Source organism: Pseudoalteromonas pernae, assembly GCF_039831865.1.
Lineage (GTDB): Bacteria > Pseudomonadota > Gammaproteobacteria > Enterobacterales > Alteromonadaceae > Pseudoalteromonas > Pseudoalteromonas pernae.
The window spans coordinates 60,172-175,514 of sequence record NZ_JBDODM010000005.1; the positions used below are offsets into that span (position 1 = coordinate 60,172).

Consider the following 115,343-nt stretch of genomic DNA (forward strand, 5'->3'; position numbering starts at 1 on the left):
ATTGCCTCTCAAGCGATCAGTATATGCATCAAATAAAAAGGCGACCTTAGGTCGCCTTTTTACTTATTCACTCTCACTGTACATTTACGCTAGTTTTCGTACCCGAGGTTTGGCCCCAGCCAGCGCTCTGCTTCTTCTATAGTCATGCCTTGACGCTGAGCATAATCTTCTACCTGATCGCGCTGAATACCCGCCACAGCGAAGTACTTTGAATCTGGGTGAGAGAAATACCATCCTGATACCGCAGCACCCGGCCACATTGCATATGAACTCGTCAACTTCATACCGATGCGGTTCTCAACATCCAATAGCTGCCAGATTTTACGCTTTTCAGTGTGTTCAGGACATGCAGGATAACCCGGAGCAGGTCTTATCCCTTGGTAGTTTTCACGAATAAGCTCGTCGTTGCTCAAGTTTTCATTTGCCGCGAAACCCCAGTGCACTTTACGCACTTGCTCGTGAAGATACTCGGCAAATGCTTCAGCTAGCCTATCCGCCACAGCCTTAACCATGATTTTATTATAATCATCACCTTGCGCATCAAACGCATCCGCTAAGGTGTCTTCTTCTAAGCCACCGGTTACCGCAAATGCACCGAAGTAATCAGGTGTACCTTTAGGTGCGATGTAGTCGGCTAAACAGTAATTTGCAAAGCCCTTTTTCTCAGTTTGCTGGCGCAACTGTGACGAGCGCACCAACACCTCAGTGCGGCTTTCATCTGTGTAGATTTCGATATCATCGCCAACGCGGTTTGCTGGGAATAAACCAATCACCCCTTTAGGTTGTAAACTGCCTGACTGCTCAAGCTCATCCAACATAGCATTAGCATCAGCAAACAAAGACTGCGCTTGCTCACCAACAATCTCATCATTCAAAATGCGAGGGTATTTACCCGCCAACGACCAGGTCATGAAAAACGGTGTCCAGTCGATGTAGCTGCGCAGTGTACTAAGCGGTACATCATGGAACTCTTGCACACCCAAAGTAACGGGCTTAGGTGGCACATAATTTTGCCAGTCTAGCTTGGCGTGATTGGCACGCGCTTGCTGCAAGCCAATCGGCTTTGAACGCGGTTTTTTACGGGCCTGCTGCTCGCGCACTTTCACATATTCACTGGTGGTTTTAGCAAGGAAATCGGCTTTTGCGGTTTTACTCAGCAAGCTCGAAGCCACGCCCACCGCACGACTGGCATTGTTCACATAGACCACGCCATGATCATACTGCGGTTCAATTTTTACTGCTGTGTGCGCTTTAGAGGTAGTCGCACCACCAATCAACAATGGGATCGTGAAATCACGACGTTTCATCTCTTTGGCAACATGCACCATTTCATCTAATGATGGCGTGATAAGCCCAGACAAACCTATGATATCCGCCTTTTCATCGATTGCGGTTTGCAGAATTTTCTCTGCCGGCACCATTACACCAAGGTCAATCACTTCGTAGTTATTACACTGCAGTACGACACCAACAATGTTTTTACCTATGTCGTGCACATCCCCTTTTACGGTGGCCATGATGATTTTACCGTTGGTTTCTCCTGCTTGTTTTTCCGCTTCAATGTAGGGGTCAAGATAAGCAACCGCACGCTTCATAACGCGTGCAGATTTCACCACCTGCGGCAAGAACATCTTACCTGCACCAAATAAATCACCCACCACATTCATGCCATCCATCAAAGGACCTTCAATCACCTCAATGGGTTTAGCAAACTGTTGGCGACACTGCTCTGTATCTTCTTCGATAAAGTCAGTAACTCCCTTAACCAGCGCATGTTCCAAGCGTTTCTCAACAGGCCACGAGCGCCACTCTAAGTCTTCAACTTTCTCTGCTTGTGCCATGCCCGAATATTTAGGCGCCAATTCTACTAATCGCTCACCGGCGCCTGGGTCTTTGTTGAGGATCACATCTTCAACGGCATCACGCAGCTCAGTTGGAATATCATCATAAACAGCCAGTTGCCCTGCATTTACGATACCCATGTCCATCCCTGCCTGGATGGCATGATATAAAAACACTGAATGAATCGCTTCACGCACGGGGTTATTGCCACGAAACGAGAAAGATACATTCGAGACACCGCCTGAGACCTTACAGTGGGGTAAGTTTTCCTTGATTCGACGTGTGCCCTCAATAAATTCAACTGCGTAGTTATCGTGCTCTTCAATACCCGTGGCTACGGCGAAAATATTGGGATCAAAAATGATATCTTCCGGTGGGAATCCCAGCTCATCGACCAAAATCCGATACGAGCGCTCACAAATGGCGAACTTACGGTCTGCGGTTTCCGCTTGTCCAGTTTCATCAAATGCCATGACCACGACCGCAGCACCAAAACGCTTTAAGATTTTAGCTTGCTTGCGAAACGGCTCTTCCCCTTCTTTAAGGGAAATAGAATTCACAATGGCCTTGCCTTGAATACACTTTAAGCCTGCTTCAATAACTTCCCATTTAGAAGAGTCGACCATGATAGGCACACGGGAAATATCTGGCTCAGAGGCAATAAGGTTTAAGAACTTCACCATGGCTGCTTTAGAGTCCAACATGGCTTCATCCATGTTGATATCAATCACTTGGGCGCCACTTTCTACCTGCTCACGGGCAACATCTAGCGCTGTTTCATAGTCTTCGTCCATGATCAGACGTTTAAATCGTGCCGAGCCGGTGACATTAGTGCGCTCACCAACATTGGTGAAAATTGCTGTGTTAGTCATCAATATTGCCTCTTAATTCAAGTTACAGGCTTCAAGGCCACTAAGACGCATACGTACTGGCAATTGGGGCAACTGACGCGGAGCCACATTTTTTAACCCATCAGCAAATGCCTTGATATGCTCAGGCGTGGTGCCACAACAACCACCAACGATATTGATAAAGCCCTCTTTACCCCAATCGATAATCTCTTGTGCCATTTCTTCGGCTTCCAAATCGTATTCACCGAACTCGTTCGGCAGGCCCGCATTAGGATGCACCGAGGTAAATGTTTCACATACACCCGAGAGCTCTTCCACATACTGGCGTAAAAGGTCAGGACCAAGGGCACAGTTCAAGCCGATTGAAAGCGGCTTAATATGACGAATTGAATTATAAAAAGCTTCGGTGGTTTGCCCTGATAGGGTGCGCCCAGAGGCATCAGTGATAGTGCCCGAGATCATTACAGGCAAGCTTGTGCCAGCTTGCTCAAACGCTTCTTCTACCGCGAAAGACGCTGCCTTGGCATTCAAGGTGTCGAAAATAGTTTCAATTAAAATGATGTCCGCACCGCCTTCCATCAAGGCAAGCGTCGATTCCACATAGGCCTCAACTAATTGGTCAAAGGTAATGTTGCGATAGCCGGGGTCGTTCACATCCGGTGAAATGGAGCAGGTTTTCGACGTTGGCCCAAGCACCCCTGCTACGTAGCGTGGTTTGCTCGGGTCTTTAGCGGTGAATTCGTCCGCCACCTTGCGCGCTAAACGCGCCGACTCCAGATTGATTTCACGACTAAGACTCGCCATATCGTAATCTTCCATCGAAATGGTGGTCGAGTTAAAGGTGTTAGTCTCAATGATATCGGCACCCGCTTCAAGGTACTCACGGTGAATTTGCGCGATAACCTCAGGTTGCGTCAGACTTAATAAGTCATTGTTGCCTTTGACTAATACATGCCAATCAGCGAAGCGCGCACCACGGTAATCATTCTCTTCAAATTTGTGCTTTTGGATCATAGTGCCCATGGCGCCATCCAAAATTAAAATGCGCTGTTTGAGTGCCGCACTGAGTGCTTGATGTTTATTCGGCATAGTTGTTAGTCCTTACATCTTGGCTAACCAAGTTAATATCATAGGGAGTGGTCTGGTAAACATAGTAGTTAAGCCAGTTGGAGAATAACAAAAAGGCATGACTCTGCCACGTTTTAGATGGCTTGAAATCAGGATTATCCTCTGGGAAATAATTCTTTGGTTTAGGAGCGTTCGGGCCTTTTTGCACATCACGCTGATACTCTTTTAACAAAGAATCAGCATCATATTCAGGGTGGCCAGTAATATAAACTTGCGAACCGCTTTGGTTCTTCAGTAAGTAGGCACCTACTTCGTCAGAGCCTGCTAAGGTGATGAGTTCGCTGTGCTCAGCCACACGCGATAACTCTATGTGTCCATAGCGCGAGTGCGGCACCAAAAAGCGATCATCAAAACCACGTGTTAACGCTGCATGGTCAAAATAACACTGATGTTCAAAGACGCCACAGAGCTTATCTGCTCGCAATTCGCGTTTTAAACCATAATGATGGAACAACCCGGCATGCGCCGCCCAACAACTAAAAAGTGTTGACGTAGCATGGTGCTCTGCCCAATCAAAAAACTCTTTTAGCTCCTGCCAATAGCCTACGTCGTCATATTCTAAATGAGCCAGTGGTGCGCCGGTGATGATAAGCGCATCATAGTTGGTGTCTTTGACATCAGAAAAATAACGATAGAACATATCCAAATGCTGCTCTGAATTTTCACTCGAACGATGAGTATCAAGACGCAGTAAATCGACGTTGACCTGCAATGGCGTGTTCGCCAATAAGCGAATAAATTGCACTTCCGTTTCTACCTTATTCGGCATCAGGTTCAATATACCCAAACGCATCGGGCGTATTTCTTGGGTACTGGCGCGACTTTTAGGAATAACAAACACATTCTCTTGGCGTAAATGCGAGATCGCCGGTAACTCATCTTGAACCGTAATAGGCATAGTAGGCTCCATTTAAAGCTAGAACAGCTATTATGACTAGACTGATGGAAATTTCAACCTCTAGATGTTTAGACGTCCATTTAAAAATTTACAGCAGCTATCTCCCTTGTCATAATGCCGCGCGCAGATAATGAGGTGTTGAGGTGATGTGTGGGATTAGGTGAATTAGCAGCCATAAGCGCGGCAGTGGTTTGGGCATTTTCAACTCTGCTCTACAAAACATTCAGCCATCACTTGTCACCCATGCAGCTCAATGTAAGTAAAGGCTTACTTGCAACTTCTATGATGGTTCTGGTGATTGTACTCACCGGCGATTTCAATATTCCCCAACACACTCATGCATGGTTATGGCTCATTGCCAGCGGTGTTATCGGCATAGCCATCGGCGACAGCGCTTATTTCGGCGCATTGCGCAATATTGGCCCTGCACGAACCTTGGTGATTGAATCGCTCGCCCCTGCCCTCGCTGGAATTCTCAATATTATTTTATTGGGGCACTTTTTATCTTTGCTTGCTTGGCTGGGAATAATCGTCACCAGTGTAGGTGTCGTCATCGCCATCTCACCCCAACAAAACTTACAACCTGTTGATAAACGCCATTATTTCATAGGCGTATCGCTGGCGCTGCTGGCTGCACTGTGCCAAGCCACCGGCATGGTGATGTCTAAAGGGGCAATGAATACTGAATCTATGAGTAGCCTATGGGCTGCACTTATTCGATTGGTATCGGGCACGCTCAGTGTCGCCTTGGTGGTGGCTATTATTAAGTACAGTGATTTATATCAGGCAGTACGTCTTAAAGGCATTGAGAATAAACATTGGCTACTTGTAGCCGTTTTCTTTGGCACCTTTATTGGCCTATGGCTACAACTCGCGTCGGTAAAATACACCGACCCCGCCATCGCTCAAACCATCTTTGCAACAGCGCCGCTCATCGTCATGACCATAGGCTTTGTAAAGCGCGAGCCTGTCAGTACAAAAATGATATTCGGTGGCTTACTAGCATTAGTTGGCGTGGGTATTTTACTGGCAAATTAAGGACGTAAAAACACGCCCTTTCGTTGACGCTTTTACCCCTGAGACTCTACAATAACGGCTGTTAAATTATAGTCACACTACAAAGGCTTCTTTCATGGTTTTACCTGATAAGTTTATTTTCTCGATGAGTCGAGTGTCTAAAGTTGTGCCACCTAAGCGCACTATCTTAAAAGACATCTCATTACACTTCTTCCCTGGCGCTAAGATTGGTGTACTAGGTCTAAATGGTGCGGGTAAATCAACCCTTTTACGCATCATGGCAGGCGTTGATAAAGATTTTGAGGGTGAAGCGCATCCTCAGCCGGGCGTTAAAATCGGCTACCTTCCTCAGGAACCTGTGCTTGATGAAAACAAGACTGTCCGTGAAGTGGTTGAAGAAGCAGTAAGCGAAGTGACCAACGCACTGAGCCGTCTTGATGAAGTATACGCTGAATATGCAATGGAAGACGCTGACTTCGATGCACTTGCTAAAGAGCAAGGTGAACTTGAAGCTATTATCCAAGCGCACGATGGCCACAACCTAAACAATGCCCTAGAGCGTGCTGCCGATGCACTTCGTCTTCCGCCTTGGGATGCAAAGATTGAACACCTTTCAGGTGGTGAGCGTCGTCGTGTTGCTATTTGCCGTCTGTTGCTAGAAAAACCAGACATGCTGATTCTCGACGAACCGACCAACCACTTGGACGCTGAATCTGTAGCTTGGCTTGAGCGCTTCCTACACGACTACGAAGGTACTGTGGTTGCAGTAACCCACGACCGTTATTTCCTTGATAACGTTGCTGGTTGGATCCTTGAGCTTGACCGTGGTGAAGGTATTCCATGGGAAGGCAATTACTCATCTTGGCTTGAGCAAAAAGATGCGCGTCTTCAACAAGAACAAAAAGCTGAAAAAGCGCGTCAGAAGTCGATTGCACAGGAACTTGAGTGGGTACGTTCAAACCCGAAAGGCCGTCAGGCTAAATCGAAAGCACGTATGGCGCAATTTGCTGAACTACAGCAAAGCGATTACCAAAAGCGTAACGAAACCAATGAACTATTTATTCCACCGGGTCCACGCCTAGGTGACCAAGTTATCGACGTTAAAGGCCTTACAAAGAGCTTTGGCGATCGTATGCTTATCGACAACTTAGATTTCAGCGTTCCTAAAGGTGCCATCGTAGGTATCATCGGTGCCAACGGTGCGGGTAAATCCACACTGTTTAAAATGCTCAGCGGTGAAGAGCAGCCAGATGGCGGTGAAATCACTATTGGTGAAACGGTTGAGTTAGCAACGGTTGACCAGTTCCGTGGTCACATGGACGAAAGCAAAACGGTATTTGAAGAAATCGCTGATGGCCAAGACGTGCTTAAAGTAGGTAACTTCGAATTCCCAAGCCGCGCTTATGTGGGTCGTTTTAACTTCAAAGGTAATGACCAACAAAAGTTTGTTAAAGACCTATCAGGTGGTGAGCGTAACCGTTTGCACCTAGCTAAACTGCTTAAAGCTGGCGGTAACGTATTGCTACTGGATGAGCCGACCAACGACCTAGACGTAGAAACACTGCGTGCACTTGAGAACGCTATCTTAGAGTTCCCAGGCTGTGTGATGGTTATTTCGCACGACCGTTGGTTCCTTGACCGTATTGCAACGCACATTCTTGATTATCGCGACGAAGGTCAAATCAACTTCTTCGACGGTAACTACACCGAGTACGAAGGCTGGTTGAAGAAAACGCTTGGTGCGGATGCTGCACAACCAAAACGTATTAAGTATAAAAAGATTGGCTAATTAGCCCGGTCTAGAAAATGCCTCACTAAAGTGGGGCATTTTTTTTGCCAAGTTGACGAAAAATAGGAAAAAATTCGTGCCCACAACTACACTATTAGAGTAAATGGTTGGTATGGAAAGAAAATGGAAAATCGTCGTCACTTTACTCGTATCATTTTTCAGCGCCCCGCGCTGGTGATGTTTAATGCTGATCATTATGGATGCCACTTACTCGACCTTTCTTTAAATGGCGCCTTAGTCAGCCTCCCTCTTGGCTTAAATCCAGCAGTGGGTCAATACGTAGAGCTTATTTTCAACCTCGCAGGCAGTGACATCGACATCAAGATGAAAGCGGAAGTCGCACACGTAGACAAGGAGAGTATTGGCCTACATTGCACTGAACTCGATTTAGATAGTGCCACTCACTTAAAACGCCTTATTGAACTAAATGTTGGGGATGATAAGCTATTGCACCGAGAGCTAGCACAACTGGCCTCTTTGGAATAACAACAACTCGACTCAGTGAGAGCAAATAAACATGTTCATGGAATCTATCCAAGGGTTCGTGCCCTTTATTTCTTATTTTGGCCTAGGTTATGTATTAGTTTTGGCCTTTCTATTCTTATATACACTAGTTACACCGCATTGCGAGTGGACACTAATGAAAGAAAACAATGCGGCCGCCGCAACAGCGTTCAGTGGCGCCTTTATTGGTTTCACCTTGCCTGTAGCCAGTGCTGCAATTAACTCCGTATCACTTATCGATTTTGCCATTTGGGGTGTTATCGCCGGTGTGATGCAACTGGTAACCTTCTTCCTTGTGCGCTTATACATGCCTAAGTTGTCAGAAAAAATCGCAAATGGCCACATGAGTGCTGGTGCTTTCCTTGGTGTAGCATCACTTGCGACTGGGATTTTAAACGCTGCTTGTATCACCTACTAAGGAGCGCTGCGCATGAAAAGAACGAGTAAACTCAAGCTCACACTCATGTTGGGAGCGACGGCGGGCTTAGCGGGTTGTGGCGATCCTGAAGAATCGGCACTGCTATTTGAAAATGTTGACGATTGCACAAGCTTCGGTGTTGAGAACGAAGTGTGCCAAGCACAATATCAAGAGGCGCTAGCCAACCACGCTATTGAAGCGCCCAAGTACGCAAACGAAAACCTCTGCGAAACAGACTTCGGTTTTGAGCGTTGCGAGCAAGAAGGGAGTATTTGGCGCCCTATAATGGCAGGCTTCATGATTGCAGCCGTAGCCGAGGCCGTGGATGAAGGTCTTGACCTAATGAAAAAGAAAAAGCGTAAGAAATACGCTTATTTCGGTGGCAATTACTACTCAGGTTCTAAACCTTTGTACCGTTCCCGCGATGACTTTTTCAGCTTCCGTAATGCCAATAACGACTACATCGGTGCGTACAACAACCGCGGTACCACCATGGTGAAGAAATCGAAAATTCGCTACGCAAGCAAGCCAACAACGGTAACGAGTACGCGCGGTGGATTTGGTCGCCGTGCTGCCTCTCGCAGTAGTTTTGGTGGCTAAATGTTTCGCCAACCTATCACTGAGCGGCCAGATTTGGTCGCTCAAGCCGATTATTTCGGCTTCGAGTTTTGCCGTATCGATGGCGAAAAATATTGGGACGAGAGCGCCTACTACCAGTTTACCCTCGCACAAATAGAAAACGATTTAGAAGACCCTACCAACGAGCTAGAGCAAATGTGTTTGGAGCTCGTGAGCAAAGTCGTCAATGACGAATACTGGTTAAAGAAGTTCGCTATTCCACAAGGTTACTGGGACTTCATTGCCAACAGCTGGCGCAATAAGGAGCCAAGCCTCTATGGGCGCATGGACTTTAGCTACAACGGCCAAGGCCCAGCAAAACTCCTTGAGTACAATGCCGATACACCCACGTCTATTTATGAGGCGGGCTTTTTTCAATGGCTATGGCTAGAGCAACAAGTCGACCGAGGCAAGTTACCCCGCCAAAGTGACCAATTCAACAGTATTCAAGAAGCCCTGATTGGCCGCTTCAATTACTTTAGTAGTCACAGCGCCCTACACTTCGCTCACAGCAGAGATTCTATTGAGGATAAAGGCACAGTGGCTTACCTTCAAGATTGTGCCTACCAAGCTGGCATGCCAACAGTAAGAATGGCCATCGAAGACATAGGTATCGATAGCAAAGGGCAACTGACCGATTTGGAAGAACAACCCATTACTCAACTATTTAAACTCTACCCATGGGAAGAGCTTTTTTTAGATGATTTTGGGCCGCAACTGCTGACCACGGATACCTTGTTTGTCGAACCTCCTTGGAAGTCGGTATTATCCAATAAGGCTATCTTGCCACTGTTGTGGCAGATGTTTCCAAATCACCCTAACCTACTACCTGCCTACTTTGCCGGTGACGAGGGGGAAGGTCTAGAGCAAGGCTATGTAAGCAAGCCGCTGTTTAGTCGTGAAGGAGAAAATATAACTTGGGTGCACCCTAGCAAAGGGCGCGTCCACGAAAGTGGTAGTTACGGTGATGAAGGCTTCATCACCCAAGCACTTGCGCCGTTACCTGTGTTTGCGGGAAACCACACACTGATAGGATCGTGGGTTGTGGGCCATAAGAGCTGTGGATTAACCATTCGTGAAGACAACGGCCCAATCACAAAAGATACATCTCGATTCGTGCCGCATATTATTCTTGGCTAAATAACGACACAAAAAAACCGCTTAATTAAGCGGTTTTTATTCAATCATAGAATTTGGTTCTCTTTCCATGCTTGCTCTTTGGCCATACGCTTTTTGCGTTTATCACATGGGTCGTCACAGTCACACGCTTTATCAATACCGACTGATCCTAAGCCGCCGCAGCTGCTGGCCATTGATTTACGCTGAACAATCACACCCACGGCCATCGCAGCAATGATGATTAAAAGCAGACCAAAAGTAAGAAGAAATAGCTGCATTGTCGTGCCCCTTAAAAATGACAATCTTCGGCTGAGTTAGCCACGGGCGCTATTATACGCCCGCTTGCATCTGACTACAAATATGGCGCAAACGCAGGACTTGAATAGGTTTTTAAGCCATCTGCGGTTTTACTGATTAAATACACGGGAAGATTATTGGCCTCAGCATAGGCTTTTGCTCGCTCTGTGCCCATCACTGTTAGCGCAGTCGCAAGACCATCTGCGGTCATTGCACTTGGGTGCAGCACAGTCACTGAAACAAGATCATGTTTGATCGGCATTCCGGTTTGTGGGTCGATTAAGTGGGTATATACCTCACCGTCCATTTCATAAAAGATACGGTAATCGCCTGATGTTGCTATTCCCATTGAACCCAACTCCAAAGTACGGTGAATGCGTCGCTCGCCCTTTGGTGCGTCCGGTTGCTCAATGGCAATAACCCATGCCTTATCATTGGGCTTGTGACCAGCGATACGCATTTCACCGCCGATCTCCACCATGTAATCGGTAATTCCTTTTTGCTCAAGCAGCTCTGCAACTTTATCGATTCCAAAACCTTTTGCCGTGGCGGAAAAGCTTAGTTCAAGCCCGGCAACAGACTTAGATAAGCCCTGTTCATTGAGTGTTAGCTTATCAACTCCAATATTGGCAATCATGCTATCTAACGCTTCTTGTGATGGGCGCTGAGTAGGCTTTTTGTCAGGACCAAATCCCCACAAATCAATTAACGGGCCCATGGTGACATCCAGTGTTTTGGTTGCAAAACCAAGACGAATAGATTCAGCAACGACAACACGAAAATCATCACTAATTGCCAACACTTCATCCGCACCTAAGCGGTTAAACTGATTAATTTCAGAATTGGGGATGTAGGTAGACATAGACTGATTGACATCTTTAAGCGCGGCTTCTATGTCACTATGCAAAGTATTGTTCTTAAGCTTTTGCTCTGGGGCGTACAACTTAATGTTGTAGGTCGTGCCCATGGTTTTGCCTTGCAGTAACAACTCTTGTTGCTGAGGCTGAGATGGTGCGTTGTCACACCCTGTCAGTGCCATCAAACATATGACTAGAATAAAACTCAGAAATGCGTTGCCAGAGCGAAAGTGCATCATAGTGATAACCGTCCAATCAATTCCACTGCCTTTGAGTAAGCAGCTGGTTTAAATATAAAAAAAGGCCCTCAGAATGCTCTGAAGGCCCTTAATGTTAACACATTAACGATAAGGTATCGCTAAATTAGCCGCCGAAGTCATCCAGTAGGATGTTCTCGTCTTCAACACCTAAATCTTTAAGCATGTTGATAACGGCCGCGTTCATCATTGGTGGTCCACACATGTAGAACTCACAATCTTCAGGCGCGTCGTGGTCCTTCAGATAGTTGTCGTACAATACGTTGTGGATGAAGCCAGTGTAACCTTCCCAGTTGTCCTCAGGTTGAGGGTCTGAAAGCGCTACATGCCACACAAAGTTATCGTTCTCAGATGCTAGACCGTCGAAATCTTCTACATAGAACATTTCGCGCTTAGAACGAGCACCATACCAGAAGCTCATCTTACGCTTAGAGTTAAGACGCTTAAGCTGGTCGAAAATGTGTGAACGCATCGGTGCCATACCTGCACCACCACCTACAAATACCATCTCTGCATCTGTGTCTTTCGCGAAGAATTCACCGAATGGACCAGAAATAGTAACCTTGTCACCTTCTTTTAGTGACCAGATGTACGATGACATCTTACCGCAAGGTAGGCTTAGGTTGTTTGGTGGCGGAGTCGCAATACGTACGTTAAGCATGATGATGCCGAACTCTTCTGGGTAGTTAGCCATTGAGTACGCACGGATTGTTTCTTCGTCAACTTTTGACTCTAGGTTAAAGAAGCCAAAACGATCCCAGTCTGCACGATATTCTTCAGGAATATCGAAGTCAGCGTATTTAACATGGTGAGCAGGCGCTTCGATCTGAATGTAACCACCTGCGCGGAAAGGTACAACCTCACCTTCAGGGATAGCTAGTTTCAGTTCTTTAATGAAGGTTGCTTTGTTATCGTTAGAAATAACAGTACATTCCCACTTCTTGATACCGAAGATTGACTCTTCTAGTTCAATTTCCATGTCGCCTTTAACAGCAACCTGACACGCTAGACGACAGCCTTCACGTGCTTCACCTTTTGAGATGTGATCAAGTTCTGTTGGTAGAATGTCACCACCACCAGATTTAACATCTACGCGACACTGGCCACAAGAACCACCGCCACCACAAGCAGAAGATACGAAAATACCCGCTTCCGCTAATGCACCAAGTAGTTTGCTACCTGGTGAAGTTGTAATTGCCTTTTCAGGATCGCCATTGATCCCGATGGTTACGTCACCTGTTGGTACTAGCTTAGATTTAGCTGCAATGATAACTAAAACTAACAGCACAACGATAGCGACGAATACACCTACGCCTAAATATACCTCAAGCATGATCTCTCCTCGCTACCTTATAGTGAAATACCAGAGAATGACATGAAGCCAAGACCCATTAGACCAACAGTGATAAAGGTAATACCTAGACCACGTAGACCATCTGGAACGTCTGAATACTTCATCTTCTCACGGATACCAGCAAGCAATGTGATTGCTAGTGCCCAACCTACACCTGAACCTAGACCGAAAACTACAGACTCACCGAAGTTGTAGTTACGCTCTACCATGAACGATACCGCACCGAAAATCGCACAGTTAACCGTAATCAATGGTAGGAAGATACCCAGCGCGTTGTATAGCGGTGGGAAAAACTTATCTAGTGCCATCTCTAGAATCTGTACTAGAGCCGCAATAACGCCGATAAACGTTAGGAAGCGTAGGAAGCTAAGGTCAGCTTCAGGGAAACCTAACCACTCAAGTGAGCCTGGAGCTAGTACTGCGTGATAAACCACTTGGTTTACCGGTACCGCAATACCTAGTACGAAGATAACTGCTACACCTAGGCCGATTGAGGTTTTAACTTTCTTAGATACAGCCAAGAAAGTACACATACCCAAGAAGAAGGCAAGTGCAAGGTTTTCAATGAAAACCGCTTTAACAAATAAGTTAAGATACTGTTCCACAACTCGCCCCTTATTTCGCTTCTACTTGGTCTTTCTTGTAAGTACGAAGTACCCAAATGAATAGACCGATGATGAAGAATGCACTTGGTGGAAGGATCAATAGACCCATAGGCTGGTACCAGCCACCGTTTTGCACCAGTGGAATGATTTCCACGTCGAATAGTGAACCTTTACCGAATAGCTCACGAATGAAACCAACAGTCAATAGCACTACTGAGTAGCCTAGACCATTACCAATACCGTCAAGGAATGACATCATTGGTGGTGACTTCATTGCGTATGCTTCAGCACGACCCATTACGATACAGTTGGTAATGATTAGACCAACGAATACAGATAGCTCTTTTGCCGTTGCATAAGAGAATGCCTGTAGAACTTGGTCAACCACGATTACCAATGAAGCGATAATTGTCATCTGTACGATGATACGAACGCTTGATGGGATCTGGTTACGGATCATAGAGATGAACAAGCTTGAGAACGCTGTTACTAGAGTCAATGCGATTGACATGATCAATGCATTTTTCAAGCTTGATGTAACCGCCAGCGCAGAACAAATACCTAGTACTTGCAGGGCGATTGGGTTATTCGCGAAGACTGGTCCAAATAGAACCGACTTCATTTCTTTAGTATCAGCCATTATTTCAACGCTCCTTCACGTACTTTCGCTAGGAAAGGACCAAAGCCGTGATCACCTGTCCAGTAGTCAACCGTGTTATCAACACCGTTAGACGTCAGTGTTGCACCAGATAAACCATCTACTTCGTGGTTTGTATCTGCGCCACTCTTAACTAGGTCAACAGGAAGTTCTTTACCTTGCCACTGAGCCGTCCAAGTTGGGTTTTGGATTTCACCACCAAGACCTGGCGTTTCATTGTGCTTGTAGAAGATAAGGTTCTTAACCGTTTCACCGTCGTTTTCTAGTGCTAGGAAACCGTACATAACACCCCAAAGGCCGTAACCTTGGATAGGTAGGATGATTGATTTCACAGAACCGTCTTCAGCGCGGCTGATGTATACCGGCGCTTCAGTTGTACGACGTTGGATACCCGCTTTATCTTGGTCTTTAGTTAGTTTGATACTCATAGCAGCATCGAACTTACTTTTCTCAAAATCATACGCTTTGATCCAATCTACACGTGCTTGCTCTGAATCGAACTGCACTTGCTGACCGTCTTCAACGTTTACAACGATTGTTTCGATATTCTCGTCAAACGTTGTTTGTACGTTTGTCACACCTTCGAAGCCAGCAGCGGCTAGGATATTGCTTTGAATATCTTTAAGCTTATTTTCTTGCTGTAGTGGACGTAATTGTACTGACGCAAACGATACGATAATCGCACACACCAAACACAATGCTACAACTACACCAAGTGTTTTGCCGATTGATTCGTTTTTACTAGCCACGTGCCAATCTCCTCTTGATGTTTGACTGCGCTACGAAATGGTCGAATAGCGGAGCAAATAAGTTAGCAAATAGGATTGCTAGCATCATGCCTTCTGGGTACGCAGGGTTCACTACGCGGATCATTACCACCATGAAACCAATTAACGCACCGTACGCCCATTTACCTTTATCAGTGAATGACGCTGAAACTGGGTCGGTTGCCATAAAGAACATACCGAATGCGAAGCCACCAAGTACTAGGTGCCAGTGCCAAGGCATGTTGAAAGCAGGGTTAGTTTCAGAACCGATGAAGTTAAGTAGCATTGCAGTTACCACCATACCTAGGAATGTACCTAGCACGATGCGCCACGAAGCAATACGAACATAAATTAGGAATAAACCACCAATAGCAATAGCTAGTGTCGACGTCTCACCTACTGAACCTTGAATGAAGCCGTAGAATGCATTGAACCAAAGATCCATGTTAGCGAAATCTAGTGCACCAGTAGCCGCTTGGCCTAGGTATGTTGCACCAGAGAAACCGTCAACCGCTGTCCATACTGTGTCACCTGAGATCTGCGCAGGGTATGCGAAGAATAGGAAAGCACGGCCAGCTAGCGCTGGGTTTAAGAAGTTACGGCCTGTACCACCAAATACTTCTTTCGCAATTACAACACCAAAGGTAATACCTAGTGCTACTTGCCAAAGAGGAATAGTGGCTGGCAGGATTAGTGCGAATAGTACAGATGTTACGAAGAAACCTTCGTTTACTTCGTGCTTACGCACTGATGCAAATAGCACTTCCCAAAAACCACCCACAGCAAACGTTACTGCGTAGATTGGTAGGAAGAAACATGCACCGTAGAACATCTTCGCACCCCAACCTGAGTCAGCGGTTAGTTCACCACCGAATAGTTGGAATAGACCTACTTGCCAAGAGTCAGCCAAAGCAAAACCGTTCGCGATCGCGTCAGCTGCTTGGTGACCAATGTTAAACATGCCAAAGAACATGGCAGGGAACGTTGCCATCCACACTAAAATCATAATACGTTTTAGGTCGATGTTATCGCGAACGTGAGTACCGCCTTTGTTTACGTAACCTGGTGTGTAGAAAATAGTCGCTGCTGCTTCATACAGTGCATACCATTTCTCATGTTTACCGCCAGGTTCAAAATGCGGTTCGATATCTTCTAAAAATTTCTTCAAGCCCATTTTAGCCTTCCTTCTCGATAGTTGTCAGGCAGTCACGAAGGATTGAACCATATTCGTATTTACCCGGACAAACGAAGGTACACAACGCTAAATCTTCTTCATCTAGCTCCAATGCGCCAAGCGTAATTGCGCTGTCTAAATCACGTGCAATTAGGTCACGTAGTAGTAGCGTAGGCAGAATATCTAGCGGCATTACACGCTCATAGTTACCAATTGGTACCATAGCGCGCTTAGAACCACCTGTAGAGGTAGTCATGCTAAATAGGCGACTTGGTGCTAAATGGCCTAGGAAGGTACGAGTTACTGAGAACTTGTCGCTACCTGGGGCAATCCAACCAAATAGTTCTTTTTCACGGCCTTCAAGCAGTACCGACACTTGCGTGTGGTAACGACCAAGGAAAGCGTGAGGACCTGTTGCATTGGTACCACTTAGTACTGAACCTGAAATAATACGATTGTCACCGTCTTCAAGTTCACCAGCAACTAAATCGTCCAGAGCTGCACCCATTTGCGTCTTGATTAGACGTGGGTTTTTAACGCGTGGACCGGCTAAAGAAATCACACGATCAGTATAGATTTCGCCGTTAAGGAATAGTTGACCGTAAGCAATCACATCTTGGTAACCTAGGTGCCAAACCTGCTTAGCAGCAGACACTGGATCTAAGTGATGAATGTGAGTACCAACTAGACCAGCTGGGTGCTTACCACCAAACTCATGTACTTCAACAGAAGCCACTGATGAGCTAGGTACTTGCGCGCCCGCTTTTTTACACACGTACACTTTACCTTCAGTTAGGCGTGAAACCACAGCCAAACCCGCTTCGAAAGCGTCAGCATTTTCGGCGATCACTACAGCAGGATCAGCTGCTAGAGGATTCGTGTCCATTGCAGTTACGAATACAGAGCTAGGCTGAGCATCGATTGCAGGAACTTTGCTGAAAGGACGAGTACGAAGTGCAGTCCACTGACCTGACTTAACAAGTTGGTCGATCACTGTTTGGCGATCGAGACTTGCCAGTTGGCCTTGGTCGAACTTTGCAAACGTTTCTTGCTCAGTGCCATTAACTTCAATGACAACTGATTGCAGTACACGTTTTGCACCACGATTGATTTCTTTAACTACCCCGGCGGCCGGTGCAGTGTAGATAACGCCAGGATTCTTTTTATCTTCAAAAAGAACTTGGCCTTTTTTGACTTGGTCATCCACACGAACTCGCATGGTTGGACGCATGCCGATGTATTCTTCACCTAGCACAGCTACTCGTTTGACAGGTTGACCGTCATGAATAACTTGCTGAGGTGCGCCCTCTATCGGTAGATCCAGACCTTTTTTTATGTTGATCATACGCACTTGCATTACATTAAAGGAAAGAAACTTAAAATCTTACCGACCACGCTGCTTAGCATCTGCCGACTCGGCGACCAACCGCACTAATTATGGCGTAAAGCAAATTGTTTGGAAGAATACCACCCAACAATGAGCAAATAACAACCAACCTAATTAATACAAACGGTTTAAAAGAGCACCTATTTCGGATAGTGAACCAAGCAACGCAGCGAACTTGTCACATATCTGCCGAATTTTAACATCAATCACGGTGACTATGCGAGTTAAAAAGTAAAAATTATCCAGTGATTAATGGCCATCTTGAATGAATAAACTTCAATATAGACCAAAGTCTTAATTTCGCGTCATTAGATCACTTTGACTTCTCGATAGCCCAGCAACAAAAAAGCCAGTCATAGGACTGGCTCTCAAATTCGACCGTGTAAATTACACTAGGTTGTTGATTTGCACGTCAGGATTTACATCCGCTTCGTAATCAACACCATCTAAATCAAAACCGAACAGGTGTAGGAACTCTTTGTGGTAACCTACATAGTCAGTTAACTCATCAATGGTATCAGTATCAACGCTGTCCCAAATCGCCTGTACGCGTTGTTGCACGTCGTCTTCAAGCTCTTTGTAGTTTTGGAACAGGTGACCACCGTCGTCAAAACGAGGCGTTTCACCGTACAGGTTTTCTTTGAACAAAGCGGTGATCTGCTCAATCGTACCTTCATAGGTACCATCTGCTTTCATTACTTTGAACAATGCAGAAATGTACAATGGCATGATTGGAATTGCTGAACTTGCTTGCGTTACTACCGCGTTCAAAGAGCTCACATAAGCTTCACCAGATAATGCTGCCGTAGACGCTTTAATTTCTTGCGCTGCGCGGTCTAAATCTTCTTTCGCTTTACCGATAGTCGCATGACCGTAGATAGGCCATGTCAGCTCTTTACCGATATAGGTGTAAGCCGTTGTTTTGAAGTTGTCAGCCAATACGCCAGCTTCGTTCAGCGCATCAATCCACAGTTGCCAATCTTCACCACCCATTACTTTTACGGTGTTGGCGATTTCTTCTTCACTCGCCGCTTCAACACTGACTTCATCAATGATGCGCTTAGACGTGTTGAGGTTTTTAGTCGTTACGCTGTTACCAATTGGTTTAAGGGTTGACGAGTAAGTTTCACCTGTTTTTGGATCAGTACGACGAGGAGACGCCAATGAGTAAATGATTAGGTCAACTTGGCCTAATTCATTTTTAATCATATCGATAGTTTGCGCTTTTATTTCATCAGAGAACGCATCACCATTGATGTTCTTCGCCCAAATACCCGCTTCGTCAGCAGCTTGCTGAAATGCAGCGGTATTGTACCAGCCCGCAGATGCAGTTTTCTTTTCAGAACCAGGCTTTTCGAAAAACACACCCAGTGTTTTTGCGCCATGACCGAAAGCAGACACGATACGTGATGCTAAGCCGTAGCCCGTTGAAGAGCCTATGACCAAAACATTCTTTGGACCTTGACCCAAATCGCCTTGGCTTTTTACATATTCTATTTGTTGTTGTACGTGTGCTGCACAGCCCGCAGGGTGTGCGTTAGTGCAGATAAATCCACGGATTTTAGGCTTAATAACCATGATAAAATTCCATTCGTTACCGAAAAATTAGCGCTAGTGTAGCGATTATTTATCCCCACACAGGTCTGATGACTCAGGCGCCGTGTTTTATTTTTCTACTTGTCAAATTTTGAACCGCCCAAACAACTTGGCGATTGCGGTGCGTGTCCCTGCTTATCGGCAAACTCGCTCGGCGTGTATGCGTGAATAGCAAGGGCATGAATGTGATCTCTTAACTCGTCTGCCAAAATGGCATTAATAGTGCGATGACGCTGTAATAAACGTTGGCCATCAAATTGTTCACTCACCACAACGACTTTGAAGTGGGAGTCTTGACCGCGCGCGTGCATGTGGCTTTCATTTTCAACGCGCAAATGCTTGCAGGCTATACCCGCTGCGAGCTTTTCTTCAATCTGGGTTTGCATTGACATAATTATCTATCGTGCCTTGCCATGAGATGGTCGCTACTATAACAAAGTCGATTGAATGTGGCGAAACGTTAAATTAATGCGCCCTTGGGAAACTCTGCGTTGCTTTGGCAAAGAATGTTCATACAGTTTTTGGCTTTGCCCTTTCATCACCAGTAAGCTGCCTGAGGCTAAGGCCAAGTCAGTGACCACTCCTGAACCTTTCTCTTTGAGTTTAAATTTACGCAGTGCCCCTAGTGACACCGAAGCAATGGTTGGCTGTTCACCTAGTTCGGCCTCATCATCAGCATGCCACCCCATACAATCTAAACCATGACGATAATAATTGATAAGCACGGCGTTAAATTCTGTGCCTAGTGACTGGCATAATCGATTGCGCATATCGTCGATGGGCTTGAGCCAAGGCTCCGGTGTAAAAACTTGCCCCGAATAGGTGTACGCGGTGTCAGCGTCTCCCATATACACCTGTAGTCTTGGGATACTATGCCACTTACCGAATACTTTAATTGTCGGTTGTTGCCAAGCAAGAGTATCGCGCAAGTAACAGTAAAGTCGCTGCGCTTTGACAGCGCTGAGCGCGTCTGCTTGGTAGCTAAACATGTCATCACCAAGATGGCTTGGTAATTCTGTGCCGTTAACGTTGGTGGTGTGTGGGCCCATCGTGATAAACTAACGCTATTGTCAGTTAAACATTAGTACTCATGATAACATCTGCTCAACTTGGCGGTAAAACCTATACCCTGCACCGTTTTCCTCTTCAGCAAAAAACTCGCAGCCTACAGGCATGGGATTCATCAGACGAGTATCTAGTTGAGTACGTCAATGAACATTACCCTGATGCTCGTCGAGTGCTAATTCTAAACGATGATTTCGGCGCGCTTGCGTGCGCATTCAATGAGTTAACGTGCGATTCAGTTACTGACTCGTATATTGCAGTTCAGGCATGGCAGCATAATTTGGCTGAGAATGACTTGAATCAAGCGCACTTAAATCCGTTATCGAGTCTGCAAAATTGGGCGAGTGATTATGACTTAGTGATAGGTAAAGTGCCGAAAAACATTGGCTATTTACAGCATCAATTGGCACTGATATCGCAAACTCAAGCCGCTGGTACACCGTTTGTGTTGGCTGGAAAAACTAAAGCAATCCATACCTCAACCATTAATTTGGTCGAGCGTTATATCGGCCCAGCGACAACAACTCTGGCGCAGAAAAAGTCCCGAATTATTACCGCCAACGTAAAAAACAAACCGCAACAAAGCCCTTTCCCGAGAAGATGGCAGCTAGAGGGCAGCGACTTTACTATGGTAAATCATGCCAATGTATTTTCACGGGATTCGCTTGATATTGGCGCGCGTTTTTTCAGTAACTATTTACCCGCATCTAAAAAAGCGGGACACATTATCGACTTGGGTTGTGGCAACGGTGTCATTGGTCTACAAGTGTTGGCAAAATGCCCCAAAGCTCAGGTAACCTTTGTCGATGAGTCTGCTATGGCGGTAGCTTCTGCACAGCAAAGCGTGGAAGAAAACATGGCTGATGCATTAGCAAGATGCCAATTTAAACACAATGATTGTCTGACAGATTTTGCCCCAAACAGCGCAGATCTCATCTTGTGCAATCCGCCATTTCATCAACAAAATGCGGTGACAGATCATATTGCTTGGCAGATGTTTAATGACGCAAAACGCGTTTTACGTTCCGGTGGAGAACTGCGTATTGTTGGCAACCGTCACCTTGATTATCATGAAAAATTGAAGCGTTTGTTTGGTAGCTGTAAGCTACTAGGTTCAAACAAGAAGTTTGTCGTTTTAAGCGCCCAAAAACAATAGGATTATTTAGTTTATGCGTTTGTTTTTATTGAGTTTACTCGCCGTGACCACGTTAGTAACAGGATGTACTAATCGCTCATCTCAAGCTATCCTTGACCCACAATATCAAAGTGGGCAGTTCACGCAATATAATCAAGCAGTTACTTTACAGATAGTCGACCAGCGCGCCAAATCAGCAACGATTTCTATTGCCCATGGCGAAAATCGTTTCTTGATGCCAACCAGCAACCTCGATGACAAAATTTACAATATCTTTGAGCAAGCACTTAACGCCAATGGCGCTCAAGTAAATGCAATGGCCACCTCGCATATTCAAGTGTCAATTCACAGTCTTAATGCCTCAGTGATGCAAAACACCGTGGACCATGTCAGTGAAGCGCAAATAGCGCTGCAAGTGTTTGTTGACCGCAATGGTAGTCAATTCAATAAAATGTATAATGGCCAGAGTCAGTTCCGCGCACCATTTGGTTATGATCAAGCCAAAGTGGAAGCGCAACTTAATAAACTTATTGAGCAACTGGTCGCTCGTATCATGAACGACCCTGAGCTTAACAACTACATGAAACAGGGAGCATCATGACTTCTCGGCTAACGACGCTACTTCTTAGTGTATTTATTTTCCTTGCCCCCCTTGCCTTCAGTGCAGCAGTGCCAGGCGAGTTCGTGCAAAAAAACAATCTTTTCCCGCGTGTTGAGTTTGCAACAAGTATGGGCAAAATTGTCGTCGAACTTGACCGCTCGCGAGCGCCCATGACGGTGAACAACTTCCTAACATACGTAAAAGATGGCAGCTATAAAGGCTCGGTGTTTCATCGCGTTGAGCGCGACGAAGAAAATGACCGTGACTTTGTAATTCAAGGTGGTGGTTACGACAAAGATTATGACGGCCTTTATGAAAATGACCCTATTTTCAATGAAAGTGGCAGCGGTTTAAGAAATGATATGTATACCATTGCCATGGCCTATCAGGACAGAAAACCACACTCTGCGACGCGCCAGTTCTTTTTCAACATGGACAACAATGACCACCTCAACCCGGGTAGTGACTGGGGGTTCGCGGTGTTCGGTTCTGTTGTTGAAGGGTTTGAGACACTCGATAAAATCATGCAAGTAGAAACCGATTTCCAAGAAAAAATTGGTTACTCCTATGTACCTAAGCAAGCTGTCATCATTTTTGATATAAAGGTACTCGACGAAACGCCTTTATAACGAATTCAGGGGCGCTTACAGTGCCCCTTTTTGATCACAACAATAAGAAGATTCATGACCAACTCTCACACTTCTATCGCTGAATATTTCCAGCACTTTCGCGACCGTCGTCTCGTCACTGTGTTTATTTTTGGTATCAGCAGCGGCTTTCCTTGGGTGCTAATTGGCTCAGTGATGAGCGCATGGCTAAAAGATGAGGGCCTCAGTCGTTCAATGATTGGTCTGTTTGGTATGGTCTTCGGTGCTTACTCAATCAACTTTTTGTGGTCTCCCCTCGTTGACCGAGTACGCATACCATTTCTCACCGATTGGTTAGGGCAACGCAAAAGTTGGATATTCTGTTGTTTATGCGTGGTGTTTGTCGCCACATTAAGCATGGCGTTTGTGCAAATTAACGAACAGAATCTCGCAGTTGTGGCCATATTGGCACTGATTATTGCCATTGCATCTGCCACACAAGACATTGCCATTGATGCCTACCGTATTGATATTCTAGATGAAAATGAAACGCAGAAGATAAGTGCTGCTGCAGCGATGGCAACCAGTGGATGGTGGACTGGCTACGCGCTACTTGGGGCGCTGCCTTTCTACGCTGCCGATATCCCAGGGATTGCTTGGCCTGATGTGTATCTGTTTTTAGCTGTCATAGTTGCGCTGCTTATTGGCTATGTATTTTTTGCTCCGGAACCCGTTTCAAACCGTGAACATATTCACGCGCAACTTGAACAGCAGTACCAAGCGCGGCTGCGCAATAATGCTTGCGCACTGCCCTCTTTTATTAACCGCATTCTTGCTTGGCTAGGTGTCACCGTTATTGAACCACTGCGCAGCTTCTTTGCCCGAAACGGGGTGAAAACAGCACTGGCACTATTAGCCTTCATATTTTTATTCAAAATCGGCGAAGCGTTTTTAGCCCGCATGTCTATCGTATTTTATAAAGAAGTCGGATTTAGTAACTCCGACATCGCTACCTTCTCCAAGCTGGGCACTGCTGTGCTGACCATTATTTTTGCGTTTCTCGGCAGCCTATTTAACAGTCGCTTCGGTATTGTTAAAGGTCTATTTATAAGCGGTGTAGCAATGGCAGCCTCGAACCTTATGTTCTCTTGGATTGCTGTAGCGGGCCCTAAACTTTCCTTGTATGCAATGGCAATTATCTTAGATGGCTTTACACAAGCTTGGTCTTTGGTGGCTATGGTTGCCTTCATTTCCATGTTGTGTGACCGCGCGTTCAGTGCCACGCATTACGCATTACTTGCGTCGCTCGGAAATCTCGGGCGCACCTTGCTCTCTGGTTACAGCGGTGTAATTGTGGATGACTGGTTGCACGGGGATTGGTCGATGTTTTTCATCTTGACAGCAGTCATGGTGATCCCATCGTTAGTATTTCTGTTTGTAATTCGTAAGCGATTGTATGAGCTAGAAGAGCAATTCCACAAAGGAAATCAGGCTGGATAAAAGCCAAAGAGCCCTCCCTGGGCTCTTGGGTGAGCGCACTTTACTTAAGTAAAGCTAGACCTTCATATGGATCTACTTCAAGCGCTTCACAATAACGGATAAACTCGATCACGTCTAAGCGGCGTTCTTGATTCTCAATTTTGCCGATGAACGAGTGAGGCGTACCAAGTACTTGTGCCAAACTACGCATTGTGTGACCTTTTTCGTGGCGTTTATCTTTAAGCCACTTCGTCAGTCTTCCGTTTTCCTCGGAAGAAACAGTTTTACCCATCATAATTACATCTCCTACTAGATGAATTTGTTTTACGTTTTCTGATTCGAACATGATTGAATGAGGTTTTGCCCGTCTCATTCTGCTTGGTATTAAAGCACATGTCCCATTTTAGGTATAGCTTATGTACAAAAGTTTACCTAATTTCGGCGCGAAAAAGTTTACTACTAATTTCGTAAGTAAGAATCGCGACCACATCCAATCGATACTAAATAATTTTTTATACAAAATCGACTATTTATTTTTTCTTTAGGGGCGGCTACTTATAAGCTAAGATGAAAAGAAATCACGGCTAATAGGGGAAATAATGTTTCGCTTGCTGTTTTTACTACCTGTCGTTTTATGTCTGGGTTGGTGGTGGTTCCTGAAAACCAATGATATCCCGTTAAAGCAAGGTCGTAAGGGGTTTATTTATATACTCATTTTCTCAGTGTTTGTGCTCGGTTTCTTTACTCTGATGATTTACGTGACAAACAGTAAATTGTAAAAATCAGACACAAAAAATGCCGCGAGATGCGGCATTTTAGTATTAATTTAGTCGTCTCTATACGCTGAAACTAGCGCCACAACCACATGTCGTAGTCGCATTTGGGTTATTCACAAAAAAGCGCGAGCCTTCCAAACCCTCAGTGTAGTCAACCTCACCGTCAACCAAGTACTGTAAGCTCATAGGGTCAACCACCAAAGTTACGCCATTTTTAACGATTTGCATATCGCCCGCATTGGCTTCTTCGGCAAAGGTGAATCCGTATTGGAAACCAGAACATCCGCCACCGGTGACGTAAACACGCAGCATTAATGAAGGATTTTCTTCCTCTTCAATTAATTGCTTAACTCGCGCTGCCGCTGCATCACTGAATTTAATTGGGAATTGCTCTGACATACTCATTCTCTCACTACCTACTGTGGCGCAAATTATCTAATACCCGACTAAGTTAATCAAGTATTGACTGCATTTGTGTTACTCCTATTACCTATCAACAACCGAGTAATAACCCTGTGCGCAGGAAAAGCGTAGGATAGTGAATCCAAACACCTTGACGGAAAAAGAAGCGAAAAGCCATCAAGTCCCTAAACTCTGATGCTAAACAAGGATTTATAAGGTAAGCTTTGGTAGAATTGCGAAAAATAATAATCCAGTCTTTTTATAAGGGAAACCTGTATGCAATTAGGGGCGCTAAGACGACGCCTAGCTCAACCAAAGACTTCCGTACAGCTATGCCTCTTGGGGATCGCTGCGGGACTAATTGCCGCTGGCTTGATTATTCTCTTTCGTCTTACGATTATCTTGACGCAAAACCTGTTTTTAGAAGATTTTGACGACTTCACGACTCTCTCAGAACTACAGCGTTTCCTTCTGCCCGTGGGTGCCGCAGGTGTTATAGCCTTTTTCGCTTATCTGACTGGGTTTAAGCATTACCGTCTAGGGATACCTTTTGTTATCCACCGAATGAAAATTCACTACGGGCAAATGCCGTTTTACAACACAGTTAACCAGTTTGTTGGCGGTGCTATCGCGCTGATCAGTGGTTTTTCCGTTGGCCGTGAAGGCCCTTCTGTGCACATGGGCGCTACCGGCGCTAGTATTCTCGCTAATCAATTGCACTTGCCCTATAACGCCATGCGTACATTAAGTGGCTGCGGTGTTGCGGCAGGTATTGCAGCGTCATTTAACACCCCACTCGCTGCGGTGATTTTTGTCATGGAAGTAGTGATCAGGGAGTACAAGGTGCACATCTTCGTACCCATCATGCTCGCCGCGGTCACAGGCGCCTTGGCTACACAATTTGTATTTGGCGCTGATTCGGAGCTCGCTCTCATCAGTGTCACACCATTGAGCTTTTGGCATTATCCCTATTTGGTGATTTGTGGCATGACCTTAGGTGCCATTGCCTACGCGTTTAACAAAAATCTGATGCTGATTATTCGCACCTTTAAACCACTTTCAATGCTACCCCGACTGTTGATTGCGGGTTTGATTGCCGGTGGCATAGGCTACCTTGTGCCCCAAGCGATGGGTTCGGGTATGAGTGCAATCACTATTGCCATGCATTCTCCTGACAACGTGCAACTGCTGCTCACTATCCTCATTGCAAAATTATTGGCGACGCTTTTCGCAATTGGTTTGGGGATCCCAGGTGGGATCATTGGCCCGGTCATTGGTTTGGGTGTAGTAATGGGCACCTTGATGTCATTTTTTGCTCATCTTGTTGCGCCGGGTACTGATGTAGCCGGCACTTATGGGGTACTGGGCATGGCGGGTTTGCTTGCAGCAACACTTCATGCTCCGTTAGCTGCGCTGACTGCAGTCATGGAGCTAACATCTAGCCCACAAATTATCGTCCCAGCTATGCTCGTCATCGTAACCGCTTATGTGACCGCCTTGCAGGTCTTTGGCAATCGCTCCATCTTCTTACAACAATTGGATTTTCAAAACCTGACCTATCAGGTATCGCCAGCCAAAGAGGCCTTGCAGAAAGTAGGGATCATGGCGGAAATGAATGAAAACTTTAAGTTGCTCTACTCCGACGACAAGGATCTCATCAAAGAGTCTTTGGATAACCTTGATGGGCAAACCCCATTGATTGTATATGATGAAGAAAACGGCTACCGTCTTGCCGAATATGATTTAACCTTAATGTCGCACGAGAACATAGAAATTCGTTATGTAGAGCTTGATGGCGTGAGCTCACAGTCGACACTGTCTCATGCGTTCGACATTCTCAAAGATAAACGCAGTGGCGCGGTGTATGTGTACGACATGCATGATCCCAAAGAAATTGTTGGTATCCTGCGTTGGGACCAAATCCATCACATCCTAACGATTCGTAACGCGCTACTCTAAATATAAGAAGGAAGTCGCATGACCTTAGTGCTAGTTTATAAAGCCCTACATATGTTTTTTATGGTCGCGTGGTTCGCGGGTATTTTCTATTTGCCACGCCTATTCGTTTATCACGCCCTTAACGAAGAGAAATCATGTAGCGCCATGTTAAAGGTGATGGAACGTCGCTTATTACTGTTCGTTACGCCCTTTGCAGTACTCACTGCCGTATTCGGCGCTCTCACCATTGTTGAATATGGCCGAGAATGGTTCCGCGCGAGTATGTGGCTGCACTACAAATTAGTGTTAGTCATTATTCTGTACATTTATCACGGATACTGCTTCAAATTGCTAGCCGATTTCAAACATGACCGCAACACCCGCTCAGACCGTTTTTATCGTATTTTTAACGAATTTCCAGTACTCATTCTTTTAGCGATAATCTTTTTAGCAGTATTGAAACCAGCGCTGTAAAAAATGTGCAAAAATCTGCTATAGTGCGCTCCCAAACGCAGTGACGTTTTTTACCTCAAGCCTGTCACTTTGCTTTATGCATAGCGCGGGCTAAGGTGAGTATTCGATTATTTACTTCAACGTTTGGGACGACCTCAATGCTACGCTTTCAAGGTGAACACATTCTCTCTGTAAATCAGCTCAATAGAGACAGTATCGAGCATATTTTTGCAGTGGCAAAACGGATGGAACCTTATGCCAAAAAACAAAAACGCACGAAAGTGCTCGAAGGTGCAATTCTTGCGAACCTGTTTTTTGAACCCAGTACACGTACTCGGGTCAGCTTTGGTACTGCTTTTAACCTGCTAGGTGGCCTTGTTCGCGAAACAACCGGCATGCAAAGCTCAGCGCTTGCTAAAGGCGAATCACTTTACGATACAGCCCGAGTTATATCAGCATACTCAGATGCCGTAGCCATGCGTCACCCTGATGCAGGCTCAGTGGCTGAGTTCGCCACTGGCTGTAGCGTTCCTGTTCTAAATGGCGGTGATGGCCCGAATGAGCACCCAACTCAAGCCTTATTAGACTTGTTGACGATTGACCGTGAACTAGGGCGTTTCAATCAAGGCATCGACGGCATGCACATCGCGCTGGTAGGCGATTTAAAATATGGCCGCACAGTGCACTCACTGTCTAAGCTTCTTTGCCATTACAAAGATGTTCGCTTCACTATGGTTGCACCTGACGGCCTACAAATGCCGCAATACATTCTTGATAGCGTCAGTAACGCGGGTCACAAAATTGAATTAGTAAACAAAATGGAAGGCAACCTCGCTGCGGATATCGTGTACCAAACACGTATTCAAGAAGAGCGCTTCCCAAGCCAAGAAGAAGCTAACAAATATCGCGGTGGCTTCCGTATCAGCCAAGCGATTTACAACGCCCACTGCAAACCTAGCTCAGTATTGATGCACCCATTGCCACGCGACAGTCGCAGTGATGCTAACGAGCTAGATAACGATTTAAACAGCAATGACAATTTAGCTATCTTCCGCCAAGTACAAAACGGCGTGTTAATCCGTATGGCCCTGTTTGCATTGACACTTGGTGTTGAAAACCAAGTAGAAAATTATGAAACAACCGTGCCATGGTTCAGCCGTAAACGTGAAGATTAATTTGCCAACCCAAGTAGGAAGCAATATGAGCAAAAGCCAAGATTTATTTAACCGTGCCCAAGCCTCAATCCCAGGTGGCGTAAACTCTCCAGTTCGAGCCTTCAACGGCGTCGGCGGTACGCCATTGTTTATCACGCACGCTGAAGGTGCACACACTTTTGATGCTGATGGCAATAAATACATCGACTACGTGGGTTCTTGGGGTCCGATGATCCTAGGTCACAACCACCCAGAAATTAAACAAGCTGTACATGAAGCAGTAGAGCGTGGTTTGAGCTACGGTGCCCCCACTGAAGCTGAAATCGAGATGGCTGAGAAAGTGAAGGAGCTGGTTCCTTCAATTGATTCTGTACGCATGGTGAACTCAGGTACCGAAGCAACCATGAGTGCCATTCGTTTAGCACGCGGTTACACAGGTCGCGATAAAATCCTGAAATTCGAAGGTTGTTACCACGGCCATGCTGATTCTTTGCTTGTAAAAGCAGGTTCTGGTGCGCTTACACTGGGTGTTCCAAACTCTCCTGGGATCCCAGAGGATTTTGCTAAGCATACGCTGACTGTGTCATTCAACAACTTGGATGAAGTAAAAGCAGTCTTTGAAAAATACCCAGAAGACATCGCTTGTATCATCATTGAGCCTGTCGCCGGTAACATGAACTGCATCCCACCAGTTGAAGGCTTCTTAGAAGGCCTGCGCGAGATTTGTGATCAGTACAAGAGCGTGTTGATCTTCGACGAAGTAATGACCGGTTTCCGTGTTGCATTAGGCGGAGCGCAAGCTTACTACAACATCAAGCCTGACTTAACCTGCCTAGGTAAAGTGATCGGTGGTGGTATGCCAGTGGGCGCATTCGGTGGTAAGAAAGAGATCATGGATTTCGTAGCTCCTGTAGGTCCTGTTTACCAAGCGGGCACACTTTCGGGTAACCCAATCGCGATGGCTGCAGGTCTAAAAGCACTAGAGCTATTGTGCCAACCAGGTCTACACGAACTGCTAGAAGCCAAGAGTAAAGCGATTTGTGAAGGCTTCCAAGCTGCTGCTGACAAAGCAGGTATCCCTTTGACAACCAACTATGCTGGCGGTATGTATGGTTTCTTCTTTACTGATGCCGACAAAGTCACCAGTTACCAACAAGCCACTCAGTGTGACTTAGAACGCTTTAAGCGTTTCTTCCACCTGATGCTTGAAGAAGGTGTATACCTTGCGCCATCAGCGTTTGAAGCGGGCTTTGTGTGTGCAGCACACGATGATGAAGCTATCGCTCAAACCATTGCTGCCGCAGAGCGTGCTTTCGCAAAACTATAAGTAAACTTTGCAGCAATAAAAAAACCGCCTTCTGGCGGTTTTTTTATGTTTTGTGGACGCAGACTTTAGCGCACACAGCGAGGACGAGGGTCAAACTCGCTAGCGCGAATAGGCAATTGAATTACTTTGCCACACCCAGGTGGTGCTTGCAGGCCAGTTTGCTCATTGATGAATGCCCAGCGAATTCCCTCTGGACGCTCATCTGCCAACGATTGTGGATTAAGTTGACGCAGATAGCGAATATACAGCTCTAACGCCCCAACAGCCCCTGTGAGCCCCGTACTTTGGTTATCATCACGGCCAACCCAAGCAATGGTCACGGTATTTTGATCAAAACCGCCATACCAACTGTCACGTAGGTTATTACTTGTACCTGTTTTACCCGCCAATTGAATCGTTGGGAAATGTTTGTTCAAGCGTTTACCCGTGCCATCTTTAGTCACGCGCTTCATACCGTACTTAGTCATGTACGTCGCATCTTGAGGAAAACGCTGCTGCCACTGCGGCTTGTGCTGATACAAAAGCTTGCCACTATTGTCTGTCAGTGCGGAGATACTGGTTAGGCGAGTGTAAGCACCGTCGTTTGCCAGCGTGGTATAAACTTGTGCAACTTCGTAACTCGATAGCTCCAGCGCGCCAAGCAAAAGCGAGGGATATTGATTAATATGACTTTCTACCCCAAGACCTTCAAGCGTATTTGCAACCTTGTCGACACCGATATCTAAACCAACATTAACCGCAGGAATATTGATACTGTTACTGTAGGCTTGGTAGAGCGGTAAATCTCCACGGAACACATGGTCAAAGTTGTCAGGGCGCCATACATTACCTTGCTCATCTTTGACTTCTAAAGGCTCATCCTTTAATACCGTACCTAGGTGGTATTGTTTTAACTGCAAAGCACTGAGGTATACCGCCGGCTTAACTAATGAACCGATGTTACGTTTGGTATCCAGCACGCGGTTGAAGCCCGAATAACGCATATCACGGCCTGCGACCAGTGCCGATACACCACCAACTTGACGATTAACCGACACCATCGCCGCTTCTAACTGCTCAGTATTAGGACGTCGCTCTAAATACGGCAACGACTGAGAAATCGACTCCTCCATCGCCTCTTGCTTTTGTAAATCGAGATAAGTGAAAACACGTACCCCAGCGTCAAGAGTTTCTTTGTCAGTAAGTAATTCTTTAAGTTGGCGGTTCACTAACTCTAAATACCCAGGGTAAGTCTTATCGATATCACGTCGCATGGGCGCAATATCAAGAGGACGTTTCAGTGCAACCCGGTACTCAGGTGTGGTAATTAAGCCATCTTCAACCATTAAACGCAGTACTAAATCTCGGCGCTCTTGCGCGCGTTCTTCATAACGGCGTGGATTGTAATAAGATGGTCCTTTCACCAAGGCAATCAACATCGCGATTTGGTCAAACTCCAACTCATCGATTGGCTTAGAGAAGTAAAACTCTGCCGCAAGGCCCATACCATGCACACCTTTGGTGTATGATTGACCAAGATAAACCTCGTTGAGATACGCCTCTAAAATGGCATCTTTGGAATAACGATAATCCAAAATCAACGCAATTAACGCTTCGTTGATTTTACGCGTTAATGAGCGCTCACGTGTAAGATAGAAGTTCTTTGCTAACTGCTGGGTTAACGTACTGCCGCCTTGTACTGTGCGACCTGCACGGATGTTAGCGTAAAGTGCACGCATAATAGACCACACAGATACACCGTGGTGGTCATAGAAGTTTCTATCTTCAACCACCAGCAAAGTTTCTTTTAGAATGCTTGGGAATTTGTCCAGCGGCACAAATTCGCGGTCTTGCGTTTCATCGTTACCAATGCGCGCAATTTGCACCGGTTCTAGGCGAGCACTGTCTAGACGCTGACCAATGTTGTTTTTGACCGTAGCAAGCTTGTTGCCGTTAAAGCGCAACTCAATGATGTGGGCATTTTCTTGACCATCAGCAAATTCGAATGCACGGCGGTAGATACGTAACCGAGTGGCGCTTTGCTCATACTGTCCGGTGTGGGTCAGCTTTGTCACTTGGGTGTAGTTGAGTCGTTTTAGTTCCCACTCCACTTCATCCATCGATAAGTACTGGCCAGGGTAGAAAGTTAAAGCACGCGCATAGACCTGCGCTGGCAGCTGCCACTTATTGCCCTCAAATTGCCGTGTCACTTTGGCATCGAGATAAATCATGTAAAGCGCAACACTGATAACACTTACCAAGGACACTTTCCAAAAGATCGAAAAGGCTTTAGCGGCAAATCGCTTCATGAATGATGGAGTTGATGAAGTAGACTTCTTGCTACTCTTTCGTTTTTTAACTGGTGTTTTTTTTGACGCCATAAGGTTGCTGATGCGTGGCTAAATTGAAAATTTTTGGAAGCTTAGCATACTCATGAGCAAAATTAATTGCCCACGAGTACACCAAGACAGGGTGCACGCTAATGTTAAGCGGCGTTAGCTTAACTGATACTGACTCTTTAGCGAGTTGATACCCACAATGCGTGAATAACGGCAGGGATCCACAGCAAGAAACACAAAATGATGTTAATCACTAAATCTTTACCTGCGCCTGCTTTTAAAAACACAGCAACTGGCGGTAAAAAAATAGAAAGGATAATTAGTAGTAGTTTATTCATAGCACGAACCTATTAGAGGGACTGTAAGGTTTGATTATAGTCATAAAAAACGGCGAGTTAAAAGCTCGCCGTTAATTAATTTGAATAAATTATTTGGATTTTAGCTTGAGCGCACTGATACAAACTCAGGGTAAGCGTCGATACCACAATCGTGCTGGTCCATACCCGTAAGCTCTTCTTCTTCACCCACACGGATACCCATGGTTTTCTTCAGAATAGCCCATACGATGAATGAAGTTACAAACACGAAGCCATAGATGCACACTAAACCGATTAGCTGCGTCAAGTAGTTAGCATCACCGTTTGATAGCGGCACAAGCATTAAGCCAATCGCACCACACACACCGTGTACAGAGATAGCACCTACAGGGTCATCAATACGTGCTTTATCAAGCGCTACGATACTGAACACAACAGCGATACCACCGATTGCACCTAGGCCTACAGCCAGAAGCGGTGAAGGTGAAGCAGGCTCTGCAGTGATAACAACTAGGCCAGCCAGAGCACCATTTAGCACCATAGTAAGGTCTGCTTTACCCCAGTAAGTTTTGCACACAAGCAGTGAAGAAATTGCGCCCGCTGCCGCTGCTGCATTGGTGTTAAGCATGATTTGACCAACAGCAGTAGCGTTCTCAGCATCGCTGATTAACAACTGCGAACCGCCATTAAAGCCGAACCAACCCATCCACAAAATAAACGTACCTAATGTAGCCAATGGTAAGTTTGAACCAGGAATTGGGTAAATTTCACCGTTTTTGCCGTACTTACCGCGACGAGCTCCCAGTAATAATACGCCTGCTAAAGCCGCAGCTGCACCAGCACCGTGCACGATACCCGAACCAGCGAAGTCAACAAAACCCATTTCTGATAGGAAACCGCCACCCCACGTCCAGTAACCTTCGATTGGGTAAATTAGGCCTGTCATCACTACACAGAACACTAAGAAGGCCCATAATTTCATGCGCTCAGCAACCGCGCCTGAAACGATAGACATTGCCGTGGCAACGAATACTACTTGGAAGAAAAAGTCAGATTGCAAAGCGTGATCCGCATCACTCGCTTGCGTGCCAATTAGGGCACCAAAGCTTGGCACAAAGCCCCCTTCAGCGTTGTCTACATACATGATGTTGTAGCCAATGAATAAGTACATGGTACAAGCAATCGCATACAGCGCGACGTTTTTGGTAAGGATCTCTGTGGTGTTTTTAGAGCGCACCAGACCTGCTTCGAGCATGGCAAAACCGGCTGCCATCCACATAACTAACACGCCTGAAATTAGAAAGTAGAACGTGTTCAATGAAAATTGTAATTCAACTACTGTGTTTTCCATGATGGCACCCCTTAAATAGCTTCTTCATCGAGCTCACCCGTTCGGATGCGCACGATTTGATCGAGATCGTAAACAAAGATTTTGCCGTCACCGATCTTTCCGGTTGAGGCAATGCGGGTGATAAGTTCAACCACGCGATCCACGTTCTCGCTTAGGGTTGCAATTTCTAGTTTGATTTTAGGAATGAAATCAACTTGATACTCGGCGCCACGATAGAGTTCGGTGTGTCCACGCTGACGACCAAAGCCTTTTACGTCAACAACTGTCATCCCCTCTATTCCCAGCTCCGCAAGAGCTTCACGCACTTCATCAAGCTTAAATGGCTTAATGATGGCACTGATCATTTTCATATGGCCCCCTTCAGGCAACACTGATTATTATTGTCGAAAGGGTAAATCCAACCTTTGTGCCACAATTATTTTTTCTTAATTAACATGAAGTTAACTTATTTGGAGCATAAAAAACGCACCATTATGGTGCGTAGTTTTGTCGTTTTTTCCAAATGTGTGCAAAAACTAAACGTTTTCGATTGGCTCAACGAGTAACTGTTTCTTACCGCTGGCTTTGGCTTTGTAAAGTGCTTGGTCAGCGCTGTGTAGGCAGGTGTCTAAGTTGCGGTGACCCAACTTTGCTAGACCGATACTCACAGACATGTCGTATGGCTCTCCAGCCACTACTATTGGGTGTGCCATTAGGTGCTCATTAAAGCTAACCAAGTTTCCTTTAAAGCGCTCGAACTCCTCGCCATCACATTGGGATAGCACGGCAAATTCTTCACCACCAAAGCGTGCAACAATGCGCCCTTCAAGATGCTGATTTAAACGGCTCGCCAACTGCTGAAGAGCAGAGTCTCCAGCTTGATGGCCGTATTTGTCGTTAATTTGCTTAAAGTTATCAGCGTCAATCAGCGCTACTGTCACGTCCCCTTCCCCTTTGGAAAAGAGTTTCAAACCGTGTTCTTGAAGGTAGCGACGATTAAACAAGCCTGTAAGGTGATCCCGCTCTGCGGTGGCACGAATTTGACTGATAAGATGCAATTGCTCCACGGTTTGTAACACGCGGCAGTGGAACTCTTCGTTCGCAAAAGGCTTAGTTAAGAAGTCATTGGCGCCATACTTAATGAACTTAGCCGATAAGCCATTCCTACCTGCACCAGAAATACCGACAATGGCTAAGTCATCTCGGCCACGATAATTACGAATTGCGCGCACCAGTTCAAAGCCATCCATAACGGGCATAGCATAATCGCAAAGCAACAGCTTGATAGACGCATCGTCTCGCAGTAATTTTAGCGCTTGCTCTCCATCCGGCGCTTCGACCACTTCGTATAATTGGCGCTCAAGCATTTGTCTGAGGATCTGGCGGCTTAACCTTGAATCATCAGCCACTAAAACACGTAGGCCTTTGTTTCGTAGAAGCTGCGTCAATAAACGTACGGCATATAAATAAGAGTCGCGATTGTCTTTAATGACATAATCAACCACGCCCAATTCAAGCATTTGCTGACGCTGAGACTCATCAAGACTGGAAGTAAGCACAACGGTCGCAATATCTTGGTCGACAGTTAACCTAACTGCATCCCCTGTATCACAATCCGGTAGTGTCATATCGACAAGTGCAAGGTCGTAATGGTGTTGCTGAATTAAGTCTTGAGCCTGTTGATAATCCCAAGCAAAGTCAACGTGATCAATGAACTCTGTAGCGAATTTTTGACTCAGTAAATGGCGAAGCACCTGCTGCACGACTTTACTGTCTTCAATGATCAAAACGCGGGCCATGATATAAACTCCAACATGGTATTTTTTTATTAGTATTTGCTTTCGGGCCAAATTTAAACACATTTTAGGCACAATAGACACTTTGACTTTAAAGTAAGTGCTCGCTAGGCTGCCAAAGTTGAATTTTTGGGAGTAAGAAATGGCAAAAATAATGATTTCTGGCGCAACGGGCCTTCTCGGACGCGCATTACTAAAAGAATTGAGTAAAGAACACGACACAGTTGGCCTGGGCTTTTCGCGCGCCCAGCCACCTATATTAAAAGTCGACTTATTTGATAGAGAAGCACTGCAGCAAGTTTTCTCTGAACACACGCCTGAATTCTTTATCCACAGCGCTGCCGAGCGCAACCCAGATAAATTCGACAATGACCCAGAAAGTAGCATCAAGCTCAACTGCGCTGTTACAGAGCAAATTGCACGGTGTTGTGAGCAATTTGGTTGCAAACTGATTTTTATCAGCACCGATTACGTGTTCGATGGTCGCAACCCACCCTATGCTGAAGATGCAGCAACGAGCCCACTCAATTTGTACGGCGAATCTAAAGCTCGTAGTGAAGCTATGTTACTCAAAGATTACCCGAGTGCGGCCATTGCCCGTATCCCCGTGTTATATGGAGAAGTCAATGCACTCAAGGAATCAGCTGTGACGATTATCGCTGAGCAACTAATCAAAGGAGTACGTGCCTTCGATCACGACTCCTTGCGCTTCCCAACCAATACCGCTGATATCGCCCGTGTTTTGCGCCAAGCTATTGAAGTTATTGGGAAAGAGCTAAATGGGGTGTATCACATCAGTGCTCAAGAGATGATGACCAAACTAGAGATGGCAAAAACAATGGCCCCTGCACTTAATATTGATAGTGCAACCTTGGTCGCAGCAGAAATCGACGAAAATGCCGCGCCACGACCTAAAGACTGCGCGTTAAAAGACACCCGTTTGTGCGCCAAGGGTATTGAAATAGACTCTAGATTCTCCGATGCCATCAACACAGTATTGGCACCCCATTTATCGCATTAACTTGTAGTTTGGCTACCAAGCTTTTTTAATAACTAAACTAAGCCCTTCGATAACAATAAAAGGTAACTCAATGTTAGCAACCCATCTAAAAGCTGTTGCGTTGTCGCTTGCAGTCGTTATTGCGCCTTCAGCTCTTGCCGAGACGGATCAATTCGACGCATCACAGCATAGCCGTCAAATTGAAATTGACAGTTCAGTCACCACAGAGCACAAAGCGCGCATTAATGGCGAGCGCATCTCCTACACCGCTGAGACAGGCACTCAGCCGGTGTGGAATGATACCGGTGATGCTGTTGCGACACTGCATTACACCTATTACAAACGCAGCGGCGTGGATGACGATACGAAACGCCCACTACTTATTTCATTTAACGGTGGTCCTGGTTCGGCATCGGTGTGGATGCACCTTGCCTACACGGGCCCTAAAGTACTAAAAATTGATGACGAAGGTTATCCCGTACAGCCATATGGGGTAAAAGAAAATCCATACTCAGTATTGGATGTCGCGGATATCGTTTATGTTAATCCTGTCAACACGGGCTACTCGCGTGTACTACCAGGTAAAGATGGCAAAATGCCAAGCCGCGACCAACAAAAAGACATGTTCTTCGGCGTCAACGCGGACATCAAATACCTTGCAGAGTGGCTAAACACATTTGTAAACCGCCACAATCGCTGGCGCTCACCTAAATTCCTTATTGGTGAAAGCTATGGAACAACTCGTGTATCGGGTCTAGCGCTGGAGCTTCAAAACAGCCAATGGATGTACCTAAACGGTGTGGTATTAGTATCACCGACCGAAATTGGTATCAAACGTGAGGGCCCGGTAGAGGCGGCAAACCGCTTACCTTACTTTGCAGCTACCGCGTGGTATCACAAAGCCCTAGACAGCGAACTACAAGCACTGGATTTAGACGAACTATTACCCAAAGTTGAAGATTTCACTGTCAATGAGTTGATCCCCGCTATCGCAAAAGGCGGCTTTATTAGTGCTGATGAGAAACGTCGCATCGTCACGCAAATGGCGCGCTATGCTGGCGTATCGCAAACCTTCGTCGAAGGGAATAATCTAGACATCCCTAATGCGTCGTTCTGGAAAGAGCTACTTCGCGAGCGCGGGCAAACGGTAGGCCGTTTAGACTCTCGCTACTTGGGTATTGATAAGCGCAATGAAGGCGATCGCCCTGACTATTGGGCTGAGCTTACATCTTGGCTGCACTCGTTCACACCAGCTATCAATTACTATCTGCGTGAAGAGCTACAGTATAAAACAGATGTAAAATACAACATGTTCGGCTCAGTGCACCCGTGGGATAGAAGCAACAACAACACTGGTGAAAACCTGCGTTTAGCGATGGCACAAAACCCATACCTAAACGTACTCATTCAATCAGGTTACTTCGATGGTGCGACCAACTACTTTGATGCTAAATACACCATGTGGCAGTTGGACCCAAGCGGCAAAATGAAAGATCGCTTGAGCTTCAAAGGTTATCGCAGTGGCCATATGATGTACTTGCGCCGTGCGGATTTAGAAAGCTCGAATAACGACTTGCGTGACTTCATCATCAACGCTCTTCCTGAAGAAGGCAAAGCAGCTAAGTACTAAGCTGGCAATTTGCGTAAAACACCACAGCCAATGCTGTGGTGTTTTTGTTTATAAAGGCTGATAAGAGCTTTTTTTCTTTTTAAACAAAAGGATTTATACTCACTGTTAGATGTAAATAAGCCAATTTTTTGAGCTTTTAGTGACCACAACGGGGCCCTTATGAGTGAGCAGTATAAGCTGGTGTTTGCCCACCTTGATGAAGATAAAACCCAAGATCAGGCAACCTTAGCGCTACAACAAAAATTAAAACTGAACGATAAACAGACTCAGGCCTTTTTTGATGGTCAGCCTATTTTCCCTGCCAGCGACCAAAACAAGGCGCTCAAACAAGCCAAGGTATTGGCAACGTTGGGTATTCGCAGCCGCCTGAAGCGCGTAACCACAGGCGCAGCTGCAACAGCTGAGCACAGTAGTAAACGTGACGAGCAGATCCTTGCTGCGCTGGATTACGTTACCAGCAGTCTTATTCGCATTGAAGAGCGCTTAGACGATATGGACCATCGCTTTAGCGAGCGCTTACATCGCGATGAAGATACAGGTGTGATTGACGACCTAGGCTTGGATCTAAGTTTGGGAGAAGACCTCGATATCGACCCTATCTCTAAACCAAAACGCTGGCCAATTGTCCTACTCGGGGTGTTGATTGTCTTATTGCTCACCATCTTGGGGCTTCATTACCTGTACCCTGATATTATCGAGCTTTAATTTCAGCCAAAACCCGCACAGTGACATAAATTGCTCACTCAAGTTATCAGATTTTATGTGAATCGGTGTTATGCAGCTTAACGAACAACGTGTTGACATTCGCAAGAGAATGCGAAATTTACGAAAAAATCTTTCCAAAGAAGTGCAAGAACAGGCCGCCAAGTCGCTATATATTAATATTTCTCAAGTGGCAAACATCACTAAAAACACCCGGATAGGGGGGTATTTAAGTAACGATGGAGAACCAGACTTAAGCCTCGTATTTAAAGAGATGTGGAGCAAAAAAGCCAAGCCACACCTCCCCATTATTCACCCTTTCACAAGGACTCATTTGCTCTTCCAAGAGTATGAGAAAAACTCACCCATGAAGGCGAATCGCTATGGTATCTTTGAGCCCGAGTTGAATTGCAGTCATATTTGCCCCGTAGCTGAGTTGGATTTTATCCTCACACCGCTGGTGGCATTTGATAGCCAAGGGAACCGATTAGGCATGGGTGGCGGTTATTACGATCGCACACTTGCACAGATACCCGACAACGCGGTGAAAAAGCCAGTGTTAATTGGCATCGCACACCAGTGTCAGGAGGTAGATGCACTCCCCATTGCCAGTTGGGATGTGCCATTAGATTACATTGTCACCCCCGAGAGAATTTATTGCCCCGACAGGTAGTGGTACAATGATTTCCTAACCCCAAGCTATCAACTCATTTACGAGCGCAACATGACTCAAGACGAAATGAAAAAAGCGGCCGCATGGGCTGCACTGGAATACGTAAAGAAAGACACCATTGTTGGTGTAGGTACCGGTTCAACGGTTAATCACTTTATTGATGCTCTTGCCACAGTAAAGGACGATATTCGCGGTGCGGTATCTAGCTCGCAAGCATCCACTGAGCGCTTAAAAGCGCTAGGTATTGAAGTATTCGAACTCAATGACGTGGACGCACTGGATATTTATGTTGATGGCGCCGATGAAATCAACGCTAACAACGAAATGATCAAAGGCGGCGGCGCGGCACTCACACGTGAGAAGATTGTTGCAGCAGTTGCTAAGCAGTTTATCTGCATCGTGGATAACACCAAACTGGTTGATACCATGGGTGAGTTTCCACTGCCAGTTGAGGTAATTCCGATGGCGCGCAGCTACGTAGCGCGTGAAATCGTAAAACTCGGTGGCGACCCTGTGTATCGTCAAGGTGTAGTGACAGATAACGGCAACGTTATACTGGATGTTCATAATCTACACATTGTTGATGCCAAGTCACTTGAACAAACATTAAATCAGGTGGTTGGTGTTGTAACCAACGGCCTATTCGCTCACCGCGGCGCTGATATTGTGATCATCGGCACGCCGGAGGGCCCAACTACACGATAGAGGAATGAGGAACATGAGTAAGGTATCGTTAGCAAAAGATAAGATTAAAATTCTCTTGCTGGAAGGCGTACACCAAAGTGCAGTAGAAACCCTAAAGCGCAACGGTTACAGCAATATTGATTACGTAAAAACATCGTTACCTGAAAATGAACTCATCGAGCGCATCAGTGATGCTCACTTCGTGGGCATCCGTTCGCGCACTCAGATCACTGATGCCGTTCTTGACGCTGCGCAAAAACTAATTGCTGTGGGTTGTTTTTGTATTGGCACTAACCAAGTTGACTTAGATGCCGCTAAGCGCCGCGGTATTGCTGTATTCAACGCACCTTTCTCAAACACACGTTCAGTTGCCGAGCTTGTTCTTGGTGAAATTCTGCTTCTACTTCGTGGTATTCCGCTGCGCAACGCGATGGCACACCGTGGCCAATGGTTAAAAACAGCTGAAGGCTCATTTGAAGCACGTGGTAAAACGCTGGGTATTATCGGCTACGGCCACATTGGTACGCAGCTAGGCATCATGGCTGAAAACATTGGTATGAAGGTTCAATACTTTGATATTGAAGACAAACTGTCTTTGGGTAATGCTCAGCAAGTACAAAATTTAACACACCTGCTGCAAACCTCAGATGTGGTCAGCCTCCATGTGCCAGAAACCCCGCAAACGAAAAACCTAATTGGCACCGCTGAGCTGTCGGTCATGAAAAAAGGCAGTATTTTAATCAATGCCTCTCGCGGTACAGTGGTAGATATCGACGCATTAGCAGAAGCGTTAGAAGAAAAAACCCTCTCTGGTGCGGCAATTGACGTGTTCCCAGTCGAACCAAAGTCAAACGATGAAGAGTTCGTCTCGCCACTGCGTAACTTTGACAATGTTATTCTTACGCCTCATGTAGGTGGTTCAACACAAGAAGCACAAGAAAGCATTGGCGTAGAAGTCGCCGGGAAAATGGCTAAGTATTCAGACAATGGCTCAACAATGACCGCGGTAAACTTCCCTGAAGTAGCTTTGCCAGAACTCGCCAATCGCAGCCGCTTGTTGCACATTCACCAAAACCGTCCAGGTGTTCTGACGCAAATTAACCAAGCGTTTGCTCAACACGGTATCAACATCGCCGCGCAATACCTGCAAACAGATGAGAGCATTGGTTATGTAGTTATCGATGTGGACAGCGATCACTCTGAAGTCGCTCTCAAAGAATTAAGTGCGGTAGACGGCACAATCCGTGCCCGTATCCTTCACTAAGCAATTAATTTAATAGTAAAAAGCTCAGCAAACGCTGAGCTTTTTTATGCCTGTTTCAATATGAGCGCGCAAACCTATTCAAAATCCCCCGCACTGTGACGCTCTTTGAGCTGCTCGCTTTCGTCACCCCAAGTGCGATTAACGCGACGGCCACGCTTGACTGCTGGGCGCTCATCAATTTTTTGTGCCCACGCAATAACATGCTTGTATTCATGCACAGATAAAAACTCAGCCGCATCATATGCTCGACCCAACACCAAGGCTCCATACCAAGGCCAAATAGCTATATCTGCGATTGAATACTCGTCTCCCGCCATGTATTCATGCTGCGCAAGGTGCTTATCTAGCACGTCTAGTTGACGCTTTACTTCCATGGTGAAGCGGTTGATGGGGTACTCCATTGGCTCTGGGGCATAGGCATAGAAGTGACCAAACCCACCACCTAAATAAGGCGCGCTGCCCATTTGCCAAAACAGCCAGTTCATACACTGGGCTCTGGCATAAGGTTCAGTTGGGATAAGCGCTGAAAATTTCTCAGCAAGATAAAGCAAGATAGAGCCAGACTCAAACACCCGAGTCGCTGGAGTTGTACTAGTGTCCAGTAGCGCAGGGATTTTTGAGTTGGGGTTTATAGCGACAAAATCTGAGCCAAATTGACCACCTTCACTGATATCAATTAAAAACGCATCGTATTCGGCTTCACCTATCCCAAGCTCCAATAGCTCTTCAAACATAATGGTGGCTTTTTGCCCATTTGGCGTTGCCATTGAATACAGCTGAAACGGATGCTGACCCGTTGGCAGTTGCTGCTCGAATGTGGCACCTGCTGTCGGCTTATTGAGGCTTGCCCATTTGCCGCCGTTTTCACTGTCAAATGTCCACACTTTGGGTGGGGTATACGACACTTTGCTCATCTGTGCTCCTTTGCATTTTTGTGCATCTGTGGAGTATAGACCTATGGTCAGACAATAAAATTACAAGAGGGCGTGCCCCTAACCAACGCAGCGCGCACTAAGGTAGCGCCTCGTGAGTTAAAAACTCCGACATTTTTTCGATAAGATCAACAAATTCAACAGGTTTAGCTAAATAGCCATCAAAGCCATGCTGAAAATACTTGTCGATGTCTTCTTTCATTACATTCGCGGTCAAGGCGACGATGGGTAAATTAGGCTGTGCAGCTTTGATGCGCGTGCATGCTTCTACACCATCCATCTGTGGCATTTGAATATCCATAAAAATGAGGTCTAACGCCTGCTGCTCTGCCAGTGTGATTGCTTCCAACCCATTTTCAGCAAAATGCAGATTCGCTTTCGTATCAAGCAACAACCCTTCAATAATGGCTCGGTTTATCTCATTGTCTTCAGCAATGAGCACATTAAAGCCACTAAAGTCTGGAATCATAAATTCATCATTACTGGCTGGCTCTTTCACATCTACGTCCGTTTGCTTCAATGGCAGAGAAATATGAAAGGTGGTGCCTTCGTTTAGCTCTGAGTAGACATCGATATTGCCACCCATTAATTCAACCAATGATCCAGTAATAGCCATACCTAGGCCCGTACCGCCATAGCGCCTAGTCGTTGATGAATCAGCTTGCTCAAAGCGATTAAATAGACGCTCAAGCGTGCTCTGCGACATACCAATCCCTGTATCGATGACTTGGAATACCAAACCTTGCAGCGCATCAGATGTGACTGCCACACTCACAGAGCCCTGCTCAGTAAACTTGATAGCATTGGCGCTTACATTCAATAATATTTGTCGAATGCGATTAGCATCGCCGAGCCAAGCATCATTGTTGGCCTGGTTATCAATAACAAAATCGATATCTTTTTCAGCCAACATCACACGTACGTCCCCTTCAACCGAGGTAAGTAATTCCTGCAATGAGAAGGGTTGGAGATCGATACTTAGCTTTCCTGCTTCAATTTTAGAAAAGTCTAAAATATCGTTAATGATGGTATTGAGTGCCTTTGTTGAGTAAAGGGCTTTATTAATTAGCTCGACTTCACTCGCTGACTTTATCGATTTTTTCAGTAACTGAAGGGTGCCATAAATGCCATTCATTGGTGTGCGGATCTCATGGCTCATGTTAGCCAAAAATACTGACTTGGCGTTATTGGCGCTTTCTGCCAACTCTTTTGCCACAGACAACTCATTTTCTCGCTGCAACTGATCGGTTAAATCGTATGCCACCCCTAAGAAGCCAAATATATTACCTTGCTCATCTGACAGACTTGTCACGCTAAGGTGCACTTGCACGAATGAACCATCTTTGCGCACGTAGGTCCACCGACCGTTGTCAGTAAGCCCGTGCTTAGCCTTTTCAACAAATACATCGAAACCAGCCTGCACCGGATAGCCTAACTCTTCAGTTAGCCGCTGTGCTCGTGTTATTACTTCAGATTCCAGATGGAAAAGCGCAGGAGTTTGCACGGCGATTACTTCCTTGGCGCCATACCCTAACAAATGTTCGGCTCCTGGGTTAAAGGCAGTGATCACACCCGCCTCATCCGTGGCTATAATTGCGTACTCTGCAGCGCGCAGGATGCTGCGCTGGAGGATATTAACCTTGTTGATTTCATCAGTTCTGGCAGCAACTTCCTGCTCCAGCTTTTCGTTACTTACTTCCAGCGCCTTTCTGCGGGTTTGCTCTAATTCAACCTTATACGCCTTGTTTTCCACAAAGCGAATAATCATGATATGCAAACTAAGTATGATTAGTGCGATACATACACTGAGCACCATAATATTTATAAAAGCTTGGTTGCTCGGGGATAAACGCATATTGTTAATAAACGACGGTTCAGGATGTAAGGTAAAGCGCCAGTCGCGACCGTAGAGTGTTAACACCTTCACGCTCTCATAATCACTCAAAGCACTGTTGCGACCGACACCGAAAAAGTTAACCGGTTGTTCGTCGGTGACATCACCAATTTGCAGCACGACATCTGTGCCTATACCACTGGAAGAGTTTAATATCTCTTCAATCAACAGTGGTGCATAAGTCCAACCAACCAAGGACTCCATTCGCTGCTCCGGAGTTTCAGGGGGCTGTATTGTCGGAAAAAGCGGCTGCAAAATTAAAAAGCCATGCAACAACTTTTGATCCGCCTGCACTAGAGTAATCGGTGCTGTAAGTTGAATGGTATTGGTCATAGCCGCAGTTTCAGCAGAGCGTCTTCGCATCCTTTCCGAACCAATATCTAAGCCTATGGCCTGCTGATTTACCGCCTCTGGCATAATGTACTGAATGATAAAATGACTGTTATCATGGTCATTCAATTTGCGGATGGCAAAGCGATTATCTGGCCTATCAGACTGAGCCATCGCGATAAAAGACTCGAGCGCGTGAGGCTCTACCACGCGAATAAATCCAAACCCACGCGCACCCGGGTATTTTCTCGGGTAATCCTGGCTGTTTGAGTAGGTATCTAAGTAAGCATAATCAATAGCGCTGGGGCCACGTGCGTCTATCGCAGCTTTTAAACTGGAAATGCCCCGGGCGTAAAGAGACAAGCGGTCCTCCACCGAGGCAGTAATTTGTTCAATACGTTTTTCGAGCGTTTCATCGATGGCTTGTTTTCTATCCTGCTGATATCGCGTGTCCACTTGTAATGCATAGATGTAGCCTGCTAACACAATAATCAAAGGCAGCCACATCGCTTTTAGCAAATGGCGAGGCGACGAAACCTTTTTATTTTCTTCAACAGACATAAAACATGCATTCCATTTGATAACCTCAGGTGATGGCAACTCAAGTTACTAACAACAATAAGTTTTCCTACAAATTGTAGACGAATAAAAACTAACATGACGACTTTTAAACAAGCAATAAACTAGCCTAACAGATACAAAAAAGCCGGATATTAATCCGGCTCTTATACTCTTTAACGCACAGGGATTAGTTACCTGTCGCTTCAAGGTTAAAGAAGTTTGCTAACTCTTCAGGGTCACCCATCATCGTCATCATTTTTTGATTGATTTGCGCGACACTGGTGCCCTCGGGAAGCGATACCGAAACTTTGAATTGCTCAGTACCGTCGATAAAACCAAGCGCTGCCTCACGCAATCGCGCTGGTGCTGGCGACATACTTAATTGCTGCTGCGCTTGCATTTGGAATTGTTCAAAAGTCATGCCTTGCTCAGCAACCAAACGCTCAATCATGCCCTTGAGCTTACCATTGTTTTTAAGCTCAAAACTCATGCTTTTCGGCATAATAGTGGTCATTGCTGTCATTAGCTGGCTTTGCAACGCCAATTGCTGTTGCAAGTTTGGCTGGCCGCTGTCTGCTTGCTGTGCCATCTCATTTAATTGCTCTGACAGTGCCATTAATTGCTGTGAGTTGGTCATCGCAAAATCAAATTTAATATCCGCTATTTTACCAGCGTTGATGACGGTTTTAGCATCTGCGTCGCCATTGGCTTCGCTGTATTTGAATTCAGTGACTAGGTCGATTTTCTCGCCATTGAGCTCTTGCATGCCTTCAAGTGCAACACCTTTGAAGGTCAAATCGTTAATCGCTAAACGCGAATAATCTGAAACCTTTACGGGGCTAAAGCCTTGCATATCGATACTGGCAACATCTGCAATGTGATTACCTTCTGGGTCATTCACAGTAACATCGCCTAAGGAAATTGACTGCGTGAACAGGTCAGTCTTTAGTTCCCCGTAACGCACATCTACACCTGTTTGCGCGTGAAACTGCAATAACTGCTTATCAACGTCCTTACGAGCTTCTTTGCCCATGTAATAGTTAGCGTAGCTATAACCACCAAAGGCAATTCCGCCAAGTGCTACAACAAGAAGTAATTTTTTCATGCTAAATTCCTTTGGGGCTACCCTCGCCCCAGCTGATTGTTATTGGTTTTACCCCTAAAATAATGCTTCCAATGCTTCACTGAGACTGGCCACAGCTTGCACTTGCATTCCTTCAATTGGCTCTTTTGGTTTATTGTCAACAGGCACAATGGCGCGTTTAAACCCATGTTTTGCGGCTTCTCGCAGTCGCTCTTGGCCGCTTGGTACGGGGCGAATTTCACCACCCAAACCAACCTCACCAAACACCACGAGTTCACGCTCTAAGCTATAGTTTTTAAAGCTAGAAACTAAAGCCACGATCAGCGCCAAGTCTGCACTGGTTTCCGAGACTTTGACACCACCTACTACGTTTACAAACACATCTTGGTCAGCCACTTGCAACCCACCATGACGGTGTAAGACAGCAAGTAACATTGCTAGTCGGTTTTGTTCCAAACCGACCGTCACACGACGCGGGTTTGCAAGCTGAGAATAGTCGACCAAGGCCTGAACTTCCACTAGCAGCGGGCGTGTCCCCTCCCAAACCACCATGACTAACGAGCCCGGAGTTTGCTCTTGAGAGCGGTTTAAGAAGATGGCTGAGGGGTTTTTTACCTCTTTCAGGCCGTGCCCTGTCATGGCAAAAACACCCAACTCATTGACAGCACCGAATCGGTTTTTATGACCACGTAACGTTCTAAATCGACTGTCGCTACTACCTTCGAGTAAAATTGAGCAATCGATGCAGTGTTCGAGTACTTTCGGCCCTGCCAAAGAGCCGTCTTTTGTCACGTGACCGACCATGATCATAGCAATCTGATTTTGCTTGGCAAATCGAGTCAAATAGGCAGCACTTTCACGTACTTGAGACACACTACCCGGAGCTGATTGGATGTCGGCCATATGCATCACTTGAATCGAGTCGATCACCATGATGCTCGGCTTTTCGCGCAATGCCAGCTGGCAAATAGTTTCCACATTGGTTTCGGCTAAAGTTTGCAGCTTATCTGTGGGTAAGCCCAAGCGCTTGGCGCGCATTGCAACTTGTTGTAACGACTCTTCACCCGTTACATAGAGGGTTTTCATGTGCTGCGCCAAACCACACATGGTCTGCAACAAGATGGTACTTTTACCAGCGCCAGGCTCGCCGCCTATCAAAATGGCACTGCCAGGCACTACACCACCGCCGAGCACGCGGTCGAATTCTAAAAATCCAGTGGAAAAGCGCGGTAATCCCTCAAGATTCACTTCATCCAGAGTTTGAATTTTGGCTTCTACAAGTCCCGCATAGCCGCTTGTAGCGCCGCCATGACTGGTCGATTTAACTGAAGGGACACGAAATTCCGTGACAGTGTTCCAAGCTTTACATTCACTACACTGGCCTTGCCAGCGCGCAAACTCCGCTCCACACTCATTACATACAAAGGCTGTTTTCTTTTTTACCATAGTAAAGGCATAATTTTTGCTTTATTAATTGCTTAGGGTTGCGTAATTAAAGAATAAACAATAATTTGACACTCAGTATAACGGTTTTTCAATGCTGGGTAATGGTTTAATACATGGCTGAAGACATTCTTACAAAACATCAATCTCTGATTGAAGATCTCAAAGGTTCATTAGGCGAAAAAGGCTTTAATAGCGAATTCGCTGAAAAGACGGCTGAGTTATCAAAAGGAGATCAGTTCATCATTAAGATGGAACTAAACCGTCTTCGTCAGCCGTGCAGCCGCGCTCTTGACCTACGTGGATTGACTTCAGGTGAAATCCAAAGCTACTCCTACAAAAATCAAAATCACTTTTTAGATCACGATGCCATCACGGTATTCGAGCAAGGTGTAAAACGCTTTGGTGAGTACACGCTGTCTGTATATGAGATGGTGATGGATCATGTCAACAGTCGTCGCCAACAGCGCCAACAAGTTATCCAAGCCTCAGAAGAACAGCAAACAGGTGAGAAGCTAATCCGTTTCGCTTCTTATGAATCACGCCAGCAAGAGCGCATGAACTATGCCATAAAGGTGCGCGTACTCGTAAACGACAAGCGCATTGAGGGTAAAACCAGTGATATATCACTCGGTGGGTGCAAACTTCGCCTGCCAAGCCACAGCATGTTGGCAAGCAACCAGCTGGTGCGTGTGCGCTTTACTGGTCTTGAAGAAGATTTCGAATTGGGCCTTAAAGACGGTGTTGAATATGAAGTGGTCGCTATCGAACCAACCAGCGACATGGACTTTTACTACGCACGAATGAAGCGCACCCAGTCGCAACCCACGCCCGGATTTGACGAGTTTCTGGAACGTTTTATCGACGGCAACAAACGCCGTTATAAGGTGAATTTAGATAATACCCTCGACGCCGTAGTGACTAAAGGTTACGAGCAGTATTATGTGCCTCGTATCAATTCCTTGTTTGCATTTATTTGTGAGCAAGAAGGCAAATTGCACCCGCGCGTGTTGCTGACTACAGAGAACAACCTGGACTCTCATTACTATTTCAATGATGAGCAGCGTCACTCGATGGTCCCCAATATTCTTGGCCCGCAGCGTTTGCACAGCGTGCTATCCCGCAAGGGACAAGTAAAACACACTTTGCTGTACAGCTTTACGCACACCCAAAATGATCGCGTGTTTTTTTACAGCGCGACCGACATCGAACTGGCCACATACCCAGAATTACGCGCCCTATTCTTCGCCTATGGCAGCCGCAAACCAAGTTGGCGCGTACATAAATTACAGCTAGTGCCAGCGCAAAGTGGCGATACCCATATTCTGCTGAGTTTGCCAGACACCGCTGGCGATGCCATTGCCAAACTCAATAAGCCACCTAGCGCCAGAGTGATGAGCTACTTACGTGGCTTGAAGTATTTATGTTTGCTGACCCCTATACATAGCCCAATGCTTACACAACGGCTGCAGCGCTATAAGTTAGACAAAACCTTGGTTAATCAGCTCAAGGTATTTGGTCATCGCCGCACTAAGACACCCGAGCTTGAAATCGTCGCGCTCGAATATGCCAACTTGCGTTCACACAAACGATATTTGTATCAAACCGAAGTAGAAGTCACAGGCGGACTCAGCCAAGTACAAACGGCACAATCTCGAGATTTTAGTGTTCTGGGGATGCAAATCGAGTTACCTGCGCCTACGAAGGCGAAAAAAGGCGACGTCATCGAAGTCGGCCTGCCACAACTACAAGCAATCACCAAAAAGTACAAGCTGCAAAACATTCCCTATGAAGTCATGGCGGTGAGCAAGTCTGGCACCATTTTAAATCTCAAAGCGTATCAAAAGAGCAAACAACCGCATGTTGGTGTGTTGTTCTTCTCGCAGTTAATCGAAAATAACAAAGACAAACTGCAAGTATGTGAAGAAGAAGCTAAAGTTCCTGGGCTATCAAAGGCGTTACGTAATATCGTGATCAAGAATGTCTGCCAAACGCCTTTGTATTTCACCAAAGATGATACTCATATTCGCTTAGGAGCGATGGGCGAAGGCCGTTACCACAGTGCCATTCACGCTATTTGGAGCCAGTACGGATTGCTCACTGACCACCCAGACTTAACACCGCTACTCAAAGATAACAGCCTAAGAGTGTTAACAAATGCACTGCGTGACGGACAACGCCAAGATAAAGCTAAAGCGTTTGATTTGTTTATTCACCTCAACCCTAAACATGAAGATCTCAACAAAGCCCTGACTTCTCGTTGTGTGGCCGTAGAGGGTGACTACACGCCCATTAATGCGTTTGTTAATGAAGCGCTGAAATCAGGCATGCTTTTTACCTTTCGATTATTCCTATCAAAAACAGGTCGCCCAGATACCAAGTACTTGATAAGCGAGCTTAAATACATCAGCCACTACGCACTGCATAAAGCAAAAGAGCTGGAGAAAAGCTTGTGGGAAGTCGAAGGAGTGATGGATGCGATAGCAATTGACGAACTACTACCTCGCCTGTTCGCTATTGACGTAAAGGCGTTTCACGCCATGGTTGAGCGCCGCAGCAAGTGGCTGCAGCGCATCGGTTAGTGTCGCTTAATCAGTCGCGTAACGGTATGGTTAAGAAGTACAGCAATTGCGCTAAGCTGCCTGCAGTAATGGCAGCTGGAGCCTGAGCAACCACCTTTTCTTTACCGTGTACAGCAACACCTAACCCAGCTTCTTGCATCATTAATAGATCATTCGCGCCATCACCAATAGCCATAGTTTGCGATTTAGGCAATTGCAGTTGCTCGCGGTATTGCGCTAAAAAGCGTGCTTTTTCTTGCGCATCAACGATTTGCCCGCTAACCGTACCGACAAGCGCCGCACCGTCATCATCTAACTGATTTGCGTGAATTTTATCGAGGTTAAGTACGCTTTGAACCTGCTTCGCAAAAGGAATAAAGCCACCAGATGCTATGGCCAAATGCCAATTGTTTTCACGCAGCACTGCACACAATTGTTCAACACCTGGCATTAAAGGCAGTTGGCTTTTAAGGTCATCGACTAAATCCAGTTTAATGCCCGCTAGTTTGGCAACTCGTTGGCGTAAGCTTTCGCTAAAGTCCAACTGCCCAGCCATCGCTTGCGCTGTAACAGCAGCCACCTCATCGTAAACGCCGCCTAAACGCGCGATTTCATCGATACACTCAATAGTGATTGCGGTTGAGTCCATATCCATCACCAAAAGACCCGCTTGAGATAGCTTGGGAGGATTTACCAAGGCTGCACATTGCACACCGTTTTCAGCACTATAGGCCTTTACTTGGTCATTTAATTGCGCGTCAGCATTTGAAATAGCGAAAGCAAAAGCTGGGGGTAAATCAGCATGTGCTTCATAACGGACGACACCAACAAGTTCCCCTCCCCATTGCTCTAACTGCTGGGCAAAATTGGCAACGTGCATGCCTAACTGAAAACTAAATATCACCACATAAGTGAGGCTACCGGGTGCATCTGCCACCAAAGACGCATGGTCAAAGTCATACCAAGTATTTAAATTGAGGTGATTACTTAGGGACAGATCGTCTTGCTGTGCTAAAGTAGAAAAAGCAATACTGTGCTGTGGCATCAAACGCTCCAACGCAAATTAGATAAGAGATAAAGGCTGTGCCAATTTAATCATTGATGGCAAGGAAAGTCAGTAACCACATGAGTGATATGAAAAATAAACAAGTAAAAAATCCGGTGCGGACATCACGCTGGCAACGCCTAACAAGACTGGTGTTTGCCGCTTTTTGCTTGGTACTACTTACGTGGATGGCATTTAATACAAGTTTCCAAGGCCACCAAATGCTTTATCAACAAAGCTATCAGTATGCCAAGAGCCTGTCGCAGCAATTAGCCTTCACTGCCGCATTGCCCTTGGAGCAAAACAACAAGCCACGCTTAACCGAGTTAGCTAATCAGCTGAGTACAGATGAAGTTATTCAAAGTGCGGTGATTTACGATATCAGTGGCGCCAAACAAGCACAGAGCGATGTTTACTCGCCCTATGATCCCCAATACGGCATTACCTTGGGCACTCCGGGGATCAGTAAATTAACGCAGCCAATTGTCATCCCGATTACCTCATCACAAGAGCAAAAGCCAATTGGCTTTGCTCGCGTTAACTACCTGCCACAAACAGCCATAGATACCAGCCATAGGTACATCCATGAAGTGGGCCGTCAGGTATTATTAATGCTGATTATTTGCTGTATTTTCACTTGGCAACTTGGGCGTGGATTGAAACGTTGGCAGCTTAAACGCTATTTTCGTAAGAAGGCTAAACAGTTCAGATACAATAACTCTGACAAAGCCTCATGATCTGACTCACCAAGACACTCAACCAATGCTCTAAACACCTGAGGGATTCGCTCAGGTGTGTTAATTTCCCCTTGATAGCCATACAGCGGCATGCTCGGTGCATCCGTTTCTAGCAGTAAGTGCTCCGCACCGATGCTGCGCAAGGCTTCTTTAGTCTTGTGAGCGCGTGAATAGGTAATTGTGCCCCCTACCCCTAACCTAAACCCCGCTTTAATATAGCTTTGCGCAACTTGGGTTGAGCCTGAAAACGCATGAATGACGCCACCAAATTTAGGTGGACATCGCTTAAAACTCGCAGCGATTAAGTCATGACTCTGGCGATGATGCACAATCAAAGGCAGTTCGTATTCATTGGCAATAGCAATCTGCGCTTCAAACAAGCTCTGTTGGGTTGCTAAGTTCTCAACGTGTCTATCGATACCGCATTCGCCCACGGCGACAAAGGTATCGCGATGCTGTGCTATCAAGTCAGCGAGTTCGCAGACATGCGTGTCATGGTGCTGGGCTAAAAAGTAAGGATGCAAGCCCGCACTGACATAGGTACTGGGTGTGTTCTGGGTGAACTGAATAAGGTGATGTGACTGTGCCAAGCTGATGCCTGGCACCACAAAATGTGTGACTCCCAGCGCGTGGGCATTAGCAATGCGCTGCGCTCTACCATCATCGAATTCACTAAAATCGAGATGACAGTGAGAGTCAATAAAGCGCATCACGGATTGAGGCGCTCTACCTGCCATAAATCATCCGCTTGGCGGGTATACATAAAACGGTCATGCAAGCGGTGGGCGCCACCTTGCCAAAACTCAACTTTAGTCGGTTTAACGCAGTACCCTCCCCAGAAGTCAGGCAATGGAATTTCGCCTTTAGCGAACTTGCTCTTCATTTGCGCAAATTTTTCCATCAACACTTGGCGCGACGATACTGGACGGCTTTGGCTTGATGCCCAGGCTGCCAATTGGCTTTCTTTAGGCCGAGATAAGAAATATTTGGCCACATCGCTCACAGGTAAAGGCTGCGCTTCACCGTAAACAATGACCTGACGTTCAAACATGTGCCAAGGGAAATGCAGGCTGATCTTGTTGTTCTTCGCCAGCTCACTGGCTTTACGAGAGCCCGTGTTAGTGAAAAACACAAAGCCTTTCTCATCCAAGCTTTTTAGCAGCACGATACGCTGTGAAGGCTGCCCGTGTTCATCCACTGTCGCCACGACCATCGCTGTTGGGTCTGGGATCTGCGCAGCAATCGCCTGCTCCAGCCACTTTTCAAATTGCGCAACTGGGCTTGCCTCGAGCATGCTCTCGTCTAACCCACCTTGTAAATATTCACGACGAATATCATCAAGTTTCATAGCAAATCCTTCTTAGTATGCTCAAATGAGCAACGCAATTGCTTTAAGCCATCATTTTCGATTGTCGAAAGCATCAGCAAGTGCAGAAGCGCTGACAAGGCGGTACTCTTTTTTATACCTAGGAACATACGTGAAGTATGTGACTAGTGTTAAAAAAGAGCACCAACGCAGTCAAAGCGAACTACACGCCACTGATTACATTTGCTCCATAACGTCGATACCTAAAAGGTCTAAACCTTTTTGCAATGTCTTCGCCACCAAAGAGCACAACACCAAACGACTGTTCTTATCTTCTTCGCTCACACCCTCTTTCAGTACTGGGCATGCTTCATAGAAGCTCATGTACAGGCTCGCAAGCTCATATAAGTAACCACATAATACGTGCGGTGTAGCATCATTGATCATTTGATCTAGCACTTCTTCAAACTGCATCAGTTTGATTGCAAGAGCTTTTTCTTGAGGCTGTGCAACCACCACTGGAGCTTGGTGTGCAGCACTATCGATGCCCGCTTTACGGAAAATACTCTTAACACGGGTATAGGCATATTGCAGGTAAGGAGCGGTTGCGCCTTCGAAGCTCAGCATCGTATCCCAGTTGAAGATGTAATCGCTGGTGCGGTGCTTTGAAAGGTCTGCATATTTCACTGCGCCAATACCGACTTTGCTGGCAATTTCTTCTTGCTCCTGGTCGCTCAGTGGTGACTCACGCTCAGATAACTTCGCTTTTGCACGGGTTACCGCTTCATCGAGAAGGTCAGCTAATTTAACGGTGCCACCCGTACGAGTTTTAAATGGCTTACCGTCTTCACCCATCATGGTGCCGAATGGGCAGAATTCATAGCTTGTTTCGTCGCGTAAGAAACCGGCTTTACGTGCTGTGATTTCTACTTGGCTGAAGTGCAAACTTTGACGTGCATCGACAAAAATCATGATGCGATCTGCGCCCAACGTGTGTGAACGGTATTCACACGCTGCTAAGTCAGTAGTTGCATACAAGAAGCCGCCACCTGATTTTTGTACGATGAATACTGACGGCTCACCATCTTTGTTCGCCAACTCGTCGATGAATACAACTTGTGCACCTTGGTCTTCTTTAGCAATACCCTTCTCACGAAGTACATCAATCATGCGTTGAAGCTCGCTGTTGTACGCGCTTTCTGCATAGATGTCTTCACGCTTAAGTGTCACGTTGAGCTTGGCATATACTTCTTCTGAGTGTTTCACCGAGGTATCGATAAACATTTGCCACAGCTTGTCACAATGCGAATCACCTTGCTGTAGTTTTACTACGTATTCACGAGCGCGATCGGCAAAACCTTCTTCGTCGTCAAAGCGCTTTTTCGCGTCACGGTAGAAGCTCTCAAGGTCCGCAAGGGCTACTTTCTCAAGATCTACACCGTCGTTTAACAAGTCTTCAAGGTGCGCAATCAACATACCGAATTGCGTGCCCCAATCACCCATGTGGTTTTGACGAATCACTTTGTCGCCACGGAATTCTAATGTACGAGCCACCGCATCACCGATGATGGTTGAACGCAGGTGACCTACGTGCATTTCTTTCGCTAGGTTTGGCGATGAGTAATCGACAACTACAGTGTGTGGATTTGCATGCTCTGCTACACCTAGCTTTGCGTCTTGGTTTGCGTTCGCAACAGACTGGGCTAGAAATTCAGGTTTTAGGTGAATATTGATAAAACCAGGGCCTGCGATTTCAACTTTGTCTGCTAAATCAGATACATCAAGGGCATCAATGATTTTTTGCGCCAACTCACGTGGGTTAGCTTTTAATTTCTTCGCCGCGCCCATTGCGCCATTGATCTGGTAGTCACCAAATTGCGGACGCGTGCTTTGCGTGACCGCTGGATTTGTGCCTTCTTCAAGCCCCGCAGCAAGCATGGCGGCATTGGCTTTGTCGATTAAAATTTGTTTAATGTTCATCGTTGCAGTTACCTTGCAATTGGGCCAGCGCTTTGCTGGCCGAGATAAATTAGGGAGCTTGGAGTATTAGTGTTCACGCGTTTCGCTGAATTTCACTTCAGGGTAGCGCTCCATCGACAGATTTAAGTTTACACGTGTTGGCGCGATGTACGTCAGGTTGTCACCGCCATCAAGCGCTAAGTTTGCTTCGCACTTACGTTTGAATTCTTCGAACTTTTTGGTATCTGTGCTTGAAACCCAGCGTGCAGTGTTAACGTTCACACTCTCGTAGATTGCATCAACTTTGTATTCCGCTTTCAAGCGCGCCACAACCACGTCGAACTGCAGCACACCGACCGCGCCTACAATTAGATCGTTATTGATAAGCGGACGGAACACCTGCACAGCACCCTCTTCTGAAAGCTGTACTAAGCCTTTAAGCAATTGCTTTTGCTTCAATGGATCTTTCAAACGAATACGGCGGAATAATTCCGGTGCGAAGTTTGGAATACCGCTGAACTTGAGCTTTTCACCATCAGTAAAGGTATCACCGATTTGAATCGTACCGTGGTTATGTAAACCAATGATATCACCGGCGTAAGCGTCTTGCGCACGCTCACGATCGCCCGCCATAAAGGTAACGGCGTCAGAGATGCTCACTTGCTTACCAATACGCACATGGTTCATCTTCATACCTTGCGTGTATTTACCAGAAACAATACGCATAAAGGCAATACGGTCACGGTGTTTAGGGTCCATGTTCGCTTGGATTTTAAAGACGAAACCAGAGAACTTTTCATCTTCGGCTGTCACTTCGCGCTCATCATCGGTTTTGCGCGGCATAGGCGCAGGCGCCCACTCTGTTAAGCCATCCAGCATATGGTCAACACCAAAGTTACCTAGTGCCGTACCAAAATAAACAGGCGTTAATTCACCACTTAGGAACATTTCCAGATCGAATTCATTCGAGGCACCTTGCACCAATTCGATTTCTTCACGCAATTGCTCTGCAAGGCTTTCACCGACGGCTTCGTTCAATTCAGTGCTGTCCAAGCCTTTGATTGTGCGCACTTCTTGAATTGTGTGACCATGGCCAGTTTGGTACAAGATTGTTTCGTCACGGTGCAAGTGGTACACACCTTTGAACTCTTTACCACAACCAATTGGCCATGTGATGGGTGCACACATGATGTTTAGTTCGGTTTCTACTTCATCAAGCAATTCCATTGGGTCGCGAATATCACGGTCCAATTTGTTCATGAAGGTTACGATAGGTGTATCACGAAGACGCGTTACTTCCATTAGCTTACGAGTACGATCCTCTACACCTTTGGCTGCGTCGATAACCATCAAGCAAGAGTCAACAGCGGTCAATGTGCGGTAGGTGTCTTCCGAGAAGTCTTCGTGTCCCGGAGTATCAAGTAGGTTAACTAGTCGCTCATTGTAAGGAAACTGCATTACAGAAGTCGTTACGGAGATACCACGCTCTTTTTCCATTTCCATCCAGTCTGATTTAGCGTGCTGGTTTGAGCCTCGGCCCTTTACCGTACCCGCTTTTTGAATAGCTTGACCAAATAAGAGTACCTTTTCGGTAATCGTGGTTTTACCCGCATCCGGGTGGGAAATGATTGCGAACGTGCGTCGCTTATTAATTTGCTGTATTAGTTCTGACATGCGGTCACTTTTGCGCTAACGACCCAACTCAATGATACAGTTAAGTCGTAAATAAGTTATAAAGACAATATTGCGCGTGATTATACCGATTTTCAGGTGCGCACAAAAGCGCCGAATACAAGTAAAAGTGACTTCTGGGCAAACCTGTGTGTATTATTACCAAGCATTGGGTATAATTTTAGTTGTGTTCCCATATCTATAACGCGCTGAAGCCATTTTAAGACGTTGCAAGGAGGCGCCACGGCCATGAAAACAAGCAAGTTGAGTATTCGCTTACTCTGGTATATCACACCCGTTGTGATACTGCCGTTATTGTTTTTAGGCGGCTTTACCCTCACAAACGTTACCAGTTCGTCGGAACAGCAGTCTCAGCTTATCGTCAGTCGTTTTGTGGAACAGCAGCAAAACAAAGTGTTCCACTCCCTCAATGTGTATCACTCAACCACCGAATTACTTAGTTCTTCGCCGGTACTACAAAATTTTCTTCATGAAATTGATGGCAGCAGCGGCAACTATCGCCAAAACCTCGCTGCATTACTGGATGTCTTCAGCAGCTACACAGACGCCTATCCTGACATCATGAGTATTAATTTTGTCTCAGCAACACAAGACAGTTACGCTTATTTTTCAACGACCTTACAGTCACCACCCGATGAGTATCCATTTTTCGAGCAGCTAGTGACTAGTTCTTTACGCCGCCAACAATTCATGGTGCAGGCGGATAATGGCGAAACGTCGCTGTATTTTGCACAAAAGGTGTTTGCTCCCGATTTTCGTTTGGAGCGTCCCATACTTCTCGGTTACATCATTCTCAAAGTGCAACCCACTGTACTTAATACCGCGATTTTAGAGGCCCCTTACAACAATACCTTAAACTTGCTACTTACTGAGCAAGGCAAAGTCCTGTTCAGTTCTAATCATGCACTGTTAGGTACCACGCTCACCAAAGAGGATTTCCGAAAAATCAATGATTGGGCAGACAACAGTCAATTAAATGAAGTGGTGTTGGAGAGTGTCGATAATACGCCACGCATGATGTATGTGGTGCAAATGTCGGACGGTCATTATTTTGCGACCAGCATACCAAAAACGATGCTTTATCAAGCAGGTAAACTGATCAGTTTGATTACTGCATTGATCGTCTTTATCTCAGTGATCACCCTACCAATTCTTATTTTTATCGTAGTGCGCAACCTGTTACTCAACCCCATAGAAAAACTCGGTGAAGCCAGTCATCGCGTGGGGGAAAATGATTTATCTGTGCGCCTTGAACAAAATCGCTCCGATGAAGTAGGCCAGCTTTTTAGCGACTTCAATAACATGGTTGATAAAATTTATCATAGCCAAAGCGAGCTCAAAGAATACAAAGACACGCTAGAGCAGAAAGTTGAAGAACGTACTCTTGAGTTAGAACAGACCAACAAAGCACTAGAGCGTGCCATTGAACAAGCAGAGCAAGCGAATCAGCTAAAAAGTCGCTTCCTTGCCAACATGAGCCATGAAATTCGCACGCCACTGACGGCGATTATGGGCTTTACCGAACAACTTATCGAGAATAATCAGGTTGAAGACCACAGAGTTCAACAGCAATTATCGACAGTGCTACGCAACTCTCGCCACTTGTTGGAACTGATCAACAATATTCTCGACCTATCTAAGATTGAAGCTGAAAAGTTAGCTGTTAATCGCGAACCAGTATCTATCTATGAGCTTTTTGATGACTTATCTTCCATCATCGCTCCACAGGCGCAGCAAAAAGAACTCGAGTTCAAAATTAGCTATGATTTTCCGGTCCCTAGGTATTTAAACAGTGACCAAACTCGCCTCAAACAAATTATGCTCAATATCCTCACCAATGCGGTCAAATTTACAGCTAATGGTTTTGTGCACCTTAACGTGAGCTACCAAGAGGGTATTTTAAAGTGCGTAGTCACCGACTCAGGTATTGGTATCTCGGCGCAGGAACTAAGCCGTATCTTCAAACCGTTTGAGCAAGCAGACTCCACCACGACACGTCGTTTCGGTGGCAGTGGCTTAGGTCTGTGTATTGCGAAAAACTTATCACAGTTACTTGGTGGTGATATTTGGGCACAGAGCGAACAAGGCAAAGGCAGTCAATTCACCATTCACATTGATTGTAACCAAGTCTATGACGACAGCGAATTCTATACCGCGCTCGAGCAAATGCAGCCACCAAAAGTAGATATACCCACCCTCAGCTGGAAGCAATTTGACGGTGAGATTCTCGTTGCTGAGGATAACAAAGATAACCAAGCCTTAATCTCATTGCTGCTGGAGCGATGGGGCATTACCCCTGATTTCGCAAACAATGGTGCAGAAGCGGTGGAGAAAGCGTTAGTGAAAGACTACCAGCTAATCCTGATGGATATGCAAATGCCAGTGATGGGTGGTGAAGAAGCGACTCAAATGTTGCGCCATGCGGCGTATGATGGGCCAATCATTGCGCTAACCGCGAATGTAATGAAACATGACATCGACCGCTATTTGCAAGCAGGTTGTAATAAGGCCCTTGCAAAACCTATTGATAAAGAACAACTTGAGCACACACTCGCAACTTACTTAAGTTTACAACAAGAGGCAAACTCCCGCTGGGAAGACATTTTGCAGAGTGAACGCTTCTTGCAAATAAATGAAAACTATAAACAAAAGCTGCCCGACTATTTGGCGCAAGTCCAAGCACATCAGCAGGCCGCGGAGTGGGAACAGCTGCAAGCAGTCGCACACAGTATCAAAGGCAGCGCCAGCTGCTTTGGCTTCAATGGTGTTGCCGATGCCGCGGATGAGCTAGAAAAATCTATCCGCGAGGGTAGCTATGAAGACCATGACTACCCAGTACTCAAGCTAGAGCACGCTATCCGCTTTGCGCTCGAAAAAGATTTAGAGTCCAGCTAAGGGCAAACTTTAGATAATTAACATCAAAGTACATATGGCTAAGTTTTTGACTCGGATATAAAACAAGAACAAGCCAAATGTACTTGGGCGAACACACCCCCTCACATCGGTTGCCAAACGATTCAACCACTCTAGCGCGACGCTGTGAGAATCGCACACCCTTTGGCGTAATGTCGATTTCAAATTACGCTTCTCACCAAAAGCAATCCTTTTGCATTAAAAAAAGCCACATCAGCCCCTATTTTAGGTAAACTATTACAGAGATAGAAAACGGTAAATTGCGTGCTTAACAACTGATAAGGCACTGCACGCTGAACCAATAGATTTTCAGCTGTGCAATATGCCGTGGCAACGAAGGCGTTCGCAAAAACATGATTTAGGATAAGAAATAAGGCGTTAAGCATTGCCTAATTTTAAGATTCCACCTTTACTTAAGAGGATGTTCTGAATGCCCTTTACAACAATAACAATATGCAGCTAGGCCTTTAGTTCAGCTTAGTTGACAGTGAAGGTAAGCCTATGAAAACGTCGAGTAATACCGACAACAGTTTCCTAAAAAAGCTTAGTGTTGATGAGCTATTGCAGGTAGTGCCCGACCTTTTTTTTGCTCTCAACGCCGACGGCACAATTCTTGAGCATCAGGCTGGCAATAGTTCGGATTTATATGTCCCACCCCAAGAGTTTCTTGGCAAGTCCATGTTCGATGTACTCCCCCCTGAACCTGCGCAATTACTGCGTATTACCTTTGAGCGGGTAAAATTTTCAGGACAGTTAAATTCGGTGCACTATCAACTTAATGTCGGCGGCGATTTCAAATGGTTTGAGGCCCGCATTGTAAAGTCAAAAGAAGACCGTTTTATCATGCTTGTTCGCGACATTACTGTAGATAAAACCAAAGAATTGAGTATCTTGCATCAGATTCATCATGATCACCTAACGGGGCTGTATAACCGCTGTTACGCGTTTGAGTTTATTCAAAGAGAGTTACACCAAGCCCACAATGGCCTATCTGAGTTAGCGCTGTTTTATATCGATATCGATGACTTCAAAGATATTAATGATCAGCTTGGGCATGTGATTGGCGATGAGGTACTCAAAGAAGTCGCTCACGCAATCCAAAAGTCTGTGCGCAAAGACGACATCGCGTGTCGCATCGGTGGAGATGAATTTTTGGTGATAGCAAATGGTGAGTTTACGCATACAACACTGCGCAGTACTGCAAAGCACATTTTGCGAGCTATCGACGCTGCGTCACGAAAACTCGCTTTGGGCCTGAGCTTCTCAGTGAGTATTGGTATTTCAATCAGCAGCCCAAACAACACCGATCCCATGAGGCTTGCTGAGCAAGCTGACAGTGCCATGTACGATGCAAAACATTGTGGCAAACATGGCTACGCAATTTTCACTGCACCGACGTAGCAAAAGACAAAGTCGTCAGAATGAATGGCAGTTAAAATTCGATTTCGTCTAGCAGGGTTTTCATCATTAACATGGCATCTTCGCCATCAGGATAATAATTCTTGCGACGCCCATTGAAGTCAAAACCACAGTTTTGGTAAAGATTGAAGGCTGTAGTGTTACTCTCTCGCACTTCCAAAAACATCAGTTCAGCACTTCGTTGCTGCGCGTTTTTCTCTAGATCATGCATGAGCTTCTTACCAAGCCCTTGACCTTGATAAGCTGGCGACACACAAATATCGATAAGCGTGATATCTGGGCCTGCCTGTTCAGCCACATAAAAAGCAACGAGCTGGTTTTTTGCAAACAGTCCTCGGGCAAAATAGCGACCAGTTAGACATGAAAGCATTAACTTTTCATTCCAAGGATGTGTATGACAAGCATTCTCTATCACCATAATCTCGGCAATATGGTCGTTATTCAAAGGCAAGATTTCAAACATCAATAAACACCTGATCTCGTTGAGATAGTTGCTGCCACAACCGTTGCTTTTGGGTGGCACTGAGTTGTGATGCAGGTAGATAAACAGTGTTACCTTGCAGCGTTGGCTCATCCACAGAGGCCACAAAAACCTGTGCGCCATCGGGCAGTAAACGACAAATATCATCAGACAATGGGCTGCTTAATGGAGACATTGATTCATCATTAAAAACCAGACTCTCGTCTTGTGTGCCCTGCTCTTTAGACAGTGCACGCGAACGCAATTGAACAGGCTGAATAGCAAAAATTTTCGCAAACTGAGAATGCATACTGATTCGTTATAATGATGATTTTTCGGCGGTTGCCAGTGTAGCTCAAAGAAGCATAAGAGAGAAGTGGCAGGGGCGGAGAGATTCGAACTCCCAACCGTCGGTTTTGGAGACCGCTGTTCTACCAATTGGAACTACGCCCCTGCAATGTCGACGCATTATAATGAGCTTTTCATAAAGGTAAAGAAAAAATATCGTTCATATAGCTCAACTGCCTTTAAAATAATCAAACCGGAGGATTTACACACAAAAGTCCGATATTCATCCCTCATCTTCGCCACCCAGCTAACAGTCCGTACCTCAATTGACATAAGCACTAGCCGTTGCTAAATTCATGGCCGGATTCGTCAAGTTGACTGAATCTTACGCACAATGGAATGCGCGTTAAACGTGAAGCTCTTAGCGCGTTTGTAAACTTTATAAGGACATTATCATGAGTCTATCCAATAGCAGAATACTCCTGCTAGTCACGATATTCATGCTGCTTATCAGCAACAAAGCATTTGCCAAGAACTATCTTAATATTGAAATTGCCGATGAAATATTGGCGCTCAATGACCAATACACTGTTACATTAAATGAAGGCGTCAACCCAGATGTAAAGCATAAGGTGGACAAAAAACTCCTTACCTTTGTGCCGCAAGAGGACAAAGTCTTCTACGAGTTTACGGTTGCAATAGAGGGTGACGAGAAGCAGTGGTACGTCGACTTATTTGTCTTTAGTAATCAAAAGAACTTCCTCAACTTTAACACCCTGTTGTTCTCGGCCTTGCTAAACCCGATGGATTTCTACCACTTAGATCATCGCGCTGGGTATAACTTCTTCAAGTCCTATGCACAACATATTGATGGCGATTATGAAAAGTTAAAAAGTGAGTACAACAAAGGCCCAACGCATTACTTCAGCTATATGGACGCATTGGGCGATTATCAAAACTTCATGACCAACGTGTACCCAGTGCAAACCAAGCTCCAACAAGCAGCAAAAGAGGCACAAGGCACGAAAGTCGTTGCTCATGAAAAAGTGATTACTAACTTTATAAATGCGGTCAATAAGAAACGTTCGATGCCCTTGTTAAAATACCGAGACCCTAATGCACCGCAAGCACACAAAGAGATATACGAGCGCGGCATACAAACCTTGTACGCCTACTTCGACAAAATTGGTAACCCAACTAAGTTTAACGTGCTACAAAAACGCAAATACGAGAACATCAATCAGCCAATTGTTGATTACTACCTCGTGGAAATTCTTGAGCACAATGGACAACTTGATAACAAAATAGAGATGGAGTTCTTCTTCAGTGATGTACATGGCAAACGTTACATCAAAGAATACGATATAACAGGCATTCATTTTCAATAAAAAAAGGGCTGATATCAGCCCTTTATAATGTCTTTATCTTAGCAAAAGATAATTAGGTCTTATTCCCACTCGATAGTCGCAGGCGGCTTGCCTGAAATATCGTAAACTACGCGAGAAATACCGTCGATTTCGTTAATGATACGGTTTGAAACCTTACCTAAGAATTCATAAGGTAGGTGCGACCAACGTGCCGTCATAAAGTCTATCGTTTCAACGCAACGTAGGCTCACAACCCAGTCGTATTTACGCGCATCGCCCATAACACCTACAGAGCGTACCGGTAGGAACACAGTAAACGCTTGGCTTACTTTGTGGTAAAGGTCTGCATTGTGTAGCTCTTCGATGAAAATCGCATCAGCACGGCGAAGTAAATCACAGTACTCTTTCTTGATTTCACCTAGAACACGTACACCTAAACCAGGACCTGGGAACGGGTGACGATAAAGCATATCGTAAGGTAGACCAAGCTCTAGACCAATCTTACGCACTTCGTCTTTGAATAGCTCACGTAGAGGCTCAACAAGGCCAAGCTCCATATCTTCAGGAAGACCGCCCACGTTGTGGTGAGACTTGATTACGTGTGCCTTACCAGTTGCTGATGCAGCTGATTCGATCACGTCTGGGTAAATTGTACCTTGTGCAAGCCATTTAGCGTTTACACGCTTGCTAGCCTCTTCATCGAATACTTCGATGAAAGTATGACCGATTGCTTTACGCTTTGCTTCTGGCTCGTCAATGCCTTCAAGTGCTTTAAGGAAGCGCTCTTCGGCGTCAATTTTAACGATGTTCAGGCCGAAGTGGTCGCCAAACATGTCCATCACTTGCTGGCCTTCATTCAAACGAAGTAGACCATTGTCAACGAACACACATGTTAGTTTGTCACCAATCGCGCGGTTAATAAGCATTGCTACTACTGATGAGTCAACACCACCAGAAAGACCAAGGATAACTTCGTCGTCACCCACTTTCTCTTTGATGCGAGCAATCGCATCTTCGATGATTTGTGCAGGTGTCCATAGCTTTTCACAGCCACAGATATCAACAACAAAACGCTCAAGAATACGCTGACCTTGCAACGTGTGCGTTACTTCTGGGTGGAACTGAACGCCGTAGAAACGCTTCTCTTCCCATGACATCGCCGCATGCGGACACGTGTCTGTTTTCGCCGTTGTTGCAAACTGAGGTGGAATAGCTTCAACCTTGTCGCCATGGCTCATCCATACGTCTAGAAGACCTGCGCCGTTCTCACCTAGGTGATCTTCAATCGCTTCAAATAACGGGCAATCACCTACTTTTTCAACTTTCGCATAGCCAAACTCTTTCTTGTCAGAGCCGTGTACTTTACCGCCAAGTTGCATAGCCATTGTTTGCATGCCGTAACAAACGCCAAGCACTGGCACACCTGCTTCGAATACATAGTCTGGCGCGCGAGGGCTGCCTTCTTCTACAGTTGACTCAGGGCCACCAGATAGAATGATACCTTGTGGGTTGAATTCACGGATTTGCTCTTCCGTTACATCCCAAGCCCACAGCTCACAATAAACACCAATTTCACGCACACGACGGGCGATTAATTGCGTGTACTGTGAACCAAAGTCTAGGATCAATATACGGGAGTCATGGATATCTTTGCTCATTGCGATCTCATCTAAATTAAATGAAATTGGACTGGCGAGTGTTTATTTCACCAGTCGAAAATTATTAAGGGCTAGCAGTTGCTAGCCCTAATCTCGTCTACAGTGGCGATTAGCCTAGACGGTAGTTTGGTGCTTCTTTGGTGATTTGCACGTCATGAACGTGAGACTCACCCATACCTGCAGAAGTTACACGTACAAATTGCGGCTTAGTATTTAGTTCTTCAATGGTAGCACAGCCAGTTAGACCCATTGCACTGCGAATACCGCCCACTTGCTGGTGAATGATGTTCGCGATTGGGCCTTTATATGCCACGCGACCTTCGATACCTTCTGGTACTAGCTTTTCTTCAGATTTAGCATCTTGGAAGTAACGGTCTGATGAACCTTCTTTCTGGTTCATTGCACCTAAGCTGCCCATACCACGGTATGACTTATAGTAACGACCTTGATAAAGTTCAACTTCACCTGGTGCTTCTTCTGTACCCGCTAACATTGAACCCACCATCACTAGTGACGCACCAGCAACAAGTGCTTTAGCAATATCACCAGAGAAGCGGATACCACCGTCTGCGATTACTGGAATATCACGGCCTTTTAAGCCTTCAACTGCATCAGAAATCGCTGTAATTTGTGGCACACCACAACCTGTAACGATACGAGTCGTACAGATAGAGCCAGGGCCAATACCAACTTTAACGGCATTTGCACCGGCATCAGCTAATGCAATTGCGCCTTCAGCTGTTGCTACGTTACCCGCTACGATTTGGAGGTCTGGGTATGCTTCACGCGTTGCTTTAACACGGTCGATTACACCTTGAGAGTGACCATGCGAGGTATCGATAAGTAGAATATCAACACCCGCTTCAACCAATGCAGCAATACGCTCATCAGTGCCTGCGCCAACACCAACAGCAGCACCCACACGTAAACGACCTTGATCGTCCTTACATGCGTTTGGTTTATCTTGTGCTTTTTGGTAATCCTTCACTGTGATCATGCCTTTAAGTTTAAAGTCATCATTCACAACTAAGATCTTTTCGATGCGGTGCTCATGCATAAGACCTAGAATTGTTTCGCGGTCAGCACCTTCTTTTACCGTTACTAGCTGCTCTTTTTTCGTCATTACTGTCGAAATTGGTTGGTCTAGTTTGGTTTCAAAACGCATATCACGGCTTGTCACGATACCCACTAAGTTGTTATCAGTATCAACAACAGGGAAACCTGAGAAACCTTTGTCATGTGCTAATGCTAACGCACCTGCGATAGTCAGATCAGCAGTAACAGTAACAGGGTGAGAAACTATGCCCGCTTCGTAAGTTTTTACCTTACGAACATTCGCTGCTTGCTCAGCGATGGTCATATTCTTGTGGATAAAGCCCAAACCGCCTTCTTGTGCTAACGCAATAGCTAAACGCGCTTCGGTCACTGTATCCATAGATGCAGACACGATTGGCAAATTTAGTTCGATTGTTTTGGTTAGACGAGTTTTAAGGTTTGCTGTATGGGGTAATACAGTTGAATGACCTGGTACTAATAGTACGTCATCAAAGGTTAAAGCTTCTTTAGCGATCCTAAGCATTGGCAACTTCTCACGAATTGGTGATTGGATGGAGTTGCGGCGGCATTTTATCAGCGATGTTAGGGCGAGTAAAATAAAATTTGCGCTTTATTTATGATAAAATGCATTTAGTTTTTTCAAAGTACGATATCACAATGTATTCACAGACAAATTCCCCAGCAAATCAAAGCGTCTATACCGTGTCGCGACTGAATCGTGAGATACGTACAATTTTGGAGCGTGGGTTCGCATCCATTGTCCTCAGCGGTGAAATTTCCAACTTCGTCGCGCCTTCTTCAGGGCATTGGTACTTCTCTCTCAAAGATGACAAATCACAAGTGCGTGCCGCAATGTGGCGAGGCAACAATCGCTATGCAAAATTTCGCCCCAAAGATGGCGACCAAGTGCAAGTGCAAGCGCGCGTTTCTTTGTACGAGCCACGCGGTGACTACCAAGTTATTGTTGAGCACATGGAAGCCGCAGGTGAAGGCCAACTAAAACAACAATTCGAAGCACTAAAAATGCAACTGGCGGCTCAAGGGTTGTTCAGCTCTGCGCACAAGAAGCCACTGCCAAGCACCATCAATAAAGTAGGTGTTATCACCTCCTCTACCGGTGCCGCCATCAAAGATATCTTAACCGTGTTGCAACGCCGGGCACCGCAACTAGAAGTGGTGATTTATCCTTGCCAAGTGCAAGGCGACCAAGCCCATGTGGGGATCATTGAAAAACTAGAAATCGCCAACGCTCGTAACGAAGTGGACGTGCTGATAGTGGGTCGTGGCGGTGGTAGCTTGGAAGACTTGTGGTGCTTTAACCACGAACAATTGGCGCACGCAATTTACCAATCAAATTTGCCAGTGATAAGCGCAGTGGGCCATGAAATTGATACCACTATCAGTGACTTTGTAGCGGATATACGCGCTGCAACGCCATCTGCCGCGGCGGAATTAGTGAGCCCAGACAGTAATCAATTGCGAGACGCCATCTCTCATAAGCGTCACCAGTTGCACAGTGCGTGGCGCCACCAGCTTCATGCGCGCCAGCAGCAATTACAGATATTACAAAGCAGACTGGCACAACAACATCCTGCAAATCAACTGATGCAACAGCAACAGCGTTTGGATGAATTACAAATGCGCTTGCATCATGCTATGGAAGCGCGCCTTAGCCACCAGCAACGTAATTTGAGTCAGTTAGGTATGCGCATGCAGCGTGCTAATCCGAGCCATCAACTAGCCAGTGCCAAATACCAATTGCAACAACTATCTAGTCGACTGGTGGCAGCGCAAAAAGAGCAAGTCTACACGGCGCAATCGCAGCTAGCACAGTTGGCTGCACGACTCGACAGCATCAGCCCACTAGCTGTATTAGCTCGTGGCTATAGCATTACCAAAGGTGCACAAGGCATCATCAAATCGGTGCAACAAGTGCAACCACAACAGCTGTTAACCACTGTGGTCGCCGATGGTGAGATTAAGACTCAGGTGATTGGCGTTCAACCCAAAGGCTAAGACCTTCATCAGTGCTGCGGGCATTGCTGCGCATAAACTGTTGCCACCAAGATTGGCTCTGCAAATTGGTTTGCATCGTTGACCAGTCCGTTCGTGGGTCGAGTTCCACGCCCTCTTGTGGAGTAAACTCCATGCGGCATATGGTGCTTTTGCACTCGACCTCTTCAAGTTGCATCACATCAGCAAGGCCCGCGCTATAGAGAAAATCACTCACTTGCGTTTCAGTCATGTAGGCCCATTTTTCATCTCTGTCTTGTTCGGCGAAACGCGCTTGCAGCTCTTCAAGCATCTCTTCTGGTCGCTGCAGTGCTGATTGCAGTTGTTTCACTTGTTGTTTGGCAGCATTTAGTTCACGTCGCAGTTGTACAACTTCACCTTGTTGTTGAGCGACGTCTGGTACTGGAGCGTCAGTTGGCACAGCTGCGTTTTGGCTATCGATAACCACTTCTTTTACCACTACTTGATGCTGAGTTTTAGTTTGCACTGGCTCAGCGATTTGCTGTTGTGACACCACAGCAGGGGACTCAGAGTGCTCCTGATAGACTAAATCTTTGGGTGTTGTTGGGGTCGCGAACAGCCAATATCCAGATGCTAGCCCCACAAAAAAGGCCGCTATTGCGGCCGATAATATTGGTTTAGTTACCATACTATTCCTTGCTAAAAAGCCTTAAAGCATGGCACTAGTATGCGACTGATTTTCTTGTTCGTCATTTAAAAAGTTTTGGTTCATTGATTCCGCCGGACAAGGACAATCCGGACGGCCAACGATTTTAGCGGGTACGCCAACGGCCGTGGTATGAGCCGGTACAGGGCTTAATACCACAGAGCCCGCACCGATGCGTGCGCCCTCACCCACTTCAATATTGCCAAGTACTTTGGCACCCGCTCCAATTAGTACACCCGCGCGAATTTTAGGGTGACGATCACCTGACTCGTTACCCGTACCGCCTAAGGTCACCGACTGTAGAATTGATACATTGTCTTCAATAACGGCCGTTTCACCGACAACAATCCCTGTTGCGTGGTCAAACATGATGCCGTGGCCGACTTTACATGCTGGGTGTATATCCACGCCAAAGACTTCTGAGGTACGACTTTGAATAAATCGTGCCAGCTCTTTGCGTCCTTGTAGCCATAAACAATTGGCAAGGCGGTGCGCTTGTATGGCATGAAACCCCTTCAAGTTAAGCATCACAGTTAGGTAACTGTCTGCCGCTGGGTCGCGGTCTCTAACCGCCTTGATATCATGCGCGACATGCGTAAGCATCGCGTCACATCTCACAAAGGCTTGATCAAACAGTTCACGAATGGTGAACGCAGACACGACCGCATCAGCCAGTTTGTTGGCGACGATAAAGCTAAGCGCTGAACCCAAGCAATCATGGTTAAGCACACACGAATACACGTGTGAGGCGAGCAACGGCTCTTTAGTAACGACTTGATTTGCTTCTTCTCTTAGCTGCTGCCAAATTTCATGACGCATGGGGTACCTATAAAAACATCTTTAATTATCATACTAAGTGTAACGGATCTTAGACAGAACGCGCTATCCCCGTTCACTAGTGCACTCGTTATTAGATATAACTAAAATATTTAAAAATTCCGTTCACTTGCCGATTTCGCACGATATTGACTCGGGGACACTGCATACCAACGCGTAAAAGCATGATGAAACGCACTAATTTCACTGTAACCGCATAAATACGCGATTTCAGAAATACTCAATTGTGTATCACTTAACAAGGATAAACTTTTTTTCTGACGAACCGCCTCAAGCTCAGCTCTAAAGGTCGTTCCTTCAGATAAGAGGCGGCGCTGCAAGGTTTTTTCACTCATACCAAATTGCGCAGCAATACTTTTGCTGTTTACCTTTCCCGTTGCGAGGCGCTGTTCAATAACTAATGCCAGCACCTGTGTGATTGCACGGTGTTGCGTGACCTCAAAAACCCCTTGCGGGTCACTGCTATTGCTTGCACTGTCATTAGCAAAAAAAAGCTGATGATAAGCACAGCCGTATTCTATCTCACAGTTAAAATACGCTTTGGCATGTTCACACGGTGTTTTCCTACTCAAACACACTTTACTAGGTCGCCAATCTTTGTCCGCCACAGTCCGCGCGACCTTCACACAAAACGCCATTGCCGCTTCATAACTTTGCACCGTAATCGTGTTTAAATCATTGGTAAAATGAAATCGCATCTCCACTATATTGCCATCATGTTCAATCAGCTTGGCATTCGTGTTGCCACCCATCAGTTTCTGATAGCGCAGCATCAGCTCAAACGCGTCAACGACTGATTCCATTTGCAATAAAGCAAAGCCAATGACGGGTAATGCGCGCACATCGACCCCTTTGCCTACCTCAATTGCAATATTCAAATCTGGAAGCAACTGCTGAGCCTCACGCCATAATATACTGACGTTGGTTTGCGGGTAACGATTGTGGATCGCAGCCAAAGACTCCAATGAGATATTGGCTTTAGCAAATAGCGCAGACAAAGGTAACCCTTGCCATTTAAAGGTTTCAGCCATAGCCGCCACCCACCACGAAGAGATAGTACGCACGATGTGTCCAAAAATAACAATTATACGTCCGATAATAACAAGCACTATGCAGAATTACAGCTTATGTTAATAGAGCACTTCAGCAACGGAGATTCACATGGGACACGTTAAAGACAAAGATGGTTTCTCAAGCTTCAAAGAGTTTTACCCTTACTACTTGCAGGAACACAAAAACAAAGTGTGCCGACGTCTGCATGTTATTGGCAGTTTCATCGTACTTGGCATTCTAGGCTACGCATTGGCGACGGGCCAGTTTGCATTATTGTGGTTAATGCCTGTTGCCGGTTATGGTTTTGCTTGGGTAGGACACTTCTTTTTTGAGAAAAACAAACCCGCTACCTTCACTTATCCACTTTACAGTTTTATTGGCGATTGGGTGATGTTCAAAGACATTCTTACTCGCAAAGTACCTTGGTAAGGAGGGATTATGAAAGACCAAGTATCACCACAAGAATGGCAAGCGCGTGTTGAGCTTGCGGCGGCTTATCGCCTTATTGCTCACTTTGGCTGGGATGATTTAATTTTTACGCATATCTCCATGCGTGTGCCTGGCACCAAAGATCAATTCCTGATTAATCCCTACGGCATGATGTTTCATGAAATTACAGCATCCTCATTAATTCGCGTCGACCAAGATTGCAACATGCTGCACGACAGTGATTTTCCAGTGAATCCCGCAGGGTTTTTAATTCACAGCTGCATTCATGAAGCGCGCGACGATGCACACTGTATTATTCACACCCATACCGCCAACGGTGTCGCAATTTCGGCATCAAAACATGGGCTATTACCTATTTCACAACAAGCTGTGGTCGTGCACAGTGGTTTGAGCTATCACGATTACGAAGGTATTGCTCTCAATCCAGACGAAAAACAGCGCTTGGTGAATGACTTAGGCAGTAATAATTTTCTCATACTGCGTAACCATGGTTTACTCACGACCGGCGCAACTGTTGCCGACGCATTTTTGTTTATGTATGCGCTGGAATCAGCATGTGCTGTACAGGCGCGAACATCACAAGACCCTGAGCAATTAATTCATGTGCCGCAGCCAATTATCGACGGCATTAAGGGGCAAACCGCAGCGGTTACCAAGGGTTTAGGAGGCGCGCTGGCATGGCCTGCGCTATTACGCTTACTCGATGCCAATAACCCCGGCTACGATAGCTAAAAAAAAGCCCGTTATTAAACGGGCTTTTTTATGCACTTTATCGGCCTTATGCGCTGCGCAGTTCACGACGTAGGATTTTACCCACAGTCGACTTAGGCAGTTCATTAAGTACATGGATATGCTTGGGCACTTTATAGTTTGTCATATGTTGACGACAAAACGTTTGTAACTCTTGCTCATCCACTTCGCCTTTAAGCGTAATGAAGGCATGCACCGCTTCACCAGTGCGCTCATCGGCTTTACCTACCACAGCTGCTTCAAACACAGCAGGATGGCTTACCAATACTTCTTCAACTTCATTGGGATAAACATTAAAACCTGACACAATGATCATGTCTTTTAAGCGGTCAATAATCTTAATGGCGCCATCCGGTTGACGAATACCAACATCACCGGTCTTAAAGTATCCCTCAGGAGTAATTGCTTTAGCGGTTTCCTCTGGACGATTCCAGTACCCTGTCATCACCTGTGGACCTTTGACAACAATTTGACCACTTTCCCCGTCAGCTACAGGATTATCATCTGCATCCCACAACTGCACGTCAGTATCACGAATAGCAAAACCTACCGTGCCGATCTGTTCCTCGCCCGGACGATTAAAGGTTACAACAGGAGATGTTTCCGACAGACCATAGCCTTCGGTAATAGTGCACCCTGTAACCTTCATCCACGTATTTGCAGCTGTTGTCGTCAATGCTGCACCACCGGAAACTGTTAACTGCAATTTCGAAAAATCGAGTTCATGGAAAGCCTCGGTTGCACACAAGCCCATAAACAAGGTGTTGATCCCTGCGAACGTTGTGAACTGGTGAGCTTTAGCCGCTTGGATAAAGCCTTCTAGATCTCGTGGGTTGGGGATCAACACTGTGTGGTTGCCGTATCCGGTAAAAATCAGCAAACTCAGGGTGAATGCGTAGATATGGTACAGCGGCAATGGACAAATAAAGACTTCACTCATCTCTTTACAACGATCTGCAAAGGCCTCTTTAGTCTGAATCGTGTTGGCTAGCAAATTCAAATGCGTCAGTTGCGCCCCTTTAGACAAGCCGGTTGTGCCACCTGTATATTGCAGCACAGCAACATCGTCCAAGGTTGCTTGAGAGCGAGGATAAGTTACCCCTGCACCTTGCTTTAACGCCTCACTAAAGAGTACGCAGTCGCCATCCACAGCATCGGTTTGCCCTTTGAGTAAATCAGCTGCGCCGGTACAAATTACATGTTCTAGTTGGGTGTCTGCCAGAATACCTTGCAACTTAGGGTACAAATCAGAAAGTATGACGATGGCTTTGGCACCCGAGTCATTAAACTGATGTTGCATCTCCCGCTGCGTATAAAGTGGGTTTGTGTTAACCAATACAAGACCCAGTTTCAATGCCGCAAAAGCAGCTATGGGATATTGGTTAATATTAGGAAGTTGCACCGCAATGCGATCTCCAGCCTGTAACCCTAGTTGATGCAGATAACCCGCTAAATTGTCAGCATGATTATTGATTTCACTGAAAGTTAAAGTTTGCCCCAGACACGTAAACGCGTCTTGGGCGGCATAACGCTGTGCCGCTTGCTCAATAAATTGAGCAAGGTTTTGATATTGATTTACTTGTTCAAGCATAGTGACTCCAACTGGTATGTTACTGGTCGGAAAAATCATAGCTTGCCTTTGGCTTGATGTAGCGCGGTTCAATGCCTTGTTCTTTCGCGGCAGCTAACATCACTTGCTCAATCCAACCCGCATCCATGATGTTGACATAGTTTCCGTCCGCATCGAAGTTAATATTAGCACCTTGAACGACCATGAAGGTATCAGTAACTTCTTCATTACTTTCAGGGGTATGGAATGTGTGGATAGAGCCGCCTGGCTCAAATAAGTAACTGCCTGCTACCTGCTTGTCTTCAGGGTATTCAATGTAGTGCCAACAGCCACTCATGGTGTACAAATGCACCACGCCTGTATGAAAGTGTTTTGGTAGAGTCACGCCTGGTTCAAATTGCACGCGTAACACCCATAATCCGTTTTCAACATCAAGAACCAGTGGATACATATGCACACCGGGTAATGCATCTTTGATAATTTTCTGTTCGTTTGTGTGCACACATAGAAGGTGCTCTAAATGATTCGTCATTTCTGGTAATGCCATAGTGTGTTCCTCTACTTGCTGTAGTGTTCAGCGCTTGCTACAAGCGCTAATTTTTGTTTTTTATAATATTAGTTCGGCTAAAAAGCCCTGTTTATTCATGAGAATACGGCGTTAGCGCACCATTGCGCCAAGGCTCAATAATCACTTTAATATGCTCGTTTTTGCCCAATAAAGTATTGAACGCATCTGTTACACCGTCCATACCGACCGTTGCAGTGCACATGTGTTGCCACGGAATATCACCCGATGCCATAAGCGATAAGGATTGTGCAAATTCTTCTGGGGTGTAGTAGTAAGAGAAATAGATATCCATTTCTTTGACAGTCGCAAAGCCAAAATTAACCTGCGCCATTGCGGTGTGGATTCCAGTGATAACAAGTGTGGCTTTCGCTGGTGCGCGCTCAATAAAGCTGTTGATCAGCTGATGCACGCCAACACATTCAAAAATAACGACGCGTCGCCCATCAGCGATTTTAGCCGCTAGCGCCACTTCATCCTCAACACTTGGGTCAACCGCTGCGCTCGCTCCAAACTCTTGAGCTATTGCGCGATTCTTGGGTTGCAAGTCAGATGCAACAATATCTTTCACACCAAGGTGTTTTAACGATGCGATGGTGGCTAAGCCAATTGCGCCGCAACCTGCTACTAAGGCAACACAATCTTTATCTACTTTGGCACGGTTAACTGCGTGCATACCAACAGCAAGGGGTTCAGTGACGGTTGCAGCCAATGAAGATAAATGTGCTGGCACTTCAAGTAAGAGATCAGCGTCAACAATAAAGTACTCAGAATAAGCACCGTGCACGCCCGGAGTGATACCTACCCCAGCTCCCCCTTGGCTCATCAACATAGGTACGCAGGTTACGCGTGTACCGGCATTAAAGCGTTGCTCGGTATCAGGGCCATAACTTACCACTTCAGCACAAAACTCATGGCCTAGCATCAAAGGCGTACTAGCCATCAGATCTTTGGGCATCACACCCAATTTATCGAAAATATCTGCTACTTCCTCGCCATGACGCACTATGTGTAAGTCCGAACCACAGATGCCACAAGCAAGACTTTTAACCAGCACTTGGCCGGGACCAGGTGTAGGAATATCAATTCGCTCATTTTCCAGTTGGCCGTTGCGCACAACCACTGCTGCCATTTGACTCATAGATGCTCCTTAATGCTCATGGCACAGTGTTGTGCACATGACGCTTTGCTAAAACTATTGTGACTTAACATACTAGTTACAAGGAACAGAGTTATTCTTGACAATATAAGACAACTAGATGACAAAATAAGACAACCAACCAGTTGCCAGGGTCTGTTAATCTTCGCTGGGTGTTGTTTTGTAGTGGCCATTTGGCGTGCGTTGGCAAGGCAGAACCTGCATCACATAGTCATTCTATGTAAGTGAGGTGATAACGCAGGAAAAGTTCCCCAATGTCACTGCCCAAGGGCTTCAACCAAAGACAAAGTGTATTCAACTATTTGGTATGAGTGACTTTATAAATTGACTTGGCGGCATGCCTGTCCAGCGCTTAAAACTGCGACTGAAAGCTGAGAAATCTGCATACCCTAGGTTCAGTGCCAAAGTGGTCATAGTCATGTTATTCATCTTGAGCGTACGCATCGCAATTTCTTTGCGCGTGTCTTCAAGTAATTGTCGGTAGGTGGTGTTTTGTTCGTTAAGCATACGCTCTAGCTTCTTGGGATGCATACCTAGACTCGCAGCGATGTTTTCTTTACTGCAATCACCGGTGGGAAGAAGCACATTTATGGCGTGACGTACAAGACGAGAGTGATCAACATAGGCCATTTGGCGTTGCTGGAATTGTTTCTCTATGATGCTGTTGAGTAGGTTCGCTGGCTGACTTGGAGTGAGTGCTAAAGTCTCGGAGTCAAAAAGAAGACTGTCATGAGCACAGCCTGTTTTTACTTCACATCCGAATATTGTCGCCAAGCGAATGCTAATGTGCGCAGGTAATTGCTGACGCAAGCAAATTGCGTGCGCGTGCCATCGGTTGCCAACCATATCGCCAATAACGCCTTTCAGTAAGCCCAAACTCATGTAAACGAGTTGCGGATACTGCTGTCTGTCATTGACTCGCATTTCAACGGTTAGCTCACACAGCTGTGACTGGGTCTTAAACATCGTCAACTCAGCACCTTGGGCATGCATGTCAGCGAACTTTTGTGCACATCTCAAGGCCGCTTCTATTGTCGGTTGCTGCGCCATATATGCCCCAACTAAGCCTATGGTTGCGAGCCCTTGCTCACGACTCACTCTAGCCCCCAAGCAAGGTTCATGGAGCCGTTCAGCACTTAACTCAAGTAATTTAGCGACCGTTGAATAAGGCACCATCAAGTCAGGATCGGCGTTTTGACCCGGTAGAATGTTTACACTTTCCATCAGCGAATAAGGGGCTTCACCCAGTTGTTCCACCAGTTCAGTGAAGCCATCAAGTGCTCCCATTCGGACATAATATTGCATCGCACGACCCTCGTTTCAAAATGGTGCAACGATACCTTGCTATGCACCAACTAGTCGCATTATGACACCTACTTGTCTTAATATGTCAAGAATAAACCTCACCTTGTTATTACCATGTTAAAAAACACTAATATTAAGCTGGAAAAACCCTTCGGTGACTAGCGCCTAGCGGTTTTAATTCAGAGGTGGATAAAATGAAAAGTGTATTAATCACCGGAGCCGGTGGGTTTATTGGTCGCCACCTTGTGGCTGAGCTGCTGGCGCAAGGTATCGCTGTGAAAGCGCTGATGCTGCCAACAGAAGCAATTCCCGAATATTGGGGAGACAAGGTCAAAATAATCCGTGGTGATATCCGCCGCTTGATGGAATTAGCCGACGAAATCGGGGAGTTTGATACTTTATTTCACCTCGCTGCCATAGTGAGTGACTGGGGCGCTAAACAAGAACACGTCGATATCACTGTTCATGGCACTGAACAAGCCATTGCACTGGCTTTAAAAAATAGTGCGCGCTTTGTTGTAACCACGAGTATTGCCGCCTACGGAAGTAAGATGGGCAGTGGCATACTGGATGAGCAAACACAGCGTGGTACACCTGCATCAAACTACGAATATGTAAAACAGCGCCAAGAAGATGTGACACTCAAAGCAGTACGCGAAAACGGCTTACATGCGACCTTAATTCGCCCATCTAATGTCTATGGTGTGGGCAGTGTGTGGGTGAATCGTTTCGTCGACAAGTTAGCACAGCAAGAGCCATCGCTAATGGGAGATGGTAACTGGGATGCAGGACTTGTGCATGTTCGCCATGTTGTGCAGGCCATGACGCTCGCAGCGCAATCAACCACGCTACCTGCGGGTGAAATATTTGTCATTGCTGATAACCCAGGTGTCACCTGGAAACAGTATTTAGACGCGCTTGCTAATACCTTGGACTTACCAAAAGCCAAATCAATACCAAACTGGCTAGCTAGAGCTTTAGCCCCGGTTCTCGAAGGGGTTGGTAAGTTAATCAATCAAAAGAACCCGCCATTAGTAACGAATCTCGCCTATCGCCTTACGGGTGTGGAGAGTATCTTTAACAGCGATAAAGCCAAAAAGATGCTTGGCTACAAACCTGAGATTACTCTTGAACAGGCGATGCAAGAAATTAAAACCGACTTTGAACAACGCTAAGTAGCAGAGCGTTTTTGTGCCACCCGCTTGGGTGGCACTTTTTTATTCAGCGATTAAGTGCTGCTGGCATAAACGGTAGCGCTATTCCCAGCATGCTACTTGTGACTTTTTGCCGTGATCACTTGTTGTACCAACCGCACGATTTCTTTAATGACCATGTCAGGTTCATCTTTTTGTGGGTAGTGGTAGCTTTGGTCAGTAAGCACTGCTCGCCCCTGTGGAAAAGTCTTTGCCCAATGGGAGTGCAGCTCTCCCCACATTTTTCGTGCTTCATCAGTAAAGAACAATAACGGTGGATCATCGTATTTTTTCACTGAGGCAATTACAGTAACGGGGATATCTGGGATAGCGGGATAATCAGGAAGGGGGCGTTTTGCCCAGAAATCTAAATACTGATTAGACATGCCACCACGCATGTCATCTAATTTTACTTGGGCAATTTCTTTCTCGGCCTGCACCAGATCGATAGCGCGCATAATGTCCACATCGTGCTCAGATGCAGGCTCAACTAGCATGAGCGCAACAACGTCTTGCGGGTAACGCGCTGCAAAAACTCGGGCAATGTAAGCCCCATAAGAATGTGCGATATAAACCACCGGTGTATCAACCTTAAGGGCCTGCAATAAGGCTTTAGCTTCGTCAGCGTACTCTTCACTACTGTAGTTTTTTTCAATTGGCGCCGAGCGACCATTTCCCAAACGCGAGTAACGGATCACTCGATACTGCTTTGCCAATGCGGGATAGATGCTTTGCCAGTCGTCCATACCCGCTGAGCCTCCTGCTTCTAATAACAAGGTGATGCCCTCACCGCCTGAGTCTTCGTACTCCATTTCCAAGCCATTAACTAACACTTTAGCTGGCTGCGCCATACAGCACGCAGATACAAAGACCAAACAAATATACAGGACGATAGGTTTCACCAAAGTTCCTTTTTAAAGTTAGAAGTTCACAACCAAACGAACTGCAAAAGTTGATTAGCTTAAGTGACTTTGCTTTGGGTTACGAAGCAATAGTACGCATCCAAAAATCAATAGTAAGTAAACACTTACTGAGCTACCAGAACCATTCTTGGAGACTACTTTAGCTACTTTTTCTTCTTTTACTCGCTTCTCAAACTGACCAAGTTCAACATCGAGGTTCGTTATCATATCTGCAAATGCTAATTCAAAACCCTCGTACGACTTGTCTGACAGGGTTTGAGCGATATCCACTGCAGTGGTACTTTCATTTAATTTGCTCAACCCTGGAGCGCGTAACAACATTTTACGGCTTTTTACATCAAATACTGCTGTATCGACAAATGTTTGTACTGTATTTTCATTTCCTTCAATCACATACATGCCAACAATAGTAAGGTACCAGATCGCCGCCTTGTTTTCGTAGGTGTTTGCCACTTGGTCATAGGACACCAACGCCATCACATCGACGTCATACAATCTCGCCACTTGCTCCAACGTTGTGAACCCCTCCCCCCCTTTGAGATACGCATCGGGGATCACCTCGATGCGATTGATATATTCGTGTTGTAAAAAAGACTGCTTTACCTTGTTGAGCAATTCAATTTTATTTTGGTTGTGCAGCGCATTTGATTGCCAGTTATCTGAAGGAACGAATGCTAAACCAACATTAACAGGCAAGCTTAAAACAGGGATTTGCGGTGTGTGCTCAGCACGGTCACCTTCGTTGGGATATAAGTAATCGACTAGGCTACTGGATTGGGTTGAGCTTTGGGTGTTTTGGCTCATCAGCATACTGCAAGAAGCCAACAAAGTAGTGCTCAAAATTATCAACAAAGTACGAACAAGCATACAAATTCCTTTTATTATCAGTCTTGTATAGCAATATTATTTACACTTGTTTGACAGAGGCCACCTGATTTGGTTCAAAAAGTATAATCAACAGATTGGCTCATTAGCGTAAAGTGCATACGCGTCAGCCACAGGTTGAAACAACTAACTTCGATAATATATTTAGCTTTACAAACCCACTAACTCATTGATCAATAAACCACCAAATCAAATTTCAGCTCGACAACCAATTTGCCCAAAAAATAAACTATTGCACTAACGTTAAAATTTTGGCTCAATGAGACGCAACAGAATTTTTATCTATGAATATCGGGAAAACTGTTATGGCACGTAGAGAAAAATTAGTCTTTCGTATGATGCTCGCCCAAGCACTCAGTGACGCCAACAACCAAGTGTCTCTCGAGCATATTAAGCTCAATTGCGGCATGTCAGATACGGAGCTATCACCGATTATCGATGAGCTCGAACTAAATAATATCATCGAGCGTCGTGACAACGGTTCAATCGCCATCAACCCTGAAATAAGCTTTCAATCCAGCGAATAATTCTTCAGAACACAGGTTGTTATTCATCAAAACTAGCTTTATTTCTACCAGTCTTCTTAGAAATGTACAGTGCTTTGTCGGCTCTTACGAATACGTCACGCGCGACTGTTGATTCATCTGGCACTGTGCACACTATACCTAGGCTGATTGTGACTTGCTGATATTTAGATGCGTGATGATCAATATTCAGTTCTACGACTTTGCGTAATAAGTCAGATACCAATTCTTGCACCCGTGAATTCTCCAAATCCGTCAAAATCACTGCGAACTCTTCTCCACCATATCGTGCTACTAACTTACTGTGTGCACTGCACTGTGCAACAGTGTGCTCAAGTAACTGAGCCACCTTTCTCAAACACGCATCGCCTTCATCGTGACCATATAGGTCATTAAATTGTTTGAAATAATCTATGTCGCAAAGGATAAGTGTAAAGGGCTGCTGGCTCTGGGCCGAATGAGCAATCTGCGCATCAAAAAATGCGTCAAACTTCCTGCGATTAGCAACACCCGTTAACGCATCAGTGTGAGCAATTAACTCAAGTTTTTTATTTGCAGCTTTCAACTGTTGAGTGCGTTCATTTACCGTTTGCTCTAAAGACGCGGTGTGGTCTTGAATTTCTTGCGCCATATTTTCTATGGCAATACTAAGTCGTCCTATTTCCCCCTCTCTGTGAACGGGTAAACGCACGTCATAATGACCTTTTGCAATGTTCTCTACTTCATTGGTTAAATCTGCAACGGCCTGCAATTTTGGCGATATTGTTTGTGAGATAATGAAGTAACAGATAAATAGTGATATCACTATTGAAGCAGCATGAAGGTAGGTAAAGTGCAACATTCCTTCATCGATAGAGGCCATTTGCGTACTTAACACAATTATCCACCCCGTTGCCTCTATATATTGGTAGCTCGCGATATGGCGCGACAAGCTTTCCTTATCCGAGTGTTGAAGGGTGTATGTCGTAATACCTCTAAAGTCGTCTTTATTGTTTTGCGCTATCGCTCGTTTGAGTGTCTCCAGCGGTTGTGCAATAACTGACTTTCCCGTCTGCGCATCTTTGATTGCAAACGCACTGTGCCCTTGCAGTTGTGAATGAACAACAAAAGTTCCATCTATATCAATTACATATGGAATGAAACCGGCATTGAGTTGCAGCTCATCGAGTGCCCTTTTTACCGCCTCAAAACTATAGAGTTGATCGTATTCATGTTTGAATGGCGACACACCAATAACCCAATTCCATGGCGCGAATTCTGTAAGCCAAATGGATTTATCAACGACTCCAAATTTAGGTAATTCAACTTGAAACTCGTAAAAGCCATTTTTGATAGCACATTCTTCCACCATAAATGGAAACCGAGAGTTATCAGCTCCTATGAGTGAAGAGTTAGGGTGAGCCACCAATACCGGGCGATCGGCGTCAGTGCAGTCGATTGCAACAAGATATCCACTGTGCTCAAATTCAAGGCTAGCTATATACGATGCCGTTAATGCTTTAGCGTCACTTTGAGATAACTCTCCCTCGGTATAGCGTTTAAAAATACGCTCCACCACCTGAATACTGGATTCAGACACTCCTTTTAGGTAACTCTCTACGGACACTTGAACGGAACTTTCTATTAACCCATTAAGAACGTGCGTTGTTTGTTCGAGATCTTTTATTTTCTGGCTTTTTAGCTCGTCGTATAAAACTTGGTGAACAAGTATGCCTCCCAAACCAAATACTAAAACGATGGCAAGGAGTATCCGTCGAAGCAGCCTGTGCCGAAACGAGTTTTTAGCTATGGAAGTGGTGCGCTTTGACTCACCAGAGTGCGGCATAGTTAAACCTTTCACAATGGATATGTGCGACCGTTAGACGGCCAATCAGTTAAGTTTAGACCACGCAGTTACCTGCTGCTAGAACATAAAGCTAATTGGGACAGTGGGTTGCATATGAATAAGCATGTCAGCGTCTCGGGTATGCTGAGTGTAGCCCACGTGGCGCTCAAGTCCGCGAACACCAAATTTCAGGCATACAAAAATGTCAGGAACATTTTTGAACGACCATAGGTCGGCCCATAGGGTAAGTGCAGGGATTGCACGCATAAAAAAACCCCAGCCATTCGGCTAGGGTTATCTAAAGTGGTACCAGTGGGCGGACTCCAAACCCGCAACAGTGCCACGCCCGCGTGGCGCTCAAGTCCACAAACAACAGATTTCAGACATACAAAAATGTCAGGAACATTTTTGAACGACCGTAGGTTGGCCCATAGGGTAAGTGCAGGGATTGCACGCATAAAAAAAACCCAGCCATTCGGCTAGGGTTATCAAAAGTGGTACCAGCAGGCGGACTCCAAACCCGCAACAGTGCCACGCCCGCGTGGCGCTCAAGTCCGAAAACAACAGATTCCAGACATACAAAAATGTCAGGAACATTTTTGAACGACCGTAGGTTGGCCCATAGGCTAAGTGCAGGGATTGCACGCATAAAAAAACCCCAGCCATTCGGCTAGGGTTATCAAAAGTGGTACCAGTGGGCGGACTTGAACCGCCACGCCCGAAGGCAACGGATTTTGAATCCGTCATGTCTACCAATTCCATCACACTGGCATCTTTTTTCTTTGACCTTCTCAGCGAGAAGATAAAGAAAAACCACTTCAGAGCAAAGGCTTTGTTTATCTGCCCTCATCTCTATGCCCTGCATTATACAAAGAATGTTTAGCGCGGCAAGCGTTTTATGTTAGAAATCTGTCAACTGCCCACTATTCGAACAAATCCAGACTTTTTATGGGGTTTATGCTCACTCACTCGTCGCATTGTATAGGCACCTAAAGTGAAATAATCGCCTTTGCCAATCGCCTTTGTTACACTGTCGCCGATTTTGATTGAGAGAAAACTAACCATGTCGTCTTCGAAACCTTTATCTGCTGGCTTTGGTCGCCGCCTTGCGTCCCTCATCTACGATGGTCTTGTCGTCATCGCTTTTGCCATGCTTACAACGGTTGTTTACCTTCTATTGGTTCAAGGTGCCGTGTCTCTCGGGTGGGTTGCCCTAGGTGACGCCCAAGACGTAGCCGATCTCATTCAAAAAAACCCCATCTTATATGTGTTGCGTGACATTCTATTAGTGTTTGTGAGTGTTAGCTTCTTTGGCTACTTCTGGAGTAAGAGTGGGCAAACAATCGGTATGCGTGCTTGGCGCTTACAGGTGCGCCGTTTAGATGGTTCCCTACCCACTTTTTGGCAAGGCGCTTGGCGCAGCTTGGCCTCACTGTGCGGGCTCGGAAATCTGTTGGTACTGGTGGACTTTAAAAATCAGCGCGCGCTGCAAGACCACCTTTCGGGTTGCCACGTAGTGACATTGTCAAAAGAAGATAACAAGCAAATTTACCGCTCGTTAGATTAATTAACCTTGCCATTGAGCGGCCAGTTAGCCGCTCACAACACCAGCCTACCTCATCGTGTAAACACACCTCAGCGCATTCATAAAAACTACGCAAGAAACCTTTCAACAAAGTGACTTAAGTTATTGACCATAAATAGCGATATATAAATATCGCGATTTCAAAGCAATCATTTCAACAACGAGTTGTTCTATTTGAGAAATCACGAACCCCGTTTGCACTTTATTTAACACGCTAGAGTGTTTATGTATTTATGTCGATTGGTATGAGGCTTTAAACCCTAAGGTGCAGTCCTGAAGACGTAAAGGGTATTGGAATCTTGGCTCAGCACAGCAAAACTATGTGAGCCAATCAGAGGCTGTGTGTTAGTTTCGGCGCTTAAGTAGATAGCTTGCGAACACAATGAATAACAAGCTAGGCAGTACGGCTCCGATAAACGCAGGTATTTGATATACAGACACAATCGGCCCGAATATACGGTCAGTTAAGTGGAAAACGATACCCGTGATTACCCCCATCACAATACGTGCGCCCATAGTCACTGTACGCAGCGGACCAAAGATGAAAGATAACGCTACCAGCAACATCACCCCCAAGGCTACGGGTTGCATGATTTTGCGCCACAAAGCGAGCTCATACGTAGACGTATCTTGGTCATTCTGACGTAAATACTGCAAATAGGACCATAATCCAGTGAACGATAAAGTTTCAGGCTTAACAGATACAACACCTAGCTTCTCAGCGGTCAATTCCGAACGGTAAAACATCTGCTTTTGCTGTTGCTCAGAGACTTGTTGTTCATCCATGTCTAACGTGCGTACACCTTGTAACAACCAACCTCCGGGCTGATTAAATGCTCGGTCCGCAAATGTAACTTGATCGAGCTGTAACTTATCATCGAAGTGGTACATACGAATGCCGCTGAGTTGGCCTTGCTGATCCACGTCTTCAATATTAATGAAGACATCGCCATCTTTCGCCCATACTCCTTGTTGCGCACTAAAGACATCGCCACCGAAGATAGCGTTAGAGCGAAGTTGCTTTGCAGTTTGTTCAGCCCTCGGCACCCCCCACTCAGCAACAGCCATCATCACCAGCGCCATCACTATCGCTGTTTTCATTACCGAAGTGATCACTTGCAAACGCGACATACCAGCAGCTTGCATCACAACAAGCTCACTGTTTGAAGCTAGCGCTCCTAAGCCAGTAAGACCACCGATTAGTGCTGCCATCGGGAAAAATACCACGATGTCACCTGGCATACTGTAAAGGGTGTACAACATCGCATCCATCAAGTCGTAACTACCACGACCGACCGATTTTAACTGCTCAATAAATTTGATTAAGGTACTAATGCCAACCAACACCAACAATGCAAACCCTGTGGTTTGCATAATGCTGCGACCTAAATACCAGTCGAGAGTCTTCATCATACTGCACTACCTCGACGTAAGAATGTGGCTCTGAGCCAAGCACCGACAGGACGGCCTTTGATAATCAAAAATGCGCCGATGAATAAGGCGCTCAAATGCACCCACCAAAGTCCTGCAGACACTGGAATCTTACCGTCTTCCAATGCAAACTCAGCGGCCTTTAACAAAATGAAGTAGCCTAGATATAAGCTAATGGCGGGCACTAATTTAGCAAACTTGCCCTGACGCGGGTTAACCACACTCAAAGGCACGGCAATCAAGGTTAATAAAGGGATAGAAAGCGGAATCGCCAAACGCCATTGCAACTGAGATACAGCTTCATTGGTATCTTGCTTCAACAATTCAGAAGTCGGCACAGCTTCTAATTTGCGACGTTGGTGTTCAATGGCTTGTTCGCGAATTTGCACCTGATAAGTATCGAATTCAGTACGCTGAACATCCAAAGCATCATCTTTCACTTCAACACGTTGGCCGTTGGTCATGATTAATTGCTGCTCGCCATTATCACGTTCTTCAACACGGCCCATATCGGCATACACTATTTGCGATTTTTGCGGTCCTTCGCCACGCTGTAATTGCGCAACGAAGACACGGTTGAGTGAACGCCCACCGTCATCAATGTTATGGATAAACACCACCGCTTTTTCGTTGCCTGTTTCTTGAAAACGACCTGCACGCAGCGCGCTGAGCCCTGCTTCGGCCTCGGCGCGTTCCTTGAGCTGATACTCTTTTTCACTGGCCCAAGGGGCAAGATACAGCGTCATGGCGCCGGCCAAAATAGCTAATACTGTGCTTGAGATAAGCGTAACGCGTACAACGTACCATTCACTCACGCCACAAGCCTTCAAAACCGTCATTTCGCTATCCGCATAGACACGGCTATAGGCTAGGATAATACCTAGAAAAATGCTCAATGGCAGAATGAGTGAAGCAAGTTGCGGCAGTTTCAGTGCAACCACAGAAAGCACGAGTTTTGCGGGAATACTTCCTTCAGAGGCATCACCTAAAATCACAACGAACTTTTGGCTCACAAATATCGTCATGAGTGTAAGAAAAACAGCCACCTGCGACTTAAAAACTTCAGCGGTTAAGTATCGAAAAATCAGCAATGTCCGCCCCTAAAAACGTCGTGTTTCACTGGCATAGTGGGAAAATTTGAGTAAACTAGTTATTTTAGTCACTTTATTATATGCCAAGCGCATTAAATATCATACCTAAGGTATGCAATTGTCTACACTTTAGTTTAGTGGATAATGAATTGCGCAAATAGTTCACTGGCAAATTAAAGTACTTTCACAGCGACTTCATGGTAAAAATTAATGAAGAGCTGATATTTCCTCAATTAGGAGTCACAATGGAATTTAGCGTAAAAAGTGGTAGTCCAGAGAAACAGCGCAGTGCCTGTATCGTAGTCGGTGTATACGAGCCACGCCGTTTATCCCCCATTGGCGAACAGCTGGACCAAATCAGTGAAGGCTATATTTCTAATCTATTACGTCGCGGCGACCTTGAAGGTAAGCCGGGCCAAACGTTACTACTGCATCATGTACCAAACGTATTAAGTGAGCGCGTGCTACTTGTTGGCTGCGGTAAAGAACGCGAACTGGATGACAAACAATATAAACAAATCATCTCCAAAACCATCAACACCTTGAATGAAACTGGTGCGATGGAAGCCGTGTGCTTCTTAACCGAACAACACGTTAAGAGCCGCGACACGTATTGGAAAGTTCGCCAAGCGGTTGAAACAACACAAGATTGCTTATACACATTCAACGAGCTGAAAAGTAAAAAGAGCGACCCACGTCGCCCTCTGCGTAAAATTGTATTTAACGTCCCTACTCGCCGTGAATTACCTATCGGTGAAAGCGCCATTGAGCATGGTTTAGCAATCGCGTCAGGTGCTAAATTATGTAAAGACGTTGCCAACATGCCACCTAATATCTGTAACCCGCGTTACTTAGGTGAGCAAGCAAAATCACTGGAAACAGAATTCGACAAAGTCACCGTAAATCTGGTTGGCGAGCAAGAAATGGAAGAGCTAGGCATGCATTCCTACCTCGCTGTTGGCCGTGGCAGTGCAAACGAATCTGTGATGTCTGTGATCCATTACAACGGGGGTGTTGAAAATGCAGCGCCTATCGTACTTGTCGGTAAAGGCTTAACGTTCGATTCAGGCGGTATTTCTATTAAGCCAGGCGAAGGCATGGATGAAATGAAATACGATATGGGCGGTGCAGCGGGTGTTATCGGCACCATGCGTTCAATCGCAGAAATGAACCTGCCGATCAATGTGATTGGTGTACTGGCTGGTTGTGAAAACATGCCAGGTAGCAATGCGTATCGTCCAGGCGACATATTAACAACAATGTCAGGCCAAACTGTGGAAGTGCTAAACACTGACGCCGAAGGCCGTTTGGTACTTTGTGATGCCCTCACCTATGTTGAAGCATTCGAACCAGACACGGTTATCGACGTTGCGACCCTAACAGGTGCGTGTATCATCGCTCTGGGCGCTCATGCGACAGGCATGCTTTCAAACCACAACCCACTGGCGCATGACCTACTAAAAGCCGGTGAGCAAAGTGGCGACCGTGCATGGCAACTCCCTTTGTGGGACGACTATCATGAGCAACTAGAAAGCCCATTCGCTGATTTCACCAACCTAGGTGGTCGTGCTGCGGGAACTATCACGGCGGCATGTTTCTTGTCTAAATTCACCAAGAAATATAACTGGGCGCACTTGGATATCGCTGGCACTGCATGGCGCAGTGGCGGTAAAAATAAAGGTGCAACAGGCCGACCTGTGCCGATGCTTACCCAATACTTGATTAATCGCGCTGGTGTTTCAGAAAGCACGCAAGACTAATCACAGTTAGAAACTCATCGAGTGAACGATAAGCCCCTTTTTAAGGGGCTTATTCATTGATGCAAACTGCCGATTGTGTCAAAATTGGCGGATTAACGAGCCGCGTAGAGGACGCAATGCACGCGTTATTTTACCTGCTAGAACATGCTGATGAGCCGGGCAATCAAGTGCCGGCTCATTTTGATCTTGGCGCTCGCCTTGCGGCTGAGCAATATCGCCAAGGTAAAAGAGTGTTTATTTTTGTTGATAATCGTGACGATGCGCATCTGATCGACCAGCATTTATGGGCGTTTGACGCCGACAGCTTTGTGCCTCACAACCTTCAAGGCGAAGGTTCTCGAGGTGGTGCCGCCGTGGAGATTGGCCAAACGCCGCCAGTCGCTAAGCGCACTGTGCTAATTAATTTAGCGTCAACAGTGCCGGATTTCATCCGCCGCTTCGACACCATTTTAGATTTTGTGCCTGCCGATGAGCAGCGCAAACATGCGGCACGAGCAAAATACAAGCAGCTTCGCGACATTGGCGCGCAGCTAAGCACACAAAAAGTTTAGACAGAATTTAGTTAAGGTCCTGGGCAATGGATAAAACCTACAATCCGCAAGATATTGAACAATCTCTCTACCAAGAGTGGGAAGAAAACGGTTACTTCAAACCAAGTGGCGAAGGCGACTCGTACTCGATCATGATCCCGCCTCCAAACGTCACTGGTAGCCTACATATGGGCCACGCGTTCCAAGATACCATCATGGATACCCTAATCCGCTTCAAGCGCATGCAAGGCAACAACACGCTTTGGCAAGTAGGTACTGACCACGCGGGTATCGCAACACAAATGGTTGTAGAGCGTAAGCTTGCCGCTGAAGAAGGTAAAACACGCCACGACTTGGGCCGCGATGCATTCATCGACAAAATCTGGCAGTGGAAAGAGCAATCGGGTGGCACTATCACCAAGCAGCTTCGCCGCCTAGGTGCATCTGTCGATTGGGATCGTGAGCGCTTCACCATGGACGAAGGTCTATCAGAAGCGGTAAAAGAAGTATTTGTTCGTCTTTACAAAGATGACCTAATCTACCGCGGTAAGCGCCTAGTTAACTGGGATCCAAAACTACACACGGCCATTTCAGACCTTGAAGTAGAAAACAAAGACAAGCAAGGACACATGTGGAACTTGCGCTACCCGCTTGCTGATGGCGTCAAAACACAAGACGGTAAAGACTACATCGTGGTAGCTACAACGCGCCCTGAAACTATGCTAGGCGACACAGGTGTTGCAGTAAACCCTGATGATGAGCGTTACCAAGACCTTATCGGTAAAGAAATTCTATTACCTATCGTTAATCGCCGTATTCCTATCGTTGCCGATGAGCATGCGGATATGGAAAAAGGCACAGGCTGTGTGAAAATTACCCCTGCGCACGACTTCAACGATAACGAAGTAGGTAAACGCCACCAATTGCCGATGATCAACGTATTCGATAAAGATGCGGCGATCTTAAGCGTTGGTGAAACCTTCACATTCGACGGCAAGCCACTTGAATTTGATGCGCCAATTCCAGAGCGTTTCCATGGCTTAGACCGCTTCGATGCACGTGCCAAAGTTGTGGAAGAGTTTGAGCAGGCGGGCTTGCTTGAGAAAATCGACGACCACAGCCTAACAGTTCCTTACGGCGATCGCTCAGGTGTAGTTATTGAGCCATTATTGACTGACCAATGGTATGTGCGAGTAGCACCACTTGCTGAGCCGGCAATCAAAGCCGTTGAAGACGGTGATATCCAATTCGTTCCTAAGCAATACGAGAACATGTATTTCGCTTGGATGCGTGACATTCAAGATTGGTGTATCTCGCGTCAGCTATGGTGGGGTCACCGCATTCCAGCTTGGTACGACAATGAAGGTAACGTTTACGTTGGCCGTGATGAAGCTGAAGTGCGCCGTGACAATAACCTAAGCGACGATGTAGCTCTGAGCCAAGATGACGACGTACTTGATACGTGGTTCTCATCTGCATTGTGGACTTTCTCAACACTCGGTTGGCCAAACAACCTGGAAGACCTAAAAGTATTCCACCCGTCTAACGTGTTGGTAACCGGCTTTGACATCATCTTCTTCTGGGTTGCGCGCATGATCATGATGACCATGCACTTCATCAAAGATGAAGATGGCAAAGCACAGGTACCGTTTAAAACCGTTTACGTGACTGGTCTTATCCGTGATGAAAACGGCGACAAGATGTCGAAGTCTAAAGGTAACGTCCTTGACCCACTCGACATGATTGACGGTATCGACCTTGAAAGCCTAGTGACTAAGCGTACTGGCAACATGATGCAGCCACAGCTGGCGAAGAAGATTGAGAAGAACACTCGTAAAACATTCGCCGATGGCATTGAGCCACATGGTACGGATGCATTGCGCTTCACACTTGCGGCAATGGCATCAACAGGCCGTGATATCAACTGGGATATGAACCGCCTTGAAGGTTACCGTAACTTCTGTAATAAGCTATGGAACGCTAGCCGCTACGTACTGATGAATACAGAAGAGCAAGATTGTGGCTTCAATGATGCCGAGCGTGAATACTCGCTTGCAGATCGTTGGATCCAAGGTCAATTCCAACAAACAGTGAAAACCTTCACTGAGCATTTGGATAACTACCGTTTCGACCTTGCTGCTAATACGATTTACGAGTTCACTTGGAACCAATTCTGTGACTGGTACCTAGAGCTTACTAAACCAGTATTATTCAAAGGTAACGAAGTACAGCAACGTGGCACACGTCATACGCTTATCACCGTACTTGAAGGCCTACTTCGTCTAATGCACCCGCTGATGCCTTACATCACAGAAACAATCTGGAAGCGTGTAGCACCTATTGCTGGTATCGAAGCAAATACCATCATGCTGCAAGCGTTCCCGCACTTTGATGAGAGCAAAGTAGATGCTACAGCAATGGCTGATCTTGAATGGGTAAAACAATTCATCGTCGCTATTCGTAACATCCGTGGTGAAATGGACATTAGCCCAAGCAAGCCACTGAACGTACTTCTTGCTCACGCGGGTGATGAAGATATTCGTCGCCTCGAGCAAAACCGTAACTTCCTAAGCTCGCTTGCTAAGCTAGAAGAAGTAACAGTGCTTGCCAACGCGGATGAAGCACCTGCTTGCGCAACGGCAATGGTTGGCAAACTTGAAATCATGATCCCAATGGCGGGTCTGATTGATGTTGATGCTGAACTTGCACGTATCGCAAAGCAGCTTGAAAAAGCACAAAAAGGCTTAGAACAGGTTGAGAAGAAGCTAGCGAACGAGAAGTTCGTAAGCAATGCTCCTGAAGCGGTGCTTGAAAAAGAAAAATCTAAACTTGCTGAATTCAGTGACGCTAAAGCGAAGCTACTTGAGCAAAAAGCAAAAATCGAAAGCTTGTAATAAAGCCATTTGATTTCACGGAAAAACGCGAGCTAGGCTCGCGTTTTTTGTTTGCGCTTATGGTTTAATACCTATCCGCTTAAGGATGTGATCCTATATGGCGACAGAGCTATGGCGTGCGTGGAGAGAACCCGGTCATAAGCCTTGAATACTCCCCCTTAGAGTTAGTATAGCTATAGCGCCCAAAGCCAATAATGGAATCCCCCCCACATTACGGGTTCACGCCCTGTCACCTTGATCAATAAATCAAGCAACACAAACGCATCCGCCCTTCTAACAGGGTTAGAAATGGTTTCGATAAATGTAATTACATCACCATAATTTGGTCGCGTTTTAAGTTCACTCAATGCTAACCCTGCTCACTTTTGATCATACGCATTTGTTTATCTGCTTCTGCGATGATCTCGTCAGCACTTTTTTGCTCTCCAAGGAACATAGCAATTCCGGTATGAGCGGCTCCAGTGTAGGTCACTCCTTGAATTGAATACTCACGGGCAATGACAGATTCTATTTTATCAGCAATATGCTCAACACTCTCATGGGCGACATTCTGATCTGCGCTAAGGCCTTCTACAAGCACTGCAAATTCACCATCTCCGAGGCTTGCAATACTATCCGCTTCACGGGTTACATGACGCAAGCGATTAGCTACTTCAATCAAGTATGCATCACCAGCTGCGTGACCGAAATCATAGGTAATACTTTTGAATTTATCAGTGCTGATACAGATCACCCCACCTGAGCTTTGGTAGCGTTTACTCAATTGCAATGCGTGGGTTAATCGGTCAAAGAAATAACGGCGATTTAATAGGCCCGTAAGAGCATCAGAGGAAGCGGCATGTTTTAGTTGCTCTTCCAAGTCTCGTCTTTTAGTGATGTCAGTTGAAACTCCCAGAATACCCACAATTTTATTGGGTTCTTGGACGCTAAAAAGTGGCGTTTTCACTTCCCAATAAATCGCTTTTCGGCCATCTGGATAGGGAACGATCACCTCCTCTTTAGTGCGCTCTCCAACTAACACTTTGGCATCAGAGTCGCGAATATTTTTGACCGTATCTGCAGGGAAAAAATCGTGATCACCAAATTGTTCTAGGGTGTCCTCAGAACAGCCAAACAAATCTAAGGTTTGCTTGTTAGCATACACATATAAAGAGTGTTCATTTTTGATGTATACGTATGCGGGCACATTATCGAGCGCAAACTTAAGCTGCGAGATTTGCGCTTTAAGTTGATCAGTATTTTCCTCATTCACGACAACTGGCTCCTAGCAAAAACTCTGAATTTGATAGTGAACCATAAAGCGCATTTCCTCAAGGTAGGCGGTAAAACAATATAAAACCGGCAAAGTTAAACCTAATAGTAGCAGCTAATACTTATCGCCATAATGCGCCGAGAAACAATTGGACTGAAGCTAAGCTCATCGGTTTATAAACATAAAAAAGCCAAGCATAAGCTTGGCTTTTAAAACTTAAAACAGCGAGCTATTAGAAGCTGTAGTTGTACTGCGCACCGAATAGGTAAGCGTTACCTTCTGATTCAAAGCCCCACTGTTGCTGGAAGTTATCGCCTTCAACAAAGTTCTGCTTCTTACCACGAAGAATACTTGCACCTAAATCTACACTTGATACGTCATCTAGCTGCCACTGGGCACCGAACGACAACCAAAAACGGTCTGTATCAGGAATAGAGATTGATAAGTGCTGTTGTGATACTGGTGATTCGTCAAATGCGATACCCGCACGTAATTTCCATTGTTCATTTAGCTGGTAGTCACCACCCACTGATACACGGATTGCGTCCGAGAAGTCTTCTGTTTTAGAGAAAACAGGAGTATCGCTCCTTGGCACGTATGCTTCAAGTTTGTCGAAGCTGCTCCAGCCAGTCCAAAGCACGCTGTAGTGTACACCGTACTCTTGTGTTAACTGGTGTGAGCCTGAGAACTCAGCGATAGCTGGCAGCGTTAACTCTAAAGTGCCTGGCAGAACCTGACCTTCAAGACCACCTAATGCCGCTGGTAATTGATTACTGTATTCACCATCGAATGTTAGGTCAGTTTCACTGCGGTAGTGGAAACCAAAACGGTTGTGCTCATCCAGTGAGAAAGCAACACCTGCATTCCAGCCAAAACCTGAGTCATCCCCTTCAAGGTGCGCAGCTTGTAAGCTATTAGGCGCGCCAAAAGGGTTCGCACCTAAAGTACGCAATACTTTTGCGTCAGCATAGACGTGGTTAAGACCAAAAGCGACCGTCCATGCATCGTTAAACTGATAAGAAACAGACACATTTGAGTTAATTGTCACAATTTCAGTTTCACCCGCAATTTGGCCTGCGGCATAATCGCGATTAAACTCAGTGGCTAAACCGAAGTTTGAAAACACACCGAAACCTAGACTCACTTGCTCGTTCACTGGCATCGTGAAGAAACCAGCCGGGATCACCGCACTTGGGGCAATACTACTATCGTCAAGCACGCTGGCATCAAGACCATTGTTGGTGCTTTGGCCTTCTAGGCTCACATCTGGCAATACATAAATTGCTGCAACCGATAGCTGTGCTTTATCGAACTGTGACATAAGCGCAGGGTTACGTGCTACTACAGATGCATCCTCAGCAACCGCAGCTTCACCAGCATACGCACGACCAAGACCTGAAACATTTTGCTCCGCAAGTTGGAAGGCAGCGGCAAAAGATTCTGTTGATAATAGCGCCAGTGATGCCGCTAGTAATGTCTTTTTGAATTGCATACTTCAATCTCATTGTTGTCTTTTTTAACCTGCATACACTAGCACTATTCAATGCTAAAAAGCTGTTAAATATAGTTAACAACGCGTAATTTAAGCGCAAACTTGCGCATTTTTCAGCTAAAAATGCAACTGGTATGTCCTCAATACACAAAGATGATAATAATTCCCATTAGCATTGACTATGTAAATCATCCCTTTAAACTAGCAATATAAGTATGAAAGGGAATAAAGCATGTTAATTACCATTTCGCTCATTGTGGTCGCACTGCTTTTTTGCGCGATGGGCGCGTTTTGGTTTCTAAAAGCAAATTACTGTGCTTGCCATCGCCAGGGCCAATGCGACAATCCTGTCACGCACTATTGGTTGGCGGCCATGTTATGCCAAATGGTCAGCTTTGCGAGTTGTTGTATAGCACTGCATACAGTCTACGGGACACTGTTGTGGATGGTGCTGATTACAAGTTGTATGGGAGGCGTGCTGTTAGGCGCGAGGCTAAGCAACAAACAGACATGTACTAAGGCAGCAAATGCTCTTTTAGTAGGCGAGATAAATTAAGTTCAAACTCCGTGCCCTGAGTGCTACCGATGATTTTAATGTCATCCTTGAGCACACTTAAATCAACATCTTTCGCAGTTATATGATGGCGATGCAAGGTGTTATAGAACACGCGAACCTTTGGCTTTATCGGATTATCTTCATTGCCCTGCACAACCATTGCAAGTCGCTCATTCGTTAAGCGCACCAAAGTGCCTACAGGATGAATGCCTACACATTTGATAAAGCGTTGCACCAAAGCTTGGTCAAAAGCACTCTTTTGCGACAGCAAAAAGCGCAAAGCCGCCAATGACTCTTCACCTTTTTTATATGGTTTGTCGGCTATCATGGCCGCATACACATCGACAATATTAAGAATTCGCGCTTCGCGAGAAAGTTTATCTCCATCAATACCGCGCGGGTAACCGCTGCCATCAATACGTTCATGATGATTGACTATCATCTCCAGCATCATATTGGTGATGTGTTTTTGGCCTTTGAGCATCCCAAGACCCAAGGCAACATGACGGCGCACTGCTTTAAGCTCAAGATCCGTGAGTTTACCCGGCTTGGTTAAAATACCCTGTGGCACTTTCGCTAAGCCAATGTCGTGCAACAAAGCTGCAAGCGCCATTTGTCTCACCTTATTGATCTCATACCCCAGATAACGAGCAAAGATTGCTGTGAGAATGGCGCAATTAAGCATATGACGCCAAGTGTAGCTATTTTTATCACGCAGTAGGGTCAATGCAGCCATGGCGTCTGGGTTACGAAATACCGAATCAACGATGGCATCAGCCACATCGCTCAGCAACTCCATGTTCACTTGCATACCCGAGGTCAACTCGTGATACATCGCCCGCAACTTAACCATACTTTGCTCATAACAAGTGCTGGCAATCAGAAATTCTTGTTCCAGTGTTGCTTGGGTCAAATCGCGGTCGCTTAACTTAGGCTTCGCCACCATCGTTTGTTCTGTGGATGTATTGCCATCTTTATTGGCTTGTTTGGCAGGTTGTAAATGCCTTGGTATCGGCACATCGCTTTGCGAAAAGTCGATGATCAGTTCCTCAACTCCTTCTTTGACAAGGCGTTGAATAATAGCGGGTTCACGGACCATGCCGCGGGTTTTGATTTTTATTGATGCACCTTGAGATTGCCTATTCACCCGTTCAACAAACATACCGGGTTTTAACTCACTAATAGGTAAGGAGATCAACATAAGAAGAAGTGTACAGAAACTGAAAAATGAAGATGGAAATTACCATCAACTAGTAATAAAAGTCTAGAAAAGGTGGTTAAAACCACCCTTTAGTCTTGGAAGTAAGTACCCCAACCGTCGTATTCGACCTTGTTTTGTTCCGCTATAGCTACAAGCCTATCAACGTCTTCCATGATAGCTTCAGTGTTTAACTCACACTCAACTACCACGTCAAAGCCCCAGATAGTACCGCCATCTTCTAGCTCTAACTCAGCAGGCTCTTCAACATCGTAGCCAAGCTTGAATGCCGCTAGCGCTGCGTTTTCTAATGCAGCAAAATCTTCGCATACAAAATGGTGCTCTACTTCGTACAGTAATTCAGGGTTCGAGCCATCTTCTAACAATGACTCAACAATCTCTTCGCTTATTTCGCGCCAGTTTTCCATTTAGGTTCTCTCATTCAATTGCGCCAAAGTTTCATTCATTACTTCATGAAAGTGATCGGCATACTGACGGGCACTCATAGAAGCATCGAGCAATTGCGGCGCTAACATTTTGATGTAAATAGTACCATTATCCCAGCGATTTAGCTTAATGCATTTATTGGTATCGCTCATAATTACCGGAATTACAGGGATATTAGCATTCACCGCAGTATGAAATGCACCGGTTTTAAACGGCAATAGACCACGGCCATAACTGCGCGTACCTTCTGGGAACATCCACAACGACAAACCACCTTGTTTGAGCTTCTCAGTTGTTTTGTTAATCGTGGCCATGGCTTTTTTGCGATTCGCACGGTCGATTAGAATATTACCTGATAACCAATATAGTTGGCCGAAGAAAGGGATCCACTTCAAGCTTTTCTTACCTAGGCTTACCGTATTGCGTTGCAGCGCCCCTGGTAGGAAGAAAATATCATAGTTATTCTGATGGTTAGCTATGTACACGGCAGGCTCACCACTGACAATTGCAGGGTCTTTTTCAATAACTACTTTAACACCAAACAAGGGTGACATACGCGCATACCAACTGCCGATCACACGTACATTGTCGCCATGAAACGGGCGCAAAATACACAAAATGAAACCAGCAAGAAAGCTAAAAGGTATAAAAATAGCGACCACTAACAAACGTAACAATGCCAGCACAATAAACTCCCCACATCGATAATGCACGGCATTATACATACGCGTGGGATTTTTAGCGAACACTTGTAAGCCACAGATTCTATGAGTGCAATACCGGCCCAGAGAAAAGCGTAAAAATCGTGGCATTAAACACCCATACAGAGGCAAACACTAACAAGATCAAAAGCCAATGTCGCAATAAAAAAACCGATGGAACACATCGATTTAAATTCCCGAAACTGGGCATAAAAAGTCATTTTAATGAGCTACACTTTGGTTAATTAAAGTACTACATCTTAGCAAGTTACCGGATGTAACAGTTTCTTTTGACCTAGGGTTAAGACGTTTAACCTACCAAGGAGCGCACAATGGCAAAATGCCCGATCATGCACGGTGGCCTTACCAAAACTGAAAAGTCGAATACCGATTGGTGGCCAAATACACTGAACCTCGACATTCTCCATCAACACGACACCAAGTCGAACCCATACGGCCATGAATTTAATTACGCCGAAGAATTTAAAAAAATTGACCTTGAAGAACTCAAATCAGATTTGAAGAACCTCATGACTGACAGCCAACCTTGGTGGCCAGCAGATTGGGGGCACTATGGTGGTCTCATGATTCGCATGGCGTGGCACGCAGCCGGCTCATACCGTATTGCTGATGGACGTGGCGGTGGTGGCACGGGCAACCAACGCTTTGCACCACTCAATTCATGGCCAGACAATGCCAACTTGGACAAAGCCCGTCGCCTATTGTGGCCGATTAAGAAAAAATACGGCAACCGCTTATCATGGGCAGATTTAATGATTCTGGCTGGCAATATGGCTTATGAATCAATGGGATTAAAAACATTTGGCTTTGCCGGAGGCCGTGAAGACATTTGGCACCCAGAAAAAGACGTGTATTGGGGCGCTGAAAAAGAATGGTTGGCGCCGAGCGACGAGCGCTATGAAAGTGTTGATGAGCCAAACACCATGGAAAACCCCTTGGCAGCTGTGCAAATGGGCCTCATCTATGTCAATCCTGAAGGTGTCAATGGCAACCCCGACCCATTGAAAACAGCCGAGCAAGTGCGTGAAACGTTTGCGCGCATGGCGATGAATGATGAAGAAACAGCGGCGCTGACAGTCGGTGGCCATACAGTGGGGAAAACTCATGGTAATGGCGATGCCGACATACTCGGGCCAGAGCCAGAAGCGGCAGATATCAGCGAACAAGGGTTAGGCTGGAACAACCACCAAAAACGCGGTATCGGCCGCGATACGGTGACGTCGGGTATCGAAGGCGCATGGACTACTTACCCAACCAAATGGGATAACGGCTATTGTCATTTGCTGCTGAGCTATGAGTGGGAACTGAAAAAGAGCCCAGCTGGCGCATGGCAGTGGGAGCCTATCGACATCAAAGAGGAAGACAAACCTGTTGACGTCGAAGACCCGAGCATTCGCCATAATCCAATCATGACTGATGCAGACATGGCCATGAAAATGGACCCGAGCTATCGTAAAATCATCGAGCGATTCCATCAAGATTTCGATTATTTCTCTGATGTCTTTGCGCGTGCTTGGTTTAAGCTAACACACCGTGATTTAGGACCCAAAGCGCGTTACATGGGTGCGGATGTGCCTCTCGAAGATTTGCTTTGGCAAGACCCCATTCCAGAAGTGACCTACATTCTCAGCAATAAGGAAATTGAGGAGTTGAAGGTACAGCTGCTGAACTGCGGTGTCACGCCCGCCGAACTCATAAATACGGCGTGGGACAGTGCCCGTACATACCGTGGTTCCGATCACCGAGGTGGGGCAAATGGCGCTCGCATTCGCTTAGCGCCACAAAAAGATTGGCCGGGTAATGAGCCTGAACGTCTGAACCGCGTGCTTGCTGCCATCGGCAAAGTACAAAAAGAGTTGAGCAAACCCATTAGCATGGCCGATTTGATTGTACTCGGTGGCAGCGCCGCCGTTGAACAAGCTGCGCGCAATGCCGGAGTTGCTATCACGGTACCTTTCTCCCCTGGTCGCGGTGATGCAACACCCGAGATGACTGATGCAGAGTCATTTGCGCCGCTTGAACCATTGGCCGATGGCTACCGTAATTGGTTAAAACAAGAGTATGCCGTATCCGCTGAAGAGATGTTACTCGATAGAACGCAACTTATGGGCTTAACGGCACCAGAGATGACGGTATTAATTGGTGGTATGCGGGTGTTGGGCACAAACCACGGTGGCAGTAAACATGGCGTGTTCACCAACCGAGTAGGTCAACTCACCACTGATTTCTTTGTCAATCTTACCGACATGGCTTATCGTTGGGAGCCAAACGGTGATGGCACATACAACATTGTTGAGCGCAACTCTGGCAACACCCAGTGGACCGCAACACGTGTTGATTTGGTGTTCGGCTCAAACTCGATACTCAGAGCTTACGCTGAGTTTTACGCTCAAGATGATAACAATCATCGCTTTGTACATGACTTTGTGAAAGCGTGGGTAAAAGTGATGGATGCTGACAGATTCGACTTGTAAGCATATTAACTTCATGCCCTAAGCCTTAACTTAATCCACTAAGCCGGAACCCACAAAGTTCCGGCTTTTTTGTTCACCTCTTTGTTCAATTCCATGTGCTGCAAATAATAAACAATGAATATTGCATAACTTAATCGAATAAGAAATTTGACTTTGCACGCTGGATATTTGGACTCAATTCGTGTACAACTGCCACATACCCGTGCTTAGAAAATTAGATTGTTTAATCTAATAACAATAATAAATAACAGCTTTCTAAATAAACCTTTCTCTTGATACGCAAATCAGGGATGAAAGTGTCGTTCTAGTGGGCACTGTCGCTTACATAAAAGCGCTCCTGCCCGTTCTTATGAATTACAGCCTAAGCACCCAATAAAAACGATATACCTTGGTCGTTCATTGTTAACCGCCAAGAAATTCAGTATTTGGGCTAACCCGCAAAACCTGTGTGGTCAGCTTATTGGTAGTCATAATAATCATTAGGAAAGCAATATATGAAATCGACAGATTTTTATTTCCCCGCATTGAAGCGTTCTACAATCGCAGTAGCAGCTGTGTGTGGCTCCTTAATCACAATCAGTCATTCAGCATCAGCTGCAGAAAATACCGGTGCACAAGATGCCAATATTGAGAAAATCAGCGTCGTGGGTTCACGACGTATTGGCCGTACTATTAATGATTCTCCAGTGCCTATCGATGTGATTGACGCAGCATCAATTCAAGCAACAGGCTTGACTGAAACTAACATGATCCTCAACACCTTGCTGCCGAGTTTTAACTTTCCACAGCCTTCTATCACCGACGGCACTGATCACGTTCGTCCAGCACAACTGCGTGGCCTAGCGCCGGATCACACTCTGGTCTTGGTCAACGGTAAGCGCCGCCACACCAGCGCATTGTTGAACGTAAATGGTTCAGCAGGTCGCGGCTCATCGGCCGTCGATTTGAATGCCATTCCTGCCAATGCCATTAAACGTATTGAAGTCTTGCGTGACGGCGCTGCAGCACAATATGGCTCAGATGCGATTGCGGGTGTGATCAACATCGTACTTAAAGATAATGATGAAGGTGGGGAACTATCCGCCACGTATGGCGCCAACGTGACCAAGATGGACGGTGTACCTGATCTAAAAAGTGTAACCACTGATGCTAATGGCGATCTCGCATTTACTACAGGTGGTGATCGTGAGCGCACGGATGGACAAACCCTGACACTGCGCGCCAATACTGGTTTTACGTGGGGTGACGATGGCTTTGTTGCCGTTGCTGCCGAGTATCGTGACCGTAATGCATCAAATCGCGCAGACTTCGACCCGCGTGAGAACTATGCCCGCCAAGATGATGGCAGTATCGACCCACGTGAGCTAAGCGTTAATCGCTACAATCACATCTTTGGTAATGGCGCCGTTGAGGATATGGCGCTATTCGTTAATGCGGGTAAATCTATCAACAACGACCTTGAGTTCTATGCTACTGCAGGTATGAGCCGCCGTGACTCACAAGGTTCCGGTTTCTATCGTCGTGCTCAAGACTCACGCAATGTTCTCGCGATATACCCAGATGGATTTTTGCCAGCAATTACCACTGATATCAAAGACCAATCTGTTGTAGCCGGCCTTAAAGGAATTTATGGTGAGTGGAACTATGATGTCTCGTTTAACTATGGCGGTAATGAGCTCCAATACGGTGTTGTAAATACGCTCAACACCTCGCTAGGTCCGACAAGCCAAACTGAGTTTGATGCAGGCGCGTTAGAATACGATCAATATCTTGTGAACTTCGATGCGTCACGCCTAATCACAGTCGATGCATTCGCAAGCGATATGAACCTAGCGTTTGGCCTTGAGTTCCGCGAAGAGAACTACAAGATCACCGCGGGTGAAGAGAATTCCTACATTCAAGGCAGCTTTGGTCCGGGTGGTGCAGAAACTGACCCTGTTGATGGCCCATTTGGCGCCGCGGGCTCTCAGGTTTTCCCAGGCTTTACTCCTGCCTCAGCAGGCGACAATGACCGTAATAACTGGAGTGCGTACATTGATTTAGAAGCAGATGTTACAGAAATCTGGAACGTGGCCATTGCAGGGCGCTATGAAGATTACTCTGACTTCGGCAGCACATTTAACTGGAAGTGGTCGAACCGTATCACTGTGACCGATGATTTTGCACTTCGAGGTTCTATCTCAACAGGCTTCCGCGCTCCGTCATTGCAACAGCAATACTTTACCTCTATCTCAACGGTATTTGTGGACGGCGTTCCAACAGAAACGGGCACCTTTGCCCCTTCAAGTGACGTTGCGCAAGCGCTAGGTAGCCCAGGTCTGGATGCGGAAGAATCAGAAAACTACAGCCTCGGTTTCACTTATTCACCGAACGCCGACTTTAATCTAGCTATCGACTTCTACCGCATCGATATCGACGACCGAATTGTGTTATCGAATAACCTCTCAGGCGATGCAATTGAAACATTACTCGCAGGCACGGGGGCAACACGCGCACGTTTCTTCTTAAACGCAATTAACTCACGTACCGAAGGTGTTGATGTAGTCACGTCTTATACTCTTCGCACTAAGGATTACGGCAGTGTGTTATTTAACGCAGGTCTGAACTTCAATGACAACGAAGTGACCGATATTTTGCCACCACCTGACGTGCTTCAAGGCGCCGGTTTTGACCAAGATAACTTGTTCTCTGACGTGGAACTTCGCCGCTTTGAAGTGGGTTCACCAAAGAGCAAAATCAACTTAAGTGCAAGCTGGAGCTATGATGCTTATAACGTCACGCTACGCACAACACGCTATGGTGAAACTCAAGACCCCAGCTCAATCGCTGAGCGTAACGAGGTGATACCTGCAGAGTGGATCACTGATTTAGACACTAAGATGATGCTAACGGATAACATCGACGTATCACTAGGCGTGAATAACCTGTTTGATGTATACCCTAAGCCTACGCGCGAATTAGTGGATGATGTAACCACCTTCTCGAACATCTTCCCATATTCAGGCTTCTCACCTTACGGCTTCACAGGTCGTTATGTGTACGGCAAGGTGACCTTTACTTTCTAAGTAATTATCACAAAGCAATAAAAAAGAGGGCTTACGCCCTCTTTTTTATTCTTCTGTAGCTTCTACCACTTCAGGCTCTGGTGTACTCCCTGAGAGTTCCACTTCGCAGCCATCAACACGCTGCAAACCGCGCGGTAACTTATTACCACGACGACCACGTTCACCGTGATAGTGCTCTAGGTCGCTCGGCTTCAATGTCAGCTTACGCTTACCCGCAAGAAGAGTAACACTCGCTCCCTCAGGCACTACCGCAAGCAATTTCACATATTCCTCACGTGCCTGGACCTTGGCGCTTGGAATAGAGATGATCTTATTACCTTTACCTTTGGCTAACTTCGGCAAATCACGTAGAGGGAATAACAGCATTCGCCCTTCACTTGATATCGACATACAGTAGTCAGTCGCAATATCATTCACAGCGATAGGCTGCATTAGTAAGCCACCTTTTGGCAAGCTCACCAATGCCTTACCGTTTTTGTTTTTACTCACCAGATCGTTGAACTCAGCGACAAAACCATAACCCGCGTCACTGGCCATTAATAACATTTGTTCGTTATCCGCCATGACCGCGTATTCGAGCGTCGCTCCTGCGGCGATATTAAAACGCCCAGACATAGGCTCACCTTGGCTTCGAGCCGAAGGTAAACTATGAGCATCGGTGGCAAAAGCACGACCGCTTGAGTCTAGGAATACTGCAGGTTGGTTACTGCGGCCTTTCGCACTGGCTTTAAACTTATCGCCAGAACGATAGCTTAAACCTTCCGAGTCAACATCATGACCTTTAGCAACACGTGCCCAGCCTTTTTCTGAAAGCACAACAGTCACAGACTCAGATGGAATAAGGTCTTTTTCGCTTAATGCCTTCGCTTCTTCACGCTCAACCACTGGAGAGCGACGATCATCACCGTACATTTCGGCCGCTTCTTGAATCTCTTTTTTCATCAAGGTCGACATACGGCGTTCTGAGCCAAGAGTCATTTCAAGCTTGTCACGCTCTTTGGCAAGTTCATCCTGCTCACCGCGAATTTTAATCTCTTCTAGCTTAGCTAGATGACGAAGTTTTAAATCCAGAATCGCTTCGGCTTGGGTTTCAGTTAAACCGAAACGTTCCATCAATACTGGCTTAGGCTCATCCTCATTACGGATGATGGCAATCACCTCGTCGATGTTGAGGAAGGCAACCATCAAGCCTTCTAAGATGTGCAAACGCGCCAACACTTTATCAAGGCGGTACTGCAAACGGCGACGCACAGTATCACGGCGGAACACTAACCATTCATTCAAGATACTTTGTAGATCTTTTACTTGTGGTCGACCATCAAGGCCAATCATGTTCAAGTTTACGCGGTAGTTCTTTTCCAAATCCGTGGTCGCAAATAAGTGCGCCATTAACGGCTCGACTTTGATACGATTTGAGCGCGGAATAATCACGATACGCGTGGGGTTTTCGTGGTCAGATTCATCACGTAAGTCAGCCACCATAGGCAGTTTTTTCGCTGTCATCTGGCTGGCTATCTGCTCTAACACCTTGGCACCAGAACACTGATGCGGTAAGGCCGTGATCACCACTTCACCCTGCTCCACATGGTATTTCGCTCGCATTTTCAGCGAGCCACGACCTGTGGTGTAGATTTTCTCAATATCCGCTTTAGGAGTGATAATTTCCGCTTCAGTTGGGTAGTCTGGCGCTTTAACTATTTCAAGAAGCTCTTGAAGTTCAGTTTTTGGTTTATCCAGCAACAAACAACATGCTTCGGCCAATTCGCGCACGTTGTGCGGTGGAATGTCCGTTGCCATACCTACGGCAATACCGGTTACGCCATTGAGTAGGATATGAGGTAAACGTGCTGGTAACACCAGCGGCTCTTTCATCGTACCGTCGAAGTTAGGTGTCCAATCAACTGTGCCTTGACCTAGTTCCTTGAGCAGAACTTCAGAGAACTTCGACAAACGAGCTTCGGTATAACGCATTGCCGCAAACGATTTAGGGTCATCCGCAGCACCCCAGTTACCCTGACCATCCACCAGCGGGTAGCGGTAAGAAAATGGTTGCGCCATGAGCACCATGGCTTCATAACAGGCGCTATCACCATGCGGGTGATATTTACCCAATACGTCACCTACGGTACGCGCCGATTTTTTGTATTTTGCCGCTGCTGATAAACCCAGCTCACTCATAGCGTACACAATACGGCGCTGAACCGGCTTCAAACCATCACCAATGTGCGGTAGAGCGCGGTCCATAATCACGTACATGGAATAGTTTAGATAGGCGTCTTCTGTGAAGCGCCCCATAGTAAGCTGTTCTATGCCTTGTTGCGACAAGGTCGTTGTTTGTGTCATTGCTTCTTATCCAAACTTACTTTTTATTATATTGGATGCGATAGACAGCGTTCGCGAAGTCGTCTGAGACGAGCAAACTGCCATCTGGCATTTGCACCATAGCTACCGGGCGTCCGAAGGTTTCTTCGTTCTCCATAAAACCGGTAATAAATGGTGTGTAACCTGTTACTTTGTCGCCTTCAACGTTTGCTACCATCACGCGGTATCCCGCCTTCTTGGTGCGGTTCCAAGAACCATGCTCAGCGACAAACAACTGGTTTTTATATTCGCTTGGGAATTGCTCACCGGTATAGAAGTGAATACCCAGAGGTGCCACGTGCGCGCCCAAATTCAATGCTGGCTGCACGTAATCGCTCATATTTTTGCCTTTGCCATATTCAGGATCGGCAATTGTGCCGCCATGAAAATATGGGAAACCAAAGTGCTGACCTGGCTCAGTGATAACATTGATTTCACACGGTGGCATATCATCGCCCATCATGTCACGGCCGTTGTCGCTGAACCACAAATTGCCTGTTTTGGGGTGGTAGTCAAAACCCACAGAGTTACGGACACCGTTGGCGATGGTAGTCACTTTTCTGGTGTCCATATCTAATGAGTAGATCAACCCAAACTCAGGGTCTTCATCACAGATATTACATGGCACACCAACTGGGATGATTAGGTCGCCCTTAGGTGAGAAGCGAATGAACTTCCAACCGTGATGGCGTTTGTCAGGAAGCTGGTCAAAAACCACTTCCATTTCGGCCTTATCGAGGTTCTTATCGATGTCTTTAAAACGCACAATGCGCTCAACTTCTGCGACGTAAAGATCACCATCTTTATAGGCAATCCCTGAAGGCATATTTAGGCCTTCAGCTATCAAAACTGTGCGTTCTGCTTGACCATTATTGTCTGCGTCAATAAGAGCGTGAACCTTGCCGGCTTTACGTGAGCCCGCATAAACGATGCCGGAATCAGATAAAGCGAGTTGACGCGCATTTTCAACATCCAATGCATATGGCTCAATTGTAAATCCCTCGGGTACCACTAGACGATCGGTAATATCCGCAGCATGAGCACTGCCAGCGAACGCTAAACCAATTAAAGTACTAAGAATTTTATTACGCATGTTAACCCTTTTGATTCTTTGCTGTGCACAACACGACGCATGTGTGGCAACTAATTGTTCATGAGCATCCTGACTAAAACCACAGTCATCACTGTGATGCTCGATACGATTTTTTACAGCTCTACTTCAGCTTTATCGCCATGGTCTTCAAGCCATTGACGACGATCCCCAGAACGCTTTTTAGCAAGGAGCATGTCCATCACTTCCAGCGTTTGTTCCATCTCATCCAAAGTAAGTTGTACGAGACGACGCGTATTTGGATCCATGGTTGTTTCGCGCAGTTGCAGTGGGTTCATTTCACCCAGACCTTTAAAGCGCTGCACGTTTACTTTGCCACGCTTTTTCTCGGCTTCAATGCGATCTAGCACGCCGGTTTTCTCGTCCTCATCAAGGGCATAATAAACCTCTTTGCCGACGTCGATACGGTATAGCGGCGGCATCGCCACATACACGTGGCCTTGGCGTACAAGCGCAGGGAAATGCTTTACAAATAAAGCGCACAGCAAGGTGGCAATGTGTAATCCATCAGAGTCAGCATCGGCGAGGATACAGACTTTGCCGTAGCGCAGCCCGCTTAGGTCTTCGCTGTCTGGGTCAATACCCAACGCCACAGAAATATCATGTACTTCTTGTGATGCCAGAATTTGCCCTGATTCCACTTCCCACGTGTTAAGAATTTTACCGCGCAGCGGCATGATTGCTTGGAAGTCGCGATCACGTGCTTGTTTAGCGGAGCCGCCCGCTGAGTCACCCTCTACAAGGAACAGTTCAGTACGGTCAATTTCACTGCTACTACAGTCTGTGAGTTTGCCCGGTAATGCGGGGCCTTGAGTGACCTTTTTGCGCACTACTTTTTTCGCCGCGCGCATACGTCGCTGCGCGTTGCTGATACACATCTCAGCAAGCAGTTCGGCAACATCGGTGTGTTCGTTCAACCACAAACTAAATGAGTCTTTCACTACCCCAGATACAAACGCAGCGCATTGACGTGAAGATAGCTTCTCTTTTGTTTGTCCCGCGAATTGCGGATCTTGCATTTTTACTGATAAAACATACGAACACTTATCCCATATATCCTCTGGCGTTAAGCGCACGCCTCGCGGCAATAAGTTACGGAATTCACAAAACTCACGCATGGCCTCAAGAAGACCTTGGCGTAAACCATTTACGTGGGTACCACCTTGTGCGGTGGGGATAAGGTTTACATAACTTTCCGTGATGGACTCACCACCTTCAGGTAACCAAAGCAGTGCCCAATCGCAGCCCTCGGTAGCGCCACTGAATTCACCAGTGAAGGGTTCTTTAGGTAGGGTTTCATAGCCCTTGGTAGCGTCTTTAATGTAATCTTTAAGACCCGCTTCGTAGTACCACTCTTGCGTCTCTTTAGTTTGCTTATTAACAAAGCGAATACGCAAACCTGGGCAGAGTACAGCTTTCGCCTTAAGTACGTGGTTAAGCTTGCTCAAAGAGAAATTGGCAGAATCAAAATAGCTGGCATCAGGCCAAAAACGCACTGATGTTCCCGTGTTGCGTTTGCCAACGGTGCCCGTAACTTGCAGGTCTTGCACTTTGTCGCCATTGGCAAAAGCAATGTCATACACTTGCCCATCGCGACGCACAGTCACTTCCACGCGCGTAGATAATGCATTTACGACGGAAATACCTACGCCGTGCAAACCACCGGAAAATTGATAGTTCTTATTCGAGAACTTACCACCAGCGTGCAGCTTAGTAAGGATCAATTCAACCCCAGGGATACCCTCTTCTGGGTGGATATCCACCGGCATACCACGGCCATCATCAATGACCTCCAAAGAGTTATCTTCATGAAGAATTACATCGACTTTGGTGGCGTGACCCGCGAGGGCTTCGTCCACGCTGTTATCGATAACCTCTTGACCAAGGTGATTTGGGCGGGTGGTATCTGTATACATGCCCGGACGACGTTTGACAGGGTCCAGACCATTTAATACTTCAATTGCTTCGGCGTTATAATTCTGTTGGCTCATATTGTTATTCGTAAATAGCCTTTATTATTGAGGGTCTGCTGACCCCAGAGTGATATTCAAGAATCGCGCGATGGCGCCAAAATAGCGCTCAAATCCTACAAATCGGTGATCGCCTCCTGGCTCCACCACCTGCTGACAGTTTTGGTAATACTCAACAGCATGCTTATAGGGTAACACTTCATCACCTTCTTGTTGTAACAAAAACAAATGCTCGGGGGAAGATAAATGCTGTAAATAAAGTTGCTCCAGCGCAAGCAAATGCGTTTTATCAAGAATGTAGTGGTAGTCCTGATATGGGTTATATTGCTCACCCAGATAATCGACAAACATGGTCGCTGGGTTAACCGCTGGATTGACCAATACTGCGGGTATTTGATGCTTTTGCGACAAATAAGTGGCGTAAAAGCCACCGAGCGAGCTACCAATCAAAGCGGTGTCATCATCAATGAATGATTCCAATTGATCAATTGCCTTCGCAGGATCATGGCTCAAACGCGGTACGATGTAGTCACCTGACCAAGACGCCAGATATTCCCCCAACTGCACCGCTTTTTGTGATAATTCAGAGCTGTTAAAGCCGTGAATATAAATTAGTTTTGAAGCCATTTTACCTGCGTTGTTAATGTACCAGATTCGTCGATGTGTACTGTTCGATAGGCCGGCCCAAGCTGCTGTTGCTGCCAATCACTGGTATGTTTGGTAAATTGGATGGACGTGGCTGGTGTACCTAGGATCTGAACACCTTCATAGTGCAGCTCGTAGTGATTGTGTGCATGACCATGGACCACCGCTTTGACGTTGTGGTGCTCACTGTTGAGCAGTTCGAGCAATTGCGCGCCATTGTCAAGAATGTGCTTATCGATATAACCCGCCACCGGCATAGGATGATGATGACCAATGAGGACTTGGGCAACCTGGGTGTTCTTCAAGTTGATATCGATGTCAGATAAGTGGGTTGGCTGAATCCACCCCGCAGGCGTCGTGCCTTTCGTATTGATGAGCAACACGTGGGCGAACGGGTGCACTATGTGCTTAGCAGCATTAATTTGCCCACTACTGATACTGTTTAAAAGCGCTATTTCATCGTGATTGCCCGGCACCCAAAAAACAGGGCATGAGAGCTCACTTTGGTCGATGAGTTCGGCAAACACTCGATATGACTCGGCACTGTGATCTTGGGTGAGATCGCCACCAAACACCACAAAATCAAAATTCTCGTTCGCCATTGCACTGAGCGTTGCCCGCAAATTCTGCGCACAGTTTACATGGAAGTACTCGCCGTCTAAGTCAGCAAACAAATGGCAATCAGTAAAGTGGCCAAAATACAAAGGCTTGGCCTGTGCAAATTCGTATTGATTAAACCAAGTCACTGCCACAATCCCAATCAAGCACGGCTTCGCCGTGGGTCATACAGAATGTTAGCCAATCATGTAAGAATGCATTCACCTGATACTTCTCATCTTTTTGGTGCATCTTAGGATTTGGGTAACCATAAGCTGGCTTAATACGCTTGTGATAGTCAGGGTGGACCACCTCAGCAACACGGGCATCGTGGTAAATACGCACATTCATGGGCGGCGTAAACATCCCATCAATCGCGCCTTGGACTTGAGTGATGCAGATATCCGTCGTGTATTTGGCTGTGTGTTCAATCTTTACCTGATAGCGCTCATGGGTAATGTCCAACAACTTCGTTGCGCCCACATGCTGCTCTTGCGGCAAAATACGAATCACATTCGTGTAATTACGTTCACACAAAGTCAGGTATTTCGGTAATGATTGAATGTATCCTGCCTTTCTAACCACCCTCGTCACTCTTTATTCCACTGCTGTTGTAGTCGCTGCTCATTAAGTGCTAACCATTGTAGACTAATGACAGTAGCTGCGTTATCGATTTCACCGGATGCTAATCTGGCAAGCGCTTCATCAACGCCCATCACATGCACCTTGATGTCCTCTCCTTCTTCATCTAAGCCATAGAGTCCACCAACATTTACTTGGCTCAAATCAGTTTGCGCTAAATACAGATATAAACGCTCGGTGGTACCACCCGGACTCGATAAATAGGACAACATAAATTCCAACTCGCCCAATTCAAGTCCGGCTTCTTCTTTAGCTTCTTTGCGCACCACATCTGGGTAATCCTCACTGCCATCAGCCATACCGGCAATACACTCCAGCAACCAAGGATTGTCTTTAGTGGCTAAGGCACCGATACGTATTTGCTCAATGAGCAACACCTGACGAGTTTTAGGATCATAAGGCAATACTGCAACTGCATGACCCCGTTCAAATATTTCACGCTGAATCGTTTGGCTGCGGCCACCGGCGAATAATGCGTGGTTAAATCGGTACAAATCTATTTTAAAGAAGCCTTGGAAGACTCTTTGGGTACTTTCAATTTCAATATCATCACTTTTGAAACTGTTGATTTTATTCATATAAAACAAGCCGATTACGTAAATTAACAAAAACAAGAATAAACGCTACCGTTTACCCTTCCGCAAAATATAAATTCTGTTACACTTAAGCATACCTTATTTACGCTTTTACTTTTCAAAAGCGTGCCTAAACACGGTAACATGCAGATAATTCGCTACAAATTCTAAGGACTGTACTGATAATGAAAAAGACACTGTTGACTACCTTGCTTGCGCTAAGCTTTAGCTCTTACAGTCATGCCGAAGACCTATTACAGGTTTACCAAATTGCCCTTGAAAATGATCCTGTTGTTCTTAAAGCTAAGGCAACTGCAGAAGCACAACAGCATAACACAGACCGTGCTCTAAGCGCTTTGTTACCGCAAATTGGTTTCACTATGGGCTACACCAAGTCTGACAGTGATGGTTTCGACATCGATTCAGATACAGGCATGTTGCTAGATGTAAATACAGAACGAGATACATTCACGCGCAACATCAGTCTAAACCAAGCGATTTTTGATTTAAATGCATGGCGTACGCTAGACATCGCAGACAAACAAGCCCTGCAACAAGAAACAGCATACAACTTAGCACAGCAATCTTTGATTGTGCGTGTTGCACAAGGCTACTTCGACGTACTCAGTGCCATTGACACGCTTGAGTTCGTTCAAGCTGAAAAACGTGCAATCGAACGTCAACTTGAGCAAACTAAACAACGTTTTGCGGTAGGCTTAACGGCGATTACCGATGTACATGAAGCTCAAGCCCAATTCGATAACTCTGTTGCACGTGAGATAGTAGCCACTAATGACGTAGAAACAGCGCGTGAAACACTGCGTGAAATCACAGGTAAGTATCACGCTAAGCTCGATACCCTAAACACAGATACGTTCTCAACAGTAAGCCCAGCAAAAGCTAACACTGACTTCGTTGAGCTTGCAAAAGAAAACAACTTAGAACTGCAAGTGTCTAAAGCTACTGTTGATATTGCTAAACAACAAATCGATTTAGCACAAGCAGGCCACTACCCTAAGTTAGTGCTTAATGCGTCATACGGCGACTCGCTGACTGATACGGAGATTGGCGTTGCCGGTAACACTATCAACCGTGACTATATCCCACGTGAAGACCAAGCGAGCATTGGCCTAAACTTCAGCTTGCCAATCTACTCAGGTGGCGCAACGGTTGCATCAACAGACCAAGCGCGCGCATTGTACGTTGCTGCCAGCGAAGACTTAGAAGCAACACTTCGTAGCATCACACGCCGTACAATCACATCATACAACCAAGTTGTGTCAGACATCGCAACGTATAAAGCGCTTGAGCAAGCAGTTATCTCAGCAGAGAGTGCGTTGCAAGCGACAGAAGCTGGCTTTGAAGTGGGCACACGTACTATTGTTGACGTGTTGATCAGCACACAGAACCTATATAACGCTAAACGTAACCTTGCTAATGTGCGTTATCGCTACGTAGTTTCAACGCTTACGTTGAAACAAGCGGCAGGCACACTGACAGCAAAAGATCTGGAAGCTATCAACCAAGGTCTGAAGCCACAAAACTAACCAATTCGGTAAGTTTTAAAACTATTCGCTAATGAAAACAGCGACCTCCAAAGCCAGCTTAATGCTGGCTTTGTCGTCTCAATGACGTATACTGAGCGCCATTAGTAACGTTAAAATTTACGCTTGTGGTAAACAAAACTTCCTTCCAACTCGCCTTTTTTGCTCCAAAATATTGGCCTAGCTGGCTCTCTATTTTTCTCCTGTATACTTTGAGCTGGTTACCTCAATCATGGCAATTAGCCATGGGAAAAATGTTAGGTCGACTGGTACACCGTTTCGTCAAAAAACGTCGTAAAATCGCTGAAGTGAATGTTGCACTTTGCTACCCGAATATGAGCAAAGAAGATCAAGCCAAGTTAGTGTTACAAAACATGGAAAACACGGGCATGGCTATTTTTGAAAGCGCCATGGCATGGTGGTGGCCGCAATGGCGTATCAATCGCATTGTGGGCTCAATCACGGGTTTAGAACACATAGACAAAGCCAATAACGAAGGCTGTGGTGTACTGCTAATGGCACCGCACTACTTACACTTGGAAATGTCATCACGCATCATGGGCACCCAGCGCCAAGCGGTAGGTTTTTATAGACCACACAATAATGCCCTAATGGATTATTTCACGACTAAAGGTCGACTGCGTTCAAACAAATACCTCGTTGGTAAGCGCGATGTCAAAGGCTTACTCAAAGCCATCAAAGACAAAAATTTCTGTTACTACTTACCGGACCAAGATTACGGTAGAAAGCGCAGCGTTTTTGCCCCTTTCTTTGCGGTTGAGCAAGCAGCGAGCACCACAGGCACGCTGATATTTGCATCCGCGAAATACTGCAAAACGTTGAGCATTGAAAGTCGCCGTGATGAACACGGGAAATACCATCTGGCAGTACAACCTGCCCTCGAAAATTTCCCTAGCGGTGATGAGGTGGCCGATGTTACTGCAGTCAACGAACGCATGGAAGAAGCTATCAACAAAGCACCTGAACAGTATATGTGGCTTCATCGTCGCTTTAAAACGCGTCCAGATGAGAATGCCCCCTCGTATTACCGATAAAGTAGTCAGTTATAACAACTCCATCTATGCTTAATAATAATTAATAGGAAGGCAACGCAATGTGGTTTTGGATCAAGCATTTATCTTTGGCATTTATTTTGATTTTTGCCGCAGCCTATTTTCTTTTAGGCGATGGCCCAATGTTCAAAATGCAAGAGAATAATGCCGCGGCATCGGGCTTGTCACAATTTTATGCCAATATCAAAAATTCAGTGCGTAATGCCACTGAACGTGAAAAGTACGTCATTGATTTAGGTGAACCAACGGACGACCTAACGGCCTTGTTAGAACAACGCTTAGGCAAGGTGCAGGAAACGGATATTCGCTGGAAAGGTACTGTGAAGGCGCGTCGCTTTCATGCAGGTGCAACGCTGAAAAAGGCCATGTCTGACTACGCCAAAGAAGAAGGCGTCGCATTTTACTGGTATTTGGGTAAAGACTATGTGGTTAAACACCCATTTCGCGTAGACGACTCATTCGTTTCAACCCTCTACCAAGTGGGCAAAGCCATCGACAGTGACTTTGAGTTCGAAGTGCAAACTTTCTACTGTAATCGCGAGCGCGCAGCCATTATCACTGAGCGCCCTTCTCCTTATATTCGCGAAAACTGCTTAAAGGTCTCGCAATCTTAATGCTCAATTGGGAGGCGTTAAATACGCTTCCCACACCTGTTGCACCGTATTAATTTCCTCTGCCAGCTCAATCTTTGCTATCACTTTATCTTGATTACGCAAGCTCAACACGTGATACAACCCACGGTAGTGGCAGTAAGCATGGATCAACTGCTTTGCCTGCTCATCCGAGATACAGCCACATTGAGCAGCCATTTCCAGAATGCGAATGTTATCCGAGTAGGTTACCAGTTCCGGGTATGTGCGCGCATTGGCAAGCACTAGATATTGAGTAATAAACTCGATATCGGTCATGCCCCCGAAACCTTGTTTTAAATCGAACATCATTTCGCTGTCGCGACTCAAATGCTCACGCATTTTTTCACGCATCTGTACCACATCTTTTACTAGCTCTTCTTGGTCGCGTGCTTGGGTGAGCACTTGTTTGCGAATTTCATCAAAGCGAGTGGCAAGCTCTTCAGTGCCGTAAATAACACGAGCGCGGGTCAGCGCTTGATGCTCCCACGTCCATGCTTGGGTTAACTGATAGTGTAAAAAGCTTTCAATATTAATTGCCAACAACCCCGACGCGCCCTCAGGTCGTAGACGGGTATCCAGTTCATAGAGGATCCCTGAAGTCGTGCGGGTGTTAAACAAGTGCATTAAACGTTGGGCAAGCTTTAAATAAAATTGCCGTGCCGAAATTTGCTTGTCACCGTCAGTAACCGCGTCTCCCTCATGATTGTGCACAAACACCAAATCCAGATCCGAATCATAACCGAGCTCTAAGCCGCCAGCTTTACCATAGGCAATAACAGCAAAGCCCTTGTTTTCAATATCAGTCCCCTGCGGACAGCCAAAACGCGCGACCATTTGTTGCCAAGCCAGATTAACCGCCTGCTCGACGATTGCCTGCGCCAACGCCGTGAGATGGTCGCTTACTTTCATCAATTCGAGTACGCCTGTGGCATCTGCAGCAGCGATACGTAATTGCTGAGTCTGTTTGAATTGACGCAGCGCTTCCATTTGCAACTCTAAATCCTCTTCATCTATGCGCAGAAAGTATTGACGAATTTCGCTGGCATACGCATCCAACGGCAAAGGTTTGTATAGAGCTGCAGGGTCTATCAGGTCATCTAACAAAATTGGATGGTGCGCGATTTGCTCCCCTATCCAGCGACTATGGGCACATAAACGCACCAGTTGTTGTAATGCACCTAAATTCTCAAGCAGTAACTCAAGGTAGGCTGTGCGCGACATGATTTTATCGAGCACATTAGTCACCAGCGCAAACACTTCGCCACTGGCATGGACTTTTTGCAATTGTGCGAGCACTTGCGGCATCAGTTTATCTAAGGTATCACGACCACGTTTACCGATTGGCTTTTTGCTTACTCTGTCTTTGAAATGACTGAGTGGAGTTTGCCAACTTTGACGTTGATGTGGGTCGCTCATCACATCGCTGAGTGTTTCACTGTCGCCATGCTCCCACGCCAGTACATAGCTCGTTTGCACAGGCGCACTTTGCTCAGGTTCAAAGCCAA

At 46.0% G+C, this 115,343-nt stretch carries 99 protein-coding genes and 2 tRNA genes (1 of these 101 running past the window's edge); 40 read left to right on the forward strand and 61 right to left on the reverse strand.

Annotated features, from left to right (window positions below; all coding sequences use genetic code 11):
• Nucleotides 1-89 precede the first annotated feature (89 nt).
• Genes metH through V1358_RS12820 form a run of 3 tightly spaced genes read right to left on the reverse strand, consistent with a single transcriptional unit; the run spans nucleotide 90 to nucleotide 4,719 of the window.
• On the reverse strand, nucleotides 90-2,714 hold the full coding sequence (gene metH, locus V1358_RS12810) for a methionine synthase (RefSeq protein ID WP_347393782.1): 2,625 nt from the start codon (nucleotides 2,712-2,714) through the stop codon (nucleotides 90-92).
• 12 nt (nucleotides 2,715-2,726) lie between these two features.
• Nucleotides 2,727-3,782: a homocysteine S-methyltransferase family protein gene (locus V1358_RS12815; RefSeq protein WP_347390651.1), complete on the reverse strand. Its 1,056-nt coding sequence runs from the start codon at nucleotides 3,780-3,782 to the stop codon at nucleotides 2,727-2,729.
• Nucleotides 3,772-4,719 carry a homoserine O-succinyltransferase gene (locus V1358_RS12820; RefSeq protein WP_347390650.1) on the reverse strand — a complete coding sequence of 316 codons (948 nt, stop codon included), beginning with the start codon at nucleotides 4,717-4,719 and terminating at the stop codon, nucleotides 3,772-3,774. Before V1358_RS12820 ends, V1358_RS12815 begins: the two co-directional genes overlap by 11 nt.
• 150 nt (nucleotides 4,720-4,869) lie before the next feature.
• Here V1358_RS12820 and V1358_RS12825 point away from each other — a divergent pair, with 150 nt between their 5' ends.
• From V1358_RS12825 to V1358_RS12850, 6 genes are all read left to right on the forward strand, one after another.
• Complete coding sequence (locus V1358_RS12825) at nucleotides 4,870-5,757, forward strand: DMT family transporter (protein ID WP_347390649.1); 888 nt, start codon at nucleotides 4,870-4,872, stop codon at nucleotides 5,755-5,757.
• Between the two features lie 94 nt (nucleotides 5,758-5,851).
• Nucleotides 5,852-7,525, forward strand: a complete 1,674-nt coding sequence (gene ettA / locus V1358_RS12830; RefSeq protein WP_347390648.1) for an energy-dependent translational throttle protein EttA — start codon at nucleotides 5,852-5,854, stop codon at nucleotides 7,523-7,525.
• A gap of 123 nt (nucleotides 7,526-7,648) precedes the next feature.
• Entirely contained in the window at nucleotides 7,649-8,011 is a 363-nt protein-coding gene (locus tag V1358_RS12835; protein ID WP_347390647.1) for a PilZ domain-containing protein, read from the forward strand.
• 37 nt (nucleotides 8,012-8,048) lie between these two features.
• Complete coding sequence (locus tag V1358_RS12840; protein ID WP_347393909.1) at nucleotides 8,049-8,447, forward strand: DUF350 domain-containing protein; 399 nt, start codon at nucleotides 8,049-8,051, stop codon at nucleotides 8,445-8,447.
• 12 nt (nucleotides 8,448-8,459) lie between these two features.
• Nucleotides 8,460-9,047, forward strand: a complete 588-nt coding sequence (locus tag V1358_RS12845; protein ID WP_347390645.1) for a DUF1190 domain-containing protein — start codon at nucleotides 8,460-8,462, stop codon at nucleotides 9,045-9,047.
• Nucleotides 9,048-10,205 carry a glutathionylspermidine synthase family protein gene (locus tag V1358_RS12850; protein WP_347393783.1) on the forward strand — a complete coding sequence of 386 codons (1,158 nt, stop codon included), beginning with the start codon at nucleotides 9,048-9,050 and terminating at the stop codon, nucleotides 10,203-10,205.
• 44 nt (nucleotides 10,206-10,249) lie between these two features.
• Here the strand turns inward: V1358_RS12850 and nqrM are convergent, their stop codons facing one another.
• The 11 genes from nqrM to V1358_RS12905 form a co-directional block, all read right to left on the reverse strand.
• Nucleotides 10,250-10,462, reverse strand: coding sequence for a (Na+)-NQR maturation NqrM (nqrM, locus tag V1358_RS12855; protein ID WP_105188151.1), 213 nt, complete (start codon nucleotides 10,460-10,462; stop codon nucleotides 10,250-10,252).
• Nucleotides 10,463-10,536: 74 nt separating this feature from the next.
• A complete protein-coding gene (locus V1358_RS12860; RefSeq protein WP_440589895.1) occupies nucleotides 10,537-11,577 on the reverse strand; it encodes an FAD:protein FMN transferase in 1,041 nt (346 codons plus the stop codon).
• 124 nt (nucleotides 11,578-11,701) lie between these two features.
• Complete coding sequence (gene nqrF, locus V1358_RS12865; RefSeq protein WP_347390643.1) at nucleotides 11,702-12,928, reverse strand: NADH:ubiquinone reductase (Na(+)-transporting) subunit F; 1,227 nt, start codon at nucleotides 12,926-12,928, stop codon at nucleotides 11,702-11,704.
• A gap of 17 nt (nucleotides 12,929-12,945) precedes the next feature.
• On the reverse strand, nucleotides 12,946-13,554 hold the full coding sequence (gene nqrE, locus V1358_RS12870) for an NADH:ubiquinone reductase (Na(+)-transporting) subunit E (protein WP_347390642.1): 609 nt from the start codon (nucleotides 13,552-13,554) through the stop codon (nucleotides 12,946-12,948).
• A gap of 10 nt (nucleotides 13,555-13,564) precedes the next feature.
• Complete coding sequence (locus tag V1358_RS12875) at nucleotides 13,565-14,194, reverse strand: NADH:ubiquinone reductase (Na(+)-transporting) subunit D (RefSeq protein WP_347390641.1); 630 nt, start codon at nucleotides 14,192-14,194, stop codon at nucleotides 13,565-13,567.
• Nucleotides 14,194-14,961, reverse strand: a complete 768-nt coding sequence (locus tag V1358_RS12880) for a Na(+)-translocating NADH-quinone reductase subunit C (protein WP_347393784.1) — start codon at nucleotides 14,959-14,961, stop codon at nucleotides 14,194-14,196. Before V1358_RS12880 ends, V1358_RS12875 begins: the two co-directional genes overlap by 1 nt.
• Nucleotides 14,954-16,153 (reverse strand): NADH:ubiquinone reductase (Na(+)-transporting) subunit B, encoded by a 1,200-nt coding sequence (locus V1358_RS12885; protein WP_347393785.1) that lies wholly within the window; start codon nucleotides 16,151-16,153, stop codon nucleotides 14,954-14,956. The genes V1358_RS12880 and V1358_RS12885 overlap by 8 nt, the downstream gene beginning before the upstream one ends.
• A 1-nt stretch (nucleotide 16,154) precedes the next feature.
• Complete coding sequence (locus tag V1358_RS12890) at nucleotides 16,155-17,498, reverse strand: Na(+)-translocating NADH-quinone reductase subunit A (protein ID WP_347393786.1); 1,344 nt, start codon at nucleotides 17,496-17,498, stop codon at nucleotides 16,155-16,157.
• Between the two features lie 429 nt (nucleotides 17,499-17,927).
• A complete protein-coding gene (gene fabV, locus V1358_RS12895) occupies nucleotides 17,928-19,118 on the reverse strand; it encodes an enoyl-ACP reductase FabV (protein WP_347390637.1) in 1,191 nt (396 codons plus the stop codon).
• 95 nt (nucleotides 19,119-19,213) lie between these two features.
• Complete coding sequence (locus V1358_RS12900) at nucleotides 19,214-19,528, reverse strand: BolA family protein (RefSeq protein ID WP_347390636.1); 315 nt, start codon at nucleotides 19,526-19,528, stop codon at nucleotides 19,214-19,216.
• A gap of 36 nt (nucleotides 19,529-19,564) precedes the next feature.
• Nucleotides 19,565-20,125 carry an alpha-ketoglutarate-dependent dioxygenase AlkB family protein gene (locus V1358_RS12905; protein ID WP_347393911.1) on the reverse strand — a complete coding sequence of 187 codons (561 nt, stop codon included), beginning with the start codon at nucleotides 20,123-20,125 and terminating at the stop codon, nucleotides 19,565-19,567.
• Nucleotides 20,126-20,226: 101 nt separating this feature from the next.
• On the opposite strand from V1358_RS12905, the gene V1358_RS12910 reads away from it, so the two are divergent.
• The 4 genes from V1358_RS12910 to V1358_RS12925 are packed head-to-tail and all read left to right on the forward strand — an operon-like array spanning nucleotide 20,227 to nucleotide 24,024.
• Nucleotides 20,227-21,357 carry a methyltransferase gene (locus V1358_RS12910; RefSeq protein ID WP_347390635.1) on the forward strand — a complete coding sequence of 377 codons (1,131 nt, stop codon included), beginning with the start codon at nucleotides 20,227-20,229 and terminating at the stop codon, nucleotides 21,355-21,357.
• Between the two features lie 13 nt (nucleotides 21,358-21,370).
• Complete coding sequence (locus tag V1358_RS12915) at nucleotides 21,371-21,937, forward strand: YajG family lipoprotein (protein WP_347390634.1); 567 nt, start codon at nucleotides 21,371-21,373, stop codon at nucleotides 21,935-21,937.
• The gene (locus tag V1358_RS12920) at nucleotides 21,934-22,566 is read left to right on the forward strand and encodes a peptidylprolyl isomerase (protein WP_347393787.1); all 633 of its coding nucleotides are present in this window, start codon (nucleotides 21,934-21,936) and stop codon (nucleotides 22,564-22,566) included. The genes V1358_RS12915 and V1358_RS12920 overlap by 4 nt, the downstream gene beginning before the upstream one ends.
• Nucleotides 22,567-22,620: 54 nt before the next feature.
• A complete protein-coding gene (locus V1358_RS12925; RefSeq protein ID WP_347393788.1) occupies nucleotides 22,621-24,024 on the forward strand; it encodes an AmpG family muropeptide MFS transporter in 1,404 nt (467 codons plus the stop codon).
• 40 nt (nucleotides 24,025-24,064) lie between these two features.
• Here V1358_RS12925 and V1358_RS12930 read toward each other — a convergent pair whose 3' ends face one another.
• The gene (locus tag V1358_RS12930; RefSeq protein ID WP_347390631.1) at nucleotides 24,065-24,298 is read right to left on the reverse strand and encodes a helix-turn-helix domain-containing protein; all 234 of its coding nucleotides are present in this window, start codon (nucleotides 24,296-24,298) and stop codon (nucleotides 24,065-24,067) included.
• Between the two features lie 304 nt (nucleotides 24,299-24,602).
• Between V1358_RS12930 and V1358_RS12935 the strand changes: the two genes are divergently transcribed.
• Nucleotides 24,603-24,782: a hypothetical protein gene (locus V1358_RS12935; RefSeq protein ID WP_347393789.1), complete on the forward strand. Its 180-nt coding sequence runs from the start codon at nucleotides 24,603-24,605 to the stop codon at nucleotides 24,780-24,782.
• Nucleotides 24,783-24,839: 57 nt separating this feature from the next.
• Here V1358_RS12935 and erpA read toward each other — a convergent pair whose 3' ends face one another.
• A complete protein-coding gene (gene erpA, locus V1358_RS12940) occupies nucleotides 24,840-25,178 on the reverse strand; it encodes an iron-sulfur cluster insertion protein ErpA (protein ID WP_347390629.1) in 339 nt (112 codons plus the stop codon).
• Between the two features lie 279 nt (nucleotides 25,179-25,457).
• Between erpA and V1358_RS12945 the strand changes: the two genes are divergently transcribed.
• From V1358_RS12945 to hemL, 4 genes are all read left to right on the forward strand, one after another.
• Complete coding sequence (locus V1358_RS12945) at nucleotides 25,458-27,140, forward strand: chloride channel protein (RefSeq protein WP_347393790.1); 1,683 nt, start codon at nucleotides 25,458-25,460, stop codon at nucleotides 27,138-27,140.
• Nucleotides 27,141-27,158: 18 nt separating this feature from the next.
• The gene (locus V1358_RS12950; RefSeq protein WP_347390627.1) at nucleotides 27,159-27,593 is read left to right on the forward strand and encodes a CopD family protein; all 435 of its coding nucleotides are present in this window, start codon (nucleotides 27,159-27,161) and stop codon (nucleotides 27,591-27,593) included.
• 137 nt (nucleotides 27,594-27,730) lie between these two features.
• Nucleotides 27,731-28,747: an aspartate carbamoyltransferase gene (locus tag V1358_RS12955; RefSeq protein ID WP_347393791.1), complete on the forward strand. Its 1,017-nt coding sequence runs from the start codon at nucleotides 27,731-27,733 to the stop codon at nucleotides 28,745-28,747.
• A 25-nt stretch (nucleotides 28,748-28,772) separates the two neighbouring features.
• Nucleotides 28,773-30,053 (forward strand): glutamate-1-semialdehyde 2,1-aminomutase, encoded by a 1,281-nt coding sequence (gene hemL / locus V1358_RS12960; protein ID WP_347393792.1) that lies wholly within the window; start codon nucleotides 28,773-28,775, stop codon nucleotides 30,051-30,053.
• Between the two features lie 65 nt (nucleotides 30,054-30,118).
• Here hemL and mrcB read toward each other — a convergent pair whose 3' ends face one another.
• From mrcB to V1358_RS12985, 5 genes are all read right to left on the reverse strand, one after another.
• Nucleotides 30,119-32,413, reverse strand: a complete 2,295-nt coding sequence (gene mrcB, locus V1358_RS12965; protein WP_440589896.1) for a penicillin-binding protein 1B — start codon at nucleotides 32,411-32,413, stop codon at nucleotides 30,119-30,121.
• A 137-nt stretch (nucleotides 32,414-32,550) separates the two neighbouring features.
• Nucleotides 32,551-32,709, reverse strand: a complete 159-nt coding sequence (locus V1358_RS12970; protein WP_347390624.1) for a YqaE/Pmp3 family membrane protein — start codon at nucleotides 32,707-32,709, stop codon at nucleotides 32,551-32,553.
• Nucleotides 32,710-32,809: 100 nt separating this feature from the next.
• Entirely contained in the window at nucleotides 32,810-34,039 is a 1,230-nt protein-coding gene (locus tag V1358_RS12975; protein ID WP_347393793.1) for an ammonium transporter, read from the reverse strand.
• A gap of 11 nt (nucleotides 34,040-34,050) precedes the next feature.
• Nucleotides 34,051-34,389, reverse strand: a complete 339-nt coding sequence (locus tag V1358_RS12980) for a P-II family nitrogen regulator (protein WP_347390622.1) — start codon at nucleotides 34,387-34,389, stop codon at nucleotides 34,051-34,053.
• Between the two features lie 165 nt (nucleotides 34,390-34,554).
• Nucleotides 34,555-35,817 carry a response regulator gene (locus V1358_RS12985; protein ID WP_347390621.1) on the reverse strand — a complete coding sequence of 421 codons (1,263 nt, stop codon included), beginning with the start codon at nucleotides 35,815-35,817 and terminating at the stop codon, nucleotides 34,555-34,557.
• A 139-nt stretch (nucleotides 35,818-35,956) separates the two neighbouring features.
• Between V1358_RS12985 and V1358_RS12990 the strand changes: the two genes are divergently transcribed.
• The 6 genes from V1358_RS12990 to serA all read left to right on the forward strand — a co-directional run bounded on the left by V1358_RS12990 (nucleotide 35,957) and on the right by serA (nucleotide 41,767).
• Entirely contained in the window at nucleotides 35,957-36,835 is an 879-nt protein-coding gene (locus tag V1358_RS12990) for a dTDP-4-dehydrorhamnose reductase family protein (RefSeq protein WP_347393794.1), read from the forward strand.
• Nucleotides 36,836-36,905: 70 nt separating this feature from the next.
• A complete protein-coding gene (locus V1358_RS12995) occupies nucleotides 36,906-38,444 on the forward strand; it encodes a S10 family peptidase (protein ID WP_347390619.1) in 1,539 nt (512 codons plus the stop codon).
• A gap of 159 nt (nucleotides 38,445-38,603) precedes the next feature.
• Entirely contained in the window at nucleotides 38,604-39,149 is a 546-nt protein-coding gene (locus V1358_RS13000) for a hypothetical protein (protein WP_347393795.1), read from the forward strand.
• 70 nt (nucleotides 39,150-39,219) lie between these two features.
• Nucleotides 39,220-39,819 carry a 5-formyltetrahydrofolate cyclo-ligase gene (locus V1358_RS13005; protein ID WP_347393796.1) on the forward strand — a complete coding sequence of 200 codons (600 nt, stop codon included), beginning with the start codon at nucleotides 39,220-39,222 and terminating at the stop codon, nucleotides 39,817-39,819.
• Between the two features lie 51 nt (nucleotides 39,820-39,870).
• Complete coding sequence (rpiA, locus tag V1358_RS13010; protein ID WP_347390616.1) at nucleotides 39,871-40,524, forward strand: ribose-5-phosphate isomerase RpiA; 654 nt, start codon at nucleotides 39,871-39,873, stop codon at nucleotides 40,522-40,524.
• A gap of 13 nt (nucleotides 40,525-40,537) precedes the next feature.
• Entirely contained in the window at nucleotides 40,538-41,767 is a 1,230-nt protein-coding gene (gene serA, locus V1358_RS13015) for a phosphoglycerate dehydrogenase (RefSeq protein WP_347390615.1), read from the forward strand.
• A 74-nt stretch (nucleotides 41,768-41,841) separates the two neighbouring features.
• Here the strand turns inward: serA and yghU are convergent, their stop codons facing one another.
• The 4 genes from yghU to radA form a co-directional block, all read right to left on the reverse strand.
• Nucleotides 41,842-42,681, reverse strand: a complete 840-nt coding sequence (gene yghU, locus V1358_RS13020; protein ID WP_347393797.1) for a glutathione-dependent disulfide-bond oxidoreductase — start codon at nucleotides 42,679-42,681, stop codon at nucleotides 41,842-41,844.
• Nucleotides 42,682-42,778: 97 nt separating this feature from the next.
• A complete protein-coding gene (locus V1358_RS13025; protein WP_347393798.1) occupies nucleotides 42,779-45,484 on the reverse strand; it encodes a CHASE domain-containing protein in 2,706 nt (901 codons plus the stop codon).
• Nucleotides 45,485-45,671: 187 nt separating this feature from the next.
• The gene (locus V1358_RS13030; RefSeq protein ID WP_347393799.1) at nucleotides 45,672-46,589 is read right to left on the reverse strand and encodes an aq_1923 C-terminal domain; all 918 of its coding nucleotides are present in this window, start codon (nucleotides 46,587-46,589) and stop codon (nucleotides 45,672-45,674) included.
• A gap of 54 nt (nucleotides 46,590-46,643) precedes the next feature.
• Entirely contained in the window at nucleotides 46,644-48,014 is a 1,371-nt protein-coding gene (radA, locus tag V1358_RS13035) for a DNA repair protein RadA (RefSeq protein WP_347390611.1), read from the reverse strand.
• Between the two features lie 113 nt (nucleotides 48,015-48,127).
• Between radA and V1358_RS13040 the strand changes: the two genes are divergently transcribed.
• Nucleotides 48,128-50,593 carry a PilZ domain-containing protein gene (locus V1358_RS13040; protein ID WP_347393800.1) on the forward strand — a complete coding sequence of 822 codons (2,466 nt, stop codon included), beginning with the start codon at nucleotides 48,128-48,130 and terminating at the stop codon, nucleotides 50,591-50,593.
• Between the two features lie 10 nt (nucleotides 50,594-50,603).
• Here the strand turns inward: V1358_RS13040 and serB are convergent, their stop codons facing one another.
• Nucleotides 50,604-51,617: a phosphoserine phosphatase SerB gene (gene serB, locus V1358_RS13045; RefSeq protein ID WP_347393801.1), complete on the reverse strand. Its 1,014-nt coding sequence runs from the start codon at nucleotides 51,615-51,617 to the stop codon at nucleotides 50,604-50,606.
• 89 nt (nucleotides 51,618-51,706) lie between these two features.
• Between serB and V1358_RS13050 the strand changes: the two genes are divergently transcribed.
• Complete coding sequence (locus V1358_RS13050; RefSeq protein WP_347390608.1) at nucleotides 51,707-52,354, forward strand: AhpA/YtjB family protein; 648 nt, start codon at nucleotides 51,707-51,709, stop codon at nucleotides 52,352-52,354.
• Here the strand turns inward: V1358_RS13050 and V1358_RS13055 are convergent.
• From V1358_RS13055 to prfC, 4 genes are all read right to left on the reverse strand, one after another.
• On the reverse strand, nucleotides 52,297-53,064 hold the full coding sequence (locus tag V1358_RS13055; RefSeq protein WP_347393913.1) for a TatD family hydrolase: 768 nt from the start codon (nucleotides 53,062-53,064) through the stop codon (nucleotides 52,297-52,299). The genes V1358_RS13050 and V1358_RS13055 overlap by 58 nt on opposite strands.
• A complete protein-coding gene (pdxH, locus tag V1358_RS13060; protein ID WP_347393802.1) occupies nucleotides 53,064-53,702 on the reverse strand; it encodes a pyridoxamine 5'-phosphate oxidase in 639 nt (212 codons plus the stop codon). The genes V1358_RS13055 and pdxH overlap by 1 nt, the downstream gene beginning before the upstream one ends.
• Before the next feature lie 195 nt (nucleotides 53,703-53,897).
• Nucleotides 53,898-55,640: an arginine--tRNA ligase gene (gene argS / locus V1358_RS13065; RefSeq protein ID WP_347393803.1), complete on the reverse strand. Its 1,743-nt coding sequence runs from the start codon at nucleotides 55,638-55,640 to the stop codon at nucleotides 53,898-53,900.
• A 66-nt stretch (nucleotides 55,641-55,706) separates the two neighbouring features.
• Nucleotides 55,707-57,293: a peptide chain release factor 3 gene (gene prfC, locus V1358_RS13070; protein WP_347393804.1), complete on the reverse strand. Its 1,587-nt coding sequence runs from the start codon at nucleotides 57,291-57,293 to the stop codon at nucleotides 55,707-55,709.
• Between the two features lie 246 nt (nucleotides 57,294-57,539).
• On the opposite strand from prfC, the gene V1358_RS13075 reads away from it, so the two are divergent.
• Together V1358_RS13075 and V1358_RS13080 are read left to right on the forward strand one after the other, a co-directional pair.
• A complete protein-coding gene (locus V1358_RS13075) occupies nucleotides 57,540-60,206 on the forward strand; it encodes an ATP-binding protein (protein WP_347393805.1) in 2,667 nt (888 codons plus the stop codon).
• Between the two features lie 519 nt (nucleotides 60,207-60,725).
• Nucleotides 60,726-61,625: a sensor domain-containing diguanylate cyclase gene (locus V1358_RS13080; protein WP_347393806.1), complete on the forward strand. Its 900-nt coding sequence runs from the start codon at nucleotides 60,726-60,728 to the stop codon at nucleotides 61,623-61,625.
• Between the two features lie 31 nt (nucleotides 61,626-61,656).
• Here V1358_RS13080 and rimI read toward each other — a convergent pair whose 3' ends face one another.
• From rimI to V1358_RS13095, 3 genes are all read right to left on the reverse strand, one after another.
• A complete protein-coding gene (gene rimI / locus V1358_RS13085; protein ID WP_347393807.1) occupies nucleotides 61,657-62,106 on the reverse strand; it encodes a ribosomal protein S18-alanine N-acetyltransferase in 450 nt (149 codons plus the stop codon).
• On the reverse strand, nucleotides 62,099-62,413 hold the full coding sequence (locus V1358_RS13090; protein ID WP_347393808.1) for a hypothetical protein: 315 nt from the start codon (nucleotides 62,411-62,413) through the stop codon (nucleotides 62,099-62,101). The genes rimI and V1358_RS13090 overlap by 8 nt, the downstream gene beginning before the upstream one ends.
• Nucleotides 62,414-62,480: 67 nt before the next feature.
• Nucleotides 62,481-62,557, reverse strand: a tRNA-Trp gene (locus V1358_RS13095).
• A 289-nt stretch (nucleotides 62,558-62,846) separates the two neighbouring features.
• On the opposite strand from V1358_RS13095, the gene V1358_RS13100 reads away from it, so the two are divergent.
• The gene (locus tag V1358_RS13100) at nucleotides 62,847-63,779 is read left to right on the forward strand and encodes a hypothetical protein (RefSeq protein WP_347393809.1); all 933 of its coding nucleotides are present in this window, start codon (nucleotides 62,847-62,849) and stop codon (nucleotides 63,777-63,779) included.
• A gap of 59 nt (nucleotides 63,780-63,838) precedes the next feature.
• Here the strand turns inward: V1358_RS13100 and guaA are convergent, their stop codons facing one another.
• Nucleotides 63,839-65,416, reverse strand: a complete 1,578-nt coding sequence (gene guaA / locus V1358_RS13105) for a glutamine-hydrolyzing GMP synthase (RefSeq protein ID WP_347390599.1) — start codon at nucleotides 65,414-65,416, stop codon at nucleotides 63,839-63,841.
• Between the two features lie 109 nt (nucleotides 65,417-65,525).
• Nucleotides 65,526-66,995 (reverse strand): IMP dehydrogenase, encoded by a 1,470-nt coding sequence (gene guaB / locus V1358_RS13110; RefSeq protein ID WP_347390598.1) that lies wholly within the window; start codon nucleotides 66,993-66,995, stop codon nucleotides 65,526-65,528.
• A gap of 134 nt (nucleotides 66,996-67,129) precedes the next feature.
• On the opposite strand from guaB, the gene xseA reads away from it, so the two are divergent.
• Nucleotides 67,130-68,488 (forward strand): exodeoxyribonuclease VII large subunit, encoded by a 1,359-nt coding sequence (xseA, locus tag V1358_RS13115; RefSeq protein WP_347393810.1) that lies wholly within the window; start codon nucleotides 67,130-67,132, stop codon nucleotides 68,486-68,488.
• Here the strand turns inward: xseA and V1358_RS13120 are convergent.
• From V1358_RS13120 to V1358_RS13130, 3 genes are all read right to left on the reverse strand, one after another.
• Nucleotides 68,451-69,134: a hypothetical protein gene (locus V1358_RS13120; protein ID WP_347393811.1), complete on the reverse strand. Its 684-nt coding sequence runs from the start codon at nucleotides 69,132-69,134 to the stop codon at nucleotides 68,451-68,453. The two genes, xseA and V1358_RS13120, sit on opposite strands and share 38 nt — an antisense overlap.
• A 21-nt stretch (nucleotides 69,135-69,155) precedes the next feature.
• The gene (gene cysE, locus V1358_RS13125; protein ID WP_347390595.1) at nucleotides 69,156-69,971 is read right to left on the reverse strand and encodes a serine O-acetyltransferase; all 816 of its coding nucleotides are present in this window, start codon (nucleotides 69,969-69,971) and stop codon (nucleotides 69,156-69,158) included.
• Between the two features lie 110 nt (nucleotides 69,972-70,081).
• Complete coding sequence (locus V1358_RS13130) at nucleotides 70,082-71,020, reverse strand: AraC family transcriptional regulator (protein ID WP_347393812.1); 939 nt, start codon at nucleotides 71,018-71,020, stop codon at nucleotides 70,082-70,084.
• Nucleotides 71,021-71,150: 130 nt separating this feature from the next.
• Between V1358_RS13130 and V1358_RS13135 the strand changes: the two genes are divergently transcribed.
• Nucleotides 71,151-71,471, forward strand: coding sequence for an Mpo1-like protein (locus tag V1358_RS13135; RefSeq protein WP_347390593.1), 321 nt, complete (start codon nucleotides 71,151-71,153; stop codon nucleotides 71,469-71,471).
• Between the two features lie 9 nt (nucleotides 71,472-71,480).
• On the forward strand, nucleotides 71,481-72,224 hold the full coding sequence (locus V1358_RS13140) for a class II aldolase/adducin family protein (protein WP_347393813.1): 744 nt from the start codon (nucleotides 71,481-71,483) through the stop codon (nucleotides 72,222-72,224).
• A 46-nt stretch (nucleotides 72,225-72,270) separates the two neighbouring features.
• Here V1358_RS13140 and V1358_RS13145 read toward each other — a convergent pair whose 3' ends face one another.
• From V1358_RS13145 to V1358_RS13160, 4 genes are all read right to left on the reverse strand, one after another.
• The gene (locus V1358_RS13145) at nucleotides 72,271-73,833 is read right to left on the reverse strand and encodes an AMP-binding protein (RefSeq protein WP_347393814.1); all 1,563 of its coding nucleotides are present in this window, start codon (nucleotides 73,831-73,833) and stop codon (nucleotides 72,271-72,273) included.
• Between the two features lie 19 nt (nucleotides 73,834-73,852).
• On the reverse strand, nucleotides 73,853-74,359 hold the full coding sequence (locus tag V1358_RS13150) for a 2,4'-dihydroxyacetophenone dioxygenase family protein (protein WP_347390590.1): 507 nt from the start codon (nucleotides 74,357-74,359) through the stop codon (nucleotides 73,853-73,855).
• 91 nt (nucleotides 74,360-74,450) lie between these two features.
• A complete protein-coding gene (locus tag V1358_RS13155) occupies nucleotides 74,451-75,518 on the reverse strand; it encodes a zinc-binding dehydrogenase (RefSeq protein ID WP_347393815.1) in 1,068 nt (355 codons plus the stop codon).
• 312 nt (nucleotides 75,519-75,830) lie between these two features.
• Nucleotides 75,831-76,841 (reverse strand): AraC family transcriptional regulator, encoded by a 1,011-nt coding sequence (locus V1358_RS13160; RefSeq protein WP_347390588.1) that lies wholly within the window; start codon nucleotides 76,839-76,841, stop codon nucleotides 75,831-75,833.
• Nucleotides 76,842-77,035: 194 nt separating this feature from the next.
• Between V1358_RS13160 and V1358_RS13165 the strand changes: the two genes are divergently transcribed.
• Nucleotides 77,036-78,016 (forward strand): NAD-dependent epimerase/dehydratase family protein, encoded by a 981-nt coding sequence (locus V1358_RS13165; protein ID WP_347393816.1) that lies wholly within the window; start codon nucleotides 77,036-77,038, stop codon nucleotides 78,014-78,016.
• Nucleotides 78,017-78,111: 95 nt separating this feature from the next.
• On the opposite strand, the gene V1358_RS13170 is transcribed toward V1358_RS13165, so the two are convergent.
• On the reverse strand, nucleotides 78,112-78,885 hold the full coding sequence (locus V1358_RS13170; RefSeq protein WP_347393914.1) for an alpha/beta fold hydrolase: 774 nt from the start codon (nucleotides 78,883-78,885) through the stop codon (nucleotides 78,112-78,114).
• 105 nt (nucleotides 78,886-78,990) lie between these two features.
• A complete protein-coding gene (gene rhlP / locus V1358_RS13175) occupies nucleotides 78,991-79,824 on the reverse strand; it encodes a rhombotarget lipoprotein (RefSeq protein ID WP_347393817.1) in 834 nt (277 codons plus the stop codon).
• Between the two features lie 323 nt (nucleotides 79,825-80,147).
• On the opposite strand from rhlP, the gene V1358_RS13180 reads away from it, so the two are divergent.
• Nucleotides 80,148-80,369: a hypothetical protein gene (locus V1358_RS13180; RefSeq protein ID WP_347393818.1), complete on the forward strand. Its 222-nt coding sequence runs from the start codon at nucleotides 80,148-80,150 to the stop codon at nucleotides 80,367-80,369.
• A 19-nt stretch (nucleotides 80,370-80,388) separates the two neighbouring features.
• On the opposite strand, the gene V1358_RS13185 is transcribed toward V1358_RS13180, so the two are convergent.
• Nucleotides 80,389-82,191 (reverse strand): sensor domain-containing diguanylate cyclase, encoded by a 1,803-nt coding sequence (locus tag V1358_RS13185; protein WP_347393819.1) that lies wholly within the window; start codon nucleotides 82,189-82,191, stop codon nucleotides 80,389-80,391.
• 686 nt (nucleotides 82,192-82,877) lie between these two features.
• Nucleotides 82,878-82,962 (reverse strand) — tRNA-Leu (locus tag V1358_RS13190).
• Between the two features lie 292 nt (nucleotides 82,963-83,254).
• On the opposite strand from V1358_RS13190, the gene V1358_RS13195 reads away from it, so the two are divergent.
• Nucleotides 83,255-83,758: an RDD family protein gene (locus tag V1358_RS13195; protein ID WP_347393820.1), complete on the forward strand. Its 504-nt coding sequence runs from the start codon at nucleotides 83,255-83,257 to the stop codon at nucleotides 83,756-83,758.
• Nucleotides 83,759-84,121: 363 nt separating this feature from the next.
• Here the strand turns inward: V1358_RS13195 and lptG are convergent, their stop codons facing one another.
• Both lptG and lptF read right to left on the reverse strand, forming a co-directional pair.
• Entirely contained in the window at nucleotides 84,122-85,189 is a 1,068-nt protein-coding gene (gene lptG, locus V1358_RS13200) for an LPS export ABC transporter permease LptG (protein ID WP_347390582.1), read from the reverse strand.
• Entirely contained in the window at nucleotides 85,186-86,298 is a 1,113-nt protein-coding gene (gene lptF, locus V1358_RS13205) for an LPS export ABC transporter permease LptF (protein WP_347390581.1), read from the reverse strand. Before lptF ends, lptG begins: the two co-directional genes overlap by 4 nt.
• A gap of 245 nt (nucleotides 86,299-86,543) precedes the next feature.
• On the opposite strand from lptF, the gene pepA reads away from it, so the two are divergent.
• From pepA to V1358_RS13220, 3 genes are all read left to right on the forward strand, one after another.
• Nucleotides 86,544-88,058: a leucyl aminopeptidase gene (gene pepA / locus V1358_RS13210; RefSeq protein WP_347393821.1), complete on the forward strand. Its 1,515-nt coding sequence runs from the start codon at nucleotides 86,544-86,546 to the stop codon at nucleotides 88,056-88,058.
• Nucleotides 88,059-88,174: 116 nt separating this feature from the next.
• Nucleotides 88,175-88,609 (forward strand): DNA polymerase III subunit chi, encoded by a 435-nt coding sequence (locus V1358_RS13215; RefSeq protein ID WP_347390579.1) that lies wholly within the window; start codon nucleotides 88,175-88,177, stop codon nucleotides 88,607-88,609.
• Nucleotides 88,610-88,635: 26 nt separating this feature from the next.
• Nucleotides 88,636-91,482, forward strand: coding sequence for a valine--tRNA ligase (locus V1358_RS13220; RefSeq protein WP_347393822.1), 2,847 nt, complete (start codon nucleotides 88,636-88,638; stop codon nucleotides 91,480-91,482).
• Between the two features lie 349 nt (nucleotides 91,483-91,831).
• Here V1358_RS13220 and V1358_RS13225 read toward each other — a convergent pair whose 3' ends face one another.
• The 5 genes from V1358_RS13225 to V1358_RS13245 form a co-directional block, all read right to left on the reverse strand.
• Entirely contained in the window at nucleotides 91,832-92,734 is a 903-nt protein-coding gene (locus V1358_RS13225) for a sensor domain-containing diguanylate cyclase (protein WP_347393823.1), read from the reverse strand.
• A 232-nt stretch (nucleotides 92,735-92,966) separates the two neighbouring features.
• Nucleotides 92,967-94,226, reverse strand: a complete 1,260-nt coding sequence (locus V1358_RS13230; protein WP_347393824.1) for an outer membrane protein transport protein — start codon at nucleotides 94,224-94,226, stop codon at nucleotides 92,967-92,969.
• 515 nt (nucleotides 94,227-94,741) lie between these two features.
• On the reverse strand, nucleotides 94,742-95,983 hold the full coding sequence (locus V1358_RS13235; protein WP_347393825.1) for a cyclic di-GMP phosphodiesterase: 1,242 nt from the start codon (nucleotides 95,981-95,983) through the stop codon (nucleotides 94,742-94,744).
• Nucleotides 95,984-96,072: 89 nt separating this feature from the next.
• Nucleotides 96,073-96,408 (reverse strand): ribonuclease E inhibitor RraB, encoded by a 336-nt coding sequence (gene rraB, locus V1358_RS13240; RefSeq protein ID WP_347390573.1) that lies wholly within the window; start codon nucleotides 96,406-96,408, stop codon nucleotides 96,073-96,075.
• The gene (locus V1358_RS13245; protein WP_347393915.1) at nucleotides 96,409-97,113 is read right to left on the reverse strand and encodes a 1-acylglycerol-3-phosphate O-acyltransferase; all 705 of its coding nucleotides are present in this window, start codon (nucleotides 97,111-97,113) and stop codon (nucleotides 96,409-96,411) included. It lies immediately after the preceding gene.
• Nucleotides 97,114-97,460: 347 nt separating this feature from the next.
• Here V1358_RS13245 and katG point away from each other — a divergent pair, with 347 nt between their 5' ends.
• A complete protein-coding gene (gene katG / locus V1358_RS13250) occupies nucleotides 97,461-99,623 on the forward strand; it encodes a catalase/peroxidase HPI (protein WP_347390571.1) in 2,163 nt (720 codons plus the stop codon).
• A 494-nt stretch (nucleotides 99,624-100,117) separates the two neighbouring features.
• The gene (locus V1358_RS13255) at nucleotides 100,118-102,688 is read left to right on the forward strand and encodes a TonB-dependent receptor plug domain-containing protein (protein WP_347393826.1); all 2,571 of its coding nucleotides are present in this window, start codon (nucleotides 100,118-100,120) and stop codon (nucleotides 102,686-102,688) included.
• A 45-nt stretch (nucleotides 102,689-102,733) separates the two neighbouring features.
• Here the strand turns inward: V1358_RS13255 and parC are convergent, their stop codons facing one another.
• From parC to V1358_RS13290, 7 genes are all read right to left on the reverse strand, one after another.
• Nucleotides 102,734-105,031 carry a DNA topoisomerase IV subunit A gene (gene parC / locus V1358_RS13260; protein ID WP_347390569.1) on the reverse strand — a complete coding sequence of 766 codons (2,298 nt, stop codon included), beginning with the start codon at nucleotides 105,029-105,031 and terminating at the stop codon, nucleotides 102,734-102,736.
• Nucleotides 105,032-105,047: 16 nt separating this feature from the next.
• Nucleotides 105,048-106,142, reverse strand: a complete 1,095-nt coding sequence (locus V1358_RS13265; protein WP_347393827.1) for a PQQ-dependent sugar dehydrogenase — start codon at nucleotides 106,140-106,142, stop codon at nucleotides 105,048-105,050.
• 113 nt (nucleotides 106,143-106,255) lie between these two features.
• Nucleotides 106,256-108,151 (reverse strand): DNA topoisomerase IV subunit B, encoded by a 1,896-nt coding sequence (gene parE / locus V1358_RS13270; protein ID WP_347390567.1) that lies wholly within the window; start codon nucleotides 108,149-108,151, stop codon nucleotides 106,256-106,258.
• 24 nt (nucleotides 108,152-108,175) lie between these two features.
• On the reverse strand, nucleotides 108,176-108,757 hold the full coding sequence (locus V1358_RS13275) for a YqiA/YcfP family alpha/beta fold hydrolase (protein WP_347393828.1): 582 nt from the start codon (nucleotides 108,755-108,757) through the stop codon (nucleotides 108,176-108,178).
• Nucleotides 108,742-109,521 carry a metallophosphoesterase gene (locus V1358_RS13280; RefSeq protein WP_347390565.1) on the reverse strand — a complete coding sequence of 260 codons (780 nt, stop codon included), beginning with the start codon at nucleotides 109,519-109,521 and terminating at the stop codon, nucleotides 108,742-108,744. Before V1358_RS13280 ends, V1358_RS13275 begins: the two co-directional genes overlap by 16 nt.
• Nucleotides 109,508-109,966 (reverse strand): DUF1249 domain-containing protein, encoded by a 459-nt coding sequence (locus V1358_RS13285; protein ID WP_347390564.1) that lies wholly within the window; start codon nucleotides 109,964-109,966, stop codon nucleotides 109,508-109,510. The genes V1358_RS13280 and V1358_RS13285 overlap by 14 nt, the downstream gene beginning before the upstream one ends.
• On the reverse strand, nucleotides 109,963-110,592 hold the full coding sequence (locus V1358_RS13290; RefSeq protein ID WP_347393829.1) for an NUDIX domain-containing protein: 630 nt from the start codon (nucleotides 110,590-110,592) through the stop codon (nucleotides 109,963-109,965). The genes V1358_RS13285 and V1358_RS13290 overlap by 4 nt, the downstream gene beginning before the upstream one ends.
• A 182-nt stretch (nucleotides 110,593-110,774) precedes the next feature.
• Between V1358_RS13290 and tolC the strand changes: the two genes are divergently transcribed.
• The 3 genes from tolC to V1358_RS13305 all read left to right on the forward strand — a co-directional run bounded on the left by tolC (nucleotide 110,775) and on the right by V1358_RS13305 (nucleotide 113,820).
• The gene (gene tolC, locus V1358_RS13295; protein WP_347390562.1) at nucleotides 110,775-112,136 is read left to right on the forward strand and encodes an outer membrane channel protein TolC; all 1,362 of its coding nucleotides are present in this window, start codon (nucleotides 110,775-110,777) and stop codon (nucleotides 112,134-112,136) included.
• 125 nt (nucleotides 112,137-112,261) lie between these two features.
• Nucleotides 112,262-113,188, forward strand: a complete 927-nt coding sequence (gene lpxL, locus V1358_RS13300; RefSeq protein ID WP_347393830.1) for an LpxL/LpxP family Kdo(2)-lipid IV(A) lauroyl/palmitoleoyl acyltransferase — start codon at nucleotides 112,262-112,264, stop codon at nucleotides 113,186-113,188.
• Between the two features lie 59 nt (nucleotides 113,189-113,247).
• Nucleotides 113,248-113,820: a TcpQ domain-containing protein gene (locus V1358_RS13305; RefSeq protein WP_347390560.1), complete on the forward strand. Its 573-nt coding sequence runs from the start codon at nucleotides 113,248-113,250 to the stop codon at nucleotides 113,818-113,820.
• A gap of 3 nt (nucleotides 113,821-113,823) precedes the next feature.
• On the opposite strand, the gene glnE is transcribed toward V1358_RS13305, so the two are convergent.
• Nucleotides 113,824-115,343 carry the 3' portion of a bifunctional [glutamate--ammonia ligase]-adenylyl-L-tyrosine phosphorylase/[glutamate--ammonia-ligase] adenylyltransferase gene (glnE, locus tag V1358_RS13310; RefSeq protein WP_347393831.1) on the reverse strand. 1,294 nt of this gene lie beyond the right edge of the window, so only the last 1,520 of its 2,814 coding nucleotides appear in the window; its start codon lies beyond the right edge, outside the window; the stop codon is at nucleotides 113,824-113,826.

Excerpts from the sequence above, each read along its gene's own strand:
- metH (WP_347393782.1), bottom strand. The coding sequence starts at position 2,714 with ATGACTAACACAGCAATTTTCACCAATGTTGGTGAGCGCACTAATGTC.
- V1358_RS12815 (WP_347390651.1), bottom strand. The coding sequence starts at position 3,782 with ATGCCGAATAAACATCAAGCACTCAGTGCGGCACTCAAACAGCGCATT.
- V1358_RS12820 (WP_347390650.1), bottom strand. The coding sequence starts at position 4,719 with ATGCCTATTACGGTTCAAGATGAGTTACCGGCGATCTCGCATTTACGC.
- ettA (WP_347390648.1), top strand. The coding sequence starts at position 5,852 with ATGGTTTTACCTGATAAGTTTATTTTCTCGATGAGTCGAGTGTCTAAA.
- V1358_RS12835 (WP_347390647.1), top strand. The coding sequence starts at position 7,649 with ATGGAAAATCGTCGTCACTTTACTCGTATCATTTTTCAGCGCCCCGCG.
- V1358_RS12840 (WP_347393909.1), top strand. The coding sequence starts at position 8,049 with ATGGAATCTATCCAAGGGTTCGTGCCCTTTATTTCTTATTTTGGCCTA.
- V1358_RS12845 (WP_347390645.1), top strand. The coding sequence starts at position 8,460 with ATGAAAAGAACGAGTAAACTCAAGCTCACACTCATGTTGGGAGCGACG.
- V1358_RS12850 (WP_347393783.1), top strand. The coding sequence starts at position 9,048 with ATGTTTCGCCAACCTATCACTGAGCGGCCAGATTTGGTCGCTCAAGCC.
- nqrM (WP_105188151.1), bottom strand. The coding sequence starts at position 10,462 with ATGCAGCTATTTCTTCTTACTTTTGGTCTGCTTTTAATCATCATTGCT.
- V1358_RS12860 (WP_440589895.1), bottom strand. The coding sequence starts at position 11,577 with ATGATGCACTTTCGCTCTGGCAACGCATTTCTGAGTTTTATTCTAGTC.
- nqrF (WP_347390643.1), bottom strand. The coding sequence starts at position 12,928 with ATGCTTGAGGTATATTTAGGCGTAGGTGTATTCGTCGCTATCGTTGTG.
- V1358_RS12875 (WP_347390641.1), bottom strand. The coding sequence starts at position 14,194 with ATGGCTGATACTAAAGAAATGAAGTCGGTTCTATTTGGACCAGTCTTC.
- V1358_RS12885 (WP_347393785.1), bottom strand. The coding sequence starts at position 16,153 with ATGGGCTTGAAGAAATTTTTAGAAGATATCGAACCGCATTTTGAACCT.
- V1358_RS12890 (WP_347393786.1), bottom strand. The coding sequence starts at position 17,498 with ATGATCAACATAAAAAAAGGTCTGGATCTACCGATAGAGGGCGCACCT.
- fabV (WP_347390637.1), bottom strand. The coding sequence starts at position 19,118 with ATGGTTATTAAGCCTAAAATCCGTGGATTTATCTGCACTAACGCACAC.
- V1358_RS12900 (WP_347390636.1), bottom strand. The coding sequence starts at position 19,528 with ATGTCAATGCAAACCCAGATTGAAGAAAAGCTCGCAGCGGGTATAGCC.
- V1358_RS12905 (WP_347393911.1), bottom strand. The coding sequence starts at position 20,125 with ATGTTTAGCTACCAAGCAGACGCGCTCAGCGCTGTCAAAGCGCAGCGA.
- V1358_RS12910 (WP_347390635.1), top strand. The coding sequence starts at position 20,227 with ATGATAACATCTGCTCAACTTGGCGGTAAAACCTATACCCTGCACCGT.
- V1358_RS12915 (WP_347390634.1), top strand. The coding sequence starts at position 21,371 with ATGCGTTTGTTTTTATTGAGTTTACTCGCCGTGACCACGTTAGTAACA.
- V1358_RS12920 (WP_347393787.1), top strand. The coding sequence starts at position 21,934 with ATGACTTCTCGGCTAACGACGCTACTTCTTAGTGTATTTATTTTCCTT.
- V1358_RS12925 (WP_347393788.1), top strand. The coding sequence starts at position 22,621 with ATGACCAACTCTCACACTTCTATCGCTGAATATTTCCAGCACTTTCGC.
- V1358_RS12930 (WP_347390631.1), bottom strand. The coding sequence starts at position 24,298 with ATGATGGGTAAAACTGTTTCTTCCGAGGAAAACGGAAGACTGACGAAG.
- V1358_RS12935 (WP_347393789.1), top strand. The coding sequence starts at position 24,603 with ATGTTTCGCTTGCTGTTTTTACTACCTGTCGTTTTATGTCTGGGTTGG.
- erpA (WP_347390629.1), bottom strand. The coding sequence starts at position 25,178 with ATGTCAGAGCAATTCCCAATTAAATTCAGTGATGCAGCGGCAGCGCGA.
- V1358_RS12945 (WP_347393790.1), top strand. The coding sequence starts at position 25,458 with ATGCAATTAGGGGCGCTAAGACGACGCCTAGCTCAACCAAAGACTTCC.
- V1358_RS12950 (WP_347390627.1), top strand. The coding sequence starts at position 27,159 with ATGACCTTAGTGCTAGTTTATAAAGCCCTACATATGTTTTTTATGGTC.
- V1358_RS12955 (WP_347393791.1), top strand. The coding sequence starts at position 27,731 with ATGCTACGCTTTCAAGGTGAACACATTCTCTCTGTAAATCAGCTCAAT.
- hemL (WP_347393792.1), top strand. The coding sequence starts at position 28,773 with ATGAGCAAAAGCCAAGATTTATTTAACCGTGCCCAAGCCTCAATCCCA.
- mrcB (WP_440589896.1), bottom strand. The coding sequence starts at position 32,413 with ATGGCGTCAAAAAAAACACCAGTTAAAAAACGAAAGAGTAGCAAGAAG.
- V1358_RS12970 (WP_347390624.1), bottom strand. The coding sequence starts at position 32,709 with ATGAATAAACTACTACTAATTATCCTTTCTATTTTTTTACCGCCAGTT.
- V1358_RS12975 (WP_347393793.1), bottom strand. The coding sequence starts at position 34,039 with ATGGAAAACACAGTAGTTGAATTACAATTTTCATTGAACACGTTCTAC.
- V1358_RS12980 (WP_347390622.1), bottom strand. The coding sequence starts at position 34,389 with ATGAAAATGATCAGTGCCATCATTAAGCCATTTAAGCTTGATGAAGTG.
- V1358_RS12985 (WP_347390621.1), bottom strand. The coding sequence starts at position 35,817 with ATGGCCCGCGTTTTGATCATTGAAGACAGTAAAGTCGTGCAGCAGGTG.
- V1358_RS12990 (WP_347393794.1), top strand. The coding sequence starts at position 35,957 with ATGGCAAAAATAATGATTTCTGGCGCAACGGGCCTTCTCGGACGCGCA.
- V1358_RS12995 (WP_347390619.1), top strand. The coding sequence starts at position 36,906 with ATGTTAGCAACCCATCTAAAAGCTGTTGCGTTGTCGCTTGCAGTCGTT.
- V1358_RS13000 (WP_347393795.1), top strand. The coding sequence starts at position 38,604 with ATGAGTGAGCAGTATAAGCTGGTGTTTGCCCACCTTGATGAAGATAAA.
- V1358_RS13005 (WP_347393796.1), top strand. The coding sequence starts at position 39,220 with ATGCAGCTTAACGAACAACGTGTTGACATTCGCAAGAGAATGCGAAAT.
- rpiA (WP_347390616.1), top strand. The coding sequence starts at position 39,871 with ATGACTCAAGACGAAATGAAAAAAGCGGCCGCATGGGCTGCACTGGAA.
- serA (WP_347390615.1), top strand. The coding sequence starts at position 40,538 with ATGAGTAAGGTATCGTTAGCAAAAGATAAGATTAAAATTCTCTTGCTG.
- yghU (WP_347393797.1), bottom strand. The coding sequence starts at position 42,681 with ATGAGCAAAGTGTCGTATACCCCACCCAAAGTGTGGACATTTGACAGT.
- V1358_RS13025 (WP_347393798.1), bottom strand. The coding sequence starts at position 45,484 with ATGTCTGTTGAAGAAAATAAAAAGGTTTCGTCGCCTCGCCATTTGCTA.
- V1358_RS13030 (WP_347393799.1), bottom strand. The coding sequence starts at position 46,589 with ATGAAAAAATTACTTCTTGTTGTAGCACTTGGCGGAATTGCCTTTGGT.
- radA (WP_347390611.1), bottom strand. The coding sequence starts at position 48,014 with ATGGTAAAAAAGAAAACAGCCTTTGTATGTAATGAGTGTGGAGCGGAG.
- V1358_RS13040 (WP_347393800.1), top strand. The coding sequence starts at position 48,128 with ATGGCTGAAGACATTCTTACAAAACATCAATCTCTGATTGAAGATCTC.
- serB (WP_347393801.1), bottom strand. The coding sequence starts at position 51,617 with ATGCCACAGCACAGTATTGCTTTTTCTACTTTAGCACAGCAAGACGAT.
- V1358_RS13050 (WP_347390608.1), top strand. The coding sequence starts at position 51,707 with ATGAAAAATAAACAAGTAAAAAATCCGGTGCGGACATCACGCTGGCAA.
- V1358_RS13055 (WP_347393913.1), bottom strand. The coding sequence starts at position 53,064 with ATGCGCTTTATTGACTCTCACTGTCATCTCGATTTTAGTGAATTCGAT.
- pdxH (WP_347393802.1), bottom strand. The coding sequence starts at position 53,702 with ATGAAACTTGATGATATTCGTCGTGAATATTTACAAGGTGGGTTAGAC.
- argS (WP_347393803.1), bottom strand. The coding sequence starts at position 55,640 with ATGAACATTAAACAAATTTTAATCGACAAAGCCAATGCCGCCATGCTT.
- prfC (WP_347393804.1), bottom strand. The coding sequence starts at position 57,293 with ATGTCAGAACTAATACAGCAAATTAATAAGCGACGCACGTTCGCAATC.
- V1358_RS13075 (WP_347393805.1), top strand. The coding sequence starts at position 57,540 with ATGAAAACAAGCAAGTTGAGTATTCGCTTACTCTGGTATATCACACCC.
- V1358_RS13080 (WP_347393806.1), top strand. The coding sequence starts at position 60,726 with ATGAAAACGTCGAGTAATACCGACAACAGTTTCCTAAAAAAGCTTAGT.
- rimI (WP_347393807.1), bottom strand. The coding sequence starts at position 62,106 with ATGTTTGAAATCTTGCCTTTGAATAACGACCATATTGCCGAGATTATG.
- V1358_RS13090 (WP_347393808.1), bottom strand. The coding sequence starts at position 62,413 with ATGCATTCTCAGTTTGCGAAAATTTTTGCTATTCAGCCTGTTCAATTG.
- V1358_RS13100 (WP_347393809.1), top strand. The coding sequence starts at position 62,847 with ATGAGTCTATCCAATAGCAGAATACTCCTGCTAGTCACGATATTCATG.
- guaA (WP_347390599.1), bottom strand. The coding sequence starts at position 65,416 with ATGAGCAAAGATATCCATGACTCCCGTATATTGATCCTAGACTTTGGT.
- guaB (WP_347390598.1), bottom strand. The coding sequence starts at position 66,995 with ATGCTTAGGATCGCTAAAGAAGCTTTAACCTTTGATGACGTACTATTA.
- xseA (WP_347393810.1), top strand. The coding sequence starts at position 67,130 with ATGTATTCACAGACAAATTCCCCAGCAAATCAAAGCGTCTATACCGTG.
- V1358_RS13120 (WP_347393811.1), bottom strand. The coding sequence starts at position 69,134 with ATGGTAACTAAACCAATATTATCGGCCGCAATAGCGGCCTTTTTTGTG.
- cysE (WP_347390595.1), bottom strand. The coding sequence starts at position 69,971 with ATGCGTCATGAAATTTGGCAGCAGCTAAGAGAAGAAGCAAATCAAGTC.
- V1358_RS13130 (WP_347393812.1), bottom strand. The coding sequence starts at position 71,020 with ATGGCTGAAACCTTTAAATGGCAAGGGTTACCTTTGTCTGCGCTATTT.
- V1358_RS13135 (WP_347390593.1), top strand. The coding sequence starts at position 71,151 with ATGGGACACGTTAAAGACAAAGATGGTTTCTCAAGCTTCAAAGAGTTT.
- V1358_RS13140 (WP_347393813.1), top strand. The coding sequence starts at position 71,481 with ATGAAAGACCAAGTATCACCACAAGAATGGCAAGCGCGTGTTGAGCTT.
- V1358_RS13145 (WP_347393814.1), bottom strand. The coding sequence starts at position 73,833 with ATGCTTGAACAAGTAAATCAATATCAAAACCTTGCTCAATTTATTGAG.
- V1358_RS13150 (WP_347390590.1), bottom strand. The coding sequence starts at position 74,359 with ATGGCATTACCAGAAATGACGAATCATTTAGAGCACCTTCTATGTGTG.
- V1358_RS13155 (WP_347393815.1), bottom strand. The coding sequence starts at position 75,518 with ATGAGTCAAATGGCAGCAGTGGTTGTGCGCAACGGCCAACTGGAAAAT.
- V1358_RS13160 (WP_347390588.1), bottom strand. The coding sequence starts at position 76,841 with ATGCAATATTATGTCCGAATGGGAGCACTTGATGGCTTCACTGAACTG.
- V1358_RS13165 (WP_347393816.1), top strand. The coding sequence starts at position 77,036 with ATGAAAAGTGTATTAATCACCGGAGCCGGTGGGTTTATTGGTCGCCAC.
- V1358_RS13170 (WP_347393914.1), bottom strand. The coding sequence starts at position 78,885 with ATGGCGCAGCCAGCTAAAGTGTTAGTTAATGGCTTGGAAATGGAGTAC.
- rhlP (WP_347393817.1), bottom strand. The coding sequence starts at position 79,824 with ATGCTTGTTCGTACTTTGTTGATAATTTTGAGCACTACTTTGTTGGCT.
- V1358_RS13180 (WP_347393818.1), top strand. The coding sequence starts at position 80,148 with ATGGCACGTAGAGAAAAATTAGTCTTTCGTATGATGCTCGCCCAAGCA.
- V1358_RS13185 (WP_347393819.1), bottom strand. The coding sequence starts at position 82,191 with ATGCCGCACTCTGGTGAGTCAAAGCGCACCACTTCCATAGCTAAAAAC.
- V1358_RS13195 (WP_347393820.1), top strand. The coding sequence starts at position 83,255 with ATGTCGTCTTCGAAACCTTTATCTGCTGGCTTTGGTCGCCGCCTTGCG.
- lptG (WP_347390582.1), bottom strand. The coding sequence starts at position 85,189 with ATGATGAAGACTCTCGACTGGTATTTAGGTCGCAGCATTATGCAAACC.
- pepA (WP_347393821.1), top strand. The coding sequence starts at position 86,544 with ATGGAATTTAGCGTAAAAAGTGGTAGTCCAGAGAAACAGCGCAGTGCC.
- V1358_RS13215 (WP_347390579.1), top strand. The coding sequence starts at position 88,175 with ATGCACGCGTTATTTTACCTGCTAGAACATGCTGATGAGCCGGGCAAT.
- V1358_RS13220 (WP_347393822.1), top strand. The coding sequence starts at position 88,636 with ATGGATAAAACCTACAATCCGCAAGATATTGAACAATCTCTCTACCAA.
- V1358_RS13230 (WP_347393824.1), bottom strand. The coding sequence starts at position 94,226 with ATGCAATTCAAAAAGACATTACTAGCGGCATCACTGGCGCTATTATCA.
- V1358_RS13235 (WP_347393825.1), bottom strand. The coding sequence starts at position 95,983 with ATGTTGATCTCCTTACCTATTAGTGAGTTAAAACCCGGTATGTTTGTT.
- rraB (WP_347390573.1), bottom strand. The coding sequence starts at position 96,408 with ATGGAAAACTGGCGCGAAATAAGCGAAGAGATTGTTGAGTCATTGTTA.
- katG (WP_347390571.1), top strand. The coding sequence starts at position 97,461 with ATGGCAAAATGCCCGATCATGCACGGTGGCCTTACCAAAACTGAAAAG.
- V1358_RS13255 (WP_347393826.1), top strand. The coding sequence starts at position 100,118 with ATGAAATCGACAGATTTTTATTTCCCCGCATTGAAGCGTTCTACAATC.
- parC (WP_347390569.1), bottom strand. The coding sequence starts at position 105,031 with ATGACACAAACAACGACCTTGTCGCAACAAGGCATAGAACAGCTTACT.
- V1358_RS13265 (WP_347393827.1), bottom strand. The coding sequence starts at position 106,142 with ATGCGTAATAAAATTCTTAGTACTTTAATTGGTTTAGCGTTCGCTGGC.
- parE (WP_347390567.1), bottom strand. The coding sequence starts at position 108,151 with ATGAGCCAACAGAATTATAACGCCGAAGCAATTGAAGTATTAAATGGT.
- V1358_RS13275 (WP_347393828.1), bottom strand. The coding sequence starts at position 108,757 with ATGGCTTCAAAACTAATTTATATTCACGGCTTTAACAGCTCTGAATTA.
- V1358_RS13290 (WP_347393829.1), bottom strand. The coding sequence starts at position 110,592 with ATGAATAAAATCAACAGTTTCAAAAGTGATGATATTGAAATTGAAAGT.
- tolC (WP_347390562.1), top strand. The coding sequence starts at position 110,775 with ATGAAAAAGACACTGTTGACTACCTTGCTTGCGCTAAGCTTTAGCTCT.
- V1358_RS13305 (WP_347390560.1), top strand. The coding sequence starts at position 113,248 with ATGTGGTTTTGGATCAAGCATTTATCTTTGGCATTTATTTTGATTTTT.